The 115,343-nt window shown below is 35.2% G+C and carries 90 protein-coding genes (1 of these 90 running past the window's edge); 49 read left to right on the top strand and 41 right to left on the bottom strand.

All coding sequences use genetic code 11. From position 1 onward, the window contains the following. The 6 genes from LB449_RS10060 to LB449_RS10035 form a co-directional block, all read right to left on the bottom strand. A protein-coding gene (locus LB449_RS10060) for a protein-disulfide reductase DsbD family protein (RefSeq protein WP_224454979.1) crosses the window boundary here: on the bottom strand, window positions 1–1,937 show its 5' portion. It extends 91 nt beyond the left edge of the window; 1,937 of the gene's 2,028 nt are visible here — the first part of the coding sequence; the start codon lies at window positions 1,935–1,937; its stop codon lies beyond the left edge, outside the window. Beyond that, window positions 1,930–3,246, bottom strand: a complete 1,317-nt coding sequence (tilS, locus tag LB449_RS10055) for a tRNA lysidine(34) synthetase TilS (RefSeq protein WP_224454978.1) — start codon at window positions 3,244–3,246, stop codon at window positions 1,930–1,932. Before tilS ends, LB449_RS10060 begins: the two co-directional genes overlap by 8 nt. 18 nt (window positions 3,247–3,264) lie before the next feature. Then, complete coding sequence (locus LB449_RS10050) at window positions 3,265–4,587, bottom strand: anthranilate synthase component I family protein (protein WP_224454977.1); 1,323 nt, start codon at window positions 4,585–4,587, stop codon at window positions 3,265–3,267. Window positions 4,588–4,592: 5 nt separating this feature from the next. Further along, the gene (locus LB449_RS10045; RefSeq protein ID WP_224454976.1) at window positions 4,593–5,120 is read right to left on the bottom strand and encodes an NADPH-dependent FMN reductase; all 528 of its coding nucleotides are present in this window, start codon (window positions 5,118–5,120) and stop codon (window positions 4,593–4,595) included. An 89-nt stretch (window positions 5,121–5,209) separates the two neighbouring features. Beyond that, the gene (locus tag LB449_RS10040; protein ID WP_224454975.1) at window positions 5,210–5,404 is read right to left on the bottom strand and encodes a hypothetical protein; all 195 of its coding nucleotides are present in this window, start codon (window positions 5,402–5,404) and stop codon (window positions 5,210–5,212) included. A 120-nt stretch (window positions 5,405–5,524) separates the two neighbouring features. After that, on the bottom strand, window positions 5,525–5,977 hold the full coding sequence (locus LB449_RS10035) for a DUF4442 domain-containing protein (protein WP_224454974.1): 453 nt from the start codon (window positions 5,975–5,977) through the stop codon (window positions 5,525–5,527). A 248-nt stretch (window positions 5,978–6,225) separates the two neighbouring features. Between LB449_RS10035 and LB449_RS10030 the strand changes: the two genes are divergently transcribed. Genes LB449_RS10030 through LB449_RS10020 form a run of 3 tightly spaced genes read left to right on the top strand, consistent with a single transcriptional unit; the run spans window position 6,226 to window position 8,994 of the window. Then, window positions 6,226–6,555, top strand: a complete 330-nt coding sequence (locus tag LB449_RS10030) for a PadR family transcriptional regulator (RefSeq protein ID WP_224454973.1) — start codon at window positions 6,226–6,228, stop codon at window positions 6,553–6,555. Window positions 6,556–6,562: 7 nt separating this feature from the next. Next, complete coding sequence (locus LB449_RS10025) at window positions 6,563–8,134, top strand: PspC domain-containing protein (protein WP_224454972.1); 1,572 nt, start codon at window positions 6,563–6,565, stop codon at window positions 8,132–8,134. A gap of 5 nt (window positions 8,135–8,139) precedes the next feature. Then, on the top strand, window positions 8,140–8,994 hold the full coding sequence (locus tag LB449_RS10020; RefSeq protein ID WP_224454971.1) for a GIN domain-containing protein: 855 nt from the start codon (window positions 8,140–8,142) through the stop codon (window positions 8,992–8,994). Between the two features lie 79 nt (window positions 8,995–9,073). On the opposite strand, the gene LB449_RS10015 is transcribed toward LB449_RS10020, so the two are convergent. The 8 genes from LB449_RS10015 to purL all read right to left on the bottom strand — a co-directional run bounded on the left by LB449_RS10015 (window position 9,074) and on the right by purL (window position 22,407). Then, a complete protein-coding gene (locus LB449_RS10015) occupies window positions 9,074–10,267 on the bottom strand; it encodes an LETM1-related biofilm-associated protein (protein ID WP_224454970.1) in 1,194 nt (397 codons plus the stop codon). Window positions 10,268–10,355: 88 nt separating this feature from the next. Further along, window positions 10,356–12,134: an AMP-dependent synthetase/ligase gene (locus LB449_RS10010; protein ID WP_224454969.1), complete on the bottom strand. Its 1,779-nt coding sequence runs from the start codon at window positions 12,132–12,134 to the stop codon at window positions 10,356–10,358. Between the two features lie 139 nt (window positions 12,135–12,273). Further along, window positions 12,274–13,995, bottom strand: coding sequence for a gamma-glutamyltransferase (gene ggt / locus LB449_RS10005; RefSeq protein ID WP_224454968.1), 1,722 nt, complete (start codon window positions 13,993–13,995; stop codon window positions 12,274–12,276). Between the two features lie 6 nt (window positions 13,996–14,001). Then, window positions 14,002–14,874 (bottom strand): universal stress protein, encoded by an 873-nt coding sequence (locus LB449_RS10000; RefSeq protein WP_224454967.1) that lies wholly within the window; start codon window positions 14,872–14,874, stop codon window positions 14,002–14,004. Then, complete coding sequence (locus tag LB449_RS09995) at window positions 14,871–16,487, bottom strand: BCCT family transporter (RefSeq protein ID WP_147227453.1); 1,617 nt, start codon at window positions 16,485–16,487, stop codon at window positions 14,871–14,873. The genes LB449_RS10000 and LB449_RS09995 overlap by 4 nt, the downstream gene beginning before the upstream one ends. 119 nt (window positions 16,488–16,606) lie before the next feature. Further along, complete coding sequence (locus tag LB449_RS09990; protein WP_003442262.1) at window positions 16,607–17,740, bottom strand: hypothetical protein; 1,134 nt, start codon at window positions 17,738–17,740, stop codon at window positions 16,607–16,609. 506 nt (window positions 17,741–18,246) lie between these two features. After that, window positions 18,247–18,747, bottom strand: coding sequence for a cupin domain-containing protein (locus tag LB449_RS09985; RefSeq protein ID WP_224454966.1), 501 nt, complete (start codon window positions 18,745–18,747; stop codon window positions 18,247–18,249). A 3-nt stretch (window positions 18,748–18,750) separates the two neighbouring features. Continuing rightward, entirely contained in the window at window positions 18,751–22,407 is a 3,657-nt protein-coding gene (gene purL / locus LB449_RS09980) for a phosphoribosylformylglycinamidine synthase (RefSeq protein WP_224454965.1), read from the bottom strand. Window positions 22,408–22,545: 138 nt separating this feature from the next. Here purL and LB449_RS09975 point away from each other — a divergent pair, with 138 nt between their 5' ends. The 6 genes from LB449_RS09975 (at window position 22,546) to LB449_RS09950 (ending at window position 33,018) form a co-directional block, all read left to right on the top strand. Beyond that, complete coding sequence (locus LB449_RS09975) at window positions 22,546–23,649, top strand: DUF3810 domain-containing protein (protein ID WP_224454964.1); 1,104 nt, start codon at window positions 22,546–22,548, stop codon at window positions 23,647–23,649. An 11-nt stretch (window positions 23,650–23,660) separates the two neighbouring features. Then, window positions 23,661–26,651, top strand: coding sequence for an amidohydrolase family protein (locus LB449_RS09970; protein WP_224454963.1), 2,991 nt, complete (start codon window positions 23,661–23,663; stop codon window positions 26,649–26,651). A gap of 1 nt (window position 26,652) precedes the next feature. After that, window positions 26,653–27,945 carry an amidohydrolase family protein gene (locus tag LB449_RS09965; RefSeq protein WP_224454962.1) on the top strand — a complete coding sequence of 431 codons (1,293 nt, stop codon included), beginning with the start codon at window positions 26,653–26,655 and terminating at the stop codon, window positions 27,943–27,945. Window positions 27,946–28,063: 118 nt separating this feature from the next. After that, window positions 28,064–30,166 carry an ATP-dependent DNA helicase RecG gene (recG, locus tag LB449_RS09960; protein ID WP_224454961.1) on the top strand — a complete coding sequence of 701 codons (2,103 nt, stop codon included), beginning with the start codon at window positions 28,064–28,066 and terminating at the stop codon, window positions 30,164–30,166. 133 nt (window positions 30,167–30,299) lie between these two features. Next, window positions 30,300–30,959 carry an outer membrane beta-barrel protein gene (locus tag LB449_RS09955; RefSeq protein ID WP_224454960.1) on the top strand — a complete coding sequence of 220 codons (660 nt, stop codon included), beginning with the start codon at window positions 30,300–30,302 and terminating at the stop codon, window positions 30,957–30,959. Window positions 30,960–31,185: 226 nt separating this feature from the next. After that, on the top strand, window positions 31,186–33,018 hold the full coding sequence (locus tag LB449_RS09950; RefSeq protein ID WP_224454959.1) for a CocE/NonD family hydrolase: 1,833 nt from the start codon (window positions 31,186–31,188) through the stop codon (window positions 33,016–33,018). Between the two features lie 228 nt (window positions 33,019–33,246). Here LB449_RS09950 and LB449_RS09945 read toward each other — a convergent pair whose 3' ends face one another. Genes LB449_RS09945 through LB449_RS09930 form a run of 4 tightly spaced genes read right to left on the bottom strand, consistent with a single transcriptional unit; the run spans window position 33,247 to window position 41,784 of the window. Then, window positions 33,247–36,036, bottom strand: coding sequence for an alpha-amylase family glycosyl hydrolase (locus LB449_RS09945; RefSeq protein ID WP_224454958.1), 2,790 nt, complete (start codon window positions 36,034–36,036; stop codon window positions 33,247–33,249). A gap of 56 nt (window positions 36,037–36,092) precedes the next feature. Beyond that, the gene (locus LB449_RS09940) at window positions 36,093–37,250 is read right to left on the bottom strand and encodes a SusF/SusE family outer membrane protein (protein ID WP_224454957.1); all 1,158 of its coding nucleotides are present in this window, start codon (window positions 37,248–37,250) and stop codon (window positions 36,093–36,095) included. 17 nt (window positions 37,251–37,267) lie between these two features. After that, a complete protein-coding gene (locus LB449_RS09935) occupies window positions 37,268–38,860 on the bottom strand; it encodes a RagB/SusD family nutrient uptake outer membrane protein (RefSeq protein WP_224454956.1) in 1,593 nt (530 codons plus the stop codon). Between the two features lie 11 nt (window positions 38,861–38,871). Further along, entirely contained in the window at window positions 38,872–41,784 is a 2,913-nt protein-coding gene (locus tag LB449_RS09930) for a SusC/RagA family TonB-linked outer membrane protein (RefSeq protein ID WP_224454955.1), read from the bottom strand. A gap of 195 nt (window positions 41,785–41,979) precedes the next feature. On the opposite strand from LB449_RS09930, the gene LB449_RS09925 reads away from it, so the two are divergent. The 15 genes from LB449_RS09925 to LB449_RS09855 all read left to right on the top strand — a co-directional run bounded on the left by LB449_RS09925 (window position 41,980) and on the right by LB449_RS09855 (window position 61,813). Further along, window positions 41,980–43,023: a LacI family DNA-binding transcriptional regulator gene (locus tag LB449_RS09925; protein WP_224454954.1), complete on the top strand. Its 1,044-nt coding sequence runs from the start codon at window positions 41,980–41,982 to the stop codon at window positions 43,021–43,023. Window positions 43,024–43,133: 110 nt separating this feature from the next. After that, window positions 43,134–44,510 carry an MFS transporter gene (locus tag LB449_RS09920; protein ID WP_224454953.1) on the top strand — a complete coding sequence of 459 codons (1,377 nt, stop codon included), beginning with the start codon at window positions 43,134–43,136 and terminating at the stop codon, window positions 44,508–44,510. Then, on the top strand, window positions 44,494–45,165 hold the full coding sequence (gene pgmB / locus LB449_RS09915) for a beta-phosphoglucomutase (protein WP_224454952.1): 672 nt from the start codon (window positions 44,494–44,496) through the stop codon (window positions 45,163–45,165). Before LB449_RS09920 ends, pgmB begins: the two co-directional genes overlap by 17 nt. A 12-nt stretch (window positions 45,166–45,177) precedes the next feature. Further along, the gene (locus LB449_RS09910) at window positions 45,178–47,466 is read left to right on the top strand and encodes a glycoside hydrolase family 65 protein (protein ID WP_224454951.1); all 2,289 of its coding nucleotides are present in this window, start codon (window positions 45,178–45,180) and stop codon (window positions 47,464–47,466) included. A gap of 80 nt (window positions 47,467–47,546) precedes the next feature. After that, a complete protein-coding gene (locus LB449_RS09905; protein WP_224454950.1) occupies window positions 47,547–49,655 on the top strand; it encodes a glycoside hydrolase family 97 protein in 2,109 nt (702 codons plus the stop codon). A gap of 5 nt (window positions 49,656–49,660) precedes the next feature. After that, window positions 49,661–51,553 carry a glycoside hydrolase family 13 protein gene (locus tag LB449_RS09900; RefSeq protein ID WP_224454949.1) on the top strand — a complete coding sequence of 631 codons (1,893 nt, stop codon included), beginning with the start codon at window positions 49,661–49,663 and terminating at the stop codon, window positions 51,551–51,553. Window positions 51,554–51,630: 77 nt separating this feature from the next. Continuing rightward, window positions 51,631–53,073, top strand: a complete 1,443-nt coding sequence (locus LB449_RS09895) for an alpha-amylase family glycosyl hydrolase (protein ID WP_224454948.1) — start codon at window positions 51,631–51,633, stop codon at window positions 53,071–53,073. A 105-nt stretch (window positions 53,074–53,178) separates the two neighbouring features. Next, window positions 53,179–54,162, top strand: a complete 984-nt coding sequence (gene pfkA / locus LB449_RS09890) for a 6-phosphofructokinase (RefSeq protein WP_224454947.1) — start codon at window positions 53,179–53,181, stop codon at window positions 54,160–54,162. Window positions 54,163–54,189: 27 nt separating this feature from the next. Beyond that, complete coding sequence (gap, locus tag LB449_RS09885) at window positions 54,190–55,185, top strand: type I glyceraldehyde-3-phosphate dehydrogenase (protein WP_224454946.1); 996 nt, start codon at window positions 54,190–54,192, stop codon at window positions 55,183–55,185. A 73-nt stretch (window positions 55,186–55,258) separates the two neighbouring features. Beyond that, window positions 55,259–56,119, top strand: coding sequence for a BadF/BadG/BcrA/BcrD ATPase family protein (locus tag LB449_RS09880; RefSeq protein WP_224454945.1), 861 nt, complete (start codon window positions 55,259–55,261; stop codon window positions 56,117–56,119). After that, a complete protein-coding gene (gene pgi, locus LB449_RS09875; RefSeq protein ID WP_224454944.1) occupies window positions 56,120–57,754 on the top strand; it encodes a glucose-6-phosphate isomerase in 1,635 nt (544 codons plus the stop codon). 151 nt (window positions 57,755–57,905) lie between these two features. Beyond that, the gene (locus tag LB449_RS09870) at window positions 57,906–59,444 is read left to right on the top strand and encodes a YifB family Mg chelatase-like AAA ATPase (RefSeq protein WP_224454943.1); all 1,539 of its coding nucleotides are present in this window, start codon (window positions 57,906–57,908) and stop codon (window positions 59,442–59,444) included. Between the two features lie 60 nt (window positions 59,445–59,504). Continuing rightward, the gene (pxpA, locus tag LB449_RS09865) at window positions 59,505–60,254 is read left to right on the top strand and encodes a 5-oxoprolinase subunit PxpA (RefSeq protein WP_224454942.1); all 750 of its coding nucleotides are present in this window, start codon (window positions 59,505–59,507) and stop codon (window positions 60,252–60,254) included. Beyond that, complete coding sequence (gene pxpB / locus LB449_RS09860; protein WP_224454941.1) at window positions 60,244–60,951, top strand: 5-oxoprolinase subunit PxpB; 708 nt, start codon at window positions 60,244–60,246, stop codon at window positions 60,949–60,951. Before pxpA ends, pxpB begins: the two co-directional genes overlap by 11 nt. 1 nt (window position 60,952) lies before the next feature. Then, complete coding sequence (locus LB449_RS09855; protein WP_224454940.1) at window positions 60,953–61,813, top strand: 5-oxoprolinase subunit C family protein; 861 nt, start codon at window positions 60,953–60,955, stop codon at window positions 61,811–61,813. Here LB449_RS09855 and LB449_RS09850 read toward each other — a convergent pair. Beyond that, window positions 61,785–63,158, bottom strand: coding sequence for an aldehyde dehydrogenase (locus LB449_RS09850; protein WP_262901858.1), 1,374 nt, complete (start codon window positions 63,156–63,158; stop codon window positions 61,785–61,787). The genes LB449_RS09855 and LB449_RS09850 overlap by 29 nt on opposite strands. A 108-nt stretch (window positions 63,159–63,266) precedes the next feature. Here LB449_RS09850 and LB449_RS09845 point away from each other — a divergent pair, with 108 nt between their 5' ends. The 3 genes from LB449_RS09845 to LB449_RS09835 all read left to right on the top strand — a co-directional run bounded on the left by LB449_RS09845 (window position 63,267) and on the right by LB449_RS09835 (window position 67,889). Continuing rightward, window positions 63,267–65,027 carry a TonB-dependent receptor gene (locus LB449_RS09845; protein ID WP_224454939.1) on the top strand — a complete coding sequence of 587 codons (1,761 nt, stop codon included), beginning with the start codon at window positions 63,267–63,269 and terminating at the stop codon, window positions 65,025–65,027. A 91-nt stretch (window positions 65,028–65,118) separates the two neighbouring features. Further along, window positions 65,119–66,249 (top strand): hypothetical protein, encoded by a 1,131-nt coding sequence (locus LB449_RS09840; protein ID WP_224454938.1) that lies wholly within the window; start codon window positions 65,119–65,121, stop codon window positions 66,247–66,249. After that, window positions 66,249–67,889 carry an amidohydrolase gene (locus LB449_RS09835; protein ID WP_224454937.1) on the top strand — a complete coding sequence of 547 codons (1,641 nt, stop codon included), beginning with the start codon at window positions 66,249–66,251 and terminating at the stop codon, window positions 67,887–67,889. The genes LB449_RS09840 and LB449_RS09835 overlap by 1 nt, the downstream gene beginning before the upstream one ends. Here LB449_RS09835 and LB449_RS09830 read toward each other — a convergent pair. After that, complete coding sequence (locus LB449_RS09830; protein WP_224454936.1) at window positions 67,882–68,589, bottom strand: class I SAM-dependent methyltransferase; 708 nt, start codon at window positions 68,587–68,589, stop codon at window positions 67,882–67,884. The genes LB449_RS09835 and LB449_RS09830 overlap by 8 nt on opposite strands. A gap of 23 nt (window positions 68,590–68,612) precedes the next feature. Between LB449_RS09830 and LB449_RS09825 the strand changes: the two genes are divergently transcribed. Then, on the top strand, window positions 68,613–69,110 hold the full coding sequence (locus tag LB449_RS09825; protein WP_224454935.1) for a YkgJ family cysteine cluster protein: 498 nt from the start codon (window positions 68,613–68,615) through the stop codon (window positions 69,108–69,110). Here LB449_RS09825 and LB449_RS09820 read toward each other — a convergent pair. Next, complete coding sequence (locus LB449_RS09820) at window positions 69,097–70,476, bottom strand: pyridoxal phosphate-dependent decarboxylase family protein (RefSeq protein WP_224454934.1); 1,380 nt, start codon at window positions 70,474–70,476, stop codon at window positions 69,097–69,099. The genes LB449_RS09825 and LB449_RS09820 overlap by 14 nt on opposite strands. Before the next feature lie 71 nt (window positions 70,477–70,547). Between LB449_RS09820 and LB449_RS09815 the strand changes: the two genes are divergently transcribed. The 5 genes from LB449_RS09815 to LB449_RS09795 are packed head-to-tail and all read left to right on the top strand — an operon-like array spanning window position 70,548 to window position 74,601. Continuing rightward, window positions 70,548–71,084: a cysteine dioxygenase gene (locus tag LB449_RS09815; RefSeq protein WP_224454933.1), complete on the top strand. Its 537-nt coding sequence runs from the start codon at window positions 70,548–70,550 to the stop codon at window positions 71,082–71,084. Window positions 71,085–71,097: 13 nt separating this feature from the next. After that, window positions 71,098–71,931 carry a 1,4-dihydroxy-2-naphthoyl-CoA synthase gene (locus LB449_RS09810; RefSeq protein ID WP_224454932.1) on the top strand — a complete coding sequence of 278 codons (834 nt, stop codon included), beginning with the start codon at window positions 71,098–71,100 and terminating at the stop codon, window positions 71,929–71,931. A gap of 40 nt (window positions 71,932–71,971) precedes the next feature. Then, entirely contained in the window at window positions 71,972–72,553 is a 582-nt protein-coding gene (locus LB449_RS09805) for an SPOR domain-containing protein (RefSeq protein WP_224454931.1), read from the top strand. 1 nt (window position 72,554) lies between these two features. After that, window positions 72,555–73,076: a PH domain-containing protein gene (locus LB449_RS09800; RefSeq protein WP_224454930.1), complete on the top strand. Its 522-nt coding sequence runs from the start codon at window positions 72,555–72,557 to the stop codon at window positions 73,074–73,076. Then, a complete protein-coding gene (locus LB449_RS09795; RefSeq protein WP_224454929.1) occupies window positions 73,063–74,601 on the top strand; it encodes a PH domain-containing protein in 1,539 nt (512 codons plus the stop codon). Before LB449_RS09800 ends, LB449_RS09795 begins: the two co-directional genes overlap by 14 nt. A 19-nt stretch (window positions 74,602–74,620) precedes the next feature. On the opposite strand, the gene LB449_RS09790 is transcribed toward LB449_RS09795, so the two are convergent. The 7 genes from LB449_RS09790 to aroQ all read right to left on the bottom strand — a co-directional run bounded on the left by LB449_RS09790 (window position 74,621) and on the right by aroQ (window position 83,781). Further along, complete coding sequence (locus LB449_RS09790; protein ID WP_224454928.1) at window positions 74,621–75,097, bottom strand: PAS domain-containing protein; 477 nt, start codon at window positions 75,095–75,097, stop codon at window positions 74,621–74,623. Between the two features lie 141 nt (window positions 75,098–75,238). Further along, window positions 75,239–77,650: an alpha-ketoacid dehydrogenase subunit alpha/beta gene (locus tag LB449_RS09785; protein ID WP_224454927.1), complete on the bottom strand. Its 2,412-nt coding sequence runs from the start codon at window positions 77,648–77,650 to the stop codon at window positions 75,239–75,241. A 209-nt stretch (window positions 77,651–77,859) separates the two neighbouring features. Then, complete coding sequence (locus LB449_RS09780; RefSeq protein WP_224454926.1) at window positions 77,860–80,883, bottom strand: AAA family ATPase; 3,024 nt, start codon at window positions 80,881–80,883, stop codon at window positions 77,860–77,862. Further along, entirely contained in the window at window positions 80,880–82,091 is a 1,212-nt protein-coding gene (gene sbcD / locus LB449_RS09775; protein WP_224454925.1) for an exonuclease subunit SbcD, read from the bottom strand. Before sbcD ends, LB449_RS09780 begins: the two co-directional genes overlap by 4 nt. Window positions 82,092–82,097: 6 nt before the next feature. After that, the gene (locus LB449_RS09770) at window positions 82,098–82,778 is read right to left on the bottom strand and encodes a DUF2490 domain-containing protein (protein ID WP_224454924.1); all 681 of its coding nucleotides are present in this window, start codon (window positions 82,776–82,778) and stop codon (window positions 82,098–82,100) included. 1 nt (window position 82,779) lies between these two features. Continuing rightward, window positions 82,780–83,352, bottom strand: coding sequence for a hypothetical protein (locus tag LB449_RS09765; RefSeq protein WP_224454923.1), 573 nt, complete (start codon window positions 83,350–83,352; stop codon window positions 82,780–82,782). Window positions 83,353–83,364: 12 nt separating this feature from the next. Continuing rightward, complete coding sequence (gene aroQ, locus LB449_RS09760) at window positions 83,365–83,781, bottom strand: type II 3-dehydroquinate dehydratase (protein WP_224454922.1); 417 nt, start codon at window positions 83,779–83,781, stop codon at window positions 83,365–83,367. Window positions 83,782–83,893: 112 nt separating this feature from the next. Here aroQ and LB449_RS09755 point away from each other — a divergent pair, with 112 nt between their 5' ends. The 4 genes from LB449_RS09755 to LB449_RS09740 are packed head-to-tail and all read left to right on the top strand — an operon-like array spanning window position 83,894 to window position 87,186. Beyond that, the gene (locus LB449_RS09755) at window positions 83,894–84,667 is read left to right on the top strand and encodes a LexA family transcriptional regulator (protein ID WP_224454921.1); all 774 of its coding nucleotides are present in this window, start codon (window positions 83,894–83,896) and stop codon (window positions 84,665–84,667) included. Then, window positions 84,668–85,324 (top strand): DUF2461 domain-containing protein, encoded by a 657-nt coding sequence (locus LB449_RS09750; protein ID WP_224454920.1) that lies wholly within the window; start codon window positions 84,668–84,670, stop codon window positions 85,322–85,324. It abuts the gene before it with no gap. Then, the gene (locus LB449_RS09745) at window positions 85,325–86,833 is read left to right on the top strand and encodes a BCCT family transporter (RefSeq protein WP_317196216.1); all 1,509 of its coding nucleotides are present in this window, start codon (window positions 85,325–85,327) and stop codon (window positions 86,831–86,833) included. Between the two features lie 47 nt (window positions 86,834–86,880). Beyond that, window positions 86,881–87,186, top strand: coding sequence for a DUF202 domain-containing protein (locus LB449_RS09740; protein WP_224454919.1), 306 nt, complete (start codon window positions 86,881–86,883; stop codon window positions 87,184–87,186). Between the two features lie 10 nt (window positions 87,187–87,196). Here the strand turns inward: LB449_RS09740 and LB449_RS09735 are convergent, their stop codons facing one another. Continuing rightward, the gene (locus LB449_RS09735) at window positions 87,197–88,441 is read right to left on the bottom strand and encodes a 3-deoxy-D-manno-octulosonic acid transferase (RefSeq protein ID WP_224454918.1); all 1,245 of its coding nucleotides are present in this window, start codon (window positions 88,439–88,441) and stop codon (window positions 87,197–87,199) included. A gap of 86 nt (window positions 88,442–88,527) precedes the next feature. Between LB449_RS09735 and LB449_RS09730 the strand changes: the two genes are divergently transcribed. Beyond that, on the top strand, window positions 88,528–89,694 hold the full coding sequence (locus LB449_RS09730) for a DegT/DnrJ/EryC1/StrS family aminotransferase (protein WP_224454917.1): 1,167 nt from the start codon (window positions 88,528–88,530) through the stop codon (window positions 89,692–89,694). A gap of 50 nt (window positions 89,695–89,744) precedes the next feature. Here the strand turns inward: LB449_RS09730 and LB449_RS09725 are convergent, their stop codons facing one another. From LB449_RS09725 to LB449_RS09700, 6 genes are read right to left on the bottom strand one after another with little or no spacing between them, the layout of a single operon-like run. Beyond that, a complete protein-coding gene (locus tag LB449_RS09725) occupies window positions 89,745–90,020 on the bottom strand; it encodes an ATP-dependent Clp protease adaptor ClpS (RefSeq protein ID WP_224454916.1) in 276 nt (91 codons plus the stop codon). 45 nt (window positions 90,021–90,065) lie between these two features. After that, complete coding sequence (gene prmA, locus LB449_RS09720; protein WP_224454915.1) at window positions 90,066–90,890, bottom strand: 50S ribosomal protein L11 methyltransferase; 825 nt, start codon at window positions 90,888–90,890, stop codon at window positions 90,066–90,068. Between the two features lies 1 nt (window position 90,891). After that, the gene (gene tpiA / locus LB449_RS09715; RefSeq protein ID WP_224454914.1) at window positions 90,892–91,644 is read right to left on the bottom strand and encodes a triose-phosphate isomerase; all 753 of its coding nucleotides are present in this window, start codon (window positions 91,642–91,644) and stop codon (window positions 90,892–90,894) included. A gap of 16 nt (window positions 91,645–91,660) precedes the next feature. Further along, window positions 91,661–92,728, bottom strand: a complete 1,068-nt coding sequence (locus tag LB449_RS09710) for an ABC transporter permease (protein ID WP_224454913.1) — start codon at window positions 92,726–92,728, stop codon at window positions 91,661–91,663. A 12-nt stretch (window positions 92,729–92,740) separates the two neighbouring features. After that, window positions 92,741–93,829 carry a BT_3928 family protein gene (locus LB449_RS09705; RefSeq protein ID WP_224454912.1) on the bottom strand — a complete coding sequence of 363 codons (1,089 nt, stop codon included), beginning with the start codon at window positions 93,827–93,829 and terminating at the stop codon, window positions 92,741–92,743. Continuing rightward, entirely contained in the window at window positions 93,826–94,368 is a 543-nt protein-coding gene (locus LB449_RS09700) for a DUF1599 domain-containing protein (protein WP_224454911.1), read from the bottom strand. Before LB449_RS09700 ends, LB449_RS09705 begins: the two co-directional genes overlap by 4 nt. 204 nt (window positions 94,369–94,572) lie before the next feature. Between LB449_RS09700 and lon the strand changes: the two genes are divergently transcribed. Both lon and porQ read left to right on the top strand, forming a co-directional pair. Continuing rightward, window positions 94,573–97,020: an endopeptidase La gene (lon, locus tag LB449_RS09695; RefSeq protein ID WP_224454910.1), complete on the top strand. Its 2,448-nt coding sequence runs from the start codon at window positions 94,573–94,575 to the stop codon at window positions 97,018–97,020. 121 nt (window positions 97,021–97,141) lie between these two features. Then, the gene (gene porQ, locus LB449_RS09690; protein WP_224454909.1) at window positions 97,142–98,161 is read left to right on the top strand and encodes a type IX secretion system protein PorQ; all 1,020 of its coding nucleotides are present in this window, start codon (window positions 97,142–97,144) and stop codon (window positions 98,159–98,161) included. Between the two features lie 3 nt (window positions 98,162–98,164). Here the strand turns inward: porQ and LB449_RS09685 are convergent, their stop codons facing one another. Continuing rightward, window positions 98,165–99,148 carry an arginase family protein gene (locus LB449_RS09685; RefSeq protein WP_224454908.1) on the bottom strand — a complete coding sequence of 328 codons (984 nt, stop codon included), beginning with the start codon at window positions 99,146–99,148 and terminating at the stop codon, window positions 98,165–98,167. A gap of 110 nt (window positions 99,149–99,258) precedes the next feature. On the opposite strand from LB449_RS09685, the gene LB449_RS09680 reads away from it, so the two are divergent. The 9 genes from LB449_RS09680 to ribB all read left to right on the top strand — a co-directional run bounded on the left by LB449_RS09680 (window position 99,259) and on the right by ribB (window position 108,043). Next, a complete protein-coding gene (locus LB449_RS09680) occupies window positions 99,259–100,410 on the top strand; it encodes a trans-sulfuration enzyme family protein (protein ID WP_224455112.1) in 1,152 nt (383 codons plus the stop codon). A gap of 110 nt (window positions 100,411–100,520) precedes the next feature. Next, window positions 100,521–101,159 carry a peroxiredoxin gene (locus LB449_RS09675; RefSeq protein ID WP_224454907.1) on the top strand — a complete coding sequence of 213 codons (639 nt, stop codon included), beginning with the start codon at window positions 100,521–100,523 and terminating at the stop codon, window positions 101,157–101,159. A 43-nt stretch (window positions 101,160–101,202) separates the two neighbouring features. Continuing rightward, window positions 101,203–101,517: a thioredoxin family protein gene (locus LB449_RS09670; RefSeq protein ID WP_224454906.1), complete on the top strand. Its 315-nt coding sequence runs from the start codon at window positions 101,203–101,205 to the stop codon at window positions 101,515–101,517. Next, window positions 101,498–101,746 (top strand): DUF6952 family protein, encoded by a 249-nt coding sequence (locus tag LB449_RS09665; RefSeq protein ID WP_224454905.1) that lies wholly within the window; start codon window positions 101,498–101,500, stop codon window positions 101,744–101,746. Before LB449_RS09670 ends, LB449_RS09665 begins: the two co-directional genes overlap by 20 nt. 71 nt (window positions 101,747–101,817) lie before the next feature. Beyond that, the gene (locus tag LB449_RS09660) at window positions 101,818–102,219 is read left to right on the top strand and encodes a diacylglycerol kinase (protein ID WP_224454904.1); all 402 of its coding nucleotides are present in this window, start codon (window positions 101,818–101,820) and stop codon (window positions 102,217–102,219) included. Between the two features lie 51 nt (window positions 102,220–102,270). Then, on the top strand, window positions 102,271–104,682 hold the full coding sequence (locus LB449_RS09655) for a DNA translocase FtsK (protein ID WP_224454903.1): 2,412 nt from the start codon (window positions 102,271–102,273) through the stop codon (window positions 104,680–104,682). 10 nt (window positions 104,683–104,692) lie between these two features. Further along, window positions 104,693–105,346 (top strand): LolA family protein, encoded by a 654-nt coding sequence (locus LB449_RS09650; RefSeq protein ID WP_224454902.1) that lies wholly within the window; start codon window positions 104,693–104,695, stop codon window positions 105,344–105,346. 10 nt (window positions 105,347–105,356) lie between these two features. Then, window positions 105,357–106,913: an LptF/LptG family permease gene (locus LB449_RS09645; protein ID WP_224454901.1), complete on the top strand. Its 1,557-nt coding sequence runs from the start codon at window positions 105,357–105,359 to the stop codon at window positions 106,911–106,913. Further along, window positions 106,910–108,043, top strand: coding sequence for a 3,4-dihydroxy-2-butanone-4-phosphate synthase (ribB, locus tag LB449_RS09640; protein WP_224454900.1), 1,134 nt, complete (start codon window positions 106,910–106,912; stop codon window positions 108,041–108,043). Before LB449_RS09645 ends, ribB begins: the two co-directional genes overlap by 4 nt. Window positions 108,044–108,091: 48 nt before the next feature. Here the strand turns inward: ribB and LB449_RS09635 are convergent, their stop codons facing one another. From LB449_RS09635 to LB449_RS09615, 5 genes are all read right to left on the bottom strand, one after another. Beyond that, window positions 108,092–108,802: a DUF4488 domain-containing protein gene (locus LB449_RS09635; protein ID WP_224454899.1), complete on the bottom strand. Its 711-nt coding sequence runs from the start codon at window positions 108,800–108,802 to the stop codon at window positions 108,092–108,094. Window positions 108,803–109,030: 228 nt separating this feature from the next. Beyond that, window positions 109,031–110,839, bottom strand: a complete 1,809-nt coding sequence (locus LB449_RS09630) for an acyl-CoA dehydrogenase family protein (RefSeq protein ID WP_224454898.1) — start codon at window positions 110,837–110,839, stop codon at window positions 109,031–109,033. Window positions 110,840–110,849: 10 nt separating this feature from the next. Beyond that, window positions 110,850–112,037 carry an acetyl-CoA C-acyltransferase gene (locus LB449_RS09625; RefSeq protein WP_224454897.1) on the bottom strand — a complete coding sequence of 396 codons (1,188 nt, stop codon included), beginning with the start codon at window positions 112,035–112,037 and terminating at the stop codon, window positions 110,850–110,852. A 43-nt stretch (window positions 112,038–112,080) separates the two neighbouring features. Further along, the gene (locus LB449_RS09620) at window positions 112,081–114,486 is read right to left on the bottom strand and encodes a 3-hydroxyacyl-CoA dehydrogenase/enoyl-CoA hydratase family protein (RefSeq protein ID WP_224454896.1); all 2,406 of its coding nucleotides are present in this window, start codon (window positions 114,484–114,486) and stop codon (window positions 112,081–112,083) included. 5 nt (window positions 114,487–114,491) lie between these two features. Then, a complete protein-coding gene (locus tag LB449_RS09615) occupies window positions 114,492–114,947 on the bottom strand; it encodes a MarR family winged helix-turn-helix transcriptional regulator (protein ID WP_224454895.1) in 456 nt (151 codons plus the stop codon). Window positions 114,948–115,343 lie beyond the last annotated feature (396 nt).

The following is a 115,343-nucleotide window of genomic DNA, read 5'->3' as shown; positions in this document are numbered from 1 at the left end:
GTTTCATTTAAAATTTCAAGCTCAGGTGAAAGTAATACGTAATAGGGTTGTGAGTTATTTCTAAAGTTTAGTGTTTGGAACGTGGCCCATTTATCACCAATTGTTCTAATTTTCTTTACTGAACCGTTATTTCTTTCGTAATTAAATCGACTGTCTTCATCCAATTTAGCCTTGTCGTCTACGTAGAGAGAGACGAGGATATAATCATTTTTGATAGTTTCAAAAACTTCAGGAACACTCCAGACTTGCTCTTCCATTTTTCTACAATTCACACAAGCCCAACCGGTAAAATCTAACAAAATGGGTTTGTTTTGGGCTTTTGCAGCGACTAAGCCTTTATCAAAATCTTTATAAGCTTTCAGCCCAAGGGGACCTTCTGTTTCCTTATCATAAACACTGTAAAATAGAGGAGGAGGAAAGCCGCTTAAAAATTTCAGATTTGCATTAGAACTGTTCGTCAATCCAGGTATTAGATATATGACAAAAGCCAGAGTAACTACTCCCACAAAAATTCGCCCCTTACTCAATCTTTGTTTCGGTCCATCGTGCGGGAATTTTAGTTTTCCGAAGAGGTATAAAACCATAGCAATACCTATCACGATCCAGATCCCGATAAATACTTCTCTTTTCAGTATACCCCAATGTTCAACTAAATCTGCGTTTGATAAAAACTTAAAAGCAAGTCCCAATTCCAAAAATCCTAGCACCACCTTTACGGTATTAAGCCATCCTCCGCTTTTTGGTAAAGAATTTAGCCAGTTAGGAAATAAAGCAAACAGAGCAAAAGGCAAAGCTAAAGCAAGGCCAAATCCACCCATACCAAAAGTTAACATGGTCGCCCCACCATCAGCAGTAAGTGAGCCACCGAGTAAGGATCCCAAAATAGGACCAGTACATGAAAAGGAAACCAAAGCCAGCGTGACGGCCATAAAAAAGATTCCGATAACTCCGCCTACACTTGTCGCTTTCTGGTCAAGTCGGCTACTCCAGGAATTTGGTAAGGTAATTTCATAATAACCGAAAAAAGAAAAAGCAAACACTATAAAAATGACAAAGAAAATAACATTCAGGGTTGGATTTGTTGAGATGCTGTTTAAAATTTCAGGATTTACAGAGTCCAGCAAATGAAATGGGACGCTGAGTAATAAATAAATAAGGAAAATGAAAACACCATACATTAGGGCATTAATGAGTCCAAGTTTTTTAGTTTTTGCTCCTTTTGTAAAAAACGAAACCGTCAAAGGAATCATAGGAAAGACACAAGGCGTTAAAAGTGCAATAATCCCTCCTACAAAGCCTAAAAGAAATATGGTAAAGTTGCTGTCCTGCTCATCGTCTGAATTTATTTGGAACTCACTTTCACCTTTGAGGTCCAGTTTTAAGGCTTCCGTCAGGGTTTTATCCTTGCTTTTTATTTCGATAGTTTTAGTTTCGGCCACAACCAGATCAAAATTGTCTACTTCAAAGTTAAACCGCTTTTGATCCTGAGGCAAGCACATTTCATCATTACAAATCATGAATAAAATCTCAAGATCTAGAGATCCTTGCTTTGTTTTAACTCTAAAATCTTGTTGAAAGGTGACTTGATTTTCAAAATAGGTCAAATCTGTTTTGAAGATTTCATCAAATTTGGTGATGCCTCTAGGCTCTTTAGTCGTGCCTATTTTCTCTAAAACTTCTGTATTATATTCAAAAATGAACTCTGTAGGAATCGGACCATTCTCATCTTCCTTAAGTTCGGTTTGAGAGGGCAAGTGCCAGCCTTCATCCACCTGAGCCGTAATAAGAATAGTAAAAATATTATCAGATTTTTTTTCTACTGAAGCCTGCCAGCTTGATGGATTGACAGAGTTATCCTGTTCTGCAAAACCAAACTGAGACCAGCTTTGAGTTGATATGACTAGCGAAAAAAATACTAAAAGATAAGATTTAATCATTTATAATTTCAATTTTGAGGATGTCCTCAGTTGATTCATTTACTTTGTATCGATCATCTGTTCTTAAATTCAGAACCCAGATGATATCCTCATTTCCGTTACAAAGCACAAGTTGAGAGGATTTAAGATGTGAACTTATTCTTTCATCTTTTAAAAAATCACTCAGTTTCTTTTTGCCCTCCATTCCGAACGGGTAAAAGTAATCACCATTTTGTATAGATCTTAGACTTAAGGGAAACTTAAGTTTTGACTTATCTACATAAGCAATTTGCGAATCAAATTTCCCTAGCTGACTTACTTCTTCTACTTTAAGTTTTAAATTCTCAACATCTATATTTTTTTCATCTTTTTTGATTTTTAAGGTTTCAAATGCTGATGACTCTAAAGTTTTCAAAATTAAATTCTCTCGATCTTTAATCAATTGGTGCGTTGATGAATAAACCTTTTTACCGGTTTGTGCATCTTTCAAATGATAAACATCGTCCCATTCAGTAAAGCCAAAGCCTTCCAATAATTGATATAAGACGGCTTTTTGATTGGAAAAACTATTTAGCTTTTCAATACTGATTTCATAGCTATTCTGTTTTTTATTGACTATTTCTTTGAAAAGTAAATGGGTATAATCTTCAATCAGTAGTTCGGCTTCCTGTATTTTTATTAGACTAGATTTAAAATTCTTTAAGAAATTCGGAGTCAAGTCCATTAAAGTCGGCACCACTTGATGTCGGATTTTGTTTCTGAGATACTTGGTTGATTTATTGCTTTGGTCTTCTGTCCACTCAATTTTCTTTTCAAGAGCAAAGCTTTCGATTTCATTTCTTGTAAAAGTCAGAAGAGGCCTTCTTATAAAATCATTTTTACCTGGAATTCCAGAAAGACCTTTAATTCCAGTAGAACGGCTTAAGTTGATAATGAAAGTCTCAAGACTGTCATTAAGATGATGAGCAGTTACCAAATAGTGATGATTTGTACTCTTTACTAACTCATAAAACCAATTGTAACGTAAGTTTCTGGCAGTGATTTGTATCGAATTTTTATTTGTCTTTGCTGTTTCCTTAGTGTCAAATTCTTTAATGAAAAACTGGCATTTTAAAGAATTAGCCAAGCCTTTAATAAATTGAGCGTCTTTATCACTTTCTTCTTCCCTTAATTTAAAATTACAATGCGCTAGAGAAAAATTTAGATTTAAGCTGTGACATAAGTGAGCTAAGACTACAGAATCAATTCCACCACTTATCGCAATAATGAATTTTTGCTGGAGCAATTCGGGAAACTTTTCTTCGATATGTTTTTGAAAATGGTCCTGCATAGTATAAAAGAAGCAAAATTATGCTTTATGGGTTGAATCCTTTGTAACTTCTGTGGCATTAACAACATATTGTAAAGCTCTTCCTTTTACCAAACATTCTTCATATTCCTGTTCAGGATCTGAAAGTGATGTAAGGGCACTCCCAACCATATAAGAAAGGTACTTGATTTCAGAATTGTAAAGTAATGAGCGGATAACAACATTAAAATCAAAATTATTATCTGGAGTAATGTAACCGATTGCACCACTATAAAGGCCTCTTTTTGTCGACTCATACGTTTCTGCAATTTCCATAGCAGAAAGCTTGGGAGCACCAGTCATGCTACCCATTGGAAATAAAGACTCAAGTATTTCTACAACAGAATAGTTTTGTTTAACTTGGGAAGTAATGGTTGATATCATTTGGTGGACTTGCTCAAAAGAGTAAATTTCGCAAAGTTCTTCGACCTTTACTGAGCTTTTTGTGGCTGTCTTTGACAAATCATTTCTGACTAAATCTACGATCATTATATTTTCTGATACTTCCTTAGGATCGTTTTTTAAATCAAACTTTAGCTGTTCATCTTCTATTTTGTTCTTACTGCGTTTTGCAGTTCCTTTTATGGGTTGAGATATTAATTTATTACCTTCTTTTTTTAGAAATCGCTCCGGACTTGCACAAAGCGCATAAAAATTCTCCAATTTCAAAAATGATGAAAAAGGCGCTTTCGATATAGTATTTAAATTTCTGAATGTTGCGTAAGGGTCTATTTCAGTATCTTTTCTGAAGAATTCCTGGCAAAAATTGACTTCATAAATATCCCCTCGTTGAATATGATTTAATATGTCTTTGGCTTTAGAGACATATTCCTTCTTCTGCCATTTTGGAGAAAAATCAAGTAACTGAGATTTGGGATAGGAAATTTCGGTTTTCAATATTGAATTAAAATCCTCTTCAATCTCATCCTCAACCATTTTAAGGTAATGCGCTTCGATAGAATTTTCCTTAAGGAGCCAGATTTTTTTGGGTTGGATAAAATATAGCTCAGGAAACGAAAGATGATCTTCGTTCTTGGAAGAGATAGATTCAATATCATTTTTCAAATCGTAGCTAAGGTATCCAAACAACCAATCTTTAGTTTTGGTTTGGTATTCATTTAGCTTTTCAAACGCATAAAGATCATCAGATTTGATGGCAGTAAAAGCATCAATAGCAATAACAGCTTTGTATTCCTGATATAACCCCATGCTTTTATTGGAGTTCAAAAATATAACCTCTTCCTTTTTTTTAGCCCAGGCTAAAAGTTTATCCCCAAAATTTTCGCCTCCCGACGATTCCTGAAATAATTTCTTAGTTCTCAATTTAATTATAAATCGTTTTCAAAATTTGTAATCAAAGATTCTAAGTGTGCTTTATATTTTGGAGTCAACCCATTCTCCCCAAAGTTTTTATTGAAAAGGGGTAAGCTAAATTGATGTATAACTTGGCCTCCAAATTTATGAAAATTGTTGGTAGTGTATTCAAGGCTTGATTGAGCACCACCTTGACCAGGGGAGGTTGACAAGAGTAAGATAGACTTGCCCTTCAAATAACCACTATCTGTTCTTGACAGCCAGTCTGTGATATTTTTAAAAAATGCTGACATCGTACCATTGTGTTCATTTACAGCAACGATGAGTGCGTTGGCATCTTCTATTTTTGACTTCAATGTTTTAATATCCTCGGGAATACCTTTGGTTTTTTCTAAGGATTCAGAATATATGGGAACGTTTAAAGGTTTAAGATCTATATAATTTGCTTGCCTGTTTTTAAAACAATCCAAAGCATATTTTAGTAATTTATCATTGATGGATGTTTCTGAATTTGATCCTGTAAAAGCAATAATTTTTGACATCTTTCTTTTTTAGTAAAGGTACGTATAAATGAAAAATCCACTATTTCATAGAGGAAATAATGGATTTAATTTTAATTTCTGTTTAGAGTTTAATCGAGGTAAACCATACATTGTTTTAAGGATGGATTCTTCTGCATCAGACTCAAGATAAAATCTTTTAGTTCATCAAGTTCGTAAGGAAGTAAGCGTTCCGTTGCTTTCTTTAATTCTTTGCAAAATAAGTTGGCATCAAAACTTACTTTTTTCAAAATTTCTTTAGTGTATTCAAACATCGCTCTAGGCATGATTCAAAATTTTAAAAATTAAGTAAAAGTATGTCATTCAAAAGTTTTTGTGAATATAATAATTTTAAGCCTTATGAATTATGATTTTTATCATTAAATAAATCAATAGCTGTCATTAATTTATTTTTTTCTTACTGTCCACTGAAACTTAAATATTGAAACTTTTTCATCTTTATCGTTTTTTGCGATTGAAGTCATCCAAAATTTCTGGCCTTCAGGATTTGAAAGACAATTTTTGATATTTTCTTTTACCAAATCGACATCTTCACAGGTAAAGGTGATTTTACCTTTTGCTTTCTTATGAAATGATGATGAATTTTCTTGAACTAGCATTGATATTTTTTCTCCACTGTCGTTTATTTCTTTCATGACAATGGCACCAGTACTTAATTCTGCAGCCATTGCCTGTACTGCAAAATACATGCTTTGAAATGGGTTTTGATTGATCCATTTGTGAGTGACCGTGGTTATACAAATCTTTTCATTTATTATTTTTAATCTTACCCCGCAAAGCCAGGCAGATGGTAATTTTGTGAATAAAAATAAATTGATTTTAGAAGGTGTGAGTTTCATTTTAAACTTGATTATAAATTTCAATGTAGTCATTTATTTTATCTCAGACTCATTTTTGAATCTTAATTTGATTTACTCTGTTTATTTTTTAAAAAGCTCAAAGCCTCTATTATTACTAGTCTTAAGTTAGTTTTAGTCCTTCAGATTAATTTTTAATATGTTAATAAAATATTAATTTATATTACTATGCATTGCAAAGTAGTGTTTAAAAAACATATCTTTGTATAATATTATTTCAAAAGGAGACTATGAAAATTGAAAATACCAAAGCCCAAATGCGTAAAGGAGTTCTGGAATACTGCATTTTATCTGTGCTTAGTCATAATGATGCTTATGTTGCTGAAATCCTTGAGACTTTAAAGTCTGCAAAATTGCTTGTGGTTGAAGGAACTATTTATCCTTTGCTCACACGCTTGAAAAATGCAAAACTTTTGACTTACCGCTGGGAGGAATCGACAGGCGGACCTCCAAGAAAATATTACGGCCTTACAGAAGAGGGGAAAGATTTTTTGAACGAGCTTTCAGATACGTGGACAGAATTAAGTTATGCAGTGACAAAAATTACTTCAAAAAAATAAACTAACGATGAACAAAACGATCAACATTAACCTTGCAAACGTGTTTTTTCACATCGATGAAGATGCGTTTATGAAACTTGATAAATACCTCAAGACTATAGAAAGTTATCTTGCCAATGAGGAAAGCCGGGATGAAATTCTTCAAGATATTGAAGCAAGGATAGCCGAGCTTTTTACTGAGTCCATGGCACACCATAATCAAGTTATTACTATGATTCAAGTAGATAAAATGATATCTATCATGGGTGAACCAGAGGCTTACAAAATCGACGATGAAGAAGATTCTTCATCTACTTTTTCCAGACCTAGATCTGCAAGAAAGCTTTATAGAGATATAGACAGAAACTACGTTGGCGGAGTTTCGGCTGGCTTGAATCATTATCTAGGCCTCAACTTACTGCTCATAAGATTTATTTGGATCATTTCTGCTATTTCTTCATTCGGAGCCACAGTGATTATTTATGCGATCCTTTGGGCGATTATTCCGCCTGCACGCACAACTGCACAAAAACTTGACATGCAAGGCGAACCTGTGAATCTGTCAAATATCGAGCGTAAAGTCAAGGAAAGCTATTCAAAATTTGCAGATAAAGTTGGTGGGTTAGATTACGAGAAATACGAACAACAAACCAAGTCTGGGATCGCAAAGTTTTTTGACGGACTTGGCGAGATACTTAGAGCTCTCGGTGTTTTTATTTCTAAATTTCTTGGTGTTATCCTGTTAATTATTTCAAGTTTAGTCTTAGTAGGATTGCTCATTTTCCTATTCAGTTTCGGTACCATTTCTCTTTTTGAATTGGGAGATTTTACCAGAACAGATTTTTTTCCGCTAGGTATTCCATATTGGATTCAGGTTGCTTTATTTTTTCTCGCGGCAGCTATTCCGTTTTTCTATCTACTTATTTTAAGTCTAAAACTACTTATTTCAAACTTAAAATCAATAGGTAGAATAAGTCATATTACTTTAATTGGAATCTGGATACTTTGTGTGATAGTCATTACAACTTTAAGCATAAAAAAACAGTTGGAAGTGAGTTATGACGCCGATGTGATTGATGTTAAGTCTTATAGTTTATCTGAGAACGATACAATTAAAATCAAAATGAATCAAAACTTATTGTTTTCAGAAGATCTGAAGCGAAGCAGTATGCAAAAAATTGTTGAAGACGAAGACAATATTTCTAAACTCTACAGCCCTAATGTATATATCAATTTCAGAACCTCTAATGATGATGAATTAAAAATCAGAGTCACCAAAAACACTTATGCATCGAGTAAGGATACAGCCCGGGAAAGGTCTGCATTAATAAATTACGATTTCAAAATTGAAAATTCCACACTGGAATTAAATAATTACTTCCTCACTTCCACAGAATTTTTAAATCAAAAAATGAAAGTAGAAGTGACGGTCTATATTCCAGATGATCAAATTGTTTATTTAGACAAGAACCTTAAAGATTTTAATAGATTGAGAAACTTCAAGTATTCAGATTATAATACCTATCTAGGTTATAAAGACAATACCTGGAAGCCTCTGGATAGCATAATTAAAATTGACTCTATTTCAACTCAAAACTAAGTTTTATGAAAACCATTACAATTTCCTCAGTATTAAGTTTATGTCTTCTCTTTGTTGGCTGTTCATTTTCAATTGAAAGTGTGATCAACAATGAAAAAATAAAAGGAGAAGGCGAAATAATCACAGAACAGTTTGCACTTGAAAGCTTTGAAAATTTGGAACTTAAAAGAGGTTGGCAAGTGATTCTCCAGCCTGCTTCATCCAATTATATGGTTGTTGAAGCCAATGAAAATTTGCTTGAAGTTTTTGAATATGAAAATCAAAATGGTAAACTCAAGGTAAGTGCTTCAAAGCAGATTTCTACGGCAGATGCAAAACAGATTACCTTATATTTTACTGAAGACATTGAGTCCATTAGGGCCTCTAGTGGAACTGAAGTTACTTCTCTGGAACGTTTAGGCTTTGGCAATCTTTCTTTGGACCTTTCCAGTGGTAGCGAAGTTAATTTAAATCTAAAAGTAGAGTCTTTGGATGCGGAGACTTCAAGTGGTGCAGAGCTTACTTTAGCTTTAGCAAGTGATGATTTGGCAATTGAAAGTTCGAGTGGCTCAATTGTTTTTGTAGATGCTGAAGCGATTTCAACAAGAGTTGAATCTTCCTCAGGGGCAGAAGTGGTATTGAAAGGAGAAACAGAACAATTGAAAATTGAGACTTCGAGCGGGTCTACTGTAAACGCAAAGGGATTCATGGCTAAAGACGTGATTACTGAAGCGTCTTCCGGATCTTCCATTTCTGTGTATCCTATTGAAAATCTAAAAGCTGGATCTAGTAGTGGTGGAACTATAAATTATTATACAAAGCCCTCTGGACGTCTCGAATTGAATAAATCTAAATCTGGTGGATCCATCAATCAAAAATAATCCGTTTTAAAATAAAGCTCTAATGATTGTACTCGTAAAAATACTTGTAATTGTTTTGACCCAATATCTTTTCTAAACGCTATTCATCCTTTTCATAATTTTCATTGAAAGCTGAGGGAAGTAATTGGGGAATGAATTTTATAATGATTGGCAAAAGAACACTTCCGCCTGGTAATACGAATATAGCCAGGGATGGAATGCTTTTGAAAATATCATATAATTGATGTTTTACCTTTAGTTTTTCATCAGGGTTTAATTCTCTGTGGGTAGATTGCGAAATCAGATAAACAAGTTCTTTACTTTGGATAATTTCTTTGTAAAGTCTACTCTTGTTGCGAGTCAGTAACAATTTCACAGCCCTTTGATTCTTTTTATAAAAGTGATTAAGCGGATTACTAAAGTGGAAATAAGCTATGTTTTCCCTGTTGAGAGTCACAAATTCAAATAGAAACTCAATACTGGTATTGATGTTTGATTTTGATAGTTGCAATTCAGTCCCTAATAGGTTCATGAATTTCAATTCGTTTATTTCTATTTCTTCATCACTGTAGACAGCCATACACGCAAGATCAAAAACATACATATTTCCTAAATGATCAAGAGATTCAGAATAATTGACTGTATCAGGCAGTGACGGATCATCTGAAATTTTAAAATTATAGCGCAGCGAACTTTTTAAAAGTTTTAAAATAAGCGAATCGTAAGAGGTCTTTGAAGATTTTTGATTTAAAGCTTCATAAACAGTCTTCATGATCAGTCCTTCAAGGGTTTTAGCATATTCACTTGGATTTACAGAGTTTGAAAGTGTTCTTTTGTAAGCAAGAACATCCGAAAATAATAATGCATTAGTGACAATATGGCTAAAGTTTTTTTGTATTAAACCTTCATTGGTCTGAACTCGCTTATGAATTAACTGTTCTAGTTTTTGTTCACTTTTTGTCTTGAATTTAAAAATTGAATTGAAATAATCTTTTCTAGAGTGTATTGACTCATAAAACATAATCAACCTCGGAATGATTTCACTTGTGGGTTGGTCTTCGCACATCTTATGGTCGATGTACATAAGTGCTACAAGCAAATTGATTTTTGATAATTCCTGTTGAGTGTATTTAAGATTTTTAGTAAGTGGAATTAAAGAGTTCTTACTGGATCCATATACAAAACCTGTAGATCTCAATAAATTGTAAAACTGTTCTTCATCCAGTGATAGTAAATCACTTTCACTTACCTTATGTAGGCACTTTAACAACCAACCTGATGCTGATGGATTCATAGAACAAAGAAACTTTAATTTTCTGAATACAGATGTTTACAAAATAAAAAAGGAGCCTAAATTAGACTCCCTTTTATCAAATTCCAACTTATGAGTTGGAGTAAATCTTATTGTATAGATCCATATACTTTTCTTTTATAACTCTTCTTTTCAATTTCATTGTAGGAGTAAGATGTTCTTCTTCGATACTCCAAACATCTGGGGTCAATTCAAATCTTTTGATTTTCTCCCAATTCCCGAATTTCTGATTAAAAAAATCTATTTCTTCCTGAACTCTATCGATCAATTCCTGGCTTTTAACCATCTCTGCAAGAGAGTTTCCCAACTTTAAGTCTTTGCGTTCTCCCCATTCTTTTACAAACTCTTCATTAAGCTGAATTAAGGCTGCTGGCATCTTTTGTCCTTCACCCACCACCATGATTTGCTCTATAAAACGAGATTGTTTCATCACGTTTTCAATAATTTGTGGAGCCACATATTTACCACCAGAGGTTTTGAACATTTCCTTTTTACGGTCTGTTATTTTCAGGAAGCCGTCTTTACAAACTTCACCGATGTCACCAGTATGGAAATAATTGTCTATTAAGACTTCGTCTGTTTTTTGCTGGTCTTTATAATAGCCCATCATCACTTGAGGACCTTTGACTAAGATTTCACCATCTCCAGCAATTTTCACTTCAGTCTCTGGTATTGGCTTACCAACGGTTCCAATTTTGAAACCACCATCACGCATATCGTTTACCGATACTACTGGAGAAGTTTCAGTAAGGCCATAACCTTCCATTACTCGTATATCTGCGGCATTAAAAACCCTTGCAAGTCTTGGCTGTAAAGCAGCACTACCAGAAGCAATTACTTTCAGGTTTCCACCTAAGGCCTCTTGCCATTTAACAAAAATCAATTTTCTAGCTAACTTCAATTGGGTTTCGTACCACCAGCCATTTTGCTCATAAGGTTCAAATTTCAATCCTAGTTCTACAGCCCAAAAGAATAATTTTTTCTTTATACCAGTAAGGTCGGTACCTTTAGCGATGATCTTATCGTAAACTTTTTCAAGAAGTCTTGGTACAGCAGACATGACTTCTGGTTTCACTTCTTTGAGATTATCGCTGATGGTTTCAATAGATTCAGCAAAATATATGCTTACACCGCTAAATTGATACATATATTGTAGCATGCGCTCATAAACGTGGCAAACAGGTAAAAAACTGAGAGCTTTCGCATTTCCTTTGTCCAATGGTAAACGGGTAGAACTATGTATAGCGTTACTCGCAATGTTCTTGTGAGATAACATAACTCCTTTAGGTCTTCCTGTAGTTCCAGAAGTATAAATCAATGTGGCTAGATCGTTTTCGGTCACTTGATCCATCAAGGATTGTACTTCGCTTTGATTACTGTCATCACTTCCCAAATCTAGAACTTCATCCCAATTTTTAGCTCCTTCAATTTGATCGAAAGTATAAACTTCTTTGAGAGATTCAACTTCACTTTTTATGGCCATTACCTTATCATAGACCTCTTTGTCTGAGACAAAACAAAATCTAGACTCACTGTGGTTGAGGACATAAGCGTAATCTTCTTCAGATATAGTAGGATAAATTGGTACATCTTGAGCTCCAAGCTGCATTATTCCAATATCCATAATGTTCCATTCAGTTCTATTATTAGAAGAAATAAGGGCAATCTTATCATTTGGTTTTACTCCCAATCTTAAAAGCCCTCTACTTATTTTATTGATCTGTTCTATATATTCTTTAGATGAAGTAGACTTCCAGACACCGTTATATTTAGTAACTAAAGCATCCTCAAGATTGTATTGTTTTAGTTGATAATATGGAAAATCAAATAAACGTTTAAGTGATGACATATTTTTATGTTTTATGAATAGTGAAAAATAGAAAAATTTTCTTTTAAATTCTATTAAAATGCTTTCTAAAGCATCAAAAAATTATCTGATTATCAATTTATGAATATAAATATTTGTAAATCAGTAATCTAGGTTTTTTCTAAAATCCAACAGCGGTATCATCACCTCTGTAATCTGCTCCTCCCTCCAATTTGCCGTTTGGTAATTTCAATATGGCGTCCACTTTTCCAAGAATTTTCGATTCTTGCTGAATGACTTTATATTTTTTTATTTTCAAAGAATCCAAAAGAGCAGATTCAAAACCTTTGGTTTCAAATACAATTTCGTCTGGCAACCATTGATGGTGGAATCTAGGCGCATTTACAGCTTCCTGCATGGACATGTCAAATTCATAGACATTGAGTATAGTCTGAAGCACTGAGGTGATGATTGTTGACCCTCCGGGAGTTCCCACACTCATCCAAAATTCTCCATTTTTTTCAACAATGGTAGGAGTCATTGAACTTAACATGCGTTTTTCTGGTGCTATGGAATTGGCTTCTGCACCAATAAGTCCAAACATATTAGGGACACCTGGTTTTGCACTAAAGTCATCCATCTCATTATTCAAAAAAATGCCGAGTTCATTGACAAATAATTTTGACCCATAGGCACCATTCAAGGTTGTCGTAGCGGCTATGGCATTGCCATACTGATCTACGATAGAGTAGTGGGTGGTTTCATCGCTTTCAATCCCAATAATTTCCCCGTGTTCTATTTCTTCTGAATGTGTTGCCGTTTCAAAACTAAAATCCTGCATGCGTTGTTTTAAATACTCCTCACTCAAAAGGCTGTCCTGAGGTATAGAAACAAAATCTGGATCTCCAAGATAAAAGCTTCTGTCGGCGTAAGCTCTCCGCTCAGCTTCTACCAATAACTGAATGTATTTTGAAGAATTATGATCTAAAGCATTCAAATCATAGCTTTCTATCATTTTCAGAATTTGACCCAAAACAATTCCTCCGCTGGACGGCGGTGGCATAGAAATCACATTCAATTCTTTGTAAGCAATCTTTACTGGAGTTCTCCAGACGGCTTCATATTTAGTTAAGTCTTCAGTACCAATTATTCCTCCGTGTTTAGAAATGAAATCGACTAAGACATTTCCTGTTTGTCCTCCGTAAAATTCGGAAATTCCATTTTGGGAGATTCTTTCCAAAGTTTTAGCAAGAGCTAAATTCCTTACTGTGTCACCAGAACTAAATTTTCTTGAATATAGAATCGAATCTTTATTGACTTCCAAAAAGGTAGTTTGTAATCGGTTAAGCATATCAGCCTGACCTGATGTCACTTCAAAACCGTTATTAGCTAAATCAATACTAGGCTGAAGTAATTCTGACATGGGTAAAGTTCCAAATTTCTCGTTAACCTTAAACATGCCGGCAACAGTACCGGGTATACCAATAGCCAAACTTCCAACTCTGCTCAATTCTGAATCGGGATCGCCATTTTCATCAAGATACATGGTTTTACTTGCAGAAAGCGGGGCTTTTTCTCGGTAATCAAGAGAGCCAGTTTTTCCATCATTGGTTCGATAAACCATAAAACCACCTCCGCCCAGATTACCAGCAAAAGGATAACAAACAGCCAGAGCCATTTCCGTAGCGATCATCGCATCGAAGGCATTTCCACCGTTTTGAAGAATTTGAAGGCCTATTTTTGAGGCTTCTTCTCGAGCAGAAACCACCATTGCAGAATCTGCCTGGTTTGTTGGCTTCTCAAGCTTAGGTCCCTGAGTAGTTGAAGTTTGGCAAGCTATGGAAAGGTTTAAAACATATAAGCAGCTTAAGAAGCTAAATGATTTTGCTAGGGATGTATTCATTATTTTTTAATTGCCAATATAATCTTTTACAATAAGTAAAGGAATTTGAAGATCTCTATTGAATAAATCTTCCGTAACCGTACCTAAGGTGAGCTTAGAAAAAGTATTGGAGCCTTTGTCGGCGACCATCAACAAATCAACATCATTTTTATAAGCTTCATTTTTTAATTTGGAAGCAATATTGGCTTCTCGCCCCAATATTTTATATTGTTTGACTTCCCCAGAGTAATTCATTTTATTGAGAAATTGATCGAACTTTTTGTCTACGTAGCGACTCAGTTTAGGCTCTATTTTAGAGTTTGAGACGTAGGGAGAAAAATGAATAGGCAAACTATATACATGGACGGCCTCCAAATTAAAATTCTGTTTGGATTGAATATACTCAGCAAATGAAAAGCATTTTTTTGAAGCACCAGAAAAATCAGTACCAATCCACACTTTTTCCAATTTTGTTTTCATAGTGGAGGGAACCCATAAAAATTGACATTTTATGGTTCTTAGTAGTTTAAACCCGAGACTGCCGGAGCCGTTTTGATTGTTTTTATTGCCTAAAATAAGCAAGTCGATACTGTATTTATTCACGATATAACTCATTAAGGATTCTGTGTAGGGATCATCAGAAATCAATACTTCCCACTCTACTTTTGCAGTAAAGTTTGCTTGTATCATGTCCTTAAGTTCATCGGTAATAATGCTTTCTAGATCTACATTTTCGATTTCTTTTTCAAGGACTTCAGATATTTCGTATCGCTTAATATTATGAACAAAATAAACTTTTTTGACGTCGGTTAATTCAGTAAAAAAAGAACTGTAGGTGATTAATTGTTGATCAATATCGGATAAGTCTAAACCGACTAACACTTTATTTAATGTTCTCATGATGATTCATTTTTATTGCGTTTTTTGATAATCTTTCTTACAATTTCTTCGTAATCTTCTTTCTGAACATCCTCTTTGTAGCGTTCGTGTTTTTTGACCTCATCCTTCAATCCCTTGTACAAGGAATAGCACATGACAAGGAGGATGATGGCAAAAGGCAAACCAGAAGCAATTGCTGCAGTTTGAAGTGCTCCAAGTCCACCACCTATAAGTAGGACCGCTGCAACAGCTCCTTCGGTAATCGCCCAAAAGATTCGTTGTCCCACAGGAGCGTCAATTTTACCACCAGTGGTAAGACTATCTATAACTAGAGATCCTGAATCTGAAGAGGTTATGAAAAAGCCAATAATCAAAAGAATGGCAACTACATTAAGAGCTATGGTAAAGGGGAAGTCCTCAAAAAAGACGAATAAGGCAGTGGCTACATCGTTGTCAACCGCTGTGGAAATTGCATCGTTACCATTCATAATTATATCTAATGCAGAATTTCCAAAAGCTGTAATCCAAAAAAATGTAATTAAGCTAGGAACTATCAAAACTCCAAGGATAAATTCTTTAATCGTTCTCCCTTTGGAAATTCTGGCAATAAAGGTTCCAACAAAAGGAGACCATGATATCCACCAACCCCAATAAAAAATTGTCCAATTATTTTGCCAATCTCCTCCCGTAAAACTTTCATTCCAAAGTGAAATTTCAACTACACTACTAAAATAATTTCCTAAATTTTCTAAATAACTTTCAAAAATAAAAATGGTAGGGCCTAAGATCAAAACTAAAGCCAACAGTAAAACGGCTATCCTGATGTTCCACTCACTTAACACCTTTACCCCTTTGTCGACTCCAAGAACCACCGAAATTGTTGCTACTAAGGTAATACCTGCAATAAGCAATACTTGGGTAGTAGTTCCACTACTTAATCCGAAGACCTGTTCTAAGCCTGCAGCTACTTGTTGTACTCCAAACCCAAGTGAAGTCGCCAGACCAAATAAAGTGGCTAAAACTGCAAAAATATCAATAATATCTCCTATAACTCCATAGATTTTATCGCCCAAAAAAGGATAAAAAACACTTCTTATCGTTAGAGGTAAACCTCTAGAATAGGTGAAAAAAGCTAAGGCTAAACCCACTAAAGCATAAATAGCCCAAGGGTGAAAACCCCAGTGTAGAAAACTAAAATTCATGGCTTCCTTGGCTGCAGCAATCGTATCTGCATCAGCATTAGGAGGTGCGCCAAAATGAGTTACAGGTTCGGCAACACTCCAAAATAAAAGGCCTATTCCCATACCAGCGCTAAACAGCATTGAGAACCAAGATATGGTCTTAAACTCTGGCTCAGCGTCCTTTCCTCCAAGTCTTATTTTACCAAACTTGCTAAAGGCTAGGTAAACAACAAAGATTAAGAAAAAATTTACGCTAAATACAAATAACCAGCCACCATACTCTGCCACTTGGTTTTGGACAGTGCTAAAAAACTCTTCAGCTGATTCCTTATAAATTAGAGTTAGAGCAATTCCTATGGTGATCAAAATTATGGAAGAAAAAAAGACGGGACCGTTGACCTCGAGTCCAAAGATGGATTTCTTTTCATCACTTCTAGTAACTTTTTCTGACATAAATTTTATTTTAATCCCTTTTGAGGGTTTAATTATTCGAAGGCTTTCCTCGAATTTTTAAAATGGTTTTCCTAATTCAAACCTCATCAGCTTGCCCTGGAGGTTCCTTATTTTATAAATTATCTAGATTTGGTATCCGTTAAAAAGTAATAACCAAAATTTATATTGAATCTGGCTTCCCAGCCTAAGTTTGGTTTTCCTTGTCCCAATTCGTTTGTAAAATCACCACCAAACCAAGAATGGTTATATCCTGCAGCATAATCTATATAAATATACACATCTCCAGCGGTTATGAGCATGCCAGTGACATTCATAGCTGAGTTTTTGAAACCTTGAGCACGCTTATCCATGTACCCAAAGTCGTTGTAAAATTTAAGGTGACTTATGGGGCCAATATCCACGGGGAGGTCATAAGAAATGGCAGCGGTATACATTTCAAAATCTGAAGCTATATCATAAGGAAATCCATAAGCCCCCATGCGAACAATGTCTCTACTTTGTCCATCAGCATTGATGGGATTGTGACGTACTGTAAGTAACTCGGTCTTTAAATTCCAGCGTTTGTAAAATAGCTCATGGTGGAGCCCTAGAGCATGATGGTCTCCAGTTTTTTTAGTATCGATGTTATACAAACCACCATATTGAGCAGAAAGGCCAATGCGATGCTTGAACTCCTCACCAGTCTTGTAAATAAACTTTCCGTTAAATTGATTGATCTCCTTATTTTTACCTACAATATCGTACGCATATCGATTGGGGCTTACTTCATTGGAGCCCCCCAAATCGAACAACTCAGAGTTTTTGAAAAAAGCTAGCTGATATTCAAATTTATCTCCTTTATTCATATATTTAATTCCCATATCATGGTCGTCTTCTAGACCTACATAATAGGTCAAATTAAAAAACCAATTATTAGAGTTATAAGTCTGAATCCCAAAGGGAACTTGAGTTAAGCCAATTTGAATATCTTCTTGTTCGCTTAGCGTATATCCCATCCAACCTCGTTTCAAAAAACCTCCCCCAAAGGCAGTAGAATATTCTCGGTACTCAACATTGAGATACACACCTTTGTACCTTGCTTCAGCATTCACTCGAAAAATATCATAGACAAAGTCACCTCCAATATCTTTTTGGTCAGAATTCCAGGAACTGAACAAATAATTATAACGTAAAGCTCCGCCTATATCTACAATAGGTTTGTCTTGACTATAATTTAAAAATGGAATCCAAATGAGGAGCAATATTTTTTTCATATTTGGGTTTCTATTTGTGAAAAGATAAAATCCAAAAATGTAATTCTGGATTTTATTAAGCTTCTTTTTTTACATCTTCAATGATTTCATCTGCCAAGAAAGGATTTAAACGCGAAGAAAAAGCAACAAATTGATCATATTTATAAGTCGATATTTTTCTGAAAATTCGATTCATAATTTTATCAATTCTCATTTTTGTTAACCTGTTTCAAAGTGAAAAAGATCCAGTTGTATCATGATTTTTATTAAATTGAACGATTAAAGTACAAATTAAAAAACTGAAAGGCTTTAGCTGTTACAGAATTATTTTAAAATTTAGAATACGCTAGTGTCTTTTGCCTTTCCAAGTCCCTCCGTATTTATACTGCGGTTCTTTTTGATATTTTTCAACACATGTTTTACAAGCGAATACCCATGCTTTTCCTTTTTTGATTTGAATTCTATACAAGATTTCAAAGTCGTTATTACAAATAGCACAAGTCTTTGTTTTCAAATCAATGTAAAAATTATCGGGTGAGCCTTTGAATGATCTCTTTGTGTTGAGGGAATATCTGCTGAAGTTCTTTGGGTTCTGCTAGTTCGAAGTCATCAAAATCAAATCCAGGAGCCACTGTACAACCTACTAAAGCAAAGCTATCTTCAGTTTTTATTTCTGCTGCAAACCAATGCTGAGCGGGAACTACAAACTGAGGAGTTTCATTTTGACCAAAGTCGTTTCCGATGCTCACTTGAGAATACTCGCCTTCAGGAGAAATCATATGCAGTAAAATAGAATCACCCAGATAAAAATGCCAGGCTTCGTCTTGATTGACCTTATGAAAAGCTGAAAATTCATCTGAAGCCAGCATAAAATAAATGCAAGTGCTTACATTTCTATCAGAATCAAATTCTAAAGGCAAACTTGATCCAGAAATTGAAATTTTACTCCTGTACGTTTCTTTAAAAAAGCCTCCTTCAGGATGTTTTTCTAATTCTAATTTTTTAATGAGCTGTTCTTTAGTGAGCATAGTTTAAGCGTTTTCTAGCCATTGTTTTGCATTTTGAAAAGCTTCAATCCAGGGAGAAACTTTATCTGCTTTACGGTCTTTAGGGTAATGAGCCCAGTTCCAGGAAAAAGTTGAGCGCTCCAAGTGAGGCATCATCACCAGGTGTCTTCCACTTTCATCACAAAGCATAGCCGCATTATAATCTGAGCCATTTGGATTACATGGAAATTCTTCCCTAAAGTATTTTGCAGGTATAGAATATTGGTTTTCATTTAGTGGTAAATGAAACTTACCTTCTCCGTGAGCTGCCCAGATTCCTAATGTTGAGCCCTCCAAACTTTTCAACATCACACTATTGCTTTCAGAAATAGTAACTGCAGTAAACCTACATTCAAATTTTCCTGAATCGTTGTGTAGCATTTTCGGTTTCTCCTCATGATCTGGAGTGATAAGACCCAGTTCAACAAAAAGCTGACAACCATTACAAACGCCAAGTGATAATGTATCTTCTCTGTTGAAGAAATTACGCAAAGCCAGATTGGCATTTTCATTATACTTGAAAGCTCCAGCCCAGCCTTTGGCACTTCCCAAAACATCAGAATTGGAGAAGCCTCCAACTGCAGCAATAAATTGAACGTCTTCAAGGTTTTCTGCTCCAGACATGAGGTCTGTCATATGTATGTCTTTCACATCAAATCCAGCAAGATGCATGGCTTTAGCCATTTCACGTTCGGAGTTTGATCCCTTTTCTCTTATGATAGCGCCTTTGATCCGTTTTCCTTCAACTGACTTTAATTTTCCATCAAAATGCGATGGGAAATTGAATTTTAAGGCATTGTATTTAAAATTCTCATGACGTTCTTTTGCTTTTTTTTCACCACTTTGGTGTTTATCAAATTCATAAGAAGTTTGTAACCAAAAGTTTCTGTAGGTGTCTACATCAAAATTGAGCTTTTTCTTCTCATGAGCAATCGATAATTTACCTGTAGAATTGACCTCTCCAAGATATATTGGAGAAATGTCAAGTTCTTTAAATTCTGAGGTTAAGTCTCCTTCTGCTTGGAAAACAATCCCTGAATTTTCAGCAAATAAGAGTTTGAAAATGTCTTTTTCTGCAAAAGCTTCGAAATTTAATTCTGCACCTAAATTGTTATCAGCAAAACACAGTTCTAGCAGTGTTGTAATTAAACCTCCGGAAGAAATATCGTGACCGCTTGCTATTTTATGTTGTTTGATGAGCTGTTGAATGGCATTAAATTTCTTTTTAAATTTAGGATCATCACTGATAGTTGGGGCTTTATTTCCGACCTTATTCAATAATTGATAAAAAGCGGATCCTCCAAGTTCTAAGTTATGTTGGGAAAAATCTAAATAATAAATGGAACCTGCTTCCTTTTGAAACATAGGCTTAACAACATTTGTGATCTCGTTGCAATGTCCAGCAGCAGAAATAATGACCGTACCCGGAGAAAGAACGTCCTGGTCTTTATAACGTTGCTTCATCGATAAAGAATCTTTTCCTGTTGGGACGTTAATTCCCAGGTTGATAGCAAATTCTGAAACAGCCTTTACTGCATCATAAAGTCTGGAATCTTCACCAGGATTGTTACAGGGCCACATCCAATTGGCAGATAAGGACACTGAAGTTAAGTTGTCTTCTAAAGGTGCCCAGATAATGTTGGTTAAGGCTTCTGCTATTGAATTCTTAGCGCCTGCAACAGGATCAATAAGTCCCGAAATAGGTGAGTGGCCAATTGAATTGGCGACCCCCTCTTTTCCTTTATAATCTAAAGCAACCACACCACAATTGTTTAGCGGTAGCTGCAATGGTCCAAGGGTTTGCTGTACGGCAACACGTCCAGATACACATCTGTCCACTTTATTCACCAGCCAGTCTTTGCAAGCAATAGCTTCCAGTTGAAGCAATTGTTCGACGTAATCGTATATTTTTTCTGATTTAAAGTCAGGTTGAGAGTAAGTTCTTTCTACTCTTTGGTCCTTCATGATAGTTTTAGGTGAGCTCCCAAACATATCCTCTAGCTTAAGATCCAAAGGTGTCTCCTGAGTTTTTGAGTTTTTAAAAATAAATTGATGATCATCGGTCACAGTTCCAACGCGATACATTGGAGAACGCTCTCTTAATGCTACTTTTTCTAAAAATTCAGATTCTTTTTTTCCTATCACAAGACCCATGCGTTCCTGAGATTCGTTACCAATAATTTCTTTGGCAGACAAGGTGGAATCTCCTACAGGAAGCTTATCGATATCGATGTGACCTCCTGTATCTTCTACTAGCTCGCTTAAGCAGTTAAGGTGTCCGCCAGCGCCGTGATCGTGTATGGAACGAATAGGGTTTTCATCAAGCTCTACCATGGCCCGAATAGCATTGGCAGCTCTTTTTTGCATTTCCGGGTTGGATCTTTGGACGGCATTGAGTTCTATGCCACTTTCAAATTCTCCCGTATCTGCAGAGGATACTGCAGCTCCTCCCATACCAATTCTATAGTTATCACCTCCAAGAATAACGATATCATCATCTTTTTTTGGAAGTTCTTTTATAGCCTGGTTGGCTTTGCCGTAACCAACGCCACCAGCGAGCATAATGACCTTATCATACGCTAACACCCTATCATGCTCATCATGTTCAAAAGTGAAAAGCGAACCATTGATGAGTGGTTGACCAAATTTATTTCCAAAATCTGAAGCGCCATTAGATGCTTTTATTAAAATGTCCAGTGGACTTTGATATAGCCAGTTTCTAGCTGTAATGGCGTTTTCCCAAGGTTTATTTTCGGTAAGTCTGGGATAAGAAGTCATGTAAACTGCAGACCCAGCCAATGGTAACGAGCCCTTACCGCCAGCAAGACGGTCTCTTATCTCACCACCGCTTCCCGTAGCAGCACCATTAAAGGGTTCTACGGTTGTTGGGAAGTTATGTGTTTCTGCCTTCAATGAAATGACAGATTCGAAAGGCGTGTTTTTAAATTCCGACGCTACTTCAGGTCGGGTGGGAGCAAACTGCTCCACTTGCGGCCCTTTTACAAAAGCAACATTGTCTTTATAAGCTGAAACAATTCCGTTAGGATGAGTTTCTGATGTTTTTCTGATCATTTTAAAGAGCGATTCTTTTTGCTCTTCACCATCAATAACAAAAGTACCATTGAAGATTTTATGTCGGCAGTGTTCTGAATTGACTTGTGAAAACCCAAAGACTTCAGCATCGGTTAATTTTCGATTGAGTTTCTGTGATAGAGCTTCCAGGTAACCGACCTCTTCTTCATTAAGGGCAAGACCTTCTTTTTGGTTGTATTCTGAAATATTTTCAATGTCTAGAACAGGCTCAGGTTGAATGTCGATGGTAAAAATATCCTGATCTAAACCGTTGTAGCTTTGAAAAAGCATCTTGTCAAAATCTTTTTTTTCTGAAGTGGTCTCAACAAACTCTTCGATTCTTTGAACACCTTCTATTCCCATATTTTGGGTAATTTCTACAGCATTGGTATTCCAAGGGGTAATCATGACCTGTCTGGGGCCAACAAACTGACCATCAATTTGCTTTTCGTCGATGAACTGAGCATCGCCAAAAACCCATTTGAATTTTTTTATAGTTTCGTAATCTGGTCTTTTGTCGATGGAAACTGCGAAGTAGTGCGTCGATTCAGTTTTGAAGAAAATGATCATTTCTTAGTGGATTTGAGTTGTGTTTTGACGCCTTCAAAATTACGATAAATATGTGAGTATTTTTATAAATTGGTTAAGTTTGAATTTAAGTTCAGGAGAGGACAAGTAGAAATCAACTCCGCTAATTCTATATTGCAATTGAAAAAAATCACCTTAAAATGCCTTGCCTTATTTTTTCCCCTGCAGTTGCTTTTGATTTACATCTTAAAACAACATCCGTTTTGGGTTGAAACGTATTACAGCGAAGGCTTATTCTTATTTATTTCTCAGCTTCAACATTACCTAACCTCTTGGATTCCATTTTCACTCGGAGACTTGTTTTATGCCGCTCTAGTTCTCGTCATTTTATTTTGGATCTTAAATTTATTCAGAAACAGATCCGTCAGTGCTTCTTGGACGAGCAGGTTCAGAAGTATACGTTCACGGCTTTTAGAAGCACTGGCATTTATCTCTCTGGTTTATTTTTTATTTCACCTGTTTTGGGGGTTCAATTACTACAGGCCTCCTCTTCATTTGTCCTTAGGGATTTCAACTGAGTATACCAAGGAAGAATTACATGAGTTTGCCTGCGATTTAATTCAAAAAATCAACACCTTACATTCACAATTGGTCAATAATGATAGCTTGAGGGTAGAGTATGATTTTAAACAAACTCAGCTTCAAAAATTGGTATTTGAAGCTTATAAAAATTCTGCAAATGATGATATAAAAATACCCTTTCGTGTTGAAAATGTAAAAAAATCGCTTTTTTCATTGCCGCTTTCTTATGCTGGTTTTAGTGGATACGTCAATCCCTTCACCAATGAAGGGCAATACAACTATAAAATACCAAAGTATAAATTGCCTACTACAATAGCTCATGAAATAGGACATCAGTTGGGTTTTTCAAAAGAAAACGAAGCTAATTTTATCGCTTCCATCATCACAATGGAAGATGAGAATGAATTTTTGCGCTACTCAGGTTTAACTTTTTCTTTAAAGTATAGTCTCAATGATATGTACAAAAAAGATCCTCTTTTATCAGAAGCTCTTATCGCAGAGCTTCATCCAGGAGTTCTGGAAAATTATAAAGAAGTTCAAGAATTTTGGCAGGCATACTCAGGTCCAGTAGAATTAGTTATGGAAACTGTGTACGGAAATTATTTAAAAGTCAACAACCAGCCCCAAGGTATCGATAGCTACAACTACGTTGTGGCTTTGCTTGTTAACTACTACCAACAAAAACAAACTATTAATCTCTAAATCAAATTTCAATGAAACAAAAAGTCTTACTTTTATTTTGCTTGTTGAGTTTTGGTCTTTTTGCTCAGGATTACTTTCCTGAAAACAAAGGAGTCAAAACCAGGACTAGTAACTACACTGCAGTAAAATCTGCGATAATTCACGTATCCCCAACTCAAACGATTGAAAATGCGACCTTACTATTTAAAGATGGAAAGATTGTAGAAGTTGGTAAAAATGTAAAGCTTCCAAAAAACACAGTTGTTGTAGATGCAAAAGGCAAGCACGTTTACCCTTCATTTGTAGAAGTGTATTCAGATTTTGGAATCAAGGATATTGCAACTGCAGCTAGATCTTCCCAGCCACAATACAATCCTAATAGAAAAGGTTATTACTGGAACGATCATGTTAGACCAGAGCAATCTGCAAAGTCGCATTTTGAATTCGATAAAAAGAAAGCTACAGCCATGCGTAAAGCAGGTTTTGGAGCTGTTAACACCCATATCGCAGATGGATTTATACGCGGAAACGGAGCTTTGTTTGCTTTAGTAGAAACAGATAATTTCAATGAAAATCTATTAAAAAATGAATCTGGTTTTTACTATGAGTTCAGTAAAAGCAAGCAATCAAGACAAGCTTATCCAAGTTCTATCATGGGTTACACCGCTTTGTTGAGACAATTTTACCATGATGCAAAAGCCTATCAAAACGGAATTATAGAAGATAAAGATCTTGCTATAGAAGCTTATCTCGCCAAAAAGAATCTTCCACAATTATTTTCTGTAGATGATTACCTGGATGCTTTTAGGGCAGATAAAATTGGAGACCAATTTGGTGTTCAATATACTATTATCGGTTCAGGAGACGAGTACAAAAGAATTGAAGATCTTAAAGGGATAAATGCTCACTTCGTATTGCCCTTAAAATTTCCAGAGGCCTACGATGTTGAAGATCCTTTTTTAAGAGAATACTTGACACTGGGAGAAATGAAACACTGGCAGTATGCTCCGGCAAATGCTAAAATTCTTGCAGAAAATGGAGTTGATATCTCTTTTACTTCGAAAGGTTTGAAATCTCCAGATGAATTATTGAAAAATTTGAAGAAAGCTGTAGAAAGTGGTTTGGATAAAAAAACGGCATTTGCAGGAATTACAACTCAACCCGCTAAAGCCATTGGAGCCTCAGATCTTTTAGGAACTTTAGAAAAAGGCAAGCTTGCAAATTTCATTATCACCTCTGATGAGCTTTTTGAGGATGAATTTAAAATCTATGAAAACTGGGTGCAAGGTCATCGTCATCGTTTAGAAGCTTTAGATGTCATCGATATATCAGGAACTTACGATTTAGTATTAAACGGAAAGAACCATGAACTCATTATCAAGAACAAGTCAGGTAAATTTTCAGCTGAAGTTAAACAAGATACCTTGAAGCTTGGAAGCAAATTAACTTACGAAGACGATTGGATGACTTTAATAGTAAGCAATGCTGATTCATCTAAAGAAGACTATGCGGTTTTAACTTCTAAAATTGAACCCTTTCAAACTGGTTTTGGTGGAAAAGTCATATTAGGAGACGGAAATACATCCACTTTTAAATCTACCAAAAAGGAAGCAGGCAGTTCTTCAGATAAAGACGAAGAAGAAAAAGAGGAGGATGAAAAATCTATGGAAATGCTTTCCATGACTTATCCCAACTCAGCTTACGGAAGAACTTCTGCACAGTCTCAGCCAGAACGTATTTTGATTAAAAATGCAACGGTTATTACTGGAGAAGCTGAAGGAACTTTAAAAAATACAGATGTTTTACTTAAAGATGGAAAGATTGATAAAATTGGAAAAGATTTAAGTGACAGGAGAGCTGAAGTTATCGACGGATCTGGCAAGTATTTAACAGCTGGTATCATCGATGAGCATTCTCATATTGCAGGAACTTCTATCAATGAAGGAGGACATAATTCCTCTGCTGAAGTGACCATGGAAGATGCAGTAGATCCAGATGACATTAGTATTTACAGATCATTGGCTGGTGGTGTAACGAGTATTCAACTGTTACACGGTTCTGCAAATCCTATCGGCGGAAGATCGGCTGTTTTAAAACTGAAGTGGGGAGAAAGTGCTGAAAATCTGATATATGACAATACACCAAAGCACATAAAATTCGCTTTAGGTGAAAATGTAAAACAATCCAACTGGGGAGGGAATTCTAGATTTCCACAAACCAGAATGGGTGTTGAACAAGTCTTTAGAGATTACTTCACTCAGGCCAAAGCTTACGGTGAGAAAAAAGCCTCTGGTGAGCCTTTTCGTTATGATGATGAAATGGAAACTTTATTGGAAATACTTAATGGTGAACGCTACATCAGCTGTCACTCTTACGTGCAAAGTGAGATTAACATGCTGATGAAAGTCGCTGAAGAATTTGATTTTACTGTGAATACGTTCACTCACATTTTGGAAGGTTACAAAGTAGCTGACATTATGAAAGAGCATGGTGCAGGTGGTTCGACCTTCAGTGACTGGTGGGCTTATAAATATGAGGTCAATGATGCCATTCCTTTTAATGCAGCAATTATGCATAATCAAGGAGTAACGGTAGCTATCAATAGTGATGATGGTGAAATGATAAGACGTCTTAACCAGGAAGCGGCTAAATCCATGAAATATGGGGGAGTGTCCGCTGATGATGCCTGGAAATTTGTCACCTTAAATCCTGCTAAATTGCTGCATATCGACGATAGAGTAGGGAGTATTAAAGAAGGGAAAGATGCTGATGTCGTTCTTTGGAATACAGATCCACTATCTATCTACGCCAAACCTGAAAAAACAATCATAGAAGGGGTGGTTTACTTCGATATTGAAAAGGACAAAGCCATGAGAGCCCAGGTTCAAAATGAAAGACAAGTTTTAATCAATAAAATGATGAAAGCTAAAAACAAAGGTCTAAAAACACAGCCAATCAAGAAGAAAGAGAAGGAATACCTTCACTGCGATAGTTTAGATGATATTAACCATATACACGAATAAGATGAATTATAAACATATACTAACGGGTTGTATTCTTGCAATCGCTATGGTTTTTACAGGCCAGGCGCAACAAACCCCGGCTCCAAAACAATCTCAGCCTATTTCAATTGTTGGAGCAACAGCTCACATAGGGAATACTGAGGTAATTGAAAATTCCGTAGTTGTTTTTGAAGATGGAAAAATCACTTACGTGGGCACAGACAAATCACAGGCAAAAGGCCAGGAAATCGATGCAAATGGAAAGCACGTTTATCCGGGCTTTATTGCTCCCAATGCCACTTTAGGTTTGGTTGAAATTGATGCTGTAGCCGCAACAGATGATGAAGATGAATTAGGTAAGATGCTTCCTCACGTCAGAAGTCTAATCGCTTATAATGCGGAAAGTAAGATAGTTGAAAGCATGCGCCCTAATGGGGTGTTGATGGGACAGATTACGCCTCAGGGAGGCCGTATTTCTGGAACTTCTTCTGTAGTTCAGTTTGATGCCTGGAACTGGGAAGACGCTGTTATCAAGGAGAATGACGCTATCCACATGAACTGGCCTCGAGGATTCAGCAGAAGTGGAAACTGGAGTGATGCTGATAGAGTATGGGAAAAAAATAAAGATTATACTAGTGAAATTGATGAGGTTATAGCGTATTTTAATAATGCAAACGCTTATGTACCTGGGTCTAAAGACACCGATTTGGAATTTGAAGCTATGGCTGGATTATTTGATGGTTCTAAAGCGCTCTTCATTCACGTAGAAGGTGAAAAGGAAATAAGAGATGTTATTAGCTTTAAAACCAAAATGAATCTTGATCGAGTGACGATTGTTGGCGGGTATCACGCCCACAAAGTAGCCAAAGACTTAGCTGCAAATAACGTTTCAGTTTTGGTACAGCGCACGCACCTTAATCCAAATTTTGAAGATGACGACTACGACTTGCCTTATAAATTACCAAAATTATTGAGCGATGCGGGAGTACTCGTAGCACTTGAAGGTAGCGGACGAATGGAACGTATGAATTCCAGAAACCTTCCATTTTATGCTGGTACTGCAGCTGCATTTGGTGTTGACAAGGAAATGGCCGTTCAAATGATTACATTAAATACAGCTAAAATTCTTGGTATGGAAGACCGTATTGGCTCTTTGGAAGCAGGAAAAGAGGCTACTTTATTTATCAGTGAAGGGGATGCGTTGGATATGAAAGGCAATATCCTTAGTAAAGTCTATATTCAAGGTCGTGATGTAAGTTTAGAAACTCACCAAACTGAACTGTACGATCGTTATTCTAATAAGTATCAGGATTAAATTTCAGTTCCTTATTTAGAAATTAAATTTTTGAAAATTATAAAAAAAAGCTACTCATTTTGAGTAGCTTTTTTTGGCTTTAAAGGTGGCGTTTGAGGAATTATAGTATTTTCGTTTTATGGATACTAAAACCTTACTCACCCCAATAGAATATCTTAAAGGCGTAGGGCCAGGCCGGGCAGATTTGCTAAAAACGGAACTGGGTATTCATAAGTTTCAGGACTTGCTTCAATTTTTTCCTTTTCGGTATATCGATAAGTCCAGATTTTATAAAATATCAGAATTGCAGGATTCTTCTGCTGAAGTACAAATCTTAGGTAAAATTACCAATGTACACACGGTTCCTATGAAGCGAGGTAAACGTTTGGTTGCAGAATTTGAAGACGATACCGGGGCTATGGAGTTGGTTTGGTTTCGCGGGCACAAATGGATACTCGAGAATCTGAAGATCAATGCGCCCTATGTCATTTTTGGTAAGCTCAACTATTTCAATGGTAGTTTTTCTATGCCCCATCCAGAGATTGAAGAATTGGAAAAGGCTAAAACGAAAGCTCAGATCAAGCTTCAGCCTGTTTACCCTTCTACAGAGAAATTAAGCAAACGCGGAATCTCCAACCGTGTGATCAGTACTTTAATGCTAAGCTTATTGGAGCAGTCCAAAACCTTTCAGGAGACCTTACCCAACAATGTAATGTCCGACTTGAAATTACTGTCCAAAACAGAAGCTATGCAAAATGTACATTTTCCACAGTCGGCTGAACTTTTGGGAAAAGCCCAATTTAGATTGAAGTTTGAAGAGTTTTTTTATATTCAACTCCAGCTATTACGGAAAAATGCAATTCATAAAATAAAAATTAAGGGCTTCACCTTTAAGCAGGTTGGAGACTATTTTAATTCTTTTTATAACAGCGTTTTACCTTTTGAACTCACTGGTGCTCAAAAACGGGTACTGAAAGAAATCCGTAAAGATTTAGGCAGCAATGCCCAGATGAACCGCCTACTGCAAGGCGATGTAGGCTCTGGGAAAACCATCGTTGCTTTAATGACGATGCTTATGGCTATAGACAATGGTTTTCAGGCCTGCCTAATGGCACCAACCGAGATCCTGGCTACTCAGCATTATGAAGGTTTATCAGAACTCTGCGAACCTATAGGCGTTGAGGTAGAATTATTAACCGGATCAACCAAAAAGAAAGATAGAAAAATCCTGCATGAGCGACTTCGAAATGGAGAGCTCCACATTTTGATAGGGACGCATGCTTTGATTGAAGACACCGTTCAATTTAAAAATTTAGGATTGGCAGTTATCGATGAACAACACCGCTTTGGTGTGGCTCAAAGAGCTAAACTTTGGAAGAAAAACTCACTTCCACCTCACGTACTAGTAATGACGGCCACACCTATTCCCAGAACACTGGCTATGAGTCTTTATGGTGATCTGGATGTTTCTGTCATTGATGAGTTACCACCAGGGCGGAAAGCCATCAAAACAGTACACCGCTATGACAGTAATAGGCTAAAGGTGTTTAAATTCATCAAAGATGAAGTGGATAAAGGACGGCAGGTCTACGTGGTTTATCCCTTGATAGAAGAATCTGCTAATTTCGATTATAAAGACCTGATGGACGGCTATGCGAGTATTGAGCGAGAATTCCCCAAACCCACCTATCAAATTTCTATTGTTCACGGCAAGATGAAACCTGAAGATAAGGCTTACGAGATGGATCGATTTGTAAAAGGTAAAACGCAGATCATGGTGGCAACCACAGTTATAGAAGTAGGAGTAAATGTGCCTAATGCGAGTTTGATGATCATTGAAAGTGCGGAGCGCTTTGGCTTATCTCAATTGCATCAATTGAGGGGTAGAGTGGGGAGAGGAGCGGAGCAAAGTTATTGTGTATTGATCACTGGTAAAAAATTAAGCTCAGATGGGAAAACCCGAATGGAAACCATGACCGCGACCAACGATGGTTTTGAAATTGCCGAGGTGGATTTAAAATTGAGAGGCCCTGGTAATTTGATGGGTACTCAGCAAAGCGGTGTGTTGGATCTTAAAATTGCTGACCTGGTAAAAGACAATCAAATCTTGAAAACCGCCAGAAGTTACGCTCATCATGTCATTAATGCCGATCCTAACTTACAGATGGAGGAGCACCAGATGATTAACCTGACCTATAGAGTACTATTTAAGGATAAAACGATCTGGAATTATATAAGTTAGTATAGTTATGAGTTTAGACTTTTAAATCCAAAATTCTCAAATAGTACATTTTAGAAATAACTTATAAGCATAAGAATTATATTTGTTATATTTATCATAAACTAAAATTTATTCATTTTCAGCTAGATATTCTATGATAAGTGCTTATTCTTCTTCTGTTTCCTTAAGCTTATTCACCTTAGTTCTGTTCACAATTACTTTTTCTTCACTTCAAGCTCAAAGCCCTGGTGTTTTTGGAAATAAAATTTTTTTAGTTGAAGTACAGTCAGGGTTATCTTTTTCCTGGGCAGATCTAGCCCTTGCAGATAATTCATTAAGTTTAGAGCAGGAGGCTACTTTTGAGAATGCCTTTAAAGCAGAGGTTGGCATTGGTTTAAATTACAGTCTTTCCCCAAACCTACTGGCTGGTTTTAATTTAGGAACAGGCTTCTTAACTTACGATACAGAACCAAGAGGTACTGATAACTCATTTACCAATTATCAGCTTGGTCCTTACTTAAGGTATCATGTTCCACTCAACGCCCTGTTTTCTGTGTTTGCTCAGGCTGGGATAAATCAGAATTTTCTTAATTCCAATGTTGTAGCATCAAGCACCTATACTCATAATTATTTGGACCTGGGTTTTAATATGAAGCTAAAACAAAAGTGGTGGGTCTACCTTAAATTTCAAAATTTACTTTATTTCTATACAGATGACTTTAATTTTGAAGATAGAAGCGGGTTTGGAATAAGTAATCCGTTTACAAATTTTATTGATTTTCCTGTTTTTGGTGTTATGTATCAATTGGATTGAATTAGTTTTTTTTACTTTCATAATTGCCTTTTTACTTTACGCCGACTTCAGTAGATCATCTAACTCAACTGGATATTAAAGCTATCGAAGACGCTTCAAAAAATGTATCTAAAGGCAACAATCCAACGCTATCAAATTCAGCATAGAAAAGTCAGATATAGATTTTATACTAGGTTTTAAACTAAAACCGTATTTTTATGTCCAAGAATAAATCAACAAAAACTCTATGAGACATTTAAAGTTAGGTTTCATTGTATTTCTGCTATTCACTCTCACTAATGTGATGGCTCAATATGATGTAAAAGCCAATTACAACAAGCAGGAAGTCAATATCGAAATGCGTGATGGTGTGAAGCTGCACACGACTATCTATACACCTAAAGATACCTCCAAGGACTATCCTATTCTTATGCAGCGAACGCCTTACAGCTCTAGACCTTATGGTGAAGACCAATATAGACGACAAATAGGTCCTAATAAATTTATGATGGAGCAAGGTAATATTATCGTTTATCAAGATGTACGAGGTCGCTGGATGAGTGAAGGCACTTACGATAATATGCGTGGGTATATTCCTAAGAAAAAACGCAAGCAAACCGATGAAGCTTCTGATACTTACGACACGATAGATTGGCTTATCAAAAATGTTGAAAACAATAATGGAAACGTAGGTACTTGGGGTATTTCTTATCCTGGACACTATGCGGCCATGTCGGTGCTGTCTGACCATCCAGCCTTAAAAGCAGCCTCTCCTCAGGCGCCTATCGGTGACTTTTATTTTGACGATTTCCATCACAACGGAGCTTACTTATTAAGTTACTGGGTAGCGACCGCCGTGTTTGGCTACGATAAGGAAGGACCTACGACAGACTCCTGGTATCAGATTCCAGACGTTGGCACTAAGGATGCTTATCAATTCTTTCTAGATATAGGGCCGTTGTCGAATTTAGATCAATATTACGGCGAAGACAATGTGTTTTGGCAACAGCTAAAAGATCATCCTGATTACGATGAATTTTGGCAGGAACGCGGCTTAGTCCAGCACATGAAAGATGTAAAGCCAGCTGTTTTAACTGTAGGTGGATTGTTTGATGCGGAAGATCTTTACGGTCCGTTTGAAATTTATAAAAGTCTGGAAAATAATAGTGATAACTTTAATGCTATGGTATTTGGGCCTTGGAGTCACGGCGACTGGGCCAGATTGAAAGAAAGACAGGCGGTGGGTAATGTGTACTTTGGTGATAACTTGTCTGAAAATTTTCAAGTAAATTACGAGACTAAATTTTTTAATCATTTCTTAAAAGGAGAAGGAGAATTTGAAGCTGCCGAAGCGACCGTTTATGATACCGGAGCGATGAAATGGGATGAGTACGACATGTGGCCACCAGAAAATGCGACGGCGACCAACTTTTTCCTGGGTGAGAACCAAAGCCTGAGTATGGAAGCGGATTCTGATTTTGAAAATAAATTCGTTAGTGACATCACTAAGCCAGTTCCTTTCACAGAGGACATTAAAGTGACGTTTACACCGAGAAAATTTATGACCGATGATCAGCGATTTGCTGCTCGACGTCCGGATGTAATGGTTTATGAAACCGAAGCCCTGGTAGAAGATATGAAATTATCTGGGGAGGTCTTAGCCGATTTGGAAGTGGCTACCACCGGTACAGCATCAGACTGGATTGTAAAAATTATAGATGTTTATCCTGCAGATGCTAAAGATTCTGAAGAAATGCAAGATCATCTTAAAATGAGTAATTACCATATGATGGTAAGAAGTGAGGTCTTTAGAGGGCGCTATAGAGAAAGCTTTTCTGAACCAAAACCTTTTGTACCCAATCAAAAAACAAGTGTTGAGTTTGCTTTACAAGATGTGAATCACACGTTTAAAAAAGGACATAAGTTACAGATCCAGGTGCAAAGTACTATGTTTCCATACATCGATAGGAACCCTCAGAAGTATGTAGATAATATTTTCGAAGCTAAAGCAGAAGATTTCGAAACACATACACATACCATATACGGTGATTCTAAAATCGTACTTCCAGTGGTGAACTAATTTATTTCAACTGCACAATAAGACAACCCTGAGCTTAGGCTCGGGGTTTTTTTTGAGGTCAAGTATAATTAAATATTAAGTTGAAATACTGCTATTACAATTTCAAGGGAATAAGTAGGTCTATCTTCTGAACTGAAATTAAAGAGGATACTCTACTGACCATCTATTTAAAATAAAAGACCTCGAGTTTTCACTCAAGGTCTTTTTGGTCAACTAAAACAAATGAAACTAATGGATGAGTAATTTTTGAGTTTGAGTTTGTTGCTGACTGGTGTACCTCACCAGATATAAACCAGTGTCGAGGTTTTCTGAATTAAAGCGATGGTTAGCCTCAAATCTTCCCGTATATTCTTTGATTAATCTTCCATTCAGATCAAATACTTGAACAGTGTCCACTTTATTGGAAATAGAAAAGTAAGATTTTGCTGGGTTGGGATAGACTTTGTAATCGAGTGCTGATACTTCGCTGGTGCTTAAAGTGGGTTCATTATCAAAATAGACTTTGAATTCACCTGGGGCCAAAGTAACATTCATGGCTGTATCTGTCACGTCTATTGTAGTTTCGGTGACCACATCATACCAAGTTCCAGTTTCCTGGAAGAAAGGTTGGGTCGTTAAAGATGTGACACCAAAGTTACCTACAACGATCACGTATTTTGGTTCATTTCCCGTTGCATTATCATCTACCAGATAGATTTTCTTTTCAAAATCATCGGCTACTTCTAAGGTGTAATTTTCAGTAGTAAAAATGGGTTCGTTTAGCTTTAAAGCGATCAACTTTGACCAGAAATTATAAACATCAGTTCGATTGGATTCATTGAGGTAATCCCATCGAATAGGCTTAGGACCTGTTCTGCAATCATTATCTATCGTTCCATCTTCACAGTAATTAATACTGAACTCATAGCCCAATTCACCAAATTGCCAGATCATTTTTGGACCTGGAATCGTAAAATAAAAAGCGCCTGCCAATTCCAATCGATCTAATGCAGTTTCTAATTCTGTTACATCGTAAGCACCGCTACCATTACCAAATTCTAGGTTTTTAAACATCAGTCTTTCTTCATCGTGACTTTCCATATAACCTACTAAGGATGGTGTAGACCAGTCTCTGGACTGAGCGGATACTCGGTTGAAGTTGGAATCATCATAACCCATAGTTGCTTGGTTGTAGTTGAAATTGACATTTCCCCAAATCATCATACCAGGTTCGTTTGCATTTCCTGTAGCTCTGTGGTTTATTAAATTTGTTTCTTCAGAATTTGGAGCAAAATGTTCTAAAATGACATAAGCCTCTTGATCATAACTGCGGATATCGTCATACATTCTCTCTAAAAGATCAATTCTGGATTGATCAAAACCACCACCATCACCAATAGTATTGGTAAAGCCTTTGGTGAAGTCGAACCGATATCCATCAATTTTATATTCTTCTATCCAAAATTTGTTGATATAATCCATGTAGTCCTGTGTCGCTAATGATTCGTGATTAATATCATTAAAAAACTGAAACTCAGTATTTGGATCGTTTTGATTAAAAATCGGATTATTGGCAGTCGCTTGACCTCCATAACAACCCCCACAATCATTATACATCCTGTAGTAAGGATGTTGTCCTGTAGCATGGTTGAACACGACATCTAGAATTACGGCTATTCCTCTTTGGTGACAGGCATCAACAAAATCTTTAAAATCTTCTGGAGAGCCGTAATACTTATCCAGAGCCATATGAAGAGCAGGACTGTAGCCCCAGTTGATGTTACCATCAAATTCATTGACGGGCATCAATTCGATAGCGTTGATGCCTAATTCCTCAAGATAATCCAATCTATTGATAACAGACTGGAAACTGTGTTCTACATCAAAATCTCTAATGAGCATCTCATAAATCACCAAATCTTCTTGTGCTGGTTTTTCAAAATCATCGACTTGCCAGTCGTAACCAGCTTGATTCGTTTTAACCCAAGAGACCAATTCCGTTGTCTGATCCTGAGGATAATTTGGAATGTTAGCAAATGTGGATTCTTCTATGAATTGATCATTAAAAGGATCTAGGACTAATTCAGAATAGGGGTCTGCTACAACTAGATTAGCTTCAATACTATATTGAAACAAGAAATCATCATTTGGTACATCAAAATTATTAAGAGTAATCCAATGTTGATTTGTTGTATCATCAAAATTCATTAGATAGGTATTATCTATGGTCCAGTCGTTAGTATTAAAATTACCAATGAGGTGGACGAAATCTTTTTCAGGAGCAAATAAGACGAGAGTAATCTCATTGGGATTACTACTATCGTAATTGATTCCATTTTCAGCACCAGTTGGAACTGGAGCAATAGTAACATCAGGGGTTAAAACAGCATTAAAGTTGAATTCAAATGCTTCCTGAGAAACAGGGTCTGTAGCAGTCAAAACGAAATTTGAATCCTGTGTAATGCTTAAGTCATTTATGTAGGAAGTAATTCCGTTTTGGGTATCAATCACGTTGCCGTTTTGAGTTAATACAAAATTCGCGTCTAAACTAGCAGTAGCTTGCATAGAGAATTGATCTCCAGAATTTAAAATCGTTGTGGTTTCTACGGGGCTGTCTAAAATGACTTGAAAACTACCTACAGGAAAACGATTGTCCTGAGTTTTCTTATCACCAGTTCCATCTTTTGCTTTGGCCAGCATTCCTATTTCAACAATATCAGTTGAATTGTATAATTGAGTAGGGGTAAAGGTAAAAGAAAAGCTACCATCACCATTGTTGGTCATCTTTTGAGCTTCGTTAGAATTGGTCCATTCACCATTGGTTGGTGAATCCGTTTCCTGGTCAGATGAATTTTGATACCAGGCCCAGAAATACACATCATTAACACCCCATAAACTAGTGTCTATACCAGATACGGTGATGGTGATTTCTTCGTCTTGATCAAAAGTAGAAGGGGAGACGGTAAATACTCCATTTTGTTGTTGAGCAACTGAAACTATTGTCAATAGAAAAGCTGCTATGAGTAGTAATTGTTTCATAGTTCTTGGATATAAAAAAAGGCTATCCTTTTGAGATAGCCTTTAAAATTGATATATTAATCTTGTATAGGGATAAGATTATAGTTACCAGTCAAGTCATTAAACCACACTTCATAGGTTGCTGCTCTAGTTGGAATATTTGGACCATCAATACTAGCAGACCCTGAGAATTCAGTACCTGAACCCCAGTTTGTTCCCCAATCATTTTCTGCTCTGAATTTTACTTCTCCATCAAAAAGTTCAATTTCTGAAATGTACCAGATGTGTGGGTCAAAGCTAGATTGAGTCATATCAATATCCTGACTCCATCCATCATCATTACCTGTAGTTCCAAATCCAATGATACCAATTGTAGTGTAGGTTTCAGAACCAGCTTCTTCAAAACTAACTAAGGTTGATGTTTTGTTTTCAGTATCAACTTCTAAAGTATAATAACCTTCTCCCTCAGAGATTACAAAAGAACCTGGGTCATTTCCTAGGTCTTCGCTAGAATCAAGATTTCCATCTTGCAATCCCCATTGTGGTTGCCAAGAACCTCTATTTTCAAGAAGCTTAAATTCGTTGGTATCCCCACCTAAAAACTTTCCTGTATATGTGAAAACGTTTTCATTTTCTGGATTTCTCACCATTGGGAAATTATTGTTGTTATTATCCCAGTTTGCGGCTGTTGCATTTCCTACCAAATATAAATTAGGAAGCACAGGTAAAGGCTCTTCACCTCCAGCAGCTAGAATAGACACCGTAAGTGTTGTAATTTCTGAAATTGTTTCAGGAGAATTTTCAGCGTTTTCTGTACCGATAAGCGCTCTTACTCTGAAGAATAAATCACCTGAGTCAGGGTTATCTGTTTCTGGATCGTTATCTAGTCCAGCTGATTCAGCAAGATTTAAAAGTTGACCAACAGAAACAGAGGCTTGTTGATTTGAAGTTTCAACTAAATTTACTGGCTCTGTAAATTCAAAATCTGTAGAACCTTCTAGTTGGTAGGTAATTGGTGTAGGTACTCCAAAATCGGGAGCTTCCCATGTGAAACGTTCTGCGTTATTGCTCGCAGTCTGACTGCTTAATAGATATTCACTCAAAAACTCGTTGGTAAACGAAATTTGATCTGGAGGTGTTTGCGCTGTAAAGGTGATTTCATCATCATCACTACAAGCATTGAATGCGAAAATTGCAAAAAACACCATTGTTAGTTTTAAAATGTTCTTGTTCATAAGTATAGTATTTAATATTAATAACCTGGGTTTTGTGTTAAATTTTGATTGGTAGCTAAACTCGCTGCCGGTATTGGATAAAGCGCTCTAAAACCGTCTATTGAGGTTCCAGTTTCTGGGCCTCCTTTGAAAGCCCATATGTATTGGTTTCCTGTGAACAATCCAAAGCGAATTAGGTCTTGCCTTCTGTGATTTTCCCAATATAATTCTCGAGCTCTCTCATCGATTAAAAAATCTAGAGAAAGTTGTGCAGAGTTAATATTTCCAGAATTATCTCCAAAAGCTCTTTCTCTTAGAGCATTAACGTAGTTTAGAGCTGTACCTGCATCTCCACCACCACCTCTAAGGTGAGCTTCTGCGTACATTAAATAAACATCTGCCAATCTAAACATTGGAAAGTCGGTATCCGTAAACGTCCTGTCTGCTCCAAAGCCTCCTGAAGACGTTCTGTTAGAATATTTGGTAGTAATAAAACCAGTATTTGGATCTGTGACTTCAAGTTCAATAGGTCTATTTTCTGAAATAATTAAATTTCTTCCATCATTTACAAATAAGGAGTTTTGGGTAAATTTTTGCGCAAATTGCGGTCTTAGCCTAAACAACCCTCCGAATCCACCTGGATTTACTCCAAGGCTTTCGCCGTTTTGTTCCTGAGCACCAACCTGACCTTGAATGATAATGGTTGTTCCTCCAAAGTTTTGAGTCGTTTGACCATCATTTGCAATTGGAAAAATAATCTCATTTTGAGCACCGTTGGTATTGTTATCTGCCAAGAAATTAAATTGATAATCACTTACCAAGCTATAGCCAGCGTTGATGATATCCTCGCATTTATTTAGTGCTTCTGTATATCTAGGAGCTCCAGTATAAACTTCAGAATTCAAATAGATTTTTGCTAAAATCATATCTGCAACCCCTTGGTCAATTCTACCATAATCTGAAGTGTTTCCCACAGGAAGGTTTTCTCTGGCTTCCAAAAGCAAACCTTCAACTAAATCAAATAACTCTGTTCTCGAGAGTTCTTCACCTTGAGTGAAGCCAACTTCCATGGTTTCATCATAATATGGAGCTTTACCAAATAAATCCATTAAGTGGTAATAAGATAAAGCTTTTAAAACTTTAGCTTCGGCTCTAAATTTTGCAAACTCTCCAGTAGGTATTCCTCTCGATTGAAGCAACTGATCTGTAGATTGTCTTAAAAACTCATTGGATAGAGCTACAGAAAACATAGCTCTAGAAAAAACGCCTCTTAGTAAAACATTTTCTGAAGACACAGAATTTCTCTGTACACCTCTGATACCGGGATCATTTTCAAATGTGAAAATGGTTTCGTCTGTAGATAAGTTTTGTAAATTGAATAAACCTCTCATGTATTGACCAGTTCCAGGGTCCAATCCGGCAATGTTAGAATCACCAGGTCCTGTAAGTGAGGTCAAAGAAAGATTGGCGTAAACTCCAGATAGAGCTTGTCTATAAGCTTCTTCAGAAGTGAAAATTTCATCTGCCAAAGTAATGTTTGGATCTCGTAACTCAACATCAAGATCAGATTCACATGATGTAAACATCAATGAACCAATGAATGTGAGTAATATATAGTGTTTAATTTTCATAGTGTATTGATTTAAAAATTGTAATTAACGCCAAGTAAAAAAGTTCTTCCACGTGGATATATTGTGTTATCAATTCCACCAATACCAAGTTCAGGGTCAACGCCAGAATAGTTGGTAATGACAAATGCATTTTGAAGTCCCATCCAGAAGCGTAGGCTTGTAGAACTTCTGTCAAAGTCTCTTAAAGTATATCCCAATGTAATATTATCCATTCTTAGGAATGAAGCGTCTTCGAGATAAAAATCTGATAGAATAACGTCTGGAGTTCTAGCAAAACCTGTTTCAAGCACCTGTGTAGGTAAGTTATTTGGCGATACCAAATCTAAATTACCAAGTTGAGCTCTGGAGGAGTTCACATTATTGTAAATTTCATTTCCAAAACTTGCTCTCAAATTAAAATTGAAATCAAAGTTTTTGTAGGTCAAGTTGGACTGAAAACCCATCAATACATCAGCTTGTCCGTTTCCAGAAATGTACCGATCTTCTTCGTTAACAATTCCATCACCATTTATATCTGCGTAGGCACCCTCTATAGGTTGTCCTGCTTGGTCGTAGAGCTGCGCGTAAGTAAAAAATGAGTTAGGCCATGTGCCTTCTCTCAATACCTGAATATTATTACCAGTTCCACCGGCAATTCCTCCAGCTAAAATATCCTGACCAAAAGCTAAACGTGTAATTTCACGATCTATCGCTGTAAAGTTGTAGTTGACATTCCAATTGAGGTCATCTTGTCTTAGAATATTATAATCTAAATTGACTTCAATACCTTTTGTGTCAAATTGACCTATATTTTGGAAACCTTGGTTTGAAAAATTCGCACCGTCGGCAACTGGAGCAGGGGATAGTAAGTCGTCCGCAGTTCTTTGAAACACATCTACAGAACCCGAAAATCTATCGTTAAAAAAGGCGAAATCAACTCCTAAGTTTATTTCAGTTAAAATTTCCCAGCTTATGTTTGGATTGGTGTAAAGAGGTTGGAATGGTGTGATTGGACTTCCAAATCTGTACTGCTGATTGGAAAGACCAGTTTGATAACGTCTTAAATAATCCGATGTCGATGGAACATCCTGTTGACCAAGCTTACCCCATCCAGCTCTTACTTTCAAATTACTTATGACAGAACTGTCTTTTAAGAAATCTTCTTCACTGATTTGCCATGCACCAGAAACAGAAGGGAAATATTCAAATCGATTTTCTGGAGCAAATTTTGAAACTCCATCTCTACGAAGAGAACCATTGATAAAATATTTTTCTTTATAATCTAAGTTAATCCTTCCAAAATATCCAATTAAGACGACGTCATCAGCAATTGTTGTCCTAGGCTCTTGAGCGTTTGGATCCAATAATTCATTGGTCGTAAATTGTTCGTTTTCAAACTTCTGGTAAGAATAACCTGCAGTGGCTTTTATACCAAAATCTCCAAGCTTATTTTCGTATACTAAGTAGGCATCAGCAGAAGTATTTGTTCTTTTATTGGAATATCTGGATTCATTTCCTATAAATTCTCCTTGTTCTGCGTTTACACCAAGTGCACTTTCTTTTGGTCTAGAAAATGAACCTCCACTTTCCGTACGGTCGTAGCCTAAATTGGTCACTAACCTTAATTCTGGTAAAAAATGAAATTTATAATCTAAATTCAAGTTACCAAAAAAACGATCTGCGTTACTTACATTATTCGTTTGTAAAAGTTGAGCAACAGGATTTCTTGGAACATTGGAAGCAGCAGAGCTATCATTGTCCTGAAACTCAAAAAATCCTCCATAAGGTGATCCATGACTTCTCACTGGTTGAGTAGGGTCAAAAGCTATAGCACTTCCTTCTACACCATCAGCAAAACGGTTATCTTCATTACTGTAATTAGCGTTCAGTCCAATTTTTAAATGATCTTCAAACAATCTGGGATTTAAGGATAGAGAGGCAGTAGTTCTATCAAATTTTGATGTTCTCCTCAATCCTTGCTGATCTGAACGGTTAAGCGATAATCTTGCTGGGATTTCTCCAAACAAAGCACCACGAGCGCTTAAGTTAATGTCAGAAGATTTTGCATTTCTGTAGATCTCATCTTGCCAATTGGTGTTTGCATTTCCAAGCTCAGCCAGACGATCTGGAAAATTTTCTCGGACTAAATTTCGAAATTGACCTGCATTTAGAACATCTATGGTGTTATCTATAGTTGTTACATTCTGCTGGACATCCAAATTGACGCTTAATTTTCCTCTTCCCTTTTTGGTATTAATAATGATAACACCATTAGAACCTCGTATACCATAAATTGCAGCGGCTGAAGCATCTTTTAATACTGAAAAGGATTCAATATCGTTTGGGTTAATACTTGATAAAACTGAACGGGTTCCATCTGCTTGGTTATTATCTAGAGGAAGACCATCTAGTACAATTAAAGGGCTATTATTTGCAAATAAAGAAGATCCACCACGAATACGGATTTCAGACCCAGAACCAGGACCACCACCTTTAGTAACAGATAATCCAGGGACTCGCCCTTGAATAAGACTTTCTGAAGTTACAATATTCCCCTTATTGAAGTCTTTCTCAGTAACCGATGCCACAGAGCCAGATATGGATTTTACAGTTTGGTCACCGTAACCAACTACCACAACCTCATTCAAAGACTGAGCATCTTCAACCAAAGAGATGTCGATTGTTGTAGTATTACCATCGAAAGTAACTTCCTGTGTTCTATAGCCTACATAGCTAAATGCCAAGGTCTCACCACTTTCTAAAACGATTGAGTAATTTCCGTCAAAATCGGTTGTTGTTCCTTTTGTAGTATTTTTTACTGCAATGTTTACTCCTGGTACTGGCATACCAATATCATCAACTACAGTTCCACTCACGGTGGATTGGGCAAAAATACTAATAGGCAAAAGCATAAGCAACAGACCTAAAAGTTTAATTGTTCGCATAAAATCTTGTTTTGTGTTATTAATGAGTTATATTTTTACTTCCGATGTTAAAATTATATAAACAAATCTCAACAGCCTTAAACGATTCTCAGCTACAACGTTTTCGTGTTGATAACTTTTTATTTTTATGAATTAAAACAGCTAATTCTATAATTATTGCTTAATTTGAGAAGTAAAATATTTTGGATTTAGATAATGAAACAGAAACCGACACTTAAAGTCATTGCTAAAGAACTAGATGTCTCTGTCTCAACAGTTTCAAAAGCTTTGAGAGACAGTAAGGAAATAGGAGAAGAAACTAAGCAAAAAGTGAAAGCTTTCGCAAAGCTTTATAATTATAGACCTAATAATATTGCACTCAGCCTCAAGAATAAGAAAACAAAGACACTTGGGGTTATTATCCCCGAGATAGTGCATCACTTTTTCACTACCGTCATATCTGGTATAGAACAGCATGCCAACGACAAAGGTTATAATGTTATCGTGGGTTTATCCAATGAATCCTTTAGAAAAGAAGTCATCAACCTTGAAATGCTGGCCAACGGGAGTATAGACGGATTTATAATTTCTGTTGCCAAAGAAACTTTATCTGTAAAAGATTATCATCACCTATCTGAAACTATTGATCAGGGTATTCCTATTGTGATGTTTGATAGGGTTATTGATGAGATAGAATGTGATAAGGTAATTGTTGATGATGCTAAAACTTCCAAAAAAGCTGTTCAGAAATTAATAGATAGCGGTTGTAAACGAATTGGAATTATAAGTACAAAGGATTACGTAAGTGTTGGAAAACTGAGAACACAGGGGTATCTAAAAGCTCTCAAAATCAACAAGATTGACCTTAATGAAGATTTAATACTTAAAATTGACGATAAATTTAATTCTGACGATAATTTAGAGTTTCTGGAGGAGCAAATTTACTCCTACTTTAAAAACAATACTATTGATGGTCTTTTTGCGGTTAACGAGCTCTATGCAATCACAGCTATGAAAGTTGCTCGTCAAAAAGGATTGAAAATACCTGAAGATCTTCAAATCATAGGATTTACTGACGGTGTTTTATCAAAGCATGCTTTTCCTCCACTCACTACCATAAGTCAGCATGGCTTTGAAATGGGAATGGAATCTGCAAAACTGCTGATAGAAAGGTTGGAAAATACCAACGATGAGGAAGAACCTTTCAAAACAAGTATTGTAAAAACGGATATCATTGAGAGAGAGACTACAAAATTGTAAAACTTAAAAATTTAAATATATTTGCATCAAACAAGGCTATATTTTTACTTCCACTAGATAGGCTTTGTTACACATATAAAGTTTATCGTTTTAATTTTCAATAGAACGATATGCAAAAAAGAAAATTAGGCATTCTCGAAATTTGGAACTTGAGTTTCGGATTTCTTGGTATACAAATGGGTTTTGCCTTACAAAATGCAAATGCCAGCCGAATTCTGCAAAATTTTGGTGCGGATGTTCATCAACTCTCTTGGTTTTGGATTATTGCTCCACTCATGGGGCTTATTGTGCAACCTATTGTAGGTCATTACAGTGATAAAACCTGGACAAAGTTGGGTCGCCGACGTCCTTATTTTTTGATAGGTGCCCTTTTGGCTTCAATCGGTTTGATATTAATGCCTCAAGCCGATATTTTTATTGCTTTCTTACCAGCACTGTGGGTAGGAGCAGGAATGTTGATGATTATGGATGCATCATTCAATATAGCTATGGAGCCCTTTCGAGCTTTAGTTGCAGACAATCTTCCTTCAGAGCAAAGAACACTGGGTTTCAGTATTCAAACGGTTATCATTGGGATTGGTGCTGTAATAGGTTCTTTTTTACCCTTTATTTTAAGTAACTTTCTAGAAGTTTCCAATAAAGCGCCGGAAGGTTCTGTTCCAGACCATTTGGTGTATTCTTTTATTATAGGTGCTATCATTCTTATTGGATCTATCTTAGTTACTGTTTTTACGACAGAAGAGTATTCTCCTGAAGAGATGAAGGCTATTGAAGCTGCAAAATCCCAGAAAATTGATCAAATTGAAATTGAAGAGAAAGAATCAAAACTGATAGACATATTCTCTGATTTTGCTAAAATGCCAGAAACTATGAAACAGCTAAGCTGGGTTCAGTTTTTTTCATGGTTTGGTTTGTTTGGAATGTGGGTATTCACTACTCCAGCAATTGCTCAGCACTTTTATAATTTGCCACCCTCAGACTCCAGTAGCATCGCCTACAACGAAGCCGGTGATTGGGTAGGGGTACTATTTGGTATTTACAATTTTGTATCTGTTTTAGTAGCATTGTCATTACCGAAAATAGCTAACTACATAGGTAGAAAACGCACACACGCCTTTGCATTAGGGATTGGAGGAGTGAGTTTAGTTTCCATTTATTTTATGCCAAATCAAGATTGGCTTATTCTGTCTATGGTTGGGATAGGCTTTGCCTGGGCCAGTATATTGGCTATGCCTTATGCTATTCTGGCAGGAGCTATCAATCCAAAGAAAATGGGAGTGTATATGGGAATATTCAACTTCTTTATAGTTATACCTCAAATTATCAATGCATTGATCGGTGGTCCCTTGGTGAAATATCTTTACGGAGATCAGGCCATTTTTGCGTTGGTTACAGCTGGTGTGAGCTTACTATTGGCTGCAATTTTAGTAGTAAAAGTAAAAGATGAAGACGATAAAAATTTAGAAAATAATGAAATTGAAATTTAAAAAGGCATTCATATTCGATCTCGATGGAGTCATTGTCGATACCGCAAAATTCCATTTTTTGGCCTGGAAAAACCTTGCCGAATCTTTAGATATTTCTTTTTCTGAAGAAGAAAACGAACAATTGAAGGGAGTTTCCAGAGTAAAATCACTGGAGAAAATATTAAAATGGGGGAATAAAACCATTTCAGAAGAAAAATTCAACAGTCTGATGGCTATGAAAAATGAAGAATATTTGTCTTTTGTAGATGCTATGTCTACAGACGATATCTTACCAGGAGTTTTGGAAACTCTTACCTATTTAAAGGAAAATGATTACCCCATTGCATTAGGTTCAGCTAGTAAAAACGCGAGACGTATTTTGACTAAAGTAAAACTCAATTCTTACTTCGAATATATTGTAGATGGCAATGAAGTTTCGAAAGCTAAACCAGATCCTGAAGTATTTCTGAAAGGTTGTGAGCTTTTGGGTGTTGAGCCTAAGCAATCTATTGTTTTTGAAGACTCTCAAGCAGGAATCAAAGCAGCAAATAACGCACAGATGACAAGTGTTGGTATTGGGGATGAATTAGTTCTCAGCGAAGCCGATTTTAACTTTAAAAGTTTTTCAGAAATCAGTGAAGACGTCTTACAAACTCTTATCAATTTTAAGAAATAAAAAATTACAACAATGAATCAAGATTATATCACACCAAATTCCTGGTCAATTATAGAAGACGGCTTTGATGTGGAACGCGTTCAATCTTCAGAAAGTTTATTCAGTATTGGAAACGGTTCCATGGGACAGCGAGCCAATTTTGAAGAAACCTACACAGGACCTAGCTTTCAGGGAAGCTATATCGGTGGCGTGTTTTATCCAGATAAAACCAGAGTCGGATGGTGGAAAAATGGCTATCCAGAATATTTTGCTAAAGTATTGAATGCTCCAAACTGGATTGGTATCAACGTGGTCATTAATGATGAGATGCTTGATTTATTTAGCTGTAAAGCAGTCAAGAATTTCAAGCGTGAACTCAATATGAAAGAAGGTTGGCTCAGCAGAAGCTTCGAGGCTACTCTCCAAAACGATGTTACTATAAAGGTAAATGTGAAGCGGTTTTTGAGTCTGGAGCATGAAGAATTAGGTATAATAGACTATGCAGTTACACCCATTAATTCTGATGCTACAATTACGTTTCAACCTTATTTAGATTCAGGAATTACCAATCAAGATACCAATTGGGATGATCAGTTCTGGAAAACCACTAACAAAGAACTAAATGCTAATCAAGGTTTTATAGAATGTCACACTTTGAAAACCTCTTACCATGTGTGTACTTACATGGAATCTCATTTGTTTTTGAATGGTAAAACCTCCGAAACCAAAGGTAAATCTTTAGAAAAGGAGATGGAAGTTTCCATTTCTTATAAAGAACATGTTGCTAAAGGAAATACACTTAGCCTTCAGAAATACGCAGGTTACACGACTTCATTAAATCACGATAAATCTGAATTGGTTTCTGCAGCAAAATCAGTCTTAAAAAAGGCAACTTCAGTAGGGTTTGAAAGTCTTTTAGAAAATCAAAAGCAAGCCTGGAGCGACATTTGGAGCATGAGCGATATCACTATTGAAGGTGATATCAAAGCGCAACAAGGTATTCGGTTCAATATCTTTCAATTGAATCAAACCTACACAGGAACAGATCACCGATTGAATATCGGCCCAAAAGGATTTACTGGTGAAAAATACGGAGGAAGTACCTATTGGGATACGGAAGCTTATTGTATCCCCTTTTACATGGCGACCAAAGACCAAACTGTGGCTAGAAATCTCTTAAAATACAGGTATAATCATCTTGATAAAGCCATTGAAAATGCTGAAAAACTTGGATTTTCTGGAGGAGCGGCTTTATATCCCATGGTAACCATGAATGGTGAAGAATCTCACAACGAATGGGAAATCACCTTCGAAGAAATACACAGAAACGGTGCCATTGCTTATGCAATCTTCAATTATCATCGCTTTACTGGAGATTATTCGTATATCCCAGAAATGGGCTTGGAGGTTTTGATTGCGATCGCCAGATTCTGGCATCAACGGGCTACGTTCTCAACACAAAAAGATAAATATGTTATTCTTGGAGTTACGGGACCAAATGAGTATGAAAACAATGTCAACAATAATTTTTATACCAATTACATAGCGAAATGGTGTATTGAATATGCTGTTGAAAATTTAAGAAAAGTTGAAAAAGAATTCGGAGACGATTATGCCCGAATTATTCAAAAAACTAGACTTACAAATACTGAAGTAGACGCTATGTTGAAAGTAGCTCACAATATGTATTTTCCTTATTCTGAAGAGCATGGTATTTACCTTCAGCAAGATGGTTTCTTGGATAAAGAAATGGTGAAAGTGGATGATTTGGATCAAAAACTTCGTCCAATCAATCAACACTGGTCCTGGGACAGAATTTTACGCTCTCCCTACATCAAGCAAGCTGATACGCTACAAGGGTTTTACTTTTTTGAGCATCACTTCAAAAAAGAAGATATCGAGAAGCATTTTGATTTTTACGAGCCTTTTACCGTTCACGAATCTTCACTTTCGCCATGTGTTCACAGTATTCAGGCAGCTTTACTAGATAGAATGGATCAAGCTTATGAGTTTTACTTAAGAACATCTAGGCTAGATCTGGATGACTATAATAAGGAAGTGAAAGAAGGTTGTCATATCACTAGTATGGCGGGAACCTGGATGAGTATTGTAGAAGGCTTTGGAGGAATGCGTGTTAAAAAAGATCAATTGCATTTTGCTCCTAAAATACCTAAGGGATGGACATCCTATTTTTTCAAAGTGAATTTTAGAAATCACATTTTGAAAGTTGAAATCAATCACGAAGAAACCCACTTTTCTTTAGAAAATGAAGGCGAACTTCAAATTGTTGTTGATGGTAAAGTAATTGAAGTTAAATCTTAAAAAACGATCACAGACTTACTATAGTTTGGAGTCAAATAAATTATTCAACCAGCCAATTATTGGCAATAGATATCATTAAAATGAAAAAACGATTAATAGTATTGGGAGTAATAATGTCATCAATACTGAGTTACGGACAAACGCTGAAGTCACCAAATTCTGAACATGAGCTTAATTTCAAATTGAATGAGGTGGGAACACCTTTTTATTCACTTCACTATAAAGGAAAAGAAGTCATTAAAGAAAGTCAACTTGGTTTAGAGTTGGTCGATGATGAGACTTCATTAATGAATGGTTTTGAAGTCAAAGAGGTTTCAGAAACAAGTTTTAATGAAGTCTGGGAGCCAGTCTGGGGCGAACAATCTGAAATCATAAATCATTATAACGAAGTAGCTTTTACTTTGGAACAACCCGAAATGAACCGCCACATCATCATCCGTTTTCGTCTGTTTGATGAAGGTTTAGGTTTCCGATATGAGTTTCCACAGCAGGAAAACTTGGTGTATTTCGTGATCAAAGAAGAGCATACTGAATTTGGGATGACTGGCGATCATACTGCGTATTGGATTCCTGGAGATTATGATTCTCAGGAATATGATTATACCACTTCAAAACTTTCAGAAATTAGCGGATTATTTGATGATGCATTGACAGGAAATGCATCCCAAGAGCAGTTTGCAAAAACTGGAGTTCAAACCTCATTAATGATGAAATCTGAAGACGGGATCTATATTAATCTTCATGAAGCGGCTTTAAAAGAGTATTCATTAATGAATCTAAACTTAGACGAATCGAGTTTGACTTTCAAATCTTGGTTAACGCCAGATGCGGTTGGTAACAAAGGCTATTTACAAGCCCCTGCAGTTTCACCTTGGAGAACGGTTATGGTTAGCGATGACGCCACAGATATTTTGGCTTCCAATATGACCTTAAATCTCAACGAGCCCAATACTTTAGAGGATACGTCTTGGATAAAACCCATTAAATATATGGGCGTTTGGTGGGAAATGATAACAGGTAAGAGCACCTGGAATTATACCGATGACCTCCCGTCTGTGAAACTGGGAGAGACGGACTATTCTAAAACTACTCCTAACGGAAAACATGCTGCAAATACAGAACATGTCAAAAAATACATTGACTTTGCTTCCAAACATGGTTTTGATGCCTTGCTAGTAGAAGGGTGGAATGAAGGCTGGGAAGATTGGTTTGGCAATTCTAAAGATTTTGTTTTTGATTTTGTTACGCCTTATCCAGATTTTGATGTTGAAGAAATCCATGATTACGCAAGATCCAAAAACATTGAAATGATGATGCACCACGAGACTTCTGGTGCCATCAGAAATTATGAGCGTCATCTAGATACAGCGTATCAGTTTATGAACAAATGCGGCTATACCTCTGTAAAAAGTGGGTATGTTGGTGATATTATTCCGAGAGGAGAGCGTCACTATGGACAATGGGCCATTAATCACTATTTATATGCCGTAAAAAAAGCAGCAGATTACAAAATAATGGTTAACGCTCATGAAGCTGTGAGACCAACAGGACTTCGTAGAACTTACCCGAATTTGATAGGAAATGAGTCAGCTAGAGGAACAGAGTTTCAGGTCTTTGGCGGTTCAAAACCAAATCATGTCACCATTTTGCCTTTCACAAGATTAATTGGTGGGCCGATGGATTACACCCCGGGAATTTTTGAAATGGACATCAGCAAATTGAATCCGGATAACAATTCTCATGTCAATTCTACTATTGCCAATCAATTGGCTTTATACGTTACGATGTATAGCCCATTACAGATGGCAGCAGATTTACCTGAACATTATGAGCAGTTTATGGATGCTTTTCAATTTATCAAAGATGTCGCCATAGATTGGGACGAAAGTCACTATTTGGAAGCAGAACCAGGAGAATACCTTACGGTAGCAAGAAAAGCCAAAGACGAATCAAGCTGGTTTATTGGTAATGTAAACGGCACAACACCTAGAAAAACTCAGGTGGAATTAGATTTTCTTGAAAAAGGAAAAACCTATGAAGCTACCATTTATGCTGATGCAAAAGATGCGCATTACAAAACCAATCCGCAAGCTTACGAGATTTCAACCAAAAAGGTGACCAGCAGGTCGACTTTGAAATTGAAGTCTGCTTCAGGTGGTGGTTTTGCAATAAGTATTATTGAAAAATAAAAGCTATGAAACTGAAAACTCAATCTACTTTTTTAAAATTAATTTTTGGATGTTTCTTCCTTCTGAATCTGTTTTCAGTTGATTTAAATGCTCAGGATATCCGCGTTGAACCTCCAAATTGGTGGGTTGGCATGCAAATGAATGAGATTCAACTTTTAGTACATGCCAATGGTATTTCAACTTACGAACCTCAGTTAAAATACAAGGGTGTTGAAATCACTGAAATCCATAAAGCCGACAGCCCGAATTATTTGTTTATTGATTTAAAAATTTCCGAAGTTGCTGAGACGGGCATATTTGAGATTAAATTCAAAAAAAAAGGAACTAAAAACTTGAGTTTTGACTTCGAATTAAAATCTAGAGAACAATCGGCAGAGGATTTTGTTGGTTTTGATCATACTGATGTAGTTTACTTAATTACGCCAGATCGTTTTGCTAATGGTGACCCCAGTAACGATGTAGTTAAAAGTTTAAGAGAAACTAAAGTGGACCGAAGTAGTGGCTATGCTCGTCATGGAGGAGACATCCAAGGTATTATTGACCATTTGGATTACATTTCAGAGATGGGTTTTACCAGTATTTGGTCGAGTCCGTTGTTGACGAACGATATGGAAAATTCGTCTTATCATGGTTATGCGATTACTGATTTTTATGAAGTTGACCCAAGATTTGGAGATTTGGAACTATATAAAGCGCTTTCTCAAAAAGCTTCAGAAAAAGGGATAGGATTGATCATGGATATGGTGGCCAACCATTGTGGAAGTGGTCACTGGTGGATGGATGACTTACCTTTTGAAAATTGGTTAAATTTTCAGAAAAAATATGAATCTGAAGAAGAGATACCGACTTCCAACCATAAACGGTCTACCAATCAAGATCCTTACGCTTCGGATATAGACACAAAATTGAATAATCAGGGTTGGTTTGTGACTACAATGCCAGACTTAAACCAAAAGAATTCATTTCTGGCGCAGTACATTATTCAGAATAGCATTTGGTGGGTAGAAACTTTGCAATTGCACGGTATCCGCCAGGATACTTATCCTTATCCTGATAAAGATTTCATGTCTGACTGGGCTGGAGCGATTATGAGTGAATATCCCAATTTTAATATAGTAGGCGAGGAGTGGACGACCGACCAAGTACTTGTGAGTTACTGGCAAGACGGAGCTCAGAATAAAGACGGTTATGAGTCTAATTTAAGGTCAGTCATGGACTTCCCCATGCAAATGAAAATTGTCCAGGCTTTGAATGAAGGCAATGAAGGCTGGGGAAATGGATTAGTGAAAATCTATGAAGGATTGGCTAACGATTTCACTTATCCAGAACCTAAGGACATCATGATTTTTCCAGATAATCATGATATGGATAGGATTTTCACTCAGCTTAATGAGGATATTGAAAAAACCAAAATGGCTTTGGGCTTGATCTTTACTTTGCCAAGAACTCCTCAAATTTACTATGGAACGGAAATCTTGATGGATAATTCAGACAAGCGAGGTGATCATGGATTGATCAGGACCGATTTCCCTGGAGGCTGGGAAGGCGATCCAATCAACGCTTTTACTGGTGAAAATTTGGATACCGAGAAAAAACAATTTCAGAATTTTTTGAAAACCTTATTGAACTTCAGAAAAAATTCTAAAGCAATTCTAGAAGGAGAAATGGTTCATTTTGTTCCATTTGATGGAATTTATCCTGTTTTCAGAATTCATGAGGACGAAATTGTAGTCACTTTTCTTAATACTAATTCCGAAGAAAAACAAATAAAAACTTCAAGGTTTGAAGAGTTGAATTTATCGAAAATCAAATTCAGAAGTGTTTTAGAAAATTCAGAACTCAGTTTTGATAAAGACATCAGAGTTCCATCAGGGTTTTCAATATTTAGTTCTAACTAATGTTCTACGAAATTACAGTAAGATCAATTGTTTTACTGACTAGTAAATTCAGAATAAATATTACTTAAAAAAAGATTATGAAACATGTCAAAATACTTTCAATTACTTTAAGCCTTATGCTGCTTTTTGTAGCTTGTAAGCAAGAAAAAGATGTCAAAAAACAAGAGGAAGAAACAGCATCTTTCGAACCGATTTCAAATGAAATATTGGAATCATCAGTAATTTATGAAGCGAATATTCGTCAATATTCACCTGAAGGAACGTTTTCAGAATTCACAAAAGATATTCCTCAATTAAAGGAGCTGGGTGTGAAGGTCATTTGGTTGATGCCGATTTATCCCATTTCGATGAAAAATAGAAAAGCCACTCCAGATTTATCTATTGAAGATATTGAAGATCCTAAAGAAAAGGAAAAGTATTTGGGAAGTTATTATGCGATTTCAGATTATACAGCCATCAATCCTGAATTTGGGTCTATGGAAGATTTTGAAAATCTGGTGGAAACTGCTCACGATAATGGCATGTACGTGATTTTAGATTGGGTAGCAAATCATACAGGCTGGGATCATAAATGGATTGAAGAACATCCGGAATACTATCATAAAAATAAAGATGGTGAAGTTACAGATCCTATCAATCCAGATACTGGAGAAACCTGGGGTTGGACTGATGTGGCTCATCTCAATTATGAAAATGATTCTTTATGGACAGCCATGAAAGACGAGATGGTTTATTGGGTAAAAGAGAAAAACATTGACGGTTTCCGTTGTGATGTGGCTGGAAACGTTACGACAGATTTTTGGAATTTTGTTGTTCCTGAGCTGAAAAAGGAAAAGCCAGTCTTTATGTTGGCGGAAAGCGAAGATAAAGATTTGTTTTATCAAGCCTTTGATATGGGTTACAACTGGGAAGGTCATCATATTATGAATGAAATTGCCCAAGGTGAAATGTCTGTAAAAGACTGGGATGACTATATGACTAAGATTGATACAACTTATCAAGAAGATGATTATTTAATGAATTTCATCACCAATCATGACGAAAATTCTTGGAATGGAACCTTTGATGAGCGTATGGGTTCCGCATCTGAAGCCATGCTAGCTTTTACTTACGCTTTACCTGGCATGCCATTGATCTACAGCGGACAGGAATATGGGATGGATAAAAGACTCAAGTTTTTTGAAAAAGACTCTATTCCAAAATCTAAAGGAGAATTTTGGAATGTACACGTAAAACTTGGAGAATTGAAAAATCAACTAAAGCCTTTAAATGGTGGAAAGGAGGCCGCTTCTTATGAAAGAATTACAACTACAAATGATGAAAATATTATTGCATTTGAAAGGGAAAAAGAAGGTAAAAAGCTAATTTATGTGGCAAATTTCTCTGAAGATCCACAAGATTTTAAATTTTCAATTTCGGGTAAATTTCAAGATATGATGACTTCTGACGATATTGAACTAAAAACAGATCAACTTCACAATTTCGAGCCTTGGGAATACAAAATTTTGTCAGACAGGTAATTTTGTAAAAATTTTATAAATTTTTGATAATGTTCAGGTATCGAAATCGTTTGAGTCAATAAGTTGTTTATAAAGAATCTTATATTTAGACTATATTTGAAATTAATGGAAAAAATAAATAAAATCGCAGTTTTAACCTCTGGAGGAGATTCTCCGGGTATGAATGCAGCTATACGCGCTGTAGTAAGAAATGCAGCTTACTCTGGTCTAAAATGTGATGGTATATACAGAGGGTTTCAGGGTCTCATAGAAAATGAATTTATCGAACTCGGTGCTCGGGATGTAAAAAACACAATTAATCGAGGTGGAACATTTTTAAAATCCGCTCGGTCAAAAGATTTTATGACTAAGGAAGGCCGTCAAAAAGCTTTCAAAAATCTTAAATCTCGTAATATTGATGCTTTAGTAGTTATAGGCGGTGATGGAACTTTTACAGGTGCTTCAATATTCAGCAAAGAATTTGATATGCCAATCATTGGAATTCCTGGGACTATCGATAATGATATCAATGGAACTGATTATACAATTGGTTACGATACCGCTCTTAATACAGTAGTTGAAGCTATTGATAAAATAAGAGACACCGCAAGTTCTCACGACCGATTATTTTTGGTAGAAGTTATGGGAAGAGATGCTGGAGATATTGCTTTAAATAGCGGTATTGGGGCAGGAGCAGAAGAAATACTTATCCCTGAAGAAAATCTAGGTATTGATAGACTTATAGAATCTCTTGATAAAAGTAGAAAAACTGGAAAAACTTCCAGTATTGTTGTGGTTTCTGAAGGCGATCAAATTGGAAAGAATATAGCTGAGGTAGCAGAATCTATAGAATCCAGTCTTTTAGGTTATGAAGTTAAAGTTACAGTACTAGGGCATATTCAACGTGGAGGATCTCCAAGTTGTTTTGATAGAGTTCTAGCAAGTCGCCTTGGAGTTGGAGCTGTCGATGCGTTACTGGAAGGCCAGTCGAATATAATGGTTGGCATAGAACATAAGAAAATTGTTTATGTACCATTTGAAACTGCTATAAACATCAAAAAAATATTGGATACCGATCTTTTAAGAGTTGCGGATATTGTATCCACTTAATTATAAATAAATTAAAATTCAATAATTATGACAAAAATAGGAATTAACGGCTTTGGCCGTATTGGTAGAATTGCTTTTAGAATAGCAATGGAAAATAAAGATGTAGAAATTGTAGGAATTAATGATTTACTCGATGTAGATCATCTAGCTTATATGCTTAAATATGATTCAGTTCACGGAAGATTCAACAAATCTGTAGATGTAAAAGATGGAAATCTTGTTGTTGACGGAAAATCAATCAGAATTACAGCTGAAAGAGATCCAAAACAACTGAAATGGGATGCAGTAGGCGCTGAGGTTATTTTAGAATGTACAGGTATCTTTAAAGAAAAAGACAACGCTTCTGCTCACTTAGAAGCAGGCGCTAAAAAAGTTGTGATTTCTGCACCTTCCAAAACAGCACCAATGTTTGTGATGGGAGTAAATGAAAATGATGCAAAAGCAGAAGATACAATTGTTTCTAACGCTTCTTGTACAACTAACTGTCTTGCTCCAATAACCAAAGTAATCAATGATAACTTCGGTATTGTAGAAGGTTTGATGACTACAATTCACGCTGCAACTTCAACACAATTTACTGTAGATTCACCATCAGCTAAAGCTTACAGATTAGGTAGAAGTGCAATTAATAATATTATTCCTGCCAGTACAGGTGCCGCTGTTGCAGTAGGTAAAGTAATAAAAGAAGTAGAAGGTAAGTTAACTGGTATGGCTTTTCGTGTTCCAACTGCAGATGTATCTGTAGTGGATTTAACAGTAAGAACTGAAAAATCAGCAACTTATGAAGAAGTAAAAGCAGCAATGAAGGCCGCCGCTGATGGACCTATGAAGGGTGTTTTAGGGTATTATGAAGATGAAGTGGTTTCTCAAGATTTTGTATCAGAAACAGCAACTTCAAATTTTGATGCCAATGCTGGTATTGCTTTAAATGATAACTTCTTTAAGTTAATATCTTGGTATGATAATGAATATGGTTATTCTGCTAAAATGGTAGATTTAGCCTTACACGTTGCTAAATTGTAATTATCAACTTCAAAAAAAAGCTTATTTCTTAATTGGAAATAAGCTTTTTTTATTTTAACCTAAACTTAATTTCATGATACTTATAGCAGATGGTGGCTCAACAAAATGTGACTGGATCCTATTAAACGATAGAGGTGATGTAGAATCTAGAACACGAACCAAAGGTTTGAACCCAGCCGTCTTTAAACCAGAAAGTTTAAAAGCTCGCCTGGAAGAAAATGACGAACTAAAGGAAATGATTCCTAAAGTTTCCAGAGTTGATTTTTATGGTGCAGGATGTGGAACACCGACTCCAGCAAAAAATCTTACAGACATTTTGCAAGACTTTTTTGAGGAAGCAGAGATAAATGTTGATGAGGATATGGTCGCTGCAGCTCTAGCCGCAACTACAGAACCTGGCATTGTGTGTATTTTGGGAACTGGTTCCAATTCTTGTTTTTTCGATGGTAAAAATGTCCACATGGAGATAGAATCTCTTGGATATGTACTAATGGATGAAGCGAGTGGAAATTATTTTGGTAAACGTCTTATTCGTGATTACTACTATAAATTTATGGGAGATCACATGAGTCGCGAGTTTGAAAAGCGCTATGATTTAGACGCAGATACAATTAAAAGAAACGTCTACAAAGAAGACAATCCAAACACTTATCTAGCTTCCTTCGCTGAATTTATTTTCACTTCCGAAGAAAGAAATGGTTATTTCTATAAGTTGATATACGAAGGAATTGAAAAGTTTATTGAACGGCGAGTGATGTGTTTTAAACAAGCTCAAGGCGTTCCTATTCATTTCATAGGATCTATAGCTTTCTTTTCTGAAGACATCATTAGAGATGTAGCTAAGCGCTATCACTTAGACATTGGAAATGTGATAAGAAGACCTATAGATGGTCTCATAGACCATTATAAAAACAACGTTTTAAAAGTAAAATAAATGCCCTTACAAACTCAATCTCCAATCAATTATAAATCCTGGAAGGAACTCGAATTACTTTCTGGAAAAAAATATGATTTAGGAAAGTTATTTGCATCAAATTCTAAACGTTTTGATGAATTTTCAATACATAATGATGATTTTCTGATTGATTTTTCTAAAAATTTAATTGATAAAGATGTTTTTAATCAATTATTGAATCTTGCTGAAGAAGCTGATTTAAAAAATGCTATAAAGGCTTACTTTGAAGGTGATAAAATCAATGAAACTGAAGGTAGAGCAGTACTGCACACCGCATTACGAACTTCAGAAAACAATTCAGCTAAAGTTGATGATAAAGATGTTTTTAAAGATGTTCAAGCTGTTTTGAATAAAATAAAAACCTTTGCCGATCAAGTTAATTCTGGAAATCGAAAATCATATACAGGCAAAAGGTTTACAGATGTTGTAAATATTGGTATTGGCGGTTCTGACTTAGGCCCACAAATGATTATTGATGCTTTAGCTTATTACCAGGAAGGGATTAGTCCACATTTTATTTCAAATGTAGATGGAGATCATGTTTTAGAGACTTTAAAAAATCTCAATCCTGAAACTACCTTATTTCTCATCGTTTCTAAATCATTTAAAACTCAGGAAACTCTTACAAATGCTACTACCGTAAGGGATTGGTTTTTGAAATCTGCAACTAAAGCAGATGTGAAGCATAATTTTGTTGCTGTGTCTACCAACATACAAGCAGTAGAAGACTTCGGTATTGATAAAGAAAATATTTTTCCAATGTATGACTGGGTTGGAGGTCGTTTTTCTTTGTGGAGTGCCGCTGGACTTTCTATTGCTGTGAGTGTCGGCTCAAAAAACTTCCAGGACTTACTGGATGGAGCAGAAGACATGGACATGCACTTCAAAACTTCAGACTTCAAAGAAAACATGCCTGTTATCCTTGCTTTACTTGGTATATGGTATAATAACTTTATGAATGCTGAAAGCGAAGCAATTATTCCTTACACGCAATATCTTCAAAAATTGGCACCTTATCTGCAGCAAGCTTCCATGGAAAGCAATGGGAAAAGTGTAGATAGAGCAGGAGTGAAGGTGAATTACCAGACGGGAACTATTGTTTGGGGTGAGCCAGGAACCAATTCACAACATGCTTTTTTTCAATTAATTCACCAGGGAACAAAATTAATTCCTTCTGATTTTATTGGTTATAAAAAATCACTGCACGGTAATTTAAACCATCACGACATCTTGATGGCTAATTATTTTGCTCAAACTGAAGCTTTAATGAAGGGTAAATCTAAAGTCGAAGTTCATGCTGAACCTGAAAGCCAAGGTTTGGGTGTTGAAGAAATTCAAAAGTTACTGCCTTTTAAAGTTTTCGAAGGAAATAGACCTACGACTTCAATTTTAATAGATGAACTAACTCCAAAATCTTTGGGAAAATTGGTAGCCATGTATGAGCATAAAATTTTTGTCCAAGGTGTGATTTGGAACATATTCAGTTATGACCAGTGGGGAGTGGAACTTGGTAAACAATTGGCTAAGGGCACATTACAGGATATTCAATCGTCAAGTATTGAAAATCAGCACGATGCTTCCACGTTAGAATTGTTGAAACATTTCAAGTCTTAACGTATATTTCATTATTCATCATCATCAAACCCCGAAATGAATTCGGGGTTTTTGTTTTTTACCATTTAAATATTTTAATAAAGTTTTGATTTTTATAAACTTTATGGAAAAAAGCATATTTTTAGATTAACTAACCGCTAATCAATTTATTATGCTTGTCAAAGTTTTTGGAAGTTCCGTCTTCGGAGTTGATGCTGAAATTATTACTGTCGAAATCAATATGGAAAAAGGCATAGGCTATCACCTTGTAGGCTTGCCAGACAATGCGATTCGAGAAAGTAGTTTTAGAATTCAGGCAGCTTTAAAAAACAATGGATTTAAATTTCCAGGAAAGAAAATCATAGTCAATATGGCTCCGGCAGATATGCGTAAGGAAGGCTCTGCTTACGATTTAACTCTTGCACTTGGCATTCTTTCAGCTTCCAATCAGATCAAATCTGATGATATTGATAAATACATCATTATGGGTGAATTGTCTCTCGATGGAAGTTTACAGCCCATCAGAGGAGCTTTACCAATTGCTATAAAAGCCAGGCAAGAAGGATTCAAAGGATTTATTTTGCCTAAACAAAATGCAAAAGAAGCGGCTATTGTCGATAATCTCGAAGTTTATGGAGTTGAAAGCATTAGTGAAGTCATCAATTTTTTTGATAAGGATGAGCCTCTGGAGGCTACCAAAATCAATACAAGAGAAATATTTTACAACAACCTTGCACACCCAGAGTTTGATTTTGCTGATGTGAAAGGTCAGGAATCTATCAAGCGCTGTATGGAAATTGCAGCCGCTGGTGGACATAATATCATTATGGTTGGTCCTCCAGGGTCTGGAAAAACTATGTTAGCCAAACGTTTGCCAAGTATTTTACCACCTATGAGTCTGCAAGAGGCTTTAGAGACTACGAAAATACATTCGGTAGTTGGAAGAGTAAAAGAAAATGTTGGTTTGATGGCCGAGCGTCCGTTTAGAAGTCCACATCATACAATTTCAGATGTAGCCTTAGTCGGCGGTGGTGCTTATCCTCAGCCGGGTGAAATTTCACTAGCCCATAATGGTATTTTATTTTTGGATGAATTACCAGAGTTTAAACGAACAGTTCTTGAAGTGATGCGGCAACCACTTGAAGATCGGGAAGTTACTATTTCAAGAGCGAAATTTACAGTGACTTATCCATCCAGCTTTATGTTGGTGGCAAGTATGAATCCTAGCCCAAGTGGCTACTTTAATGATCCTGATGCCCCTGTAACTTCTTCACCAGCCGAAATGCAGCGCTATTTAGGAAAAATCAGTGGACCCTTGCTCGATAGAATTGATATTCATATAGAAGTCACTCCTGTTCCTTTTGATAAATTAAGTGATGAGCGAAAAGGGGAAAGCAGTATACAGATAAGAGAACGCGTCACCAAAGCCAGGGAATTTCAAACTGAGCGCTTCAAAGCATTCGAAAACGTACATTACAATGCCCAGATGAACGTAAAGCATATCAAGCAATTTTGTAAACTCGAGGAATCCTCCAAAACCTTATTGAAAACAGCTATGGAACGGCTTAATTTGTCTGCCAGAGCTTATGATCGAATTTTGAAGGTATCTAGAACTATAGCCGATCTTGAAGCTTCAGCAGAGATCAAAGGCGCTCACATTTCTGAAGCTATTCAGTACAGAAGTCTTGATCGTGAGGGTTGGTTGGGTTGATTTTACTAAAGATTAAGCTTATAAAGTTTCCAAAGTTCTCATCATTGCATATATTTCGATATGAATAAAACTATTGATATCAATTGTGATCTTGGGGAAGGCGGGAATTTTGATGCTGACATCATGCCTCTTATTTCATCTTGTAATATCGCCTGTGGTGGACATTTTGGTGATAGAAATTCTGTAGATCTAGCCGTTAGCTTAGCTAAAACACATCATGTTAATGTTGGCGCTCATCCCTCATATCCAGATTTTGATAACTTTGGAAGGAAGTCAATGGATTTATCTCTTGATGAATTGAAAGAACACTTGCATCAGCAGATAGATATAATAGAAAAATCCTGCAAAGGCTATGGAGTGAAGCTTCATCACATCAAGCCTCATGGAGCACTTTATAACGATATGCGTAAAAGTCAAAAAATCGCTGATTTAATTTTCAATGTAGTTATAGAAAGAAATTCAGAGATGATTTTATTTACACCACCTAATGTAAATTTTTCTTACAAAATTCCAAAATCTATTACTTTGTGGATGGAAGGTTTTGCAGACCGATCTTATCAAAATGACTTAAGTTTAGTTTCAAGAAAAGAAAATGGAGCAGTATTAAACGATCCAGATTTGATTTTTGAAAGAGTACTATCGATGATCAATAATCATGAAGTTTTGTCTCTTTCTGGAGAAATAATTAATCAAGAATTTGATACCATTTGTGTTCATAGCGATACAGCTAATGCCCTAAAAATCCTCCAAGTTTTAAGAGCTAAACTCATTGAAAATGGAATTAAAATAGGAGAGGATTATGAGTCATAAATTTAGAATTTTTCAAATTAATGAGAGATCAATTCTTGTAGAATTTGACGAAGAAATCAATGAAAATCTTTTAAATCATCTCCTTTATCTTAAAAATAAATTACTGACAGATAAACATGAATTAATACTTCAGGTAATCAATTCATATAACTCATTATTAATTATTTACAAACATACTATAAATAATTTCTATGAAGCAAAAAAAGACCTTTTAGAGCAGATTTATGACTCGAAAATAGTCAATATATTGGATTCCCCAATCAAGAAAATACCGGTATGTTATGACCATGATTATGGCTGGGATTTGGAATTACTTTCAGAAGATTTAAGCTTATCGGTTGATGAAATTATTAAGAATCATTCAGAGGCTGTTTACACAGTTTACTTCATTGGTTTTCTACCTGGCTTTCCATATTTGGGAGGTCTTGATTCATCGCTTTTTCATCGAAGAAAATCACAACCAAGACGGCAAATTCCTAGTGGATCTGTTGGAATTGCCGATCAGCAAACTGGAATTTATTCACTAGATTCTCCTGGGGGTTGGCAAATTATTGGTAGGAGTCCAATTCAGTTATTTGATTCAGAAAATCCTACTCGTTATTGTTATTTACAGGCTGGCGATAAGATTCAATTTGAACCTATTACAAAAGATGAATTTGAAGATATTCAATCTCAATTCAATTATAATAAATGGTAGTATGAGCATAAATGTAAAGCAAACTGGACTTTATGCAACGATTCAAGATGAGGGGCGCACCGAAGGAATGCCACAGGGAATCCCTATTTCCGGAGCGATGGATTTTAACCTTTACAGGTTTGCCAACCATGTTTTGGGCAATAAAGAGAATTCTGCTTGTATAGAGTTTTATCAACAAGGACTTAAGCTCGAATTCGATTCCCCAACATTTATTTGCATTGCAGTTTTAGATGGAGAAATCCTTTTGAATGATGAACAAATTGAATCTAATTCTATTATAAAAATTAAGAGCGGAGATCAGATATTGATTAAGCAATTAATTGAAGGAAACTGGGGGTATATCGCTGTTAAAGACGGTTTCCAGTCTGGTGCTTTTTTGGGGAGTCAAAGTTTTTATAAGGCTTTAACTCAGCATCAACTTAAAAAGAGTGATAAAATTATCTATGTATCCTATGAGGGAGTAAGTGGGGCTGATTGTCCAATACTGAATCTGGAATATTACAAAACTTCAGTTTTGGACGTTTTTAAGGGTCCTGAATTCCAAAAACTTAGTCAAACTCTTCAATATCAATTAAATAACGCTGAATTTTCACTTTCAACTTCACAGAATCGCATGGCTTACGAAATTCAGGAACGCCTTGACAATGAATTGGAAGAGATCACAACAGGACCTGTTTTGCCAGGAACCGTTCAATATACACCAGAGGGGAAAATGATCGCACTTATGAGAGATGCTCAAGTCACAGGAGGTTATCCACGTATTCTTCAGTTCTCGGAAAAAGCCATCAACTTACTTTCTCAGAAAAGAGCAAAATCAAAATTCAAGTTTAATCTTATCGAAATAAATTTAGAAAAGATTTAAAGGTATCCACTCGAGTATATGGAGGATATTTAATCGGAATATCCAACCAGGTTTTACGATATACTATTGGTTTTCTTCTTGTAAAAGTATCGAAAGATGCTCTACCATGATAGTTTCCTACGCCGCTATCTCCAACACCTCCAAAAGGTAGCTTGTCGTTGACAAAATGCACAATCGTGTCGTTTATTACTCCTCCTCCAAATTCAAATGTTTCGTTGACTTGCTCGGCAAAATCTTTGCTTTCACTAAATACGTAGAGAGATAAGGGTTTTTCAAAAGAGGTGATCATCTCTTCAAGTTCATCAAATGAGGAATAGGAGTAGATAGGCAAAATAGGACCAAAGATCTCCTCTTCCATAAGCGGTGATGATAAGTTTGGAGAATCCACCAAAGTAGGTGCAAGAAAATTGGTTTTGGCATCGTATTCCCCTCCATAAATAATATTTAGATTTTTCAGAAATCCTGTAAGTTTTTCGAAATGAGCGTCATGAATTAACCGGGTGTAATCGCGATATGAATTTTCAGAGTAGAACTCCTTGAGCGTTGAAATAAGTTTTTCCTGAAATTCGTCTCTAATTTTTGAATCAACCATAAGATAGTCTGGTGCAATACAAGTCTGGCCAGCGTTCAGAAATTTACCCCAGCATATTCTTCTGGCAGCAATGTCAATTTTTGCTGTAGAATCTACTATACAAGGATTCTTACCACCAAGTTCCAAGGTATGTGGCGTCATATATTTTGCAATCTGCTCCGAAACAATTCTTCCCACGGGTACACTGCCTGTAAAAAAGACATAATCCCATTTCTGTTCTAGTAATATTTTTGCAGTGTCAACAGCACCAGTTATAACTTTTCCTTGTTGTTCATCAAAGACTTCATTAAAGATTTTCTTAAGAATATCTGCCGTGTGAGGTGCGTGTTCGGAGGGTTTTAAAACAACTGTATTCCCACAAGCTATGGCGCCAATCGCAGGGGTGATAGCTAGCTGAAAGGGATAATTCCATGGGGCTATGACCAATACCTTACCCCATGGAACATAGTGGATTTTATCTGATGAAGGGAAGTTGAGCCAGGCAGATGAAACTGATTTTGGCTTAGACCATTTTTTTAAATTCTTTATGAATAGGTTTAATTCTTTATAAACTACGAATAGCTCAGTTGTTAAAACTTCGAACTCCGGCTTTTGAAAATCTTTATAAATCGCATCAACTATGTCTTGTTCGTAAGCTTTAATACAAGCTTTCAATTTTTTCAATATTGAAATGCGATTTTCAACTGAAGTTTTGGATGCAGTCTTCAAAAATTGGTCTTGAGATTTAAGTAATTCTTTTATATCATTCTCCATGATGCTCATGTTTATTAATTTTAATTAGATAATGAAATAAAATTCATTCCTAAACAGTTATTAATGTTATAAAGATACCGTTATTTGTATCGACAAATTGTAATTATAATGAATCAAAATTTAAAGTATTTTATTCTTTTTTTGTTTGGCATTTGCATAAGTTTTAATGCTACCGCACAAAGAGATACGATCAGCACCGATAAACTTATTATTATTAAACAGTACTCACCTACGGTTAACGATGCTTTTAAAATCAAACAAAAACCGAGTGAAAAAGATACTATAAAACAAACAAGGAAGCCAGTCTCCTATACCTTTATAAATGTCCCTGTTGCTTCAACATTTACTCCAGCAAAAGGCACTGCTTCGGGCGTGAGAATGTCTCCGCCAGATAAACTTTATGAAAATTATGCAAGATTTGGAGCTGGAAATTTTGCTACGATACTAGCTGATTTTTATAGCAATTTTGATATAAATCCTGATCGTAACCTAAATGTAGAATTTTCTCACCTTTCATCTCAGGGAGGCATTGATGATGTGGTTTTGGATGATGATTTTTCTAATACCTCATTAGGTTTAAATCTTAATTCTAAAGATCGCTATTTTGATTGGAACACAGGTATTGATTTTAATCATAGAGAAGTAAACTATTATGGTTTAGCGCCTATGTTCAGCAATTTATCAGAAGAGCAAATCAGCGCTATTGATTCAAAACAGACCTATACCAAATTTGAGGCTTTCGGAGGAATTCGCTTTTACGACAATGTCCTGAAAGAAGCTGAAATCAGAGTTCAAAACTTTTCAGACGATTATAGCAACTCAGAACAGCTTTTAAGAATTAAGCCACTGGTTGAAATACCTTTAAGAACTCAAAAATTATCTATCCAGGGAGATTTTAGTTTTTTAAGCGGAGGTTTTGAAACCACTACCATACGTCCTTTCGAAAATGATTATCAGCAGCTACAGGCAGACGTCAATCCATTTGTAGAGTTGAGTTACGATAACGTGAACGTAAAACTTGGAGCCAAAGCTGTTTTTTTTAATGACTCTGAAGAAAGTTCCAGTGAAGTCTTCTTTTATCCTGATGTAAAAGCCGAATTCTTATTAAACCAACAGACTGTAGAGGTGAGTCTTGGGGTGAGTGGAGGTCTACAGCAAAACACCTATGAGAACTTTAGCTCACTAAATCCATTTGTGTCTCCATTCCTTACCATACTACCAAGTGACCAGCAATACAATGCCTTTGCAGGTTTTTCTGCAAAACTGCTGGATAATCTATCATTTTCAACTCAGGCAAACTACTCAAGCACATCCAATCATGCTTTTTTTATATCAAATCCTAGCAATGAGTTTTTATCAAGAAACCTTACTCGAAGAAATTTTGACTATCAGAATTCTTTCAATGTAATTTATAGTGATATTGATATTTTTTCTCTTTCAGCAGATTTATCTTACCAGATTGATAGTGATTTCACAATAGGATTCAATGGAAAGTATTCAAATTTCTCTACTGAAGAAGGTCAGGAAGCGTGGAACTTACCTGAATTCGAATTAAAATCATATGCTAATTATAACTTTACAAAAAACTGGAACTTTTCTGCTTCATTGTTTTACATAGGAGAAAGAAAAGATTTTGTAGCAGATTTTACGACTTTTCCATCTGGTGCTTTAGACATTAATGAATCATCTGTAAACACCGTCGATGGTTTTATAGACTTAAATGCCTCTGTTGAGTACAAATTCAATAATAGATTATCAGCATTTATAAATGCAAATAATTTATTGAATAACTCCTACAACCGCTGGCAGAATTTCGAAGTTCAGGGATTCCAAGTTTTGGGAGGTTTGATATATCAATTTGATTGGTAATAAACCCTTAATTTTCTTAACGAAAAAGAAACATTAGAAAACTTAATTTGAGTAGATTTGCCAAACATGTGATATAAAATACCACCTTTTAATGGCTAATAAATTCAAGCGTTACGACCGGGATCGTCCGTACTTAAATCTACTTGATTTTTTTTCAGAAGAAAAGACGTTTTTAATCGTAGTTGTCGTTGGTTTAATTTTAGCTGCGACTGCAACAACCAATGCCGATCTAGCTATGTGGATTGGCTTCTTTTTTGCAGCTTATGCAGCAGTTGCGAATGATAGTATACAATCTTTAGGGACTTTCATTGAGAGTAATAAAGCCAAGAAATGGTGGATCCTCTGGCTTTTTATTGGAGGTATATTTTTATTGACCGTTTCTTGGAGCTTTTTTCATTTTGACGGAGATGTTACTTATCAACGCCTTACCAATCCTGACGGTTCTACAGACTACCCACACCCAGATAAATTTACATTTTTTCAAGTCATTGCACCTCTGGTTTTGTTGATCTTGACAAGGCTAAAAATGCCTGTATCCACTACATTTCTTTTATTAAGTGTATTTAGTGCTGATACTTCTGGAATTACTTCAGTTGTTTTAAAAAGCTGGTCAGGTTATTTACTTGCTTTTGTAGTTTCCTTTTTAGTTTGGTACTTGTCTTATAACACAATAAGAAAGTATTTCAAAAGTAGGAAACATAGCAATTCCTGGGTTGCAGTTCAGTGGTTAGTTAGTGGTACACTATGGGCTACCTGGGTGATGCAGGACGGAGCCAATATTGCTGTTTATTTGCCTAGAGAACAAACTTTTGGTCAATTTTCCATTTTTGCGCTTACCATCTTTTTTGGCTTAGGGCTCTTGTTTTATTTGAGAGGAGACAAGATTCAAGGTGTTGTGAGTGAAAAGACGCGGGTATCCGATATTCGCGCAGCAACACTTATCGATTTATCCTACGTGATCTTACTTATCTATAAACTTTTTATTTCTACGGTTCCAATGAGTACCACTTGGGTTTTCCTAGGTATTATTGGAGGAAGAGAAATCGCCATAAGTATATCTCGTAAGAAAAAAGGAAATAAACATAAGAAAAAGGCAACACGCATGATTGCTAAAGATTTTGGGTTTGCTATGATCGGTCTTTTAGTTTCGATTATTCTTGCAGCAAGTGGAAATTCTTCAATACGAGAAGAAATATATCAATCTATATTAAACATATTCTAATGAAATACTCTTTTATTTATCTTGTACTATTGGCATTTACATTTTCTGCGTGTACCAATAAAACCGATGCAGATTTAATTGTTACAAACGCAAAAGTTTACACTGTAGACAATGAATTTTCTATCGTAGAATCTTTTGTCATTTCTGATGGAAAAATCATTGAAACTGGCGAAAGCTCAAATTTACTTTCAAAATATTCTGCTGATGAAATCATTGATGCTGATGGTAAAACCATTTTGCCTGGATTGATAGACGCGCATGCACATCTTTACAATTTGGGCTTAAAATTAAGCAGGGTTGACCTGGACGGAACAGAAAGCTATGCCGATGTCATCGTAAGGCTTCAGGAGTTTCAGCAAAAATACCCTGAAACTAAATATATAATAGGAAGAGGATGGGATCAAAACGATTGGGAGACTAAAGAATTTCCAACTAAAGATACCTTAGATCTTTTATTTCCAGACGTCCCCGTAGCTCTGACGAGAATAGATGGACATGCGATGATTGTTAATCAATCCGCATTAGACATTGCAGGAATAGATGAATCCACTGAAATTTTTGGAGGAGAAATACAAAAGAAAAACGGAAAGCTCACGGGTATTTTGATTGATAATCCAATGGCCAGTGTGAGGGCAACTTTTCCTAAAATTGATAAAAATGCACAAACCAAAGCCTTACAATCTGCAGAAGAAATAGCAATCTCTTTAGGATTGACTAGCCTTGTTGATGCAGGTCTTAACTCCGATGTCATTCATCTTATAGACGAGTTACAACAAAACGGTGATCTTAAGATGAGAATTTACGCAATGCTGAGTAATAATGAAGAAAACATAGCAGAATTCCTAGAGTCTGGTATTCTAAAAACAGACAGACTGAATGTAAGATCCGTAAAAGTTTATGCAGATGGAGCTTTAGGATCTAGAGGTGCGGCACTGAAGAAGCCATATTCAGACTTAGAAAACCATTTTGGAAGTATGATTATAGATTTAGAGGACTTTCAAGTTCTAGCTGAGCGTCTTCATGATACTGAATTCCAGATGAATACTCATGCGATTGGTGATTCCGCTAATTATGTTGTTCTAAAAACTTACGATAAGTTATTAAAAGATGATTCAAACAGGCGTTGGAGGGTAGAGCACGCTCAGGTCATGGATAATTCTGATTTTAGATATTTTGACGGTGAAAATATTTTACCTTCAGTGCAACCTACTCATGCAACAAGTGATATGTATTGGGCAGAGGATAGGCTGGGAGCTGAAAGAGTAAAACATGCTTATGCTTATAAAACGTTGCTAAAGAATGCAGGGATTGTTGCTTTAGGTACCGATTTTCCGATCGAAAAAGTGAATCCATTCTTAACTTTTTATGCTTCAGTTGCCAGAAAAGATCTTAATAATTATCCTAAAGACGGTTTCAATGCTGATGAGAAATTATCTAGAAACGAAACATTAAAAGGAATGACGATCTGGGCGGCTTATTCCAATTTTGAAGAAAATGAAAAGGGAAGTATAGAAGCTGGAAAATTTGCCGATTTTGTTATTTTAGATCAAGATCCTATGGAAATTGAGGAAGCAGAAATTCCTGAAACTAAAGTATTATTCACTTACATTGACGGAGAAAAAGTTTATCAGTCTAATTAAGTTTTAGCTTTGCTAAAAACCCAAAATGCTCATCTTCAAACACGAGTTCACACAAAAAGCCTCTTTTGGAGGCTTTTTTATTTAATAGGTTAAAATCAAGATATAACCATTGAAAAGAATCTGATATCGACTTCTTGTAACTGATTTTATAGGTCATTTGACCATAATAATTATCTGTTTCAGTTAACTCATTTTCATGTAAAAATATTAAATCAGAGGAGTCGAGTAAAACCTGGCTATTTGGATGCATTAAGCTTTTTAAATTCTCAAAAAAGAAATTTAGATTATCTATGGATTTTGCAATACCAATACCATTCATCAATAATAATATGGTGTCAAACTTTTCGTTATTTAATTCAAAAAAATCTAAGCACTTAGCTTTTTTCAATCCTCTTTTATAGCAAACTTTTATACTAATTGGCGAAATATCGATAGGCAAAACCTCAAGTCCTCTTGCTTTTAGCTCCAGACTATGACTTCCAGCACAACAGCCAACGTCTAAGATTTTGCCTTCACACAAATCAAGAGCTATTTGCTCTAGTTTAGGCATTTCTTGGTAACTTCTAAAAAGATATTCAACAGGAATTTCATCATCATAGAAGTCTTCATTATGAACTTTGATGGGAGTTTTATCTTGACGTGTATAAAAGCTTTCTAAAGCTAAACCAAATATATCTTTGGAAGAAGACTTAGGATTCAAATTGTTGATTTTATATTTGCAGTATGGAAGAATTTCTGAATGAATTACCAAACCTTGCCAAAGATAAACATAAAATTCATAAGGATTTCTTCAAACGATTGAAAAAGCGACCTCCAAAGCACCTAGACCAGACCATGCAGGAATTGCACGATGAAACTTTTGAAGAAATAGATTGCTTGACCTGTGCCAATTGCTGTAAAACTACAGGACCGTTGTTTACAAATAAAGACATAGAAAGGATTTCAAAACATTTTAGGATGAAGCCTTCCGCATTTATTGATACTTATCTTAGAATTGATGATGAGAATGATTACGTGTTACAAACTGTTCCCTGTTCATTTTTAGGATCAGATAATTATTGTTCTATCTATAAGGTAAGGCCAAAAGCCTGTGCAGAATTTCCACACACTGATCGTAAAAAATTTCAACAGATTTCAAATCTTACTTTAAAGAATGTTGAAATTTGTCCTGCTACTTACAAGATCGTAGAAAAAATGATGGAACAGATTAAACTGAAATAAGTTTAGATTCTTTTTCTTCAACATAAGTTTCAAGGACTTTGAAAAAGTTCATGATATCGTCCGTCTCATTGTTTGAGTTGATGGTGACTAATCTTACAAATACTTCTCCTTGAAATTCTCCATAACCAACCATAAGCTTGCCGTCTTCGTATAAGGAATTGCATAAATCTTTTGGATCAATATTTTTATAATTGAAGCAGACTGAGATTGAATCTCGATAAGAATATAACTTATAATCGGGGTGATTTACAACATAATTACGAGCTGTATCAGCTAAGTTGAATTGCTGATCTATCATACTTTCAAGACCTTTTGTTCCTACAGATTTCCACAGAGTCCAAAACTTCAGCGCATCATTTCTTCTTCCGCATTGTAAAGAGGTTTTACCCAAGTTATACTCATCACCATCAGTTTGATATAAGTAATCTGCCTCGCAGGCGAAACTATGTTTGAGGTTGTGCTTTTCTTTTGTAATCAAGATTGAACAACTTAAGGGCACATTCAGCATCTTATGAGCGTTAAAGCTGAATGAATCCGCTTTTTCAACGCCGTCAACCAGATGCTTGTAGGATTTGCTGAAAATGACAGAACCACAATAAGCACCGTCCACATGTAGCCATAAGTTCTCATAATTTTTGGTAATGTCATGAATGGCGTTTATATCGTCAAACGCACCCAATACTGTTGTTCCAGCTGTAGCATTTACAAAGAAGGGTTTCAGGCCTTCATTTATATCAGATTCAATTTGCTCTTGAAGAGCTTCAGGTATCATTTTACCAAACTCGTCAACTTTTACACTTCTTATTTGATTTATACCTATTCCTCCAAACATGGCATTTTTAGTTATGGAGTAATGAGAGGCAGAAGATGTGTAAATCACCATTTTTTCAGAAACACCTTCAAATTTTATATCTCTATTGTATGCATCCCTAGCCATAAGCATTGCCATGAAATTGCTCATAGAACCGCCGGGTGGAAATGTACCGTCTGCGTTTTCTCCAAAGTTGAGCATCTCGCAAACCTTTGAAATTATAACTTTTTCAATGCCTACTTGTGGTCCACCAACTTTATAGGTGTACATACTATTATTTAACATTACAGCAAGTAATTCTCCAAGCGTCCCTTTATTATTTCTTCCACCGAAGAGTTGATTAAAAAATAATTTGGTAGATGTTCTTGGAGTACTTAAAACAACTTCTTCGAGTAATGATTCTAATGCATTCTGATTTATGCCCTCATGGCTAAGATCAAGATTCAATATATCGAGCAACTTTTCAGCTTTGATGGGTTTTACGACACCATTTTTTTTCTCGTGAGCTAAAAGTTTATCTGAAATTTTCTGAAATAGTTCAAGGTCTGCTTGCATAAGCCTTATTTGAAATTTATATTTACTAATATTCGAATAATATTGTAATTAGATAAAAATAATTAAAAAGCATGGACTCTTCAGAAAACATAACATCTTTAAAGAAACTTTTAGAAGTTTTGCCAAATTGTGAAGGACAGGATTATTTTGATTTAGCAAAAAATTTATCAATTCCTAACGAAGAACTGCTTCCTTTCGCTTTTTGGTCAAATGATAACTATACGAGAAATTGTGTGCATAGAACCAACGATTATGAATTGTTGCTTTTATGTTGGGAGGAAGGCCAGGAAACACCTATACATTGCCATAATGGCGAAGAATGTTGGGTTTATCTTGCAAAAGGAAAATTGAGAGAGAAAAGGTATGTAGATAAAGATGGAGAACTTGAGTTGATTGCTGACGTGAAAATGACCCAAGATAGACTATCTTATATGAATGATGATCTTGGTTATCATTCTTTACACAACCTGGATGATGGCAGATCAATGAGTTTACATTTATACGTAGGACCAATTGATGAATGCTCGGTTTATAAAGAAGAAAAGGATAAATTTGTCTTTAAAGAATTGGATTACTATTCAGAAAATAAAAAAATACTTTCAAACTAAATAAAAACTACAGATGAACTGGAAAACGGTTAAAGAATATACTGATATTACTTATAAGAAAAGCGGCGGAGTTGCAAGAATAGCTTTCAACAGGCCTGAAGTCAGAAATGCATTTCGTCCAAAAACAGTAGGCGAACTTTTTGAAGCATTTCTGGATGCGAGAGAAGATCCAAACATTGGAGTAGTTTTATTTTCTGGAGAAGGTCCTTCTCCTAAAGATGGTAAATATGCATTTTGCAGTGGTGGAGATCAAAATGCAAGAGGTCACCAAGGTTATGTTGATGACGATGGAACTCCAAGGTTAAATATACTGGAAGTACAAAGGCTGATAAGATTTATGCCTAAAGTTGTCATTGCTGTTGTCCCAGGATGGGCTGTTGGTGGCGGACATTCTTTGCATGTTGTGTGCGATCTTACTCTGGCAAGTAAAGAACACGCTATTTTTAAGCAAACAGATGCAGATGTGACTAGTTTTGACGGGGGCTATGGCTCTGCTTATTTAGCAAAAATGGTGGGTCAGAAAAAGGCTAGAGAAATCTTCTTTTTGGGTAGAAATTATAGCGCACAAGAGGCTTTTGAAATGGGAATGGTAAATGCAGTTATTCCTCATGATGAATTAGAAGATACAGCTTATGAGTGGGCGCAGGAAATATTAGAAAAATCACCAACTTCTATCAAAATGCTAAAGTTCGCCTTTAACGCTACTGATGATGGAATGGTAGGGCAACAGGTTTTTGCTGGTGAAGCTACTCGATTAGCCTATATGACAGACGAAGCAAAAGAAGGAAGGAACGCATTTCTAGAAAAAAGAAAACCTGACTTTAAAAATATTAAATGGATTTCCTAAATTAAACTTTAATCACTGATAATCAATAATTCGAAAAACTATGCCAATCCTTACTGAAAAAGAACTTCAAGACATCGTAAATAAAGAAACTGAAGCTAAAGCCAAGATCGAAGAAAAAAACTTAGAAATTCGTCAGCTTTATAAAGAAAAACAAAACGTTAAATCACAAAAAAAAGGCTTTGTGGCTTCAACTGTAATTTTGGGTATTTTATTTTTAGCTCTTCTTTTTACAGTACTATTTCAGCCAAATCTATTGGAAATCAATGAAGGAGTAATAATCTCCGATGACGAAGTGGTGATAAAAAAGTCAGTTTTGAAAAATTATGAAAATAAAGTCATGGAGTTAGAATCTCAAGATTTTAACTATACCAATCCATTAGAATTAAAAGAATTTTATGCAGTTCAATTAGGTGCGTTTAAGAAATTCAATACCAAACTTTCTTCAGAAAATTATAGTGTAGTACATAATGCGAATTTCAAAGACTTTAATCTTTACACCTTAGGAGTATTTGAAACTGAAGCAGAAGCATTAAAACTGCGAAACGTTTTAAAGCAGCTCAACTTTAAAGATGCTTTTGTAGGCAAATATAAAGACGGTGAGCGCGTAGAATCCAACTATTAATATGAAATTTGAAAACCTAGAAATACCATTTTCAGATCTTCCAGATTTTAAATCTGTTGATCTTGAGCCTATTCAGAGTCGATACAAAAAACTCATATGGCTCAATGAAGCTTCGATTTTTATCGTTTTGTACGCTTTATCAATTTCGGGTTTCTTCTTTGATAAGTTCCCTTCATGGATTTCTTTCGTAGCTATTGGCATATTGAGTCTTTTTTTTCTTTTGAGGGCCACAGAGATTGAAAAAGGATTTCCTCTCAAGAAATTTGGAGTTAGACAGTATGATATGATTTATCAATCGGGATTTTTCTATTTTACGGAAACAGTAGTTCCTTATAAGAGAATCCAGCACGTAGAAATAAAACAAGGTCCATTATCAAGATTATTCTCTTTATACTCGTTGAGACTTTACACCGCAGGAGCGTCTTCTGGTGATCTTATAATTGATGGCCTTGATAAGTACACCGCTCAAAAGCTTAAGGCTAAGGTTCTTGATAAAACCACCGTGGAGGATGACGCAAATTGATTTTTCAATACCTAGGTTACAGTCCTTTAATGGGATTTTTCTTATTTTTTTTACAGATTTGGTTAAACGTGTTCGACAGAACATCTACCTCATAGCAATTCCATTTTTTAAAAACAATTTTTTTGAAAATTATGGAACGTACATTTACATTGGCCTCGCTGTACTAGTCATACTTCAGTTTGTATTTTCATATTTGTCCTACAAAAAATTTAAATTTTCCATTCAAGAAGATGCTTTTCATTTGGATAAAGGTGTTATTAAACTGAGTCACATTGAAATTCCTTTTGAGAGAATTCAAAATATCAATCTTCAGCAAAATATTTTTCAACAAGTATTGAATGTGGTTGGCTTCGAAATTGAAACCGCTGGAGAAGGTCTAGCTGAAATTAATATTAAAGCTCTTAACAAAGATTTTGCCAATGCATTAAAAGCAAGGCTTATAGAGGAAAAACAAAAAGTCGAAGCTAATGAGGAAGCTGCAGGCGAAAATGAAGAAGTTTCATCTGCATCTTCAATAAATCAGGCCAAACTCGAATCTAAAGAACCATCGATATTATTCCAATTGGATTTTACTACGCTCATTAAGGTAGGAGTAAGCTCCAATTTGTTTAAAGGAGTTGGTTTGTTGCTAGCTTTCTTTGCTTATCTGTATAATTTTGTGATGGACTTTCTTACCAATATTTATGACCTCAATTTGGAGAAAGATTTCAAAAACAGGATTCCAGAAACAATTACTTTCATTACTTTCTTAATATGTGGGATTCTAATAATTGGATTCTTGATTACAATTTTTACCACCGTACTTAAGTACTACAACCTCAAAATCATTAAAAGTCAAAAAAACTTCGAGGTTGAGCATGGTCTTTTGAAAAAAGTAAATAAGGTTATTAAAAAATCGAAGACTCAAATTTTCGAAATTCGAACAAACCCTTTGAAGAATTTGTTTAAAATAAATAGTGTTCATGTCAGTCAGGCTGCATCCAATCAGGTGACCGAAAAACAAAAAATTAATCTAGTTGGCTTATCTAAATCCAATTTGACGATTTTATTTAAGTCTTTATTTGAATTAGAGCTTTATGAGCAAGACTTCCAATTTGCAAAGTCTCAAAATAGATTATTCATCAGGTATTTTTATAAAAACCTGATCGTTATAATTGGACTATCTGCAGTTGCTTATTTCTTTTACTTCAATTGGCTTAGTGGAATAGTTTTGATTGTAATTTTCGCAATATTAATATGGCTTTCTTATCTAAAAGTCAAGAAGAGCAATGTAGGATTCAATTCTAATTTCATTTCAATACGAAAGGGCTCTTTGGACACAAAATTTAAAATTGTTGAAATACATAAACTTCAATCTTTTAGATTAAGCAGAAATATATTTCAACAAAACAATGGCCATGCTGATTTGATACTAGAAACGGCTTCAGGGACAACAACAATAGAGTACCTTGAAGAGAATGAAGCAACTAACTTACTTAATTACTTAATTTTCAAAGTCGAATCGATTGATAAGGATTGGATCTAAACCGTAACTAAAGGTTAGATTAATTAAGGAAAGATTCATTCTCTAAAGCTAGATAGTGCTCTACTTTATTATTTTCATTATGAATTGGAAAAATTTTGATTTCACACATGTATTCACTACCGTCTTTTTTATAATTTACCATAGAAGTCTCGCATATAGCACCTTCTTTTATGTGTGATCTAATGAATTGTAAAGCTTCTTTTGAAGTTTTCTCACCTTGAAGTATTTTGGGGCTTTTATCTTTCATAAAAGATAAACTATAACCAGTCATATCTTTAAAACCTTCGTTAACCCAAATTATTTTTTGGTTTTTGTCTGTGACAACTATCGCTTTATATTCATTTTTGAATAGAGTTTCTTCAATTTGAAAATCCCAATTGAATTTTGATTGGAATATGCTCAATTTTTCTACTTCTTGATTTTTCTTTAGCTTTTTTATGAGTTTAAAAAAATATTCGGAGTAAATATCCCAAGATAACAATGGTCCTCTTTTCATAATCAATCGCTTAAATATTAATTAACAAATTTAACGTTATTAAAGATTTAGCATGGTTTCATAATCGTTATATAAAACATAAAAAAACCTTAGCAATTGAAGGGCTAAGGTTTCTCTTTTTTTAAAAATCAACCATGAATTCTACATTAATTCTGGATAATCTTCAGGTTTGAATTCTCGTAAAATACTATAAACCTTTTCAAAAACATCTTCTGCTGAAGGTTTAGAAAAATAATCACCGTCAGTACCGTAGGCTGGTCGGTGAGCTTTAGCCGTTAAGGTCTGTGGTTTACTATCTAGAAATTTGTAACCATCTTGTTCATCTAAGATATTTTGCAATATAAATGCCGAAGCTCCTCCGGGAACATCTTCGTCCACAACAAGTAATCGATTTGTTTTTTCCAGACTTTTTACAATGTCATGTTCAATGTCAAATGGAAGTAATGATTGACAATCAATGATCTCTACATCAATACCCACTTCTTCTAGATCTTTTGCTGCTTGTTCTATAATTCTTAATGTAGAACCGTAAGAGACAATAGTAAGGTCTTTACCTTCTTTTATCGTTTCAACTTTACCAACAGGTGTTTTGAATTCTCCAAGGTTACTAGGTTTTTTCTCTTTCAATCTGTAACCATTTAGACACTCTACAATCAAAGCCGGTTCATCACTATCTAGCATTGTGTTATAAAAACCAGCGGCTTTGGTCATGTTTCTGGGAACCAAAATATTAACACCTCGTATTAAATTTAAAATCCCACCCATTGGTGAACCAGAATGCCATATTCCTTCAAGTCTATGACCGCGGGTTCTTACTATCAGTGGTGATTTTTGTTTTCCTTTTGTTCGGTAAGCAGTTGTGGCTAGATCATCACTCATTATTTGTAAAGCATAAAGCAAATAATCTAAATATTGTATCTCAGCAATTGGCCTAAGACCTCTTAACGACATGCCTATACCTTGGCCGAGGATTGTAGCTTCACGAATTCCAGTATCAGCAACTCTCAGTTTACCATATTTTTCTTGAAGACCTTCAAGACCTTGATTTACATCTCCAATTTCTCCAGCGTCTTCACCAAAAATTAAAGTTTCTGGACGAGTTTCAAATATCTTATCAAAATTGTCTCTTAGAATCACTCTGGCATCAACAACTTCTGCATCATCATCGTATGTTGGTTCAATTGCTTCAATATTTGTCGCCTTACCATCATATTCACTCCATAAATGGCTGCTATAATCTGGTTGCGTGCGTTGACTAAAATCCTTAATCCATTGAATTAGATTCGTTTTAGCATCAGATTGTTCGCCTCTGACATATCGCAAAGCTTTTCTTGATGTTGCTAGAATAACAGATTTAATTGGCTCATCATTATCTTTAAGCTCCTTCACCAATGATAAAATGAAATTTTTATTTTCAGATGAATTTGCTAATTCAGTAATTAATTTTATTACTGTTTTATTTTCAGACTTTGCAGTTTTTCCAAACGCTAACCAGGCTGCTTTCTTTCCATCTCGTACTTCTTTTTTAATGCTTTTTTCTAACTCAGTAAGCTCTTCATCTGTGGAAAAACCATTCGAGATCATCCAATCTCTCATTTTTTTATTGCAATCATGCTCTTTTTCCCATTGCAATCTATCTTCACTTTTATAACGTTCATGAGAACCAGATGTAGAATGACCTTGTGGCTGTGTAACTTCAACAACATGAATCATCACTGGAATGTGCTTTTCTCTAGCAATTTTCTCAGCTTTCTCATAAGTTTCGATAAGTGCAGGATAATCCCAAGCTTTTACAACTAGAATCTCATATCCATTGGTATCGTTTTCTTTTTGAAAGCCTTTTAAGACCTCAGAAATATTTTCTTTGGTCGTTTGGTGTCTGGCATGTACAGAAATTCCATAATCATCATCCCATATATTGATGACCATTGGAACCTGCATGACACCAGCAGCATTGAATGTTTCCCAAAATAAACCTTCACTTGTACTTGCATTTCCTATTGTACCCCAAGCTATTTCATTTCCATTTTTAGAGAACTTTTCAGAATCTATTCCATCGACATTTCTATAAATTTTTGAAGCTTGAGCAAGGCCAAGTAATCGAGGCATCTGACCAGCAGTAGGAGAGATGTCTGCACTGGAATTTTTTTGTTCCGTTAGGTTTTTCCAACTTCCATCTTCATTTAAACTATGTGTCATAAAGTGTCCACCCATTTGTCGACCTCCAGACATAGGTTCATCTTCCAAATTTGTGTTGGCATATAATCCAGCAAAAAATTGTTCGATAGTAAGTTTACCGATAGCCATCATAAAGGTTTGGTCTCTGTAGTAACCAGAGCGGAAATCACCATTCCTGAAAGATTTGGCCCACGCCAATTGCGGCACTTCCTTACCATCACCAAATATTCCAAACTTTGCTTTTCCCGTTAATACTTCACGTCGTCCTAGCAGACTACATTCTCTACTAGTAACGGCTATTTTATAATCTTCAAGCACTTGCTTTTTGAACTCATCAAAAGAAAGATCTTCTTTTTTTTGAACTTTATCTTGCATTATATCGATTTTAGGACTCTTGCGAATATAGTAAATTCAAACGAGTATTTTAGCTTTAAATTTAGTGACCAATTGCATTTTTCATAAATAAAAACAGGAATTATTCATTTTTATAAATAAATACTCATTAAAAATTATCTTTATTATGAATTTGATAAGTTATAAGAGTGAATACTTGTCAAATTAGTTTTAGTTCTTTCAGTTAAATTTTAGCCAACAACTTCAAGTTGACTATACCCCTGAGCATTTCTGTCTAAAACAATTTGAGTTTGAATTCTTTCTTTAAGAGTGCTAACATGACTAATGATGCCGATGGTCTTATTGCTCTCTGCCTGCAGTCGTTCTAGCGTATCCAAGGTAATATCAAGGGTTTCAGGATCCAGAGTTCCAAATCCTTCATCGATGAATAAACTATTGATTTCTACATTTCTAGAGGCCAAATCTGACAACCCAAGAGCAAGTGCCAAACTCATCAAAAAGGTTTCACCACCAGACAGAGTTTTAACCGACCTGCGCAAACCTCCCATATGGTTATCAATGACGTAAAGTTGATCCTTGTCTTCATTAGGTAGATAGCGATCTAACTCGTAACGCTCGTTCAAATGCTTCAAACGTTTGTTCCCTAGATGAATTAAGCGTTGTAAACTTAATTCCTGAGCAAATTTATTGAACTCAGTTCCCGTTGCATCACCAATCAGTTTATTCAAAATCTCCCACTTTTTGTTGGCTTTTAATTCTTCGGAAATTTCTTTTTCAATTTTTTTCAATTCTTCCAGAAGCTCTCGGTTGTTCTTGAGTTTTCTTTTGATTTCCTCTAGCTTGTATCTAGTCTCCTGCAAGGATTCTTTTAACTCTTTTATTGACTTTTCCGCTTCGTTTTTATCGGTGAAAAATTCAAAGTTTAAATTGTCAATTTGAATCTTCAAACCTTTTATTTTTTCCTTCTGAATTTGTACGCGTTCATTTAATTCGTTTAGCCGTTGGCTTAATGCCTGGTAGTCTGCCGACTTCATTCGGGATGAATTAGCTTCAGTAATATTTGAAAATTCGCTAGTTTTTATTTTTGGATTTAAGTCCGCCTGAAGCTGAAGCATCTCATCTTGAACTTTCTTTGCATTTTCTTTTTCTTTGAGGAGTGATTGGGAAGTGTGTTCTAGACCAGACTTTAATTTCATCCAAGTAGATTTTAAATCAGAAATTAATTCTTCTAAATCATCGCCGTCATATAGCTCTATCATTTCAGCTTTCAATTGACTTCCCTTTTTTCTTATTTCATTCAATTCTTCTAGAATTGATAATGAATTCTCAAGTGCTTTTTGATCAGTTTGCAGTTGCTTTAGTTTTTCCAGACTCTCAATCAATTTTTGAACTGAAACTTCAAACTCTTCTAGGGATTTTCCATCCAATTCTGAAAGAATGCTAGCATAACTTTCAGCAAAAAACTTTTTATTATTTTTTAGATCTAGCATCGAAGTTTCAAACTCATTCTCAAGGTCTTCAATGCGTTTTGATTTAGAGGCTTTTTCAGCCTTCAGTTTTGAAAGCTCATCAGATACTGACTTTATCTGAAGTTTTTGTTCTTTGATTTTTTTATCCAGTTTAGAATCAAGCCCTGGCATATGCTCTGAATAAGGATGTTCAATTGACCCACAAACAGGACAAGGTTCATTATTTCTCAATTGCTTTCTCAACTCATCTACTTTTAGCCTTAGGTTTTGGTTTTCTTTTTCCGTTTCCAAATGCCTTAGCTCTTTATCAAGAAAATTCAGAAGCTCCTCTTTCGAAGTGATAAGTTCTGGAAACTGGCTTAGCCCTTTTTTTTCATTTTGAAGAAAAACTTGGTTTTTTGAGATTCGTTCTTCAAGTTCCTTAATAGATTTCTCATCATATTTTGCTTCTTTCAGTTGGCTTAAGAATAGATTTTTAGCTTTGAGTATTTTTTCTAGAGTTTGACCAGCTTCCAATTTGATAGTTAAATTTTCTATCTGGTTTTTTGTGGTTTTGAGCTTAGTTTTTAGAAGATGCTCAAATTCTAAAATCGATTGTTTCTGAAATTTCAGTTCCAAAATTTCCAATTCTTTATTCAGAAATTCCTTTTTGGAAGCATAATCATTTCTTTTTAGTATCCTTTCATTATTTAAGGTTTGATAAACTTTTAAAAGATTGTTCAACTGTATTTCAACATTGATGTCTTCAACTTTCGTTTTGAGTAGACTCTCTATCCGATTTTTTACAGTTTCAATTTCATTATTTATTCGAGACTGCTTTTCTTTAAAATCGTTTATGGACTCAATAAGAGCCTCCTTTTTATCATCTAAAGCATTAAAATTCTTGAGCTCCTCGTCAAAATCCAAGGTCTTCGAATGCTTGCGAAGTTGTTCAGCATATTTTTCATGAAACTCATCAAATTCACTTTGAAACTTTGAAAGATTCTGACTTTCTTTTGCTAATTCCTGATCAAGTTTTTCTTTCGTCTTTAATTTATCCAAATCCTTTTCCTGTTGAGCAATCTTAAATTCCCGATGCTTTTCTTCAGATTCTAATTTTTCTTTTTCAAGATTATTGAATTCAAGATCTTCGGCACTTAAAAGCTTCTTTTGAAGGTCTTCTAAAAGGTTTTTTTGCTTTGAAATTTTTGATTTAAGTTGGTTATACTTTTCGAAGACTTTTCTACCAATCTGTCTATAAATAGACGTATTGGTTATTTTTTCTAAAAGTTCACTTCTTTCCTTCTCATTAGATTTCAATAGGGTAGCAAATTCGCCTTGTGATAACAGAACCGATTTTACAAATTGATCGTAAGACAAGCCCGCAAGCCTTTCGACTTCTTCTTGATTCTCTGTTTTCTTTTCGCTGAAGTACTTTTCAGTTTGCACATCCCAAAGATTCATATCGTGATCTCTCAGCTTTCCGTTTCTATTGGTCGAGATAGACCAAGTAGAGATGAAGGTGCCAGAGTTGCAGGAGAACTTAACTTTTGCGTAGGCTTCTTTTTGGTGCTTTGTCAAAATACTGCCATCTTGTTCTATCTTATTTTTGGTAACGCTGGAAATTCTTGGAGTTCTTCCATAAAGCGCAAGACAGATCGCATCAAGTAAAGTACTTTTTCCACTCCCTGTTGGCCCTATGATTGCAAATAATCCACCGGAATTTAATGGAGGTTTATTAAAGTTGACTTCATGTTCACCTTTTAGTGAATTGATATTTTTAAAATGTAAACTTTCTATTTTCATTCTTCGGTGCGATTCAATTCTTCCAAAATTTCTTCAAAGGCAGACATAAGCTCAAGTTTTGTCTGCTCGGTTTCATCCACGCCTTGCAGTTTTTTCAGAAATACTTGTTTTGGCGTAAAATCAGACACCTGACTTTCTGTTGAGGACACTCCTCTTTCAACTTTAGTCATATTTTTAAAGGAGACTTTATGTTTTACGATCTCACAATTTGGCTTATCAAAATTTTCAATTAATTGCTCTAAATCATAGTTGAGCGTGGCAGAAAATTCATTTTCCTGCATTTCAATCTCTATCAAGGTTTTAAGTTGAAATTCATTTTCAATAGCTTCAAGCTTTTCTTCTATTTCAGCCAAAGTCCCTTTGATCAAAACCAAATCTCTAAATTTTAGAATAGCAATACTTTCTGGTTCAAAACTTTTTCGGGTATCTATTAGCAAAACACGCTTTTCATTTTTGCGTTCACTAAAGGAAAGTGCAATAGGGGATCCGCTGTAGAATATTGGTGTTTCGGCATGTATGCGCTGGGGTTTATGAATATGTCCCAGCGCTATATAATCGTAACTGTTTCCAAAATGAGACGCTTCAAGACCGGCTAAATTTCCGATTTGAATATCTCGTTCACTTTCCGAGATGCTTGCTCCAGTTGCAAACAAATGACCCATACCCACAATAGGAATTTCAGGATATTTTTCCTTAGCTAGTCTAGCGGTCTCTTGGAAGTGATAGGAAATACTTTCTTTGATCGCTTCTTGTTTATTGTCATGACTTTCAGCATCAAATTGACGTTGAAGATTTCTACTTCTTAAGTAGGGTATCGCTGCAATAATTATTTCGATATTATTTTCTGAAGAAATCGGAATCAAACAATTTTTAAATTCATCTGGCATTTGGCCAATGACATGAATATCGAGCTGATTCAATATTTCTTTTGGTGCTTCCAAAACACTCGGAGAATCGTGATTTCCGCCAGTAATGATGATTTTAAGATCAAATTTTTTTAATTTGATCAATGTCTTATAATACTGATTCCTAGATTCACTAGAAGGATTTGAAAAATCAAATACATCACCGGAAATCAGTAAGACATCAACTGGATTTTTATCTAAATACTCACAGAGCCAATTGATAAACAGATCAAAGTCTTTGGCTAAATCTGTTTTATGCAGACGTTTTCCAATATGCCAATCGGCAGTGTGTAGTATTCTCATATTGCATTAAAGAGTTTTGTAATATCCAAACTTAAACCACAAGCGGTGTCTAAATCTGTTGTCGACCAGATAATCGTCGGTTCTGTAATCAAAACCAACTTCAAGTTTGTTTTTATCATCAAAATAAAATCCTAAGGCAGCTGTTAGTCTATTTTCCAGATCATCTTCAGTGCTTTGAATCATATAAATAAGTTCGTTGGAGACTGTTAAGTAATTTTCACCAGGATCCAAACTTAAGCCTTGAAGTGGGACTTGTCCTTTTATCCTGTATCTAGCTCTAAATAGGAGTGGGGCATCTTGGAAAAAAGTCTCATCGATTCGGATTCTATGACCAATTCTATAAAAGGATTCTCTTTGTAAAATCGAAACTTGTTGTATAGTTCTGTGAGTATTTTCTCCTTCTTCAATTCTGTATTGATATCCAACATCAACTTTTACGAAAGGCGATAGGCGTCTTCCAATAAAGGTTTGTAAGTCGGTTAAGGTTTGCTCATATTCAAACTCTTCATTTAGATTGTTGGAGTCAAACAATCCATTTTGAGATTCAATTTTATGGGTTATAGAATATTTTTCTGAAATCTTATAACTCAATGAAGCTTCGGGAAAAAAACCAAAAATGAATCTATCGTTTTGAGCTTTAGATGATAAAGACAACAACAAAAAGGCAACTAAAAAAAAATACTTCATATCAATAATCTAAATTATCTGTAGCCCTTAAATTGACGACTCTTTTTTCAATCAAAACGCCTTCAGCATTAAATAAAGCCTCCCATAATTCATCCTCACTTTCTGATTTTCCATAGTATTCAATTTCATATTTTATGGTGATGTTTTCAAACTCATCTTCATCAATCACATCTTCAAGATCATCTCCATCTCCAGTATATTGAATTTGAATTTTTGAAATTGAAAACTTTGCATAATTGGTTTCCAAAAAATTAGTAATGACTTCACGAACTTTTGGTGCCAATTCATTTTCATCAATGAGAATTTCAATATTCCTTACATTTCCATCAAGACTAAATTCTACACTGTGTAGGTGTTTGTCGTGTTTTAGTTTAGCTTCAAAGACTTCTTTCTTACCATCGGTTTGGTAATACCATTTAACTTTCCGCTTATTTTCGTAAGCATCATTTAACCATTCTTTGGCTTGTTCGTGGACTTCACTTTTTTTTACTCGTTTCTCGACTTCATTTTTTTCTTGAGTATAACCGAAAGCAATACCAAATAGAACAAATAGAGTAGTTATAATTCGTATCATTTCTTGAAAATTTTAATCTAGAAAACTTCTTATGGCCAATTCGTAACTTCTTAATCCGAACCCAATAATGATTCCAAAAGCATTTGGTGATACGTAGGATTGTTTACGGAATTCCTCTCTCGCGTGAGTATTGGAAATGTGTACTTCTATTACTGGTGTCCCAATAGCTTTGATGGCATCGCCAATGGCTACTGAGGTATGAGTATACGCAGCTGCGTTAAGAATTATCCCGTCTACATTGTCATCTGCTTCCTGCAATTCTGAAATTAATTCCCCTTCTATATTGGACTGAAAGTAAGACAATTCGACATCTTTAAATTGAAATTGAAGCTCAGTGAAATAATCTTTAAAGGTAGACTTACCATAAATTTCGGGTTCTCTTTTTCCTAATATATTTAAATTAGGACCATTGATGACATGTATTTTCATAGGGTTTATCTTAGTTATCAAATTTATTAAAATAAATAACGCCAAAAATTATTATTGATTAGGATTTTTTCCTTAATTTCATGGAATTATTCCTAGTAAAGCTTTAATCACTATGAAATCAGATTTACCATTAGAAATCCAGCGTTTCAAGCAAATTCGTGAAGAAAATAATTTCACTCAAACCGAATTTGCTGAGATTTTAAACATTAAAAATTCTACTTCAGATATTGAACGAGGTAAAACTAAACTTTCCGGCCAAGTGGTTATGATGCTTTTGAAAATTTTTGAAGTTAATCCGCTTTGGCTTTACGGTGAAAGTTTTCAGAAAAAACTAGATGTTCATCATATCAATTCTATGCCAAAAGTGATTTCAGTAGATGAAAGTAATTCCAGAGAAAACATGCTATTAGTCAATCAAAAAGCGGCTGCTGGCTATCCTCAAAATATTGGTGATGCAGAATGGTACCATCAACTACCAGCTTTTGAAATGCCAATCCCTCAATTTAGGAATGCCTCTTACAGAGGATTTCAGGTCGAAGGTGATAGTATGGAGCCCAACTTTCATTCTGAAGACTGGGTACTTGGAAAATCAGTAGAAAGTTTGCAGCAAGCGGCAAATCATAAAGTCTATGTATTTGTGCTGCAGGATTCAGTATTGGTTAAAAAACTTCATAAACATCCTAACTCACATAAAATCTCATTGATTTCTACCAATTCTTATTATCCACCTTATGAAGTACAAGATTCTGAAGTTCAGGAAATCTGGGAAGTGACCAGTAAATTGACTTTTTCAATCAATGAAAATTCTGAAAACAGTATGCTTAAAAAATTGGAGCAGTCTATGGAAGAACTTAAAACTCAACTCAATTCAATAAAAACAAGCTAAATGGATTTTGAACGTTTATTTGATTTTCTGGAAACACTTAACGCCAACAACAGCAAAGAGTGGATGGATGAAAACAGAAAAGAGTACGAATCTGTAAAAGCAGACTATGTAAAATGGCTGGAAGATCTGGATTTGAAATTGTCAAAAATTGACGAGAAATACTATTCGTCATCTGGTAAAAAAGCTATCAACCGCATTAATAATAATTTGCTATATCATCCTAACAAACCAACTTACAAAGACCACTTTGGAGCAGGTCTCGATAAACGTCCAAAAACAGGTGACTTCTATATTCACCTGGGAATTGAAGAAGTCTTTGTAGCTGGTGGGTTTTACAAACCAAAACCTGAACTACTAAAAAGCATTAGGGAAGCAATTGATTACAATGGTGATGAATTCAAAGCAATTATTACTTCTGAAACTTTTCAAGAGCATTTTGGTGGGTTGATGAAGGATGACGACAAGTTAAAAACATCTCCAAAAGGATTTTCGCAAGACCATAAGCATATCGACTTACTTAGACTCAAAAGCTTTGCTGCTATGAAACCATTTGATAGAAAGGACGTCCTTTCATCAGATTTTAAAGATAAAGTTATTGAGACCTATACAGCTATGCTTCCCTTTAGAAGATACCTTAATAAAGCAGTAACCGTATAAATTTTATTTTTAAAGGCCTTAAATCCTAAAAATCAATTAATCCTTGCAAGCCTTGTTATTCTTGGATTTACTGGGTTTTTATTTTTAATTTTTCCCAAAAGCTTGTTTGAGGTGATCAATACGGTTTCAATTTGGGTAAGAACCTTTTTTGGGAAATTATATCTGGTTTTAGGCTTACTTATAGTCCTTTATTTATTAATAATCGCCATCTCTCCCTTAGGAAAAATAAATCTAGGTTCCAGTCCACCAGAATATTCGACTTTATCCTGGCTAGCCATGATGTATTCTACAGGAATGGGAGCAGGCATCATTTTGAGAGCAGTTCAGGAACCCATATTTATGATGCAACATTCAAATATGGAACTCTCAAGACCTAATGACATTCATGGACTGGAAATGACTTTTTATCATTGGGGATTTACAGCCTGGGGGTTTTATGGACTTTTTGCTTTATTCATCGCGTATTTATTAGTCAAGAAAAAAAATATTCAGCTGAGTCACATTATTCCTAAGCTTTCCAATTCATTGACAACCAAATCTATAGATCTACTCGTAATCCTCACAACAGTTTTTGGCGTGGTGAGCGCAGTAGCTCTAGGAATAAGACAAATAGAAGGAGGAATTAGCTTCATCACAGAGTCTTCTCTTGGCGTTTATCTTAGCATCATACTTTGTGTTTTGATCTTCTCATTTGCGATTTTTTCATCCATTAAAGGTTTAAGTAAAGGAATCAGGCGTTTATCTAACGTCAACATTACACTTACTTTGCTACTCCTTGCTTATGTGATTCTTAACAGTGACATCAGCTTAATATTATCAAATCTTTTGCAGTCTGTTTTAGCTCTGCTTCAGGATTTTGTACCACTAAGTTTAGCTGTTGGAGAATTCGATTTTAGCGAAGAGTTTCTATCAGATTGGACTTATTATTACTGGGCTTTTTGGTTGGCTTGGGCTCCTTTTACAGGAATTTTCATCGCTAGAATTTCCCAAGGGCGCAGCATACGACAACTTATTTTAGGAGTACTCATTGTTCCAAGCTTAGGATCATTTCTATGGTTTACAAGTTTTGGAACATCCGCTATTGAATTGATAAATGCTGAAGTCGTTTCCAGTTTTGCATTCGATAATGTTTTTACTGCAACCTTTGTGCTTCTGGAACAATTTCCTCTTGGTTTTTATGCGGTTATCTTGGCCATTCTGCTTCTGATTGGTTTTTTAATCACGTCGGTAGACTCAGCAATTTTTGTTTTAGGGATGTTCTCAGACTTAACTAAAATCAATCCTGCAACTTTCCATAAATTGACTTGGGGAATTTTACTTTTTTTAGTCACTTTAGGATTTCTGATGATAGGAAGGTTTAGTCAGGCAGGAAATGTGTTGGAAGCTGTCCAAAAAATCCTTATCGTCAGTTCATTGGCTTTAGCTTTGTTAAGTGTCGTTTTTATCTTTGGATTTACCTTTGGCTTAGTTCGACATTATAAATCCAGGAAGGATCAAATTCAGAAGTAGTTTGTATTTTTATCTATGCATTGCTCAGCTTTTATTAACAAGAAATCATGAAAAAACAACTCAAAAACATAGTCAAATTCACAAACGATTATACTAATGAAGACCGAATTATTCTGCGAGATCATTTAGCGATGGAGCGAACTAAACTCGCCAATGAGCGCACGCTTTTGTCTTATTTACGGTCTTCTCTTTATCTGCTTTTAGGCGGCGTTGGCTTAGTTAGCATAAAAGACACAATTTTTGAAGACGTCAAAGTGATTGGTTATGTAGCTGTTGTGTTTAGTATCATTTTTCTCGCTGTTGGTATCATTCGGTACATTCAGCTAAAACGGCATTTGAGGACTTTCAAATAAATTTCTTTATTTAATCATTTTCAAAATCGATTGCTGATAAAATCTTTTGAGTAGCTCCAGCTTCAGAATTCACAAAATGACCACTAATCTGCCCACTTTTCTCTCTAAACATTGAATCAGAGATAAGTTTTTCAAATATTGATACAAATTCATTAGCTGAACTAACACTAAATAAACCGCCTAGTCGTCTTAGCATTTTTGCTTCAGGAAACTTTTCAAAGTTTTTGCCAATAACTATTGGAATACCAAAAGCAGCAGGTTCCAATACATTGTGCAATCCGCTTAATCCCATGCCACCACCAACATAAGCCAAATCGGCGTAACTGTAAATCTTGGTCAATAAGCCTATAGTATCGACTATCAAAACCTGAAGCTCCTCCAAGTTTTGATTTTCAATTTCAGAAAAACAAAGGACTTTTTTTGTAATACTTTTTTTCAATTTCTGAATTTGAGCCGAATTAATTTGATGAGGAGCGATAACAAACTTTATGTGTTCTGGAGCATTATTTATGGCGTCCAGAGTAATCGATAGATCTTCGGGCCAGGTGCTTCCAAATACCATTGTAAGTTCACCTGAAGCTGTAAACTTATCCATAAAGTCAAGCTGATTATTCATTGCTAACTGAGAAATTACTCTGTCATAGCGGGTATCTCCCGAAATGCTGGCCTGCTCGAAACCGTGATCTTTTAAAAGAGCTAGCGATTCTTCATTTTGTACAAAAAGATGATCAAATTTGCTCAAGGCTTTCGCCATAAACTGCCCCATTGGTTTAAAATACAGCTGTTGTTTCCTGAAGACTCCAGAAATAAGGTAGGATTTAATTTGTTTTTTTTCCAACACGTCCATCAAATTGGGCCAGACTTCATACTTAATAAAAAAAGCGATTTCTGGTTTCAGGATATTTAGAAATTTTCCTGCATTTTTCTTAGTGTCCAGAGGTAGATAAGTAACAATATCCAATTTAGAATCTTTCTTTTTAACCTCATAGCCAGAAGGAGAAAAAAAGCTTACTGCTATTTTATGAGAAGTGTATTTTTTCTTCAGAGCATCAATAATAGGAACAGCTTGTTCATATTCACCAAGAGAAGCTGCGTGAAACCAAATAACTTTTTCATTTTCAGATACTTGAGATTTTAGTTCAGATTCCCAGTGGATTCTTCCTTCAGCAAATGATTTCATTTTAGGATTGAAATATTTCAAAACAGGCAAGAAAAATTGAAAACTGTGGATGATGAATTGATATAATGACTTCAAATTAAATTTTTTTCAAAAATAAGCTTTTAACGGAATTGTCTCTTTGAATACTTAATATTCTTATTTTTGTGTAAGAAAAAAAGACTATGAAAAAACTACAAATGGTTGATCTGAAGGGTCAATACGAAAAAATAAAAAAAGAAGTAGACAAATCCATCATAGATGTTGTTGATTCTACAGCTTACATTAATGGTCCGGCTGTAAAACAATTTCAGGAGAATCTTGAGCAGTACATGGATGTGAAACATGTTATCCCTTGTGCTAATGGTACAGATGCTCTTCAAATTTCAATGATGGCGCTTGGATTGAAGCCAGGAGATGAAGTAATCACCGTAGATTTCACATTTGCTGCTACGGTAGAAGTAATAGCACTTCTCAACTTAACTCCTGTGTTAATTGATGTAGATAAAGATACCTTCAATATTGATTTGAAAAAATTAGAACAAGCCATCACACCAAAAACCAAAGCTATTGTACCAGTTCATTTATTTGGACATGTAGCACAGATGGAAGAGATCATGGACATTGCCAAAGCTCATAATTTATATGTGATAGAAGATAATGCGCAGGCTATTGGAGCCGATTATACATTTAAAAATGGTTCTCAGCAAAAAGCTGGAACGATTGGAAATGTTGGGGCTACTTCATTCTTTCCTTCCAAAAATCTTGGAGCTTATGGTGATGGTGGTGCCATTTTCACCAACGATGATGATTTGGCTCACACAATTAGGGGAGTGGTCAACCACGGAATGTATGAGCGTTACCATCATGATGTGGTTGGTGTGAACTCTAGACTGGACAGCGTCCAGGCTGCAATTTTGGATATCAAATTAAAACATCTGGATGATTACAGCTCCAGAAGACAAAATGCCGCAAGACATTATAACGAAGCTTTAAGTAAGTCTGAAAATTTACAGACTCCTAAGACCATAACTCACAAACAATGTGATAATTCTAAAGGTATTTGTGACACATGCGATTGTCATGTCTTTCATCAATATACAATCAAGATTAAGAATGGGAAGCGTGACGAATTAGTAAATCATTTTAAGGCTAATAATATTCCTCATGGAGTTTATTACCCAATTCCTCTTCATTCTCAAAAAGCTTACAAAGATGAGCGATATGATGAAAAGGAGTTTGTGGTTACCAATCAATTGGTAGATGAAGTGATTTCTTTGCCAATGCATACTGAATTGGATAAAGAACAAATTGACTACATAACTTTAGAGATTATTAAAGTAGTAGGATAGTTATTCCAATTTACTTGAAAATTTAAAAAGCCTCGAATCTCGAGGCTTTTTTATACTATTTCTGCGCTGATTCCAGCTCTAAGAATTTCTGTACATCTTGGTTTTAAGTCATCAAAATCTCCAGACTTAACGGCACATTTTCCTTTGTAATGGATTAAAAGAGTGCACTGTTCTGCTTGTAAGGCATCATGATCACAGGTTTTAATCAAAGTTTCTATGACATGATCAAAGGTGTTGACTTCGTCATTATATACCACAATTTCATGAGAATCTGTAAGTTTTTCTTTTACATCAACATCTTCTAAAACTTCTTCTTTAACGCTCATTACTAAATTTTAGAGCAAATATAAATAGAATACTTTAAGCAACATTTAATTTTTTGTGAATTTGACCGCTACCCAGTTGTCTTTTGTTTGATGTTTAACGAATGTCAATTCATTGCGACTTGCTTCTTTTTCAATAAGTTCTAGATCTTCTTCATAAAATCCGCTAAAATAAATTGCACCACCAGACACCAAATGAGCTGAGTAAGTTGACATATCTTCTAAAAGAATATTTCTATTGATGTTCGCCAAAATCAAATCGTAATTTTTTTCAATTTTATCGGATCCTCCCAGGATGACATTTCCTTTGCAAGAATTCCGCTCTAGATTTTCTTCAGTGTTTTCAACGCACCAGGTATCAATATCAATATAATCTACAGATGTAGCTCCTCGGATGTCAGTAAGAATTCCTAGAACTCCAGTGCCACATCCCATGTCCAGAACTCTTTTATTCTCGCAATCTTCTTCAAGAAGCATTTCAGAAATTTGATAGGTTGTTGCATGATGCCCAGTTCCAAAGGACATTTTTGGCTCTATAATGATGTCGATATCAGCCTTTGTTTTGGAATGGAAAGGTGTTCGTATCGTACATCTAGTGTCAATATGAATAGGATGGAAATTTTTCTCCCATTCTTCATTCCAATTGACTTGCTCTATTGTCGACTTGGTATGAACGATTTGAAATTCATCCGATTTTAGAATGGAGACTTCATTGAGGAGATCTTTCCTATCTTCCGATTCAATAATATACCCAAGAAGACCTTTTTCATGATCTTCAAAACTTTCAAAAGGTAATTCACCCAATTCAGCCAGCAGAATATCTCTGCCGGGCTGAAGGGGGTGAACCTCAAATTTATATTCTATGTATTTCATTTTAGAATGACATCACAATTTCTGAAAAGCTTTTTGCATCCAAAGAAGCTCCACCGATAAGTCCTCCATCAACGTCTTTTTTGGCGAAAATTTCTTTAGCATTGTTTGGTTTTACACTTCCTCCGTATAGAATAGAAGTTTGGTCTGCAACATCCTGACTATATTTTTCAGCCAGTACTTTTCGAATATATTCATGAATTTCCTGAGCTTGTTCGGGAGATGCTGTTTCTCCGGTTCCAATAGCCCAAACTGGTTCGTAAGCTATGACAACGTTTTTCATGTCTGAAGCACTAACGTGAAAAAGTCCTTTTTCCAACTGCTCCTTAACTATATCAAAATGCTTGTCTGCTTTTCTTTGTTCTAATTTTTCTCCTATGCAAAACATGATTTTAAAGTCATGCTTAAGGGATGCAGTAACTTTTTTAGCTAATACATCATTAGTTTCGTTATAAATAGCTCTTCGCTCACTGTGGCCGATAATGACATATTCAACTCCCACACTTTTAAGCATATCTGGAGATATTTCTCCTGTAAAAGCACCTTCCTCATTTTCATTGATGTTTTGAGAAGATATTTTTATTGAAGAATCTTTTAAATTTTGATGTATAGGATATAAGTTAGTATATGGTGGAGCAATGATTACTTCAGCATTAGATTTGGAAAAATCCTTTAGCTTTAAATCGTTTAGCAAATGAAGAGCTTCATCTAGGTTACAATTCATTTTCCAGTTTCCTGCTACAATTTGAGTTCTCATGATTTTTATTTTTAATTTATATTCTTGGGTCTAATAGTTTGTAAATTATATCTACTAAGATATTAATAATGATAAAGATGATAGCTATGGTTAACACTGCTCCCATAATAATTGGCAAATCTAGCGTGTTTAAAGCATCTACTATTTCTTTTCCGATGCCATTCCATCCGAAAATATATTCAACAAAAACAGCTCCCGCCAGCATGGAGGCAAACCAGCCTGATATGGCAGTGACAACTGGATTTAACGCGTTTTTTAAGCTGTGATTTATAATTACTGAATAAGCGCTTAGTCCTTTTGCTCTAGCTGTTCTTATGTAATCTTGCTGAAACACTTCTAATAGCGAACTTCTCATAAGCTGAACAACAACTGCAAGCGGCCTGATTCCTAGTACAAAGGCTGGTAATATTAAGTTTTTGAAATGAAAAATCTTTTCTTCACCAAAATCGTCTAATTCGTAAAGATTGCCTGTCATGTTTAATCCTGTGTATTCCTTAAGAACATAGCCAAAGAGCCAAGCTGCAAGAATAGCACTAAAAAAAGAAGGCAAGCTCATGCCTAAGGTGCTAAGGACTTGTATGCTTTTGTCTATCCAGGTATCCTTTTGAAGGGCAGAAATAATTCCCAAAAAAATACCTATAATAAGCGCAATTGCAATTGAAGAGACCGCTAAAATTGCTGTGTTCGGTAAAGTTTGTTTAATAATATCAAGCACTTTTTGATCCTGACGTTGGAATGAAGTTCTTAAATAGGGTGTTTTTATATAAACAGAGCCTGCAGCCAAGGAAAATAATTGCGTTCCATTATATTTATTCTCTTCAAAATAAGTAAAGTCTTTTACATTTGAACTATGCCAGGAGATAGGCAGCAAATCATTAATATAGTATAAGTACTGCTGACCTATGCTTTTATCAAAACCATATTTTTCTTTTTGTTGCTGAAGTTGTTCTTGAGTTTCATTTTGCCCAAGCATCATTTGTGCAGGATCTCCAGGCAGAACATTAAAAAGAAAAAATATCACGGTAACTACACCAAAAACGGTGAGTAAAGCATAAGCAGTTTTTTGAACAAAATTTTTCAGCAATGGATATATCTTTTAGAATTCATCTGCATCATTCCAATGAAACTTATTTGTAATGGTACCATTTTCAATAATGACAAGCCCAGGATTTGCTCTTATGATAGTTTTGATTGCAGTTTCATCTGAGAAATAAAAATCAAAATTCAAGGTATAATCGCTTTTAATTTTTAATATATATTTTTCTCCGGAAGCTGTAAGACCAATAATTTTGAAGTTGTTTTCTTTGGCTTTATTCAGCGCAGATGATAGTTTCGTCCATCCTTCATGTTCAGTTTTGGAAAGATTATAAGCTACAACGATCATCAGTTGATCTTCTTGCATCAAATCTTCAATATAGTCTTCGCCACCCTTTATAAGAGAGAAATCACGAATTGGAGGAATGTATCCCTCATTTATCATTTTTGTTTCAACATTGATAAATTCACCAGGTACATCCGGATAGCTTCCATTAGTTGTATAAACTTCCTTGTTGTCATTGTTTTCAAAGGTCCATTCATATTCATAGACTGCTTCTTGAGCATCATCTAGATAACTCATGGCTTCAGGGATATTGGTTCCAATTTTATAGGCACGAAAATCTATCGTAGGCAAATGCATTAAAACATGGTAGGCGAAATAAAGACAGGCTATGGATGCAGCAAATACTATCCATTTTAAAGATGGTTTTGCAAAAATAGGTTTGATATACTTTTCATTAAAGAATAATATCAAAATCAGAATTAAAAGTATGATGTCCTTTATAAAAGACTGCCAGGGCGTCAAGGGAATGGCATCACCAAAGCAACCGCAATCGGTGACTTTATTGAAATACGCCGAATAAAATGTCAGGAAAGTAAAAAATACAATCATCAAAAGTAGACTCCATTTGGTAAATTTAGGCGCATAACCAATCAGTAGGGTTAAGCCCAAAAGCAATTCATAAATCACAATGAATATTGCCAAAACCAATGCGAAAGGAATCAAGAATTCCAGATTCAGAACTCCTTTGCCGAAATACTCTTCTAGTTTGTAAGAAAATCCAATGGGATCATTCAATTTTACAAATCCACTGAAAATGAATAAAATACCAACAAAAATTCTAGAAAAGCCTACTATGTATTTCATTTTGATTTGAAGTTTAAATGAATTAAAGCAAACACTGAATAATTTATGATATCGAGATAACCTGCTTCGATACCTTCGCTCACTAAAGTCTGTCCTGCATTATCTTCAATCTGTTTTATCCGTAGAAGTTTTTGCAAAATAAGATCAGTCAGGGAACTCACTCTCATCTTCCTCCAAACCTCACCATAATCATGATTTTTATCAATCATTAGGGTTTTAGCTTTTTCAACTTGAAGATTATATTGAATTACGGCTTCGTCTGGACTTAGATCTGCTTTTTCAGAAATGCCCAGTTCAATTTGAATTAAAGCCATAATAGAATAATTGATGATCCCAATAAACTCAGAATCTTCGTTTTCTTCTACTTTCTGAACTTTATTTTCTTGCAGACTTCTTATTCTGCTTGCTTTTATGAAAATTTGATCAGTTAAGGAAGTAAGTCTTAGTATTCTCCAAGCAGTACCGTAGTCTTGAGTCTTTTTGACAAAAAGATCCCTTGTGTCCTTTATTATAAGGTCGAATTGTTCGTTTGTGTTCATAGTTTAACCAAAAGGTAAATTTCGACTAATTATAATAGAATACAAAAACAAAAAGGCATAATAGTGGTAATTTTGCATGGCATAGGAATTGACCCTATATAAATTGAATCCTGATATCAATGGTATAGCAGGATATTTCAAGAAAAATAATGTAAAATAAGAAGTTGAGTCAGTGTTTACTGACATTTTGACAAAAAAATAATTATGGCAAAATCCGGACTATTTAATCTAGATAATTTATCAACCGAGAATATTGATGAGGATGCAGAACTAATTCCTCTTATGACTTCAGAAGACGAAGAGGAAATAAATCGTGAACTGTTACCAGATGATTTACCAATTCTTCCTTTAAAAAATACTGTATTGTTCCCAGGTGTGGTCATTCCAATCACCGCTGGAAGAGATAAATCTATCAAACTAATTAACGATGCTAACAATGGAAATAAAACCATAGGCGTCGTAGCTCAAATGAATGATGATGAGGAACACCCAGCTTTTGAAGATGTTCATAAAGTAGGCGTAGTTGCAAGAATCCTGAGAGTATTAAAAATGCCAGATGGAAACACTACAGTAATTATACAAGGTAAAAAACGCTTTAAAATTACAGAGCCTTTAACGAGTGAACCTTATTTGAGATGTAAAATCGAAGAATTTGAAGAAATTAAACCGGCTCCAGATGATGAGGAATTTAGAACCATTATCGATTCGGTTAAAGATTTATCACTTCGCATAATAAAGGACAGTCCAAACATTCCTTCTGAAGCTTCTTTCGCTATCAAGAATATCGAAAGTTCTTCTTTCTTAATCAATTTTGTGTCTTCTAATATGAGTGTAGAAGTGAAGGACAAGCAAAACCTTTTAGAAACCAGTGACCTTAAGGAAAGAGCTCTTTTAACTTTAAAGCAAATGAATATTGAGTTCCAGAAATTGGAACTAAAAAATGATATTCAATCTAAGGTTCAGAGCGATATGAGCCAGCAACAGCGTGAATATTTCCTTCATCAACAAATGAAGACCATACAGGAAGAATTAGGTGGCGTTTCATCTGAAGGTGAAGTAGAAGAAATGCGTGAACGCGCTAAAACAAAAAGCTGGAAAGATACTGTTGATTCTCATTTCAAGAAAGAATTGGCAAAATTACAAAAAATGAATCCTCAGGTTGCTGAGTATTCCATACAGCGTAACTACCTGGATTTATTTTTGGACCTGCCGTGGGATAAAACAAGTGAAGATCTATTTGACCTGAAAAGAGCGCAAAAAGTACTCGATCGTGACCACTACGGACTAGAAGATGTAAAGAGAAGAATTATTGAATATTTGGCAGTGCTAAAACTTAGAAAAGACATGAAGTCTCCAATTCTTTGTCTCTCAGGTCCTCCCGGAGTTGGTAAAACGTCGCTAGGTAAGTCTATTGCTGAAGCTTTAGGTAGAAAGTATGCGAGAGTTTCACTTGGAGGTTTGCGTGATGAAGCAGAAATACGAGGTCATAGAAAGACTTATATAGGCGCAATGCCAGGTAGAATTGTACAAAGCTTGAAAAAAGCAGGTACGAGCAACCCTGTATTTGTACTTGATGAAGTAGATAAATTAGCGAGTAGTCATCAGGGTGATCCTTCTTCAGCATTATTAGAAGTTTTGGATCCAGAGCAAAACGATGATTTTCATGATAACTTCCTAGAAGTAGGTTATGATTTGTCCAAGGTTATGTTTATAGCCACTTCAAACGATTTATCACAAATCCAGCCAGCGCTAAGAGACAGAATGGAAATCATTCATGTCAATGGATATACAGTTGAAGAAAAAATTGAAATTGCAAAGCGTCATTTGCTTCCTAAGCAAATAAAAGAGCATGGTATCAAAAAAGAAGACATTAAACTTGGAAAACAGCAATTAGAAAAAATAATTGATGGTTATACAAGAGAGTCTGGAGTGAGGAATCTTGAAAAGCAAATTGCAAAAGTGGTTCGTAACGTAGCTAAAGATATTGCTATGGAAGAGGACTACGAAATTAAGATAACCAATGAAAGAGTAGAAAAAATCTTAGGTCCCTCAAGACCTAGAAATTCTTACGAAAACAATGAAGTAGCTGGTGTTGTAACTGGTCTGGCATGGACTAGTGTTGGAGGCGAAATTTTATTTATTGAATCCATTCTTTCTAAAGGTAAGGGTAATTTGAACATTACTGGTAACCTTGGAAAAGTGATGAAAGAGTCGGCAACCATTGCAATGGAATACATTAAATCTAATGCTGAGAAATTCAAATTAAACCCAGATATTTTCACTGATTACAATGTACACATTCATGTTCCTGAAGGCGCCACACCAAAAGACGGCCCAAGTGCTGGTATAACTATGTTTACATCATTGGTTTCTTTATTCACTCAACGTAAGATCAAAAAGAATCTAGCGATGACAGGAGAAATTACTTTAAGGGGTAAAGTATTACCAGTAGGAGGTATAAAGGAAAAAATATTGGCAGCGAAACGCGCTAAAATTAAAGAAATTATACTTTGCGAAGAGAATAGAAAGGACATTGAAGAAATCAAAGAAGATTATCTCAAAGGACTTACAATAAATTACATAAGTGAAATGCATGAAGTCTTGGATTATGCACTTCTGAAACAAAAAGTAAAAAATGCAAAAGTCCTTTAATTTAATTTAATTTTTAGGTTAACTAAACCAGATGTTTATTCATCTGGTTTTTTAATGATTATTTTTTTTCAAAATAAATTACATTGCACTGCGTTTCCTTACATACTGCTATAAAGGTTTCATGAAACACATATTTATTTTTTTGATTATAATTTTGGGAATGACAAGGCCTTCCTTTGCCCAAATTGGTGGTCAGGATACTTATCAGTTTCTGAATTTACCAGTATCTCCCAAGATTTCTGCTCTCGGAGGAAAAAATATTACATCTTATTCTTCAGATCCTGCAAATGCACTGGCGAATCCTGCCCTTATTAATTTTGAAATGCACAACCAGATGTCTGCAAATTATATGAATTATTTTTCAGATGTAAATTATGGAACAGCTTCTTACGCATATGATGTTGGAAGAAGAACTCAAATGATACAAGCGGGTGTAACCTATATAGATTACGGTAGATTTGATGGATTTGATGAATCTGGAAATCCTATGGCTGAATTTGGAGGTCAAGAAGCAGCCTTGTCTATTGGATATGCCAGGCGAATTGAGAGATCAGATTTTTATGTAGGAGCAAATTTAAAATTGATTTCTTCCAAACTAGAACAATACTCTTCTTTTGCTGGTGCTTTGGATTTGGGTGTGAGTTATATCTACTCTGAGTGGGATTTAGTAGTTTCAGGAGTTGTAAGAAATATTGGGACCCAATTTAAACCTTTCAATGATATAAGAGAATCGATGCCTTTTGAAGTGATATTAGGAGTTTCTCAAAAATTGGTAAAAGCACCAATCCGTTGGCATATTACTTTAGAAAACTTACAAGAATGGAACATTGCATTTAGAAACACTGCCAGAGATGAAGAAGATTTGAGTGGGAATATTACACCAGATGATCCTGGTTTTTTAAATAATGCTCTGCGCCATGCCATTCTTGGAGCGGAACTTTTTCCAGATGGAGCATTTAGTGTACAGATAGGTTATAATTTCAGAAGAGGAGAGGAACTAAGAATCCAAGACCAAAGGGCATTTTCGGGCCTTACAGGTGGTGTAAGTATAAGATTTAATAAACTTAGGTTTAGTTATTCCTATGCGCAATTCAATAGAGCAGCGAGTTCTAGCTTTTTCGGATTGAATATTGAACTTTAGGAGTTAGTCGTCATGCCTTATAAAATCTGATATTAAATAGCTTAACATCATGCTGGTAATTTCTTCTTTACAGGTTTCAAAACCACAGATATGTAAAAATTCAATTTTCTCCTTTCTTACTATTTTCATAAATGTTCTAATGTCTCTTAAGCTAAATCCTGAAGACGGCTCGCAGTTGGCAGAAAGTCCCTGAATAGATTTGAGATCTAGTCTAAACCCTAATTTACCGTTCAAAAAATCAATGGAGTTTTTGAATTTTACACATTTGTCTAGAGTAGTAAGATGCAAGCAATCTTCATAAAACTTAAAATCGATTTGTGTTGAAGCAGATATAACATTAAAGTTCTTTTGAGCAATATTGTTTTTATGCAGACCAAATGCATAATATTTTCCAATGAGGTCCTTGTCAAAGTAATTAACAGAGACTAATGTTTCTTGTTTTGTAGAAAAATCAAAATTCATATTTGGAGACAGGTCAAATAAATTAATCGATTTTTTTGTTGAAGATTTTATGGCTTTTCCAATGCTTAGAGAATTATTTATATGACCTCCCAACATGATTGGAACTTTACCAGAATCAAAAATTACGGTTGCCAATTCATAAATTATATTATCTACTTTCTCATGAATTTTGTTGATTTCTTCTGTATTTGATTCAAAACTTTGTTTTTGTTTATTCAGATCAATTTGAAGAGGTTCCATATCAATTTCTCCCAAAACAATAACTTCATTAGCCTTATTGAATTGATTGTTTTGGGTGTTCAGTAGTTTTTTTAGCAAACTTTCAAAATTTCCAGAATTGACTTTAAAACTTGACTTAGTATGAAGTATTGTAGGAATTCCAAAAATAACATATTTAGATTCCAGGCTTTCAAGCTGATTGAGATCTGAGATAGTAATAATAGCTTCACCAAATTTTTCACCGTCCTCATTTATTTCCAAATATTTTGATAAATCCGAAGCATTACTGAGTTTAAAATTGTCCATGGAATTAATATTTACGGTTTCTGAAATTATAGAAAAATTCTATCACGAAAAAATATACTTACAAGAATCTGTAAGTTGGTCTTAATAAATTAAATTTGAGAAAAAAAGAAATGCAAAAAGGAATCAATACAATATGTGTTCACAGCGGAGAAGTTGTGGATGAAGTTTATAAAGGAGCAGTTTCTCCGATGTATTTATCTACGGCTTATGCATACGATGGTCTAGACACCTCTATTTATCCAAGATATTTCAATAGCCCCAATCAAAAGATGCTTTCTGAAAAAATTGCGGAATTAGAACATGCAGAGTCAGCGCTTATATTTGGTAGTGGTATGGCTGCTATTACAACAGCTATGTTGAGTGTTTTGAAATCTGGAGATCATGTTATTCTTCAAAATCAAATTTATGGAGGTACCCGTAATTTTATTATCGAAGAATGTGAACAGTATGGAATTGAATATGATTTCGTTGATGTAAATAACTGGACCGAACTAAAATCCAGTCTGAAACCAGAAACAAAATTGATTTACATTGAAACTCCCTCTAATCCCTTATTGGAAATCACAGATATAGCTTCAGTCACAAAATTTGCTAAAGAGAATAATGTTTTAACCATGGCAGACAATACATTTGCCAGTCCTATAAATCAAATTCCAATCGATCATGGCGTTGATATTGTAATTCACAGCGCCACAAAATATCTTGGCGGGCATAGCGACATTACTGCTGGAGCAGTTGCTTCTTCTCATGACATCATGAAAAAAGTCTTTTCTAAAGCAAAAAACTTTGGTGGTAGTCTTGCAGACCAAACCGTTTGGATGCTTGAGCGAAGCATGAAAACTCTTAATTTGAGAGTCAAGCAGCAATCTAATAATGCTTTAGATTTAGCTGAATATCTTGAAGCTTCAGATTATGTTGATCGTGTATATTATCCTGGCCTAAAATCTCATTTACAACATGAATTGGCAAAATCTCAAATGACTGGTTTTGGTGGGATGCTTTCTTTCGATTTAAGTGATAATTGTGACATATCAAGATTTTTTAGTGGTTTGAATCTTATTAGAAATGTATTAAGTCTTGGTGGGGTAGAGAGTACGGTTTTATCTCCAGAAAAAACATCTCATTCTTTGTTAAGTCCAGAGGAGAGAGAATCTCAGGGCATCAAGTCCAACTTAGTCAGGTTTTCAGTGGGCATAGAAGATACTCAAGATCTTAAGAGAGATTTGCAGATGGCTTTTGCTTCTAGTGTAGCAGGAGAGTAGAACTATAAATAGAACTTATCTAAGTATAAGAATAGATGTTAAATTTTGTATTATCAATTTTAGCTTTATCTGTAATTTCGTTTGAAATTATTAATTAATAAAACTTATATATGTCAATAGTAGGTAAGAAATTTCCAGATTTAAAAGTAAACGCCATGGATGAAATGGGTGATACTTTTCAAATTAATATTTTAGAAAAAGCACAAAAAGAAAATAAAAAAGTTGTTTTATTCTGGTACCCAAAAGACTTTACATACGTATGTCCAACTGAATTACATGCATTTCAAGAAGCTCTGCCAGAATTTGAAAAAAGAAATACAATTGTAATAGGTGCTTCCTGTGATACTGCAGAAGTACATTTTGCATGGTTGAATACTTCTAAAGACAATGGAGGAATTGAAGGTGTAACTTACCCAATCCTAGCAGATTCTAACAGAAACTTAAGTAGTAGACTTGGTATTTTAGACGTTACAAATGAGCGCTACGATGACGAAGATGGGCATCTAACAGTAGATGGTGATAATGTAGCTTACAGAGCAACATATTTAATCGATGAAGAAGGAACAGTATTTCAAGAAAGTGTGAACCATATGCCACTTGGAAGAAATGTAAATGAATTCATTAGAATGATAGACGCTTATACACATGTGCAAAAACATGGTGAAGTTTGTCCAGCAAACTGGGAAGAAGGTAAAGAAAGCATGAAAGCTGATAGAGAAGGTGTTTCTTCTTACCTATCTAAAAACTAAAGAATTTCAGTTTGTCACTGAATTAATTTAAAAAACAAAATTTATGTTTAAAGAATTAGATCAAGATAATTTAGCTGAAACAGTCAACAGTAACGACACAGTAATTGTTCAATTTTCCGCAACATGGTGTGGAAACTGTAGACTGATGAAGCCTAAATTTAAAAAATTAGCAAGTGAACATGAAGAAATTCCATTTCTAATGGTAGATGCAGAAAAATTTCCTGAATCTAGAAAGTTAGCTAATGTGAATAACCTTCCAACTTTTGCTACATTTAAAAATGGAGAATTTAAAAATCAAGTTCAAACCAACAAGTTTGAATCTCTAAAAGAATTAGTAAATGAAGTTACCAGTAATTAAGCATTTTCAGAAAAATAATGATGTTCAGAAACTTGAACATACTATCGAAGTCCTAGAATCTTTTACAGAACATAGATCTGTAAAAGATGAAGAAATGGACGTTGTCGGTGAGCTTATCACCAACATTGCAGGAGCAATTGAAATGGACAAAATGGTGAAAGATGGCATGTCAGAAAAAGACGCTGCAAATACTTTTGCTCAAAGAGTCTTAGGCTCCATCGATAAATAACAAAATATTTTATTTCGATTTAAAAAAGAAACTGTGAAAACAGTTTCTTTTTTTTTATACTAATTTTGAGAATGGTATCAATAAAAGAAATTTCATCCATGTTCAATCTCAAAACAATAAAAGAACGTATAAAATCTTTAGACTATGCTTGGAAGGGATTGACTTACCTTTTTCTTAAGGAAGATAGTTTCAAATTTCAATTATTGTTTTCATTCATTTTTATTCTTGCAGGATTTTATTTTAAAATTACAGATTCAGAGTGGTTTGCTCAACTTGGTGTAATGGCTTTAGTACTTAGTATAGAAGGTATTAATTCTGCTGTTGAGCAATTGGCAGATTATATTCAGCCTAATTATGATGAGAAAATTGGAAAAATTAAAGATATAGCAGCTGGAGCCGTTATGGTAGCCGGAATCTTTGCATTTGTCGTTCTACTTATTATCTATATTCCCTATTTACTTGCGATAATTTGATTAGCTAAAGCGGTTAATATTTGTATTTTTGTTTCGCACTTTACAATCTATATGGCCAAGACTAAGCGAAGCAATACCACCAAACCAAAGCAAGAAAAGAAGAGCTTCAATTTGAAAGCATCTAAGCGTACCAAAATAATTTTTGGCAGTTTCTTAATGCTTTTTGCCATAGGTCTTTTTATTTCATTCCTTTCTTACTTTTTCAATTGGCAAGCAGACCAATCCATGATGGGTAATGTTATGGATAGAAGTGAACAGGCTAACAATTGGCTCAACAAGTTTGGAGCTTATATAAGTCATGCACTTATATATAAAGGTTTTGGTATTGCAGTAATTAGCTTTCCGGCTATGCTTTTTATAACGGGAATTTATTTATTTTTAAATTTAAAGCTATTTAAGCTAAGATCTCTTTGGTTTTGGGGATCATATATTGTTTTATGGCTGTCTTTGACTCTAGGGTTTTTCGCAGCTTCAAATCCTATAATGGGTGGAGTTGTAGGCTACGAAATAAATGATTTTCTGCAAGATTATGTCGGTAAATTAGGTGTAATCCTTGTACTCGTTTTTATGTTGATTATTTATCTAGTATCAAGGCTAAACATTACTCCAGACGCTTTGTCTAAGTCTTTTTCAAATCATAAACAGAATGTCAAAGATGAAGTTTCTGAGATGAAATTTGAACGTAAAACAAATTCAGAAGAAACTAAAATTAAGGAAGAAATCGAGGTGGCTACTTCAGGTGATTTAGAACCAACAGAACTTAAGCATCAAGATAATGATGTTCAGTTAGAAAATTCTTTCAGTGAAAAATCTTCTAAAGAAAAACCTGTTGCAAAAGAAAAAATTGTCATTAAGTCTGAAGATGAGGATGATGTAGAAATGGAAGTGGAAACTGTTGAAGATGAGGAAGAATCAGATCAGTTAAGTAAAAAATTAGTTGAGGATTTTGGTGAATTTGATCCTACTTTAGAATTGGCCAACTACCAGTTTCCGAGTATTGAGTTATTAAAAGACTACAATTCTGGTCGCGGGATTACCATCGATCAAAAAGAATTGGAACAGAACAAAAATAAAATTGTTGATACACTCAAGAATTATAAGATAGAAATTGCACAAATAAAAGCTACTGTCGGTCCAACAGTGACCCTTTATGAGATCGTTCCAGAAGCAGGTATAAGAATTTCTAAAATCAAAAATCTAGAGGATGATATTGCATTGTCACTGTCTGCCTTAGGAATAAGAATCATAGCTCCAATTCCTGGAAAAGGTACCATAGGAATCGAGGTTCCTAATCAAAATCCTTCTATAGTTCCGATGAGGTCTGTTGTCGCTTCCAATAAATTTCAGAATGCAGAAATGGAACTTCCCATCGCAATGGGTAAAACAATATCCAATGAAACCTTTACCGTTGATCTAGCTAAAATGCCTCACCTGCTTATGGCAGGAGCAACTGGACAAGGGAAATCTGTTGGTCTTAATGTTATATTGACTTCCCTTTTATACCAAAAACACCCTGCCGAAGTAAAATTTGTTTTAGTCGATCCTAAAAAGGTAGAACTGACATTGTTCAATAAAATCGAAAGACATTATTTGGCAAAACTACCGGATACTGAAGAGGCAATTATTACCGACAATACTAAAGTCATAAATACATTGAATTCACTTTGCATCGAAATGGATAATCGTTATGATTTATTGAAAGATGCAATGGTTAGAAATATTAAAGAGTATAATGTAAAATTTAAGGCAAGAAAACTAAATCCTGAAAACGGACACAAATTTCTTCCATATATCGTTTTAGTGGTTGATGAATTTGCAGATCTTATTATGACGGCAGGTAAGGAAGTGGAAACGCCTATAGCTCGGCTTGCCCAGCTTGCTAGAGCAATTGGAATACATTTAATTATTGCGACACAGCGACCTTCTGTCAATGTGATTACAGGAATGATTAAGGCCAATTTTCCAGCAAGAATGGCCTTTAGGGTAACCTCTAAAATCGACTCTAGAACAATTTTGGATGCTGGAGGTGCAGATCAATTAATAGGTAGAGGTGATATGTTATTTACTCAGGGTAATGATTTGATAAGATTACAATGTGCCTTTGTAGACACACCTGAAGTTGAAAAAATAACCGATTTTATCGGCTCACAGAAAGCATACGCAGATGCTCACTTGCTACCGGAGTATTCTGGAGAGGAATCTGGCATAGGTGTTGATAATGACATCGAGGACAGAGACAAACTTTTTAGAGATGCCGCCGAAGTCATTATAACTGCTCAGCAAGGTTCTGCATCACTTCTGCAAAGAAAATTGAAACTAGGCTACAATCGAGCTGGAAGAATAATAGACCAACTAGAAGCGGCTGGTATTGTTGGCCCTTTTGAAGGCAGTAAAGCAAGACAGGTCTTAGTTCCTGATTTTATAGCCCTCGAAGAACTACTAAAAAACGAACAAAATTTATAATCCAAACTCCATGAAAACGATAAAAACTCTAAGTTTTATTTCATTATTTTTTATTGCTTCCAACTTTGTAAATGCTCAAAATGATAACGAAGCAAAAGCATTGGTTAAAGATGTGCTTGATAAAGTCCAATCTTACGATAATTTCGTTATAGATTTTTCTTACACTCTAGAAAATACTGAGCAGAACCTGAAACAAGAAACTCGTGGCGATGTGAGTATAAAGGGCGAAAAATATGTATTGAACCTGATGGGAACTACACAGATATTTGATGGTGAAAAAATTTACACCATTGTTCCTGAAGACGATGAAGTCACTATATCTTCTTATGATGAAACAGATACAGAACAAATTACCCCTTCCAAAATGCTTACATTTTACAAAGAGGGATACCGTTTTAAAATGGATGTTCTGCAAGATGTAAAAGGAAGAAAAATTCAATATGTTGAACTTATTCCTATGGACTCTAACAATGAAATGAAAAAAATATTACTTGGTATTGATAAACAAACCAAGCATATTTTCAACTTAATCCAAGTTCAACCCAGCGATACTAGAATAGAATTCAGAGTGACAAAATTTAAAACAAACGAGCCATTATCTGCTAATCATTTTCAATTTCAAAAGTCGAAATATGCAGATTATTATATTAATGAATTAGACTAATTTATTTGTATTGAAAATTCTAGATCGTTATATCCTAACCTCCTTTGTAAAAATCTTTATTTCAGTTTTTACAATTTTGATGTTTATTTTTATACTTCAATCGGTTTGGAGGTTTATAGAAGAGTTTGCAGGTAAGGATATTGATTTAGAGATCATTTCAAAGTTTTTATTTTTTCTTCTTCCTAATCTCATCCCAATGGTTTTGCCGTTAACCATTCTATTGTCGTCGATTATGACATTTGGGAGCTTCGCTGAGCAATATGAATTTGCTGCGATGAAGTCTGCTGGGATTTCTCTACAGAGAGCCATGCGAAGCCTTATAGTTTTTATATTGATACTTGGTGCAGTTACCTTTTATTTTGCAGATACCGTCATACCATTCGCTGAAGGAAAAGTCCTCAATATGCGTAAAAATATAGCTCAAGTTAAACCCTCAATGGCAATTGTAGAAGGGGCTTTTAACGATATGGGGAATATCAATATAAAGGTGAGTAAAAAAAGTGGCCCCAACGGTCGAAATTTAGATGATGTTATAATTCATAAAAAATCGGAAAGCAGAGTAGGAAACTATACCGTAATCAAAGCCGATTATGGTGAGCTAGAGTCCAGCGAAAATTCCAATGTACTTTCGCTTATTCTTTACGATGGTAATTATTATGATGAAGTTCCCACCAAAACTTATCAACAAAAATTGAAATCTCCTTTTGTGAAATCTGCGTTTGATAAATATGTATTAAATATGGATTTATCAGAATTTAACGATGTAGATCTGGAGGATGAAAGTTTAAAGCATCCTTACAAGATGTTGAATACGGGTGAACTTAAAATTCAATTAGATTCGTTTTCAAACGATTTTAATAAAACAATATCAAGTTACGATAGAATAATAAAGCAAAGAAGTGGAGTGCTGCGAACTTTAAACATGGCTAAAAAAGATACTTCTGAAAAGGACTCAAGAAAAATAAATCAGGATTTGAAAAAAGAATCTAATAATGAAAGTGAACTAGCTGATTCTGAAAATAATAAATATATAGAGTTGCATTCCAATTTATCAATTGACAGCTTATTCTGGGAGTATGATTATAGACAACGAACTCAACTTTTCAATGTTGCTACCAACTCGGTAAATAGTATACTACCTCAAATAAGCTCAAAAAAGAATCAACTAAAACAGAAAAGCGTTTTATTAAATAAAATTGAAATGGCAATGCATGACAAATATGCTTTACCATTTGCCTGCGTGATATTGTTTTTTGTTGGAGCTCCGTTAGGAGCTATCATCAGAAAGGGTGGTTTAGGTTTACCAATGGTAGTTGCAATCATCTTGTTTTTAACTTACCATTTTATTGGTTTGTTTGCTGGGAATAGTGCTGAAGGTGGAAGTATATCTGCATTTTTGGGTTCTTGGCTGTCAACTTTTGTATTACTTCCACTAAGTATTTATCTAACCTACAGAGCCACAACAGATCAAGGATTCGTTAATTTAGATTTTATCACAATCCCAATTGATAATTTGGTAAAAAAGATAAAAGTAAATTTTTTTAATATCAGAAATAATAAAAAATGACAGAAGGAAAAATTAAATTAGACTCCATACAAGAAGCTATAGATGATGTAAGAGCTGGAAAAGTGATTATTGTTGTAGATGATGAGGACAGAGAAAATGAAGGCGACTTTTTGGCAGCTGCAGAAAAAGTGACTCCAGAGATGATTAATTTTATGGCAAAATATGGGAGAGGTTTAATCTGTTCACCACTTACAGAAGGTCGTTGTAAAAACTTAAATCTTTCAACAATGGTTGGCAATAATACCGATCCATTGGAAACAGCTTTTACTGTTTCTGTAGATTTAAGGGGGAATGGAGTAACCACAGGCATTTCAGCATCAGATCGTGCAAAGACTATAAAAGCACTTTGTGAAGAAGATACAAGACCTCAGGATTTGAATCGTCCAGGTCACATATTTCCATTAATTGCCAAAGAGGGTGGTGTACTGAGAAGAACAGGGCATACAGAAGCTTCAATTGATTTTGCAAGGTTAGCAGGTTTAAAACCAGCTGGAGTGATTTGTGAAATTATGAATGAAGATGGAACGATGGCCAGACTTCCACAGCTTGTAGAAGTTGCTAAAGCTCATAATCTTAAACTTGTTTCTATCGAAGATCTAGTGGCCTATAGGATGCAACACGACTCTCTTATTGAAAAATCTGAAGATTTTGAACTTAATACTAGGTTTGGAAAATTTAGATTAAGAGCTTATCATCAAACCACAAATGATCAGGTGCATATTGCATTGACAAAAGGCACATGGAAAACAGATGAACCTGTTTTAGTCCGAATGAATTCAACTTTGGTTAATAATGACATTCTTGGAACATTAACATCCAATGCTGATCAAAAACTGGACGATATGTTTAAGCAATTGAACACTGAAGGTAATGGAGCAATCGTTTTTATAAATCAAGATGTTCAAGGACTTAATTTGATCTCGAGATTGAAAGAGTTAAAGCAAAATCAGAATGATGGCATTGCTAAAGCTCCACGACTTGTCATGGATGATAAGGACTTTGGAATTGGAGCACAAATTTTACATGACTTAGGTGTTCATAAAATTAAATTAATGTCCAATTCTCAGCAAAAGAAACGAGTAGGAATGATAGGCTACGGATTAGAAATTATAGAATATGTGAATTACTAATTCATAATAAGTTCAATAAAAAAGCTCTTCGAATGAAGAGCTTTTTTATTATTTAAATTTTTTCCAACGTTCCTGAATATACTCTCCTTCAGAACTTTTTCCGTTATGACTCCAAATACTGTCTTTTATTTCTTTATTGAATGAAAGCGTATCACCAACCATATTTGGATTTTTGGAAAAAAACTGAATGATCTCATTATGCTTATCATTTTCAAAAGTCCATTTTCCACCACTAGATCCAAAAAACTCTCCAGTCTGGCTGTTTAGTGCTAATACTTGATAATGATTATCTGTAAGCATTTTCAGCGTTTTTCTTGGTTTGTCTTCTATCGTTGTCCATTTCGAATCCCTGAAAGCTTTGTGAATTTTCCAGCAGGTTATTTTTTCTTTTTCCGCAGAATCAATTTTGACCCAGGTTTCTTTATTTCTGGAATTCCGATCTTTCAACTTCAAAGTATCATTTTCTATTTGATAGCTATAATTGATGTAAGAACCTGTAACAGCTCTGGAATTTGAATGGATTTCGTTGTTTTCGATATAATCTAATTTTGATAAAGAATAGGTCCCTCCAGAAGCTGATACAAATTCCCCTGAAGATTCTAATCGGGTAGAGGACGTAAAATAATTATCGCTGAAGAGTTTGATGCTTTTAATATCTTTGGAATTCTTATCGACCTTCTGCCATGCTCCGTTGAGTTGCTGGGCTTTCAAAAGGCCTGAACTAAGAATTGATAAAATTAATAGGTAAAATAATTTCATTTTTTGTTTTTTTATATTGAATACTAACTTAAATATTTTTTAGTTTATCCATCTGTATTCTTAAGGTGACTTTAAGTTTTCATTTTCGGTTATTTGGATGTATAAAATTGTTAATGAATTTAAAGGAATGTATCAAAAGACATTTATAAAACTGTATCAATTTCAGCTTAAATATAAAACCCTGTTTCAAAAATGAAACAGGGTTTAAATATTTAGAATTATTGGAAATTAAATCGCGTACTTGTTGTCTTCCACAATTTTGTCTGCAATTATATTTCTTAATTCTACAATGTTGGGATAGTTCTCGTATTTAGTAAAACGTTTCAATCCCATCAACATCATTTTTTGCTCATCGCCTTCAGCAAAAGAAACAATACCTTCTTTAGCTTTTTCGTTGATTTTATCTACAGCTTTATACAATCTTAATTTTGCCATAGCGAGTTGAACTTTTTGGGACTCTTCTCCAAAACGATTAGCATTTTTCTCTGCTCTTAAAATAGCAGATTCAGCCATATAAGTTTCGATTAAGATATCAGCTGAAGCTAATAACAATTGCTGGTGCTGATCTAACTCTTCACCATACTTCTGAGCTGCACTTCCAGCCACCATTAAGAAAACTTTTTTAAGTTTCTTCAACATGGCTTTTTCTTCAGCAAGTAATTGTGTGTAATCAGGTGTTTCAAAAGAAGGAATACCAGTTAGCTCATCTGCAACAGCTTTTGCTGGGCCCAGCAAATCAACATGACCTTTCATTGCTTTTTTGACTAACATTCCTACAGAAAGCATTCTGTTGATTTCGTTTGTACCTTCATATATTCTAGAAATACGGGCATCTCTCCATGCTGACTCCATTGGAGCGTCTGCAGAAAATCCCATTCCGCCGTAGATTTGAATACCTTCGTCCGTACATTTCTGGATATCTTCAGAAACTGCAACTTTAAGTATAGAACATTCAATAGCAAATTCTTCAACACCTTTTAGCTCTGCTTCCTGGTGTGAGTTTCCGCTCTCTTTTCTTAAATTGATCCTGTCTTCAATATTTTTAGAAGCTCTGTAAGAAGCAGCTTCATCAGTATATATGGCCATTGCCATTTCAGCAAGTTTGGATCTTATAGCACCAAACTTTGAAATTGGAGTGTCAAATTGAACTCTGTCATTAGCATAACTAACTGCAGATCCTAAAACTCTACGTTGAGCATCAAGACATGCAGCAGCTAATTTAATTCTACCTACGTTCAAAGCATTCATAGCGATTTTGAAACCACCATTTCTTTCTCCCAATAGGTTTTCTGCAGGAACTTTTGTTTCGTTAAAAAATACCTGTCTGGTAGAGGAGGAGTGAATACCTAATTTTTTCTCCTCTTCACCCATAGAAATTCCATTCTCTAGATCTTTTTCTACGATAAATCCTGTAATATTTTTATCGTCTTCAATTCTAGCGAACACAATAAATAAATCACAGAACCCAGCATTAGAGATCCACATCTTCTGTCCTGTAATTTTATAGTGAGATCCATCTTCTGATAAGACAGCTTTAGTTTTTCCTGAATTGGCATCAGACCCTGCACCTGGTTCAGTTAGACAATAAGCACCAAACCATTCTCCTGTCGCCAATTTCGGAATGTACTTTTTCTTTTGCTCTTCAGTTCCATAAAGAGTGATAGGTAAAGTACCGATTCCTGTGTGTGCACCAAAAGCTGTTGCAATAGATCCTGTAGCTCCAGAGATATAGTCACAAACCAACATTGTCGAGACAAAATCCATTCCTAATCCATCGTATTCTTCAGGAACAGCAACTCCTAAAAATCCAAGCTCTCCAGCTTTACGCATCACTTCTTCAGTGAGGTCGTAATTCTTTTTTTCAAACTCTTCCTTTTTAGACCAAATTTCTCTGTCTACAAACTCTTTAACAGAGTCTCTCATCATTTTTTGTTCATCTGAGAAATCTTCGGGTGTGAAAATTTCTTCAGCCTTAGTTTCTTTGACAATGAACTGACCACCTCGGATCAATTCAGCAATTTTTTCTTTTGTTTCCATTTTTCTTTTTTTAAAATACTTCATAAATTCCAGCAGCACCTTGACCTGTTCCTACGCACATGGTGACCATGGAATATTTATTTTTTAATTGTCTCTTCTTCATTTCATCAAAAATTTGAACTGATAGTTTGGCACCAGTACAGCCTAATGGATGGCCTAGCGCAATAGCACCACCATTCACATTTAAGATGTCTTGATTAATGTCTAATTCTCTGGCAACGGCTAAAGATTGAGAAGCAAACGCTTCATTGAGTTCTATCAACTCAATATCACTCAGCTTCAAGTTAGCTTGTTTTAAAGCTTTTGGAATAGCTTTTACAGGGCCAATTCCCATAATTCTTGGTTCTACACCTACAGTAGCGTAGGAAACGAGTCTTGCAACTGGTTCTAGATTAAGTTCTTTCACCATTTCTTCGCTCATTACCATTACAAAAGCAGCACCATCACTCATTTGGGAAGAATTACCAGCTGTTACGCTTCCACCTTCAGCAAAAACAGGTCTGAGCTTGTTTAAAACTGCTTCAGAAGTATCTGCTCGTGGGCCCTGATCCTGATCGACGGTATAGCTTTTGGTTTGTTTTTTTCCGTGCGCATCTACGAAAATATCTTCAACGTTTATCGGTACAATCTGGTCTTTGAATCTGTTTTCTTTTTGAGCTTTGATTGCTTTCTGGTGCGAATGGTAGGCAAATTCGTTTTGATCTTTTGCATTGATTTTATATTTCTCTGCAACTGCTTCCGCAGTTAATCCCATTCCCCAATAGTAACTTTCATTTCCTGCCTTAGCAACTTTATAATTAGGAACTGGTTTGTAACCACCCATCGGAATGTAACTCATACTTTCAGCACCACCAGCAATGATGCAATCTGCCATTCCACTTTGAATTTTTGCAGAAGCCATAGCTATGGTTTCAATTCCAGAGGCACAATATCTATTAACCGTAACTCCAGGAACTTCTTCAGTTTTTAATCCCATCAATGAGACTAATCTTCCTACATTAAGACCTTGTTCTGCTTCTGGCATTGCATTACCAACTATGACATCATCTATTCTAGACTTATCAAAATCAGGCAATTGCTTCATCATGTAGTCAATAGTTTCTGCTGCCAGGTCATCTGGTCTTTTGAAACGAAACACACCCTTAGGAGCCTTTCCTACTGCGGTTCTATGTCCTTTTACTATATATGCTGTTTTCATATTATCAAATTTTATTTAATTCTAAATCTTACGATATTGAATCTTAATTTCTCAACGGTTTCCCTTTCTTAATCATATGTTGTAAGCGTTCCAACGTCTTTCTTTCACCACACAGCGATAGAAATGCCTCACGTTCAAGATCTAGTAGGTATTGCTCAGAAACATAATTAGCCTCAGATAAATCTCCTCCGGACATGACGTAAGCTAGTTTATTAGCAATCTTTTGATCGTGTTCACTTATGTATTTTCCAGCTTTCATTTGATCTGTACCAACTAGAAAAGCGCCTAGTGCCTGTCTGCCTAAAACTTTGATATCATTAGTTTTGACAGGTTGAGTGTAACCGTTTTGAGCCATTAATTTAGCTTGTTCTTTAGCAACTGCAAGTTGTCTATCCCTGCTCACAACAACGATGTCTTTTCCTCTTTCTAAAATGTTTAAGTCGTAAGCTTCGTGTGCAGATTTTGCCACTTTAGCCATACCAATAGTTAAGAAATTTTCTCTTAATCTGTTCAACTCAACATCATCCTTTTGGAAGGTCATTGCTGCCCGTCTAGTCATTTCTTTAGAACCACCACCACCTGGGATGACACCTACTCCAAATTCAACCAATCCAATATAAGTTTCGGCATGCGCCACAACTTTATCAGCATGCATGGATAATTCACATCCTCCTCCAAGGGCCATTTGATGAGGCGCGGCTACTGTTGGAATAGAGGAGTATCGCATTCTCATCATCGTGTCTTGGAAATATTTTATCGCAGCATTTAATTCTTCATACTCTTGTTCTACAGCAAACATGAAAATCATTCCAATATTTGCACCTACAGAAAAGTTATCACCTGTATTAGAAATAACCACTCCATCATAATCTCTTTCTGCAATATCCATTGCTGCATTGATACCATTTAAGACATCTCCACCAATAGAATTCATTTTACTTCTGAATTCAATATTCAAAATACCATCACCAAGATCTTCTGCAACCAAATCTTTATTGCTAAATACTTCGTGACTTTCTCTTATGTTATCTAATATGATAAAGGCATCTTGACCTGGAATTTTTTCGTGTTTCTTTTGATCAATGTCATAGAAATATGTTTTTCCAGACTTCACATGGTAAAAGGATTTATCTTTCGACTCTGACAGTGATTTCACCCAATCAGCAATCTCGAAACCTTCATTTTTCATCAATTGTATACCCTTGTCAAGTCCAATGGCATCCCAAATTTGAAATGGACCGTGCTGCCATCCAAAACCAGCCTTCATGGCATCATCTATTTTATAGAGAGCATCTGTAATTTCAGGCATTCTATTTTGAACATAAGCAAATAAAGCAGCAAAGTTTTTTCTGTAAAATTCTCCTGCTTTATCCTTTCCTTCAATAAGGACAGGAAACCTTTCTGCAACAACATCTATGGATTTTGTTTTTTCTAGGGTATCAAATTTTGCTGACTTTCTATCTCTGTAGTCTAAGCTATCCAGATCTAAAGATTTGATATCGCTAGACCCATCTTCATTTCTTACTTTTTTATAAAATCCTTGACCTGATTTACTACCCAACCAGTTCTTTTCCATCATATGTTCAATGAAGTCGGGTAATTTGAATAAATCATGTCTTTCATCTTTTGGGACATTATCATAAAGACCATTGGCCACGTGCACTAAAGTGTCAAGCCCAACAACATCAACAGTTCTAAAAGTTGCAGATTTCGGCCTACCTATGACAGGTCCAGTCAATTTATCTACTTCTTCTATAGTCATATCCATATCTTTTACCATATGGAATAAACTCATTATGCTGAAAATACCAATTCTGTTTCCAATAAAAGCCGGAGTATCTTTTGCTACAACTGTAGTTTTACCTAAAAACTTTTCTCCATATTCATTTAAGAATTCTAAAACCTCATTGGACGTATTGGGTCCAGGAATAATTTCTAATAATTTAAGGTAACGTGGTGGGTTAAAGAAGTGAGTCCCACAGAAGTGTTTTTTAAAATCATCAGACCTTCCTTCATTCATAAATTTAATTGGAATACCAGATGTATTCGAAGAAATTAGAGTGCCCGGAGTTCTGTGTTTTTCCAAATTCTCAAAAACCTGCTTTTTAATGTCAAGTCTTTCTACTACAACTTCTATTATCCAATCTGCATCTTTTACTTTTGAAATGTCATCTTCAAGATTCCCTGTTTCAATTCTTTTAGCGAAATCTTTATGGTAAATAGGAGAGGGATTCGATTTTAATGAAGCATGGAGAGCTTCATTTACAATCCTATTGCGCACTGAAGTATCTTTCAAAGTTTGACCTTTCTTTTCTTCAGCATTAGTAAGTTCTCTTGGCACAATGTCTAGAAGCAATACTTCTACACCAATGTTGGCAAAATGACAAGCAATACCACTTCCCATAATACCTGAACCAACTACTGCAACTTTTTTGATTCTTCTTTTCATACTACTTATTGAATTTTAGTTTGTTCTTTTTTAAATATCATTTTTTCTGAAATAAGTCTATTTATCTGATCCGTAACCTTAAGAAATATCTCTAAATCTTCATTTGATATATTTTCTTTTACGGCTTCATCAAATGAAAGGACAACATATTTTGAAAATTTTCTCATTTCAACACCAAAATCTGTAAGATGAATTAATACACTCCTACCATCATTTGGGTTCTTTTCTCTTTTTATAAGCCCTTTTTCTTCCATGGTTTTGAGCGTTCTAGATAAACTAGTAGATTCAACACCCATCTTTGGACCTAAAGCTGTTGAAGGAGTGCCTTCTTCAGGATCTATACTTAACAAAGCAAATCCTGTTGCCATGCTACTCCCTTTCTTATTGGCTTCTTCATTATACATTTTAGCTACTGCAATCCAAGTAGATCTTAAAACGTAATCGATAGTTTTTTCCTTCATAATTTATGCTTACTACAAATATAAGTAATTTTATTATGCATGCATAGTAAAATTTATTTTTTTTGACGAACTAAAAATTTAATTATTTATCTAAAATGAAGACCTCTAAGACGTTACATTTAAAGTCGGGTTTTACGACAAAAAACCTTGAAAAAAGTTTGGTAGGAAGAGGGAAAGAGTTGTAGTTATGCATCCCGCTAATTGAGGTACTGAGAGGAGATGTAAGGCAGGAGTAGGGATAATTTGAAGTTATTTTTACTTGTGAGGTATGAAGATAAGTTGTAGTTTTGCCCTCCCGGAAAAATTTAGTTTTCGTTCATTAAAAGTTTTTATTTTTTTAAAATTATCACTTGTTAAATCAAAAATAAGTATTAGTTTTGCATCCGCTTAGAGAAA

This window comes from Psychroflexus lacisalsi (assembly GCF_020164495.1).
GTDB lineage: Bacteria > Bacteroidota > Bacteroidia > Flavobacteriales > Flavobacteriaceae > Psychroflexus > Psychroflexus lacisalsi.
This window is presented reverse-complemented; position numbering and strand designations above follow the sequence as displayed.

Coding starts and splice junctions, on each gene's coding strand:
- LB449_RS09660 (WP_224454904.1), top strand. CDS start 101,818: ATGGTATCAATAAAAGAAATTTCATCCATGTTCAATCTCAAAACAATA.
- LB449_RS09910 (WP_224454951.1), top strand. CDS start 45,178: ATGAATCAAGATTATATCACACCAAATTCCTGGTCAATTATAGAAGAC.
- LB449_RS10015 (WP_224454970.1), bottom strand. CDS start 10,267: ATGAATCCATCAGCATCAGGTTGGTTGTTAAAGTGCCTACATAAGGTA.
- LB449_RS09755 (WP_224454921.1), top strand. CDS start 83,894: ATGAAATCAGATTTACCATTAGAAATCCAGCGTTTCAAGCAAATTCGT.
- LB449_RS09955 (WP_224454960.1), top strand. CDS start 30,300: ATGATAAGTGCTTATTCTTCTTCTGTTTCCTTAAGCTTATTCACCTTA.
- LB449_RS09780 (WP_224454926.1), bottom strand. CDS start 80,883: ATGAAAATAGAAAGTTTACATTTTAAAAATATCAATTCACTAAAAGGT.
- LB449_RS09815 (WP_224454933.1), top strand. CDS start 70,548: ATGGACTCTTCAGAAAACATAACATCTTTAAAGAAACTTTTAGAAGTT.
- LB449_RS09855 (WP_224454940.1), top strand. CDS start 60,953: ATGAGCATAAATGTAAAGCAAACTGGACTTTATGCAACGATTCAAGAT.
- LB449_RS09675 (WP_224454907.1), top strand. CDS start 100,521: ATGTCAATAGTAGGTAAGAAATTTCCAGATTTAAAAGTAAACGCCATG.
- LB449_RS09800 (WP_224454930.1), top strand. CDS start 72,555: ATGAAATTTGAAAACCTAGAAATACCATTTTCAGATCTTCCAGATTTT.
- pfkA (WP_224454947.1), top strand. CDS start 53,179: ATGGAAAAAATAAATAAAATCGCAGTTTTAACCTCTGGAGGAGATTCT.
- ribB (WP_224454900.1), top strand. CDS start 106,910: ATGACAGAAGGAAAAATTAAATTAGACTCCATACAAGAAGCTATAGAT.
- LB449_RS09945 (WP_224454958.1), bottom strand. CDS start 36,036: ATGAAACAATTACTACTCATAGCAGCTTTTCTATTGACAATAGTTTCA.
- LB449_RS09750 (WP_224454920.1), top strand. CDS start 84,668: ATGGATTTTGAACGTTTATTTGATTTTCTGGAAACACTTAACGCCAAC.
- porQ (WP_224454909.1), top strand. CDS start 97,142: ATGAAACACATATTTATTTTTTTGATTATAATTTTGGGAATGACAAGG.
- LB449_RS09870 (WP_224454943.1), top strand. CDS start 57,906: ATGCTTGTCAAAGTTTTTGGAAGTTCCGTCTTCGGAGTTGATGCTGAA.
- LB449_RS09685 (WP_224454908.1), bottom strand. CDS start 99,148: ATGGACAATTTTAAACTCAGTAATGCTTCGGATTTATCAAAATATTTG.
- LB449_RS09785 (WP_224454927.1), bottom strand. CDS start 77,650: ATGCAAGATAAAGTTCAAAAAAAAGAAGATCTTTCTTTTGATGAGTTC.
- LB449_RS09950 (WP_224454959.1), top strand. CDS start 31,186: ATGAGACATTTAAAGTTAGGTTTCATTGTATTTCTGCTATTCACTCTC.
- LB449_RS09820 (WP_224454934.1), bottom strand. CDS start 70,476: ATGCAAGCAGACCTTGAACTATTTCAGAAAATTTCAGATAAACTTTTA.
- LB449_RS10010 (WP_224454969.1), bottom strand. CDS start 12,134: ATGTCATCACTTAAACGTTTATTTGATTTTCCATATTATCAACTAAAA.
- purL (WP_224454965.1), bottom strand. CDS start 22,407: ATGATCATTTTCTTCAAAACTGAATCGACGCACTACTTCGCAGTTTCC.
- LB449_RS09655 (WP_224454903.1), top strand. CDS start 102,271: ATGGCCAAGACTAAGCGAAGCAATACCACCAAACCAAAGCAAGAAAAG.
- LB449_RS10040 (WP_224454975.1), bottom strand. CDS start 5,404: ATGCCTAGAGCGATGTTTGAATACACTAAAGAAATTTTGAAAAAAGTA.
- LB449_RS09965 (WP_224454962.1), top strand. CDS start 26,653: ATGAATTATAAACATATACTAACGGGTTGTATTCTTGCAATCGCTATG.
- LB449_RS09795 (WP_224454929.1), top strand. CDS start 73,063: ATGACGCAAATTGATTTTTCAATACCTAGGTTACAGTCCTTTAATGGG.
- LB449_RS09740 (WP_224454919.1), top strand. CDS start 86,881: ATGAAAAAACAACTCAAAAACATAGTCAAATTCACAAACGATTATACT.
- LB449_RS09940 (WP_224454957.1), bottom strand. CDS start 37,250: ATGAACAAGAACATTTTAAAACTAACAATGGTGTTTTTTGCAATTTTC.
- LB449_RS09835 (WP_224454937.1), top strand. CDS start 66,249: ATGAAATACTCTTTTATTTATCTTGTACTATTGGCATTTACATTTTCT.
- LB449_RS09880 (WP_224454945.1), top strand. CDS start 55,259: ATGATACTTATAGCAGATGGTGGCTCAACAAAATGTGACTGGATCCTA.
- LB449_RS09925 (WP_224454954.1), top strand. CDS start 41,980: ATGAAACAGAAACCGACACTTAAAGTCATTGCTAAAGAACTAGATGTC.
- pgi (WP_224454944.1), top strand. CDS start 56,120: ATGCCCTTACAAACTCAATCTCCAATCAATTATAAATCCTGGAAGGAA.
- lon (WP_224454910.1), top strand. CDS start 94,573: ATGGCAAAATCCGGACTATTTAATCTAGATAATTTATCAACCGAGAAT.
- LB449_RS09790 (WP_224454928.1), bottom strand. CDS start 75,097: ATGAAAAGAGGACCATTGTTATCTTGGGATATTTACTCCGAATATTTT.
- sbcD (WP_224454925.1), bottom strand. CDS start 82,091: ATGAGAATACTACACACTGCCGATTGGCATATTGGAAAACGTCTGCAT.
- tilS (WP_224454978.1), bottom strand. CDS start 3,246: ATGCAGGACCATTTTCAAAAACATATCGAAGAAAAGTTTCCCGAATTG.
- LB449_RS09730 (WP_224454917.1), top strand. CDS start 88,528: ATGAAAAAACTACAAATGGTTGATCTGAAGGGTCAATACGAAAAAATA.
- LB449_RS09985 (WP_224454966.1), bottom strand. CDS start 18,747: ATGCTCACTAAAGAACAGCTCATTAAAAAATTAGAATTAGAAAAACAT.
- LB449_RS09615 (WP_224454895.1), bottom strand. CDS start 114,947: ATGAAGGAAAAAACTATCGATTACGTTTTAAGATCTACTTGGATTGCA.
- LB449_RS09895 (WP_224454948.1), top strand. CDS start 51,631: ATGAAACATGTCAAAATACTTTCAATTACTTTAAGCCTTATGCTGCTT.
- LB449_RS09805 (WP_224454931.1), top strand. CDS start 71,972: ATGCCAATCCTTACTGAAAAAGAACTTCAAGACATCGTAAATAAAGAA.
- LB449_RS09920 (WP_224454953.1), top strand. CDS start 43,134: ATGCAAAAAAGAAAATTAGGCATTCTCGAAATTTGGAACTTGAGTTTC.
- LB449_RS09850 (WP_262901858.1), bottom strand. CDS start 63,158: ATGGAGAATGATATAAAAGAATTACTTAAATCTCAAGACCAATTTTTG.
- LB449_RS10030 (WP_224454973.1), top strand. CDS start 6,226: ATGAAAATTGAAAATACCAAAGCCCAAATGCGTAAAGGAGTTCTGGAA.
- gap (WP_224454946.1), top strand. CDS start 54,190: ATGACAAAAATAGGAATTAACGGCTTTGGCCGTATTGGTAGAATTGCT.
- LB449_RS09935 (WP_224454956.1), bottom strand. CDS start 38,860: ATGAAAATTAAACACTATATATTACTCACATTCATTGGTTCATTGATG.
- LB449_RS09650 (WP_224454902.1), top strand. CDS start 104,693: ATGAAAACGATAAAAACTCTAAGTTTTATTTCATTATTTTTTATTGCT.
- pxpA (WP_224454942.1), top strand. CDS start 59,505: ATGAATAAAACTATTGATATCAATTGTGATCTTGGGGAAGGCGGGAAT.
- prmA (WP_224454915.1), bottom strand. CDS start 90,890: ATGAAATACATAGAATATAAATTTGAGGTTCACCCCCTTCAGCCCGGC.
- recG (WP_224454961.1), top strand. CDS start 28,064: ATGGATACTAAAACCTTACTCACCCCAATAGAATATCTTAAAGGCGTA.
- LB449_RS09995 (WP_147227453.1), bottom strand. CDS start 16,487: ATGTCAGAAAAAGTTACTAGAAGTGATGAAAAGAAATCCATCTTTGGA.
- LB449_RS10035 (WP_224454974.1), bottom strand. CDS start 5,977: ATGAAACTCACACCTTCTAAAATCAATTTATTTTTATTCACAAAATTA.
- LB449_RS10025 (WP_224454972.1), top strand. CDS start 6,563: ATGAACAAAACGATCAACATTAACCTTGCAAACGTGTTTTTTCACATC.
- LB449_RS09990 (WP_003442262.1), bottom strand. CDS start 17,740: ATGAAAAAAATATTGCTCCTCATTTGGATTCCATTTTTAAATTATAGT.
- pgmB (WP_224454952.1), top strand. CDS start 44,494: ATGAAATTGAAATTTAAAAAGGCATTCATATTCGATCTCGATGGAGTC.
- tpiA (WP_224454914.1), bottom strand. CDS start 91,644: ATGAGAACTCAAATTGTAGCAGGAAACTGGAAAATGAATTGTAACCTA.
- aroQ (WP_224454922.1), bottom strand. CDS start 83,781: ATGAAAATACATGTCATCAATGGTCCTAATTTAAATATATTAGGAAAA.
- ggt (WP_224454968.1), bottom strand. CDS start 13,995: ATGAATACATCCCTAGCAAAATCATTTAGCTTCTTAAGCTGCTTATAT.
- LB449_RS10000 (WP_224454967.1), bottom strand. CDS start 14,874: ATGAGAACATTAAATAAAGTGTTAGTCGGTTTAGACTTATCCGATATT.
- LB449_RS09845 (WP_224454939.1), top strand. CDS start 63,267: ATGAATCAAAATTTAAAGTATTTTATTCTTTTTTTGTTTGGCATTTGC.
- LB449_RS10045 (WP_224454976.1), bottom strand. CDS start 5,120: ATGTCAAAAATTATTGCTTTTACAGGATCAAATTCAGAAACATCCATC.
- LB449_RS09770 (WP_224454924.1), bottom strand. CDS start 82,778: ATGAAGTATTTTTTTTTAGTTGCCTTTTTGTTGTTGTCTTTATCATCT.
- LB449_RS09970 (WP_224454963.1), top strand. CDS start 23,661: ATGAAACAAAAAGTCTTACTTTTATTTTGCTTGTTGAGTTTTGGTCTT.
- LB449_RS09840 (WP_224454938.1), top strand. CDS start 65,119: ATGGCTAATAAATTCAAGCGTTACGACCGGGATCGTCCGTACTTAAAT.
- LB449_RS09725 (WP_224454916.1), bottom strand. CDS start 90,020: ATGAGCGTTAAAGAAGAAGTTTTAGAAGATGTTGATGTAAAAGAAAAA.
- LB449_RS09635 (WP_224454899.1), bottom strand. CDS start 108,802: ATGAAATTATTTTACCTATTAATTTTATCAATTCTTAGTTCAGGCCTT.
- LB449_RS09905 (WP_224454950.1), top strand. CDS start 47,547: ATGAAAAAACGATTAATAGTATTGGGAGTAATAATGTCATCAATACTG.
- LB449_RS09670 (WP_224454906.1), top strand. CDS start 101,203: ATGTTTAAAGAATTAGATCAAGATAATTTAGCTGAAACAGTCAACAGT.
- LB449_RS09705 (WP_224454912.1), bottom strand. CDS start 93,829: ATGAAATACATAGTAGGCTTTTCTAGAATTTTTGTTGGTATTTTATTC.
- LB449_RS09810 (WP_224454932.1), top strand. CDS start 71,098: ATGAACTGGAAAACGGTTAAAGAATATACTGATATTACTTATAAGAAA.
- LB449_RS09665 (WP_224454905.1), top strand. CDS start 101,498: ATGAAGTTACCAGTAATTAAGCATTTTCAGAAAAATAATGATGTTCAG.
- LB449_RS09900 (WP_224454949.1), top strand. CDS start 49,661: ATGAAACTGAAAACTCAATCTACTTTTTTAAAATTAATTTTTGGATGT.
- LB449_RS09625 (WP_224454897.1), bottom strand. CDS start 112,037: ATGAAAACAGCATATATAGTAAAAGGACATAGAACCGCAGTAGGAAAG.
- LB449_RS10020 (WP_224454971.1), top strand. CDS start 8,140: ATGAAAACCATTACAATTTCCTCAGTATTAAGTTTATGTCTTCTCTTT.
- LB449_RS09825 (WP_224454935.1), top strand. CDS start 68,613: ATGGAAGAATTTCTGAATGAATTACCAAACCTTGCCAAAGATAAACAT.
- pxpB (WP_224454941.1), top strand. CDS start 60,244: ATGAGTCATAAATTTAGAATTTTTCAAATTAATGAGAGATCAATTCTT.
- LB449_RS09765 (WP_224454923.1), bottom strand. CDS start 83,352: ATGATACGAATTATAACTACTCTATTTGTTCTATTTGGTATTGCTTTC.
- LB449_RS09680 (WP_224455112.1), top strand. CDS start 99,259: ATGCAAAAAGGAATCAATACAATATGTGTTCACAGCGGAGAAGTTGTG.
- LB449_RS09700 (WP_224454911.1), bottom strand. CDS start 94,368: ATGAACACAAACGAACAATTCGACCTTATAATAAAGGACACAAGGGAT.
- LB449_RS09620 (WP_224454896.1), bottom strand. CDS start 114,486: ATGAAAAGAAGAATCAAAAAAGTTGCAGTAGTTGGTTCAGGTATTATG.
- LB449_RS09630 (WP_224454898.1), bottom strand. CDS start 110,839: ATGGAAACAAAAGAAAAAATTGCTGAATTGATCCGAGGTGGTCAGTTC.
- LB449_RS09930 (WP_224454955.1), bottom strand. CDS start 41,784: ATGCGAACAATTAAACTTTTAGGTCTGTTGCTTATGCTTTTGCCTATT.